Genomic DNA, 115,343 nt, shown 5'->3' on the forward strand with positions numbered 1-115,343 from the left:
CGGTCGCTCCCCGCTGGGGAGCGTGGATTGAAACCATAGTGTTTTTCGTCGCCTCGAACTGCTTGCGCGTCGCTCCCCGCTGGGGAGCGTGGATTGAAACGGGTGCGTGAGCAATCGCGTCAGGACGGTGTTGGGTCACTCCCCGCTGGGAGCATGAATTGAAACGCGATTCGCGCGTCTCTGCCATCTGCTCCGCCGTGTCCCTCCCCGGCATGGAGCGTAATTGGAAGCCTATTTCCGTAGCCTTTGGAAAGGCGAGGGAATCTTTCCCTATTGGGAGCTTGAAAAACTAGGCGAGCGCTTCTCCTCACGAGAGATCATAAAAAACAGCTGATAAAAGCACAAAACCAACCCCCTCTGCGCGAGGCGGTTGGTTTTGTGCTTTTTCACAGGCAGTATTCCCCCGCCTTCGCCCTGGGAGGCATTTCAAGCCTCTTTCCAGACTCGTTTCGCCTGACCCTTCCTGTTCTATTCTATAATTCCCCTCTCATACTCTATAACGATGAGATGGAAGTAGAAGAAGACTCCGTCTACGGCGGGAAAGGGGACATGTGGAGATGCGGCAGGAAAGAGAGCGGGCGCGCTGGACTTGGGACGAAGCTGTCCAAAGGACAGAGGGGACCGAGCCGGAATCGGACCCGGTGATTGCGGCGAGAGATCGGTCTTTGCCGGCCGGCGAAAGCAGGAGCGAGGAAGTCCGGCAGACGAGAGATTCGCCGCGAGAAGCAACGTTGGCTGAAGAAACGAAGCAACAACGAACGTTGCAGCGAGATGCGCAGCAAGACAGCACGTCGCAAGAGAACGCCATGCAAACAAACACATCGCATGAAAACACATCGCTACATCAATCGCCGCACCGGGACGAGCCGCCAGTGAAGAAGCTTCAAGAGAAAAGGTCTAATGAACGGACGGTTCAGCCAGAAGCTCCGCGGGAGGTGAAGCAGCAGCAACACGCGCCGCAAAGGCAAGCGATGCGACGAGAAGGCCCTTCTGCCGGAGCGCTGAAAGGAAGGGGCGGGAGCGGATACGGCGCAGAGGAAAGCCGGCGGGGAAGGGTGCCCGTCAAAGGCGCCGCCGATGCGGTTAACCGCCGAACGCCGCCGACGCCATCGCCATGGACGCTGGCGGCGCTCGGCGCGCTGACGGCGGCGGCGATCCTGCTGCCGGGCCTGATCGCGCACCGGCAGGCCGAGCCGGAGCGGGCGGCCGTGGACGGGCCCGGCGGCTATGGGGCATCGGCTGTCTTCACGGAGCGCCAGCCGACGTTCACGACTTCCGCGGGCAAAGTCGTGCCGCTGCTGGGCGGCGCCCCGGACGTCCCGGCCCCAGGCGACGGCGGGACGAGCTCCGCCGCAGGCGGACAAGCCGCCTCCGCCTCTGCCCCCGGGGCATCGGACGCGGACGGCTCCCCGCCGTCCGGGCGCGAACAAAAGCCGGCCGAAGCCGGCCATGTCGAGCCGGAAGCGGAGCCCTCCTCTCCTTCCTCCGCCTCGGCGAACGCAGCGCCCGCCGAGCTCCCGCCGCTCGGCGAGCTCGACCGGATGCTCGTACGGGTTTATTTGACGGAAGAAAAGCGGGTGGAGAAGGTGCCGATGGAGCTGTACGTCCGCGGCGTGCTCGCCGGGGAGATGCCGATCGGCTTCGAGCCGGAGGCGCTCAAGGCGCAGGCGATCGCCGCGCGCACCTACATCGTGAAGCGGCTTGCCGCGAAGGACCGCTCCGGCGTGCCGGGCGGAGCCGCCGACGTGACGGATACGACGGCGCATCAGGTGTACGTGCCGCTCGCCGAGCTGCAGAAGCGCTGGAGCGGCGAGGAGCGCGAGCGCAACCTCGCCAAGCTGAACGCGGCGGTGCAGCAGACGAGAGGGCAGATCGTGACTTATGAAGGCAAGCCGATCGAAGCGCTCTTTTTCAGCACGAGCAACGGCTACACGGAGAACTCGGAGGATTACTGGGACGCCAGCCTGCCTTATCTGCGGAGCGTGGCCAGCCCGTGGGACAAGACGATCAGCCCGGAATACAAGGAGACGACGACGATGAGCCTGGCGGCGTTCTGGCGCAAGCTCGGCGTCAGCTCGAAGGCAGGCGCCCGCAGCCTGCGCGTGCTCGATACGACCGACGGCCGCCGCATCCGGAAGCTGGCGGCAGGCGGGCAGGTGCTTACGGGACGGGAGGTCCGGGAAAAGCTCGGGCTGCCCTCCACCCAGTTCACCTGGAAAGTAGAGGGCGGCGACATCGAGATCACGACGTACGGCTACGGCCACGGCGTCGGCATGAGCCAGTGGGGCGCGGACGGCATGGCCAAGGCAGGCCGCTCGGCCTACCAGATCCTCTCTCATTATTACACCGGCACGGAGGTCGTGCGGACGGCTTCGCTGCCCCGCAATCCCGCCTGAGCCCCGGACGGCCCGAAAGGGGAGGCCCGGCGTCCCTCTCAGGCGCTCTTGCAAATTCTCTATCGCCTCACGTATAAAGCCATCCAATCCGGCAACAATGGCTAGTGAGGTGATGAAAGATGAATGAACAAGATCAGAAGAACGCCAAGCAAGACCCTCCTAAAAATCAACTGGGAGGAAGAAAGCCCGCTTCAACCTACAAGAAGACCCTGTCGCGCAAATGGATCTCTCCGGCCATCTTTGTCGCAGCGGCAGCCATCATCGTAACCGTCATGTGGCTCTATCAAGGAGACGAGCAGAAGACTTCGACTACCGAGACTCCCGAGAGCGTGCAGACGGAGCAAGGCGGACAGGAGCAGATCCAAGAGACGGTCAAGCCGGTTCCGGGCGAGACGGCGCTGTGGCCGGTCGCCAGCGTCGAGGACGTGCTGGTGAAGCGGGGCTACTTTGACCGCAATGCCAGCGCGGCCGAGCAGGAAGCCTCCCTCGTGGAGCAGGGCAATACGTATAAGGGCAATACGGGCATCGACCTGGCCCGGGCCGACGACCAGCCGTTCGACGTGCAGGCCGTCCTGAGCGGCAAGGTAACGCTCGTGCAAGACCAGCCGACCAACGGCACGGTCGTCGAGATCGCGCACGGCAACGGGCTCGTCTCCGTCTACCAGAGCCTGAGCGGCGTCACCGTCAAGCCGGGCGACGAGGTCAAGCAAGCGACCGTCATCGGCAAAGCGGGCCGCAACGATCTGCAGAAGGAGCTCGGCGTGCATCTGCACTTCGCGCTGCTGAAAAACGACGAGCATGTCGATCCGTCCTCGCTGCTGCCGGCCGCAGCGCCCCAGCTGCAGACGGCGGCAGCCCAGCCGGAGGCGGGCAGCTCCGCAGCACCGGACGCGGCCGAGCAGACGGACGCGGGAGCGGCGGACAGCGCCGGCGCCGCGGACGGCGCTCAGCCGGACGACGCCGAATAAGCTTTTCGCAGGCGGTCCCATACGCCGGCCTTCCCCTAGGGAGGGCCGGTTTTTTTTATGTCCGCGCAAGGTCCGATTTCGGTTCTAGAAGCATCGGGAGTCCTATTTTCAGCCAATTGGGACGGAATTCCGGCTTAGGACTTGGCCATAAAGAATATCTGCCCGACCCCCTCATATAATGTACCAAACTTACAAACAGTCAAGGAGGCGGGAACGTGCACGATTACATCAAAGAGCGGACCATCAAGATCGGCCGGTGCATCGTGGAGACCAAACATACGGTGCGTACGATCGCCAAAGAGTTCGGGGTGTCCAAGAGCACGGTGCACAAGGATCTGACCGAGCGGCTGCCGGAAATCAACCCGGACCTGGCCGATCAGGTGAAGCACATCCTCGAGTACCATAAGTCCATCCGCCACTTGCGGGGCGGGGAGGCCACCAAGATCAAGTATAAAAAAAGCACCAAGCGGCGCGAGGTGCTGGCGGCCGGGAAACGCTAATTTTTTTCAACAAAATCAGAGGAAAAACGAGGTTTTCAGCGAATAATGGGTAATGGGCTTCCACACTATTCGTTAGGGGACTTCGGACGTTATGCTGAGCAAGGATATCGGAATCGATCTGGGCACCGCCAACGTGTCCATTCATGTAAAAGGGAAGGGCGTCGTGCTTGACGAGCCCTCTGTCGTCGCCGTTGAGACCGACACCCGCCGGGTGCTGGCGGTCGGCGACGAAGCCTATCGGATGGTCGGACGGACGCCGGGCAACATCGTGGCGATCCGTCCGCTTCGCGACGGCGTCATCGCCGACTTCGAGATTACCGAAATGATGCTCAAGGCGTTCATCGACCGCATCGGCGGGCGGAGCTGGTACAGCCGCCCGCGTATTCTCATCTGCGCTCCGACCAATATCACTTCCGTCGAGCAAAAGGCGATCCGCGAGGCGGCCGAGCGCTGCGGCGCGCGCGAGGTGTATATGGAGGAGGAGCCGAAGGCGGCGGCGATCGGCGCGGGCATGGACATCTACCAGCCGAGCGGCAACATGGTCGTCGATATCGGAGGCGGCACGACGGACGTCGCGGTGCTGTCGATGGGCGACATCGTCACGTCGGCATCCATCAAGGTGGCAGGCGACACGTTCGATTCGGACATCAGCCGCTACATCAAGGCGAAGTACAAGCTTCTGATCGGAGAGCGGACAAGCGAGGAGATCAAGATTCGCATCGGCTCGGTGCATTCCGGCGCGCGCAACGACGCGATCGACATCCGGGGCCGCGACATGGTGACCGGATTGCCGCGCACGATCAGCATCCATTCCGAGGAAGTGCGCGAGGCGCTGTCGGACTCCGTGGCGGCTATCGTGGCCGCGGCCAAGACGGTGCTGGAGCAGACGCCGCCGGAGCTGTCGGCGGACATCATCGACCGCGGCGTCATCCTGACGGGCGGAGGCGCGCTGCTTGACGGACTCGACCTGCTCATGGCGGACGAGCTCAAGGTGCCGGTGCTGGTCGCCGAGGATCCGATGCACTGCGTCGTCAAAGGGACGGGCTACATGCTCGACCACCTGGACCGCATGTCGCGTAAGAAAGCGCGTATCTAGCCCGCTATCAACCCGCCTGATTTTGGCGGGTTGATAGTCGGGAGCCCGCCAACCCGCCTGATTTTGGCGGGTTGATAGTCGGGAGCCCGCTAGCCCCCCGCCGTGTCCTAGGCGGGGGCCGGCGCTCGCTTGGCCGCTGCCGGAAGCAGCGGCTTTTTTGGCGCGTCCGCATCGGGGCTGCCGAACTATTCCGCCAGCGCTTGCCGGGACTCATCGCAGGCGGAATGCCGGCAAGTGGGCATCCAGCCCTATTCACAAGTCCTGGCGGCATGCCGATATAGACGACAGCAGAACACCCTCAAGGAGGCTCCTCCATGATCAGAGGCTTATATACCGCCGCGGCGGGCATGATCGCCCAGCAGCGCGTCCATGACACGGCGACGACCAACATCGCGAACCTCAATACGACCGGCTACAAAGCCTCCCATGCGCTGAACCGCTCGTTTCCCGAAATGCTGCTGTCGATGAGCGGCAAGAACGACGAGCCGGTCCGCCGGATCGGACGGCTCAGCACCGGCGTGCTCGCCGAGGAAAGCATCGCGCTGCAGGTCCAGGGCGACCTCAACAAGACGGACAAGCCGTCCGACTTCGCGATCCTCTCGGAAATCCAGGTGCCGGGCGTCACGTTCGACGCTTCCGGCAAGTCCGTCGCCGAGGACGGCACGGTGACGTATCGGCCGCAGGCTTACTTCACGGTGCTGAATGAGCAGGAACAGACGCGCTACACGCGCGGCGGAGAGTTCCACCTGACCGGAGAAGGCGCGCTCGTGACCTCCGACGGCTCGCCGGTGCTGGGGGCCGGAGGGCAGCCGATCGCCTTCGAGCCCGGCACGAGCCTGGACTCGCTGAAGCTGGACGGCAGCTTCCGCTTCGTCGACGCGACGGGAGCGCCGACGGGCCAAGCGCTGCTTATCACGCAGGTCGATCGGGTCGCCGATCTTGTCCGCGAGGGCGACGGCAAGCTGCGGCTTGACGGCGAGGGCGGCGCCGCGCCGGCGCAGCCGGGAGCGGGCATCGAGGTGCGGCAGGGCTATGCGGAGCGCTCGAACGTCGAACCGACGCAGACGATGCTCGATCTGATGGGCGCGATGCGCGCCTACGAAGCCAACCAAAAGGTGATCCAATTCTACGACAAGAGCCTGGAAAAGGCCGCCAACGAGATCGGCCGAGTGTAAAGGAGGGATGACCGGTGAACAATTCCATCATCAATGCGACGGTGTCGATGAGCGCGCTGCAGCAGCGGCTTGACCTGCTCGCCGAAAATATGGCCAACGTCAATACGGCCGGCTACAAGCGCAAGGAAGCGACCTTTCAGGACCTGCTCACGAACGCGAAGCAGCAGCCGGAGGCATTCCGCCGCGAGGGCCGCGTCGGTCCGCTCGGCTACAATCAGGGCTGGGGCGCGCGCTTCATCCAGATGGGGCCGGACATGACCCAGGGCAGCCTCAAGGAGACGGGGACTTCGACCGATCTGGCCCTCGAAGGGAACGCGCTTTTTGTCGTCGCGTCCGATGATGCCGGCGGCCGCGGCTACACCCGCAGCGGGGCGTTTCAGTTGACGGTGACCGGCCAGGGTGATACGATACTCGCGACAGCGACCGGGTATCCGGTCCTGGGTCAGGTGCCCGTGCAGACGGCGAACGGCGTCGTATTGCGCGAGGGCCCGATTGTCGTGCCGGAGGGCGTATCGCTGCAGATCAGCCCGGAGGGCGTCGTCGACGGCGTTCGCGCCGACGGCAGCCGGACTCGCCTCGGACAGCTGTCGCTGGTGCAGCCGACGCGTCCCGAATCGCTCGTCGCCGCAGCCGACAACCTGTTCGCCGTCGCCGCAGGCACCGATGCCGCCGACGTGCTGACGCCCGTCCAGGCGGGAGAGGGCGGCGCCGTCGCCGTGCGCCAAGGCTTCATCGAGCAGTCCAACGTAGACCTCGTGGAGGAGATGACCGAGCTGCTGAGCGTGCAGCGGGCCTATCAGCTCAGCGCGCGTGCGCTGACCTCTGCCGACACGATGGCCGGACTGGCCAACAATATGCGCGCTTGAGCCTTTCCTCCTGCAGCATGACGGGCGGGAGAGGGGCTCTGCCGCGCCGTCAAGGATGATGATCATGACCAACGATACTCAGGCTTCGTCGATGGGCGGAGCGCCGTCCCCGCGGGAAGGCGAGAAGAGCTCGTCTGCATCCGCAGGCGGCGCGGCGCGCCCCAAGGAAAAGCAAGCCGCGGCGTCCTCGGGCAAGCCGCGCAAGAAAAGCCGTTTTACCGCCTGGTGGTTCGCGCGCAAGCTGATCGTGCTCGCGCTGTTCGCCGGCGCGCTCGTAGGCGGTCTTTACCTCGGCTTTGTCACCGTAGGCGGAGGCAGCATGTCGGATGCGTTCGACATCGCGACCTACAAGCATATTTACGACCTGATCTTCTCGGATTCCTAGCCGGACCGGTTCCTTCGCGGAGCCGGTTTTTTGCACATCCGTCGGGAACCGGGGAGCCGTGCGCGAGGGCGCTGGCGGCAGCAGCCGGGCATGAGAAAAGGGACGAAGCCGAGATCATCTCGGCTTCGTCCCTTTTTTAGTGAAGCGGCCCGAAGGGCGGATGGGATCGAAGCGGCAGTGCCGCCTCGGAGTCCGATTTATTTGACCGTAACGCGCGCGGTGACCGACTTGCCGTCGAAGACGGCTTTGATCGTCGCCGTGCCTTTGGCGACGGCGCTCACCGTGCCGCCCTGCGTGACCGCTGCGGAGCTTTCACGGCTCGAGGACCAGAGGGAGGCTGCAGTTACTTCCTCATACGTTCCGTTGTCATAAAAGGCTTTCAGCTTCAGCTGAGCCGAAGCTCCCGGAGCAAGCTTGAGGCTTTTTTCGGAGAGCACGAGGCTCTTGAGCTTCGGCTTGACGGACAGCGATACGGTGACGCTCTTGCCTTGGTACGTGCCCGTCAGCTTGGCGCTGCCGAGCTTGAGCGCCTTGATCGTGCCGCGCTGCACGCTCGCGACAGCCGAAGCGTCCGTGCTCCAGTCCATTTTGGCCGCCAGGGAGACGGTAGAGCCGCTCTTGTACGTGCCGGTCACCTTGACCGTCTTGCTGCGGTTCGGATTGAGCGTGAGCGAGGACGGATCGACCGTCAGCTTGACGATCTCCTCCTCGATCGTTACCGGGAACGAGACGGTCTTGCCGAGGTAGGAGGCGGTCAGCGTCGTCTTGGCGCTGGCGAGGCCGCGCATCGAGTCCTCCAGCACGAGCAGGCTGCTGCCGGAAGCTTTCCAGACGGCTTTGGCAGTGACATCCTCTTCCTCGCCCGTCGTGTAGGTGATGGTGAGCTTCGGCAGCCCGACCGTCTTGCCGATGACTAGCGACAGGTTCTTCGTCTCGGACAGCAGGGCGAGCGGCTTGGCATTCACCTCGAACGGCAGCTCGACCGACATGTCGCCGAGCTCGGCCTTGAGCACGGCGCTGCCGCTCTTGCGCGCGATCCACTTGCCGTCCTTGATCTCCACGATATCGGAATCGCTGGACGTCCATTTGACGAGCTTCGTGACGCTGAACTCCGCGTCGTCGAGGCCGGCGGCGGTGATGGACGGCAGCTCGCGCGTCTCCTCGACGATCGCGGACAGCTTCTCTTCTGCTGCCTTGATGCGGACGGCGGTCGGATAGACCGTCACCTTGAGCGAGCGGCTGACGCCCTTGTATTCGGCCTTGATCGTCGAGGATCCGGCCGCCTTCGGCGTGACGAGTCCGCCGTCCGCGGTCGCCGCGTACAGGTCGGAGGACGTCCATGCCGCGAGCGCCGTCACGTCCTCGGCGCTGCCGGACGCGCTCGGGATGGAGGCGGACAGCTGCACGGGCGAGTCGGAGAGCAGCAGGTGCAGCTCGGCGGACGGAGACAGCTTGAGCACTTCATACGGCTGGCGCACGACGGCCTGCACCGTCGCGGTTACGCCGTGCAAGGAGACGGAGATCGTCGCCGTGCCGGGACCGACCGGCGTCAGGACGCCGTCCTTCTCGGCCTTCACGACCGTCGGAGCGGAGCTGCTCCAGACGGCCTTGGACGTGACGTCGAGGCTGGCTCCGCCGTCCTTCGGCTGGGCGGTCGCGCTCAGCCGGGCCGGGCTGCCTCCCGTCTCGAGCTCGACGAGCGACGTTTCGGAGAGCTCGATCGCCTTGTAAGGCGATTCGGCCGTCAGCGTCAGCGAGGCGGATACGCCGCGGTAGGAGGCCTTGATCGTCGTCGTGCCCGCGGACAGGATCTCGATTTCGCCGTCCTTGACCGTGGCGACGGCGGCGCTGGAGCTCGTCCAGTCGGCGTCCTCGGTCAGCTCGGTCGTCAGGCCGTTCTTGACGCCGAGGACATCGAGCTGAAGCTTGTCGCCGACGGCCGCCTCGAGCTTGGACGGGGCATTCTCGCCGCCGCGCTGCAGCTGCAGCTTGCTGTACGGATATTCGACCGTGACGGCCACGCTGGCGGAGTAGCCGCCGAACTTGCCGGTAATCGTCGCCTTGCCGGAGGCGACCGGCGTCAGCACGCCTCCGCTCACTTTGACGACCGAGGAGAGCGAGGTCGTCCATACGGCCGAGGACGTGACGTCTTTTTTAGCGGAGGAGCCGGAGTAGGAAGCCCACAGCACGAGCGCGAACGGGTCCTCGCCGTAGGTCAGGGACAGGCTGGAGCCGGCGTCGAGCGAGACGGAGGTGACGGCATCCTCGGCATGGGCCGCAGGGGCCAGCAGGGAGAGGGCCAGGACGGCCGCCAGCAGCAGCGACAGCAGCGTGCGGCCGCGCGGTGTAGCGTGTCGGGTCAACGGTAGACACTCCTTTTGAGTCGGGATTTTCGTCGGAATATACTAGTTAACGGCATATCGATGCGGAAAATGTAGGCAAAGGCTGGAAAATAGGAAGGGCGGCGGTTTTTTTTTCATTCGCCGGGAGGTATAATAACGGGGGCATGGCTAGGTCCCGAGGGTGACCGAACAGCCTCCGGAATCGACAAAAAGGACAAGCCCTTCGCGGATGTTCGTCCGGCGCGGGCCTGCCCTTATCTCAACCCCTGCGACCTGCAGGCTCGCGGGGGACAGTTCTAGTCTGGCCCGAAGCGGAGCGTTCCATGCGGATGCGGCCGCCGGGCCGGCGATACTATTTCCTCCGGGAGGAGACCCACAACTTGCTGAATATCAACGAAATCATGGACATCATTCCGCATCGCCAGCCCTTCCTGCTGATCGACCGCATCCTGGAGGTAGAAGAGGGCAGACGCGCCGTCGGCCTCAAGAACGTGACGATGAACGAGCCGTTCTTCGCCGGACACTTCCCGGGCTTCCCCGTCATGCCGGGCGTGCTCATCGTCGAAGCGCTCGCCCAGGTGGGCGCGGTCGCGATCCTCAAGCTGGAGGCCAACCGCGGCAAGCTCGCGATGTTCGCGGGCATCGACGAATTCCGCTTCCGCGGGCAGGTGACGCCGGGCGACACGCTGCGGCTCGAGGTGGAGATCACGCGGCTCAAGGGCATCGTCGGCAAGGGCAAGGCGACCGCCAGCGTCGATGGCAAGGTCGTGGCCGAAGGCGGCATCATGTTCGCGCTGACGGACCCGAGCTGATCCCGGCGAGGACGGCAAAACCATTCGGATAGGAAAATCGTCTTAGCGGGTGGACACTCCGCCCGCGGACGCCATACATAGACAAGGGAGAGATCAACGGATGTCCGTAACCGCAATCGCGACCGAACGCTATCATGCCTGGCTGAGCGATCCGCTCATCGACGAGGCGACGAAGGAAGAGCTGCGCGGCATCGCCGGCGACGAGAAGGAGATCACCGACCGCTTCTACCGCGATCTCGAGTTCGGCACGGGCGGCCTGCGCGGCGTCATGGGCGCCGGCACGAACCGGCTGAACGCCTACACCGTCGGCAAGGCGACCCAGGGACTGGCCCAATGGCTGCTTGCCCAGACGGATTCTCCGTCGGTCGTCATCGCCCACGACTCGCGCAACAACTCGCCGGAGTTCACGCTGGACGCGGCGCTCGTGCTGGCCGGCAACGGCATCAAGACGTATCTGTTCCCCTCGCTGCGGCCGACGCCGCAGCTGAGCTTCGCGGTGCGGGATCTTGGCGCGAGCGGCGGCATCGTCATCACGGCCAGCCATAACCCGCCGGAGTACAACGGCTACAAGGCGTACGGTCCCGAGGGCTGCCAGCTCGTCCCGCATGAGGCCGAGCAGGCGATCGCGGCGATCGGCCGGGTCGGCAGCTTCGCCGAGATCAAGCGGATCGGCCGCGAGGAGGCCGAGGCCAAGGGCCTGCTCGTCTGGCTCGGCGCCGCCGACGACCGCCGCTTCATCGAGGCGGTGGCGGCGCAGAGCCTGAACCGCGATCTGCTGAAGCGCGGCGCTGGCTCCGATCTCAAGGTCGTCTTCACGCCGCTGCACGGCACGGGCAACCATCCGGTGCGGGAGGCGCTGGCCGAGATCGGCCTCTCGAACGTGTCCGTCGTCCAGGAGCAGGAGCAGCCGGACGGCTACTTCAGCACCGTCAAAAGCCCCAATCCGGAGGAGCGCGAGGCGTTCACGCTCGCGATCCGGCAGGCGCAGGAGCAGGATGCCGACCTGATCATCGGCACCGATCCGGACGCCGACCGCGTCGGCGCGGTCGTCAAGAACAATCGCGGCGAGTACGTCGTGCTCACCGGCAACCAGTCCGGCGCGCTGCTCGTGAACTACGTGCTCAGCCAGCTCAAGGAGCGGGGCCAGCTGCCGGCGAACGGCGTCGTCGTCAAGACGATCGTGACGAGCGAGATGGGCGCGGACATCGCCAAGGCGCATGGAGCGGACGTCATCGATACGCTGACCGGCTTCAAATACATCGGCGAAAAGATGACCGAGTTCGAACGGACCGGATCGCATGCATTCCTGTTCGGCTATGAGGAAAGCTACGGCTACCTGACCGGCATGTACGCCCGCGACAAGGACGCCGTCGTCGCCGCCATGCTGATCGCCGAGGCGGCCGCTTATTACAAGCATCAGGGCAAGACGCTGTATGATGTGCTGCTGGAGCTGTACGACGAGTACGGCACCTATCTGGAGGGGCTGGAGTCGCGTACGCTCAAGGGACTGGACGGCGTGCAGAAGATCGGCGCCATCATGGACAGCTTCCGTTCGGCGCCTCCGGCAGAAGCGGGCGGCGTCAAGATCGCCGAGGTGCTGGACTACAGCATCGGCCTGGACGGCCTGCCCAAGGAGAACGTGCTCAAGTACCTGCTCGAGGACGGCTCCTGGTTCACGCTCCGCCCTTCGGGCACCGAGCCGAAGATCAAGGTATACTTCGCGGTGCGCGGCGAGTCGCAGCAAGCGGCGGGCGAGGCGCTGGACGCGCTCCGCTCCTCCGTCATGGAGCGCGTCGACGCGATGGCTTGAGGCGGCTGGCTCGCGAGCCGGGCAGATGCAGCCGATATAGATCGAACAGCCGCAGGGCGGGAGCGAGAGACGCCCCGCCCTGCGCGCCATAGAGGAACATGCAGTCAAGGGAGCGAGTGGACAAGTGTTGAAATGGCAGCAATGGAATCGGGGAGCCCGCAAGGTGCTGTGGGTGCTGGCGCTGGCATGCGTCGCCCTGTCGATGCCGATCGGAGCGAGCCGATGGCAGATGGAGAAGACCGCCGATACGGTGGAGTACGTATTCGATTATTCCGATCTGGTGCTGGTGGCCTCCTATCAGGCCAAGCCGGAGGAATTCATGAGCGCCGAGCTGGAAAAGCTCAAGGCCGCGGGCGTCGGCACGATGTCCGTATTCGAAAGCCGGCTCGACGAGCTGGAGATGGCCGGACGGCTCGGCTTGTACAGCGAGGCCGAAGCGGCGCTGCTGCAGAACAAGCCGGTTCCGGCCGATCGGAACTTCACCTACCTGCTGTTCGAAGGCGAAACGGAGCAGGCGGCGCTCGAGCCGATCATCCGCGCCCGCTTCGAATCGTCCGGCATCCGCGTGGACTCCTGGTCGTTCGACGGCCTCGCGGGGCTCGTGCTGGAGACGCCTTTGTCCGACGCGGTGCTCAAGACGATGGAGCCCGATCCGCTGGCGCTGGATCGGCTCACCCAGGCCGGCTTCCATCTGCTGCCGCGCCTGTCCGACCGGATTCCGTACGACCAGCAGCAGGCCGACGGCATGCTTGCCCGGTTCAAGGAGCTCGGCGTCACGCGCATCCTGTTCGACGGCAACGCCGTCAAAGGCGCGGCGGAGCAGGCGAACCTGCGCAGCCTCGACGGCTTCGCCGAGCTGCTGAACAAGTACGGCATCGGCCTGTCCGCGATCGAAAATCTCAAAAAGCCCCAAGAAGGGCTGAATACGCTTGCGTATAAGACGCACTATAATGTAGCGCGGCTCTACTCGTTGTCCGACAAGGATGCGGCTGCGCTCAAGCCCGATGTCATCGTGGACCGCTTCCTGCTGGCGGCCAAGGACCGCAACATCCGGATGTTCTACCTGAACGCCGCGCCCTCGGCCAACCTGGACAAGGGCATGGTGACCAACCCGCTCGACAATCTGTATGCCTCGATCGGGGGCAAGGACGGAGCGGTGCAGACGCTGGACCGCTCCGGCTTCCCGTCCGGTCAGGCGACGGCGTTCGAGCGCGACCAGCCGTCCTGGCACAAGGCGCTCAAAGGGGCGTCGGCGCTTGGCGCCGTCAGCTTGATCGCGCTGCTTGCAGGCGCGTTCTTCGGCGGATTGACCATTCCGGTGTTCCTGCTCGGCCTTGTCGGAAGCGCCGGCCTGTACGTGCTCAACAGCTCGCTGATGGAACAGGGCCTGGCGCTCGGAGCGGCGATCGCCGCTCCGACGCTGGCGATGGTGTGGGTCATCAATCGCATTTACGCCCATACGGACGGTCCTCGTCGCCCGGTAGGCGGCGAATGGAGCTCATCCGGCTCGGAGGCGACCTTCCAAGTGTCGCCGTGGAGCGCGATGCTCGGCGGCCTCAGCCAGCCGGGCACCCGCTGGGTGTTCCACGGCCTTTCCGCCGGCAGGAGGCTGTCGATGGCGCTCGCCATGTTCGTCGTGGCGACGCTCATCTCGCTGCTTGCCGTGCCGATCGTCGTCGGCCTGCTCAACAACATTACGTACAGCCTTGTCCTTCAGCAGTTCCGGGGCGTCAACCTGCTGGCCCTGGCGCCGATGGCGCTGACGGCGGCGTACCTGTTCCTGTTCACCGGGGGCAGCTTCTGGACGAGCCTGCGCCGCCTGCTCAGCCTGCAGATCACCATTCTGTGGATCGCGGCGGCGGCTGTGCTCGGCATCGTCGGCCTGTACTACTTGTCCCGGACAGGCAACGGCGGCACGGCGCCGGGCTTCGAGCTCGTCTTCCGCAATCTGCTGGAATCGACGTTCGGCGTGCGTCCGCGGACCAAGGAATTCCTGCTCGCTCACCCGCTCATGCTCCTCGGCCTGTTCCTGGCGCTTCGCTATCGGGCGGCCTGGGTATTGCTTGTTGTAGGAGCGATGGGCCAGCTGTCGATGGTCGGCACGTTCACCCACATCCACACGCCGCTGCCGATGTCGCTCATCCGCGTGCTGCTCGGTCTCGGCCTCGGCGCGATCATCGGGCTGGCGCTGATCGCCGCCTGGCAGATCGGCGAAGCGCTGTACCGCAAGCTGCGCAGCCGCGGAAAGGAGGCCACCCTTCATGGCTGAGATCCGGCAGGCAGGCGGCTCGCCGACATTCCGTATTGCCATTTCGGGTTATTACGGATTCCGCAACAGCGGCGACGAAGCGGTGCTGAAGTCGATTCTGCTCGCGCTTGAAGCAGAAGGACGCGAGCAGGGCGTCCGCATCGAGCCGGTCGTCCTGTCGGGGGACCCGGCCGCGACCGAGTCGATGTACGGCGTGCAGGCCGTCGGCCGCATGAGCCCGACTGGGCTGCTGCGGACGATCGCCGGATGCGACGGGCTCATCAGCGGCGGGGGCAGCCTGCTGCAGGACGTAACGGGCAGCAAGACGATTCCTTATTATGCCGGCATCCTCAAGCTGGCGCAGCTGCTCGGCAAGCCGACGTTCATCTATGCCCAAGGCGTCGGCCCCGTGCTGAACCGCCGCATGGACGGCCTCATCCGCCATGTCATGACGCGCAGCGCCTATGTATCCGTGCGCGATGCCGAATCCGCCGAGCTGCTCGGCCGGATGGGCGTCCCGCGCGAGCGGATCGGCATCGTGCCGGATCCGGTCATGGGGCTGCCGCTGCCAGCCGGCGCGGCGGACGCGGCGAGCGGCGGGGCGGACGACCGCACGCCTGTGGTCGGCATCTCCCTGCGCCGCTGGCGCAAGGACGGCGCCGACCTCGCCCGCGCCGCAGAGGCGCTTGGCGAGCTGGCGCGCCGCCGCCCGGTTCGTCTGCGCTTCCTGCCCTTCCATGTGCCGGCGGATGCGGAGGCTTCGCTCGAGACGATCGAGCGGCTCGGCGAGCTCGGTCCGGGCAGCAGCGCCGAGCTTGCCGAGCCCGGCGACGATCCGCAGCGGATGCTGCTCGAGGTGAGCCGCTGCGACCTGCTGGTCGGCATGAGGCTGCATGCTCTCATCTACGCCGCCGGCCAGCGGGTGCCGATGCTCGGCATCAGCTACGATCCGAAGATCGACCAGTTTCTCGCCAGGCTCCAGGAGCGCCCGGCTGCGACGACCGAGGCGATGGACGCTTCTGCATTCGCGGATGCAGCCGAGCGGCTGCTGGACGGCTCTGACGCCTGGCGAGCCGACAAGGCTCCGCTGATCGACCGGCTGCAGCGCGAGGCGGCCTGGCCCGCGCAACATATCGTCCGCCATTTGCGTCAAAAAGCGAAGAGGTGAAGGTTCGACCCATGTCGACGAATATAGACTCGAACAACAAAATAACAGCGTCCCCGGCTGCCGGGGCCGAGGATGCCGATCCGCCGAGCGGCGCGGCGCTTCAATCCGACGCTCCGGAAGCGGTCCGGCTCGCGGAAGCGATGGAGGACGCTACGGATGCGACCGAGTGGCTGGAGAGCCGGCTCGTGCCGAAGGTGTCGATCTACGGCGTGCCTTTCTCCCGCATGGGGATGGACGAGACGGTCGAGTATCTGACCAACCGGATCGAGGCGGGGCGGCCTTCCCAGATCGTGACGGCCAATCCGATCATGGTGATGATGGGCTTGGAGGATCCGGCCTTTCACCGGATGCTCCGCGAGGCCGATCTCGTCGTGCCGGACGGCGCGGGCGTCGTCTGGGCGGCCGGCCATGTCGGCCAGCCCGTGCGGGAGCGGGTGCCGGGCTTCGATCTGATGCACCGTCTTTTCCTCGAGGGAGAAGAGCGGGGCTGGACGGCCTACCTGCTCGGCACGACGCAGGAGGTCATCGACGAGGCCGCGGCCAAGCTTGGGGAGAAGTACCCCGGCACCCGCATCGTCGGGACCCATCACGGCTTCTTCGGCGAAAAGGAAGACCCCGACGTCATCGCACGCATCCGGGCGGCCCGTCCGGACATGCTGTTCGTCGCCCGCTCGGCGACGACGCAGGAGCCGTGGATCGCGCGCTACAAGCAGGAGCTCGGCGTTCCGCTCGTCATGGGCGTTGGCGGCAGCTTCGACATCATCGCCGGGAGGCTCAAGCGGGCTCCCGTCTTCATGCAAAAGCTGCGCCTCGAATGGTTCTATCGTCTGCTGCAGCAGCCGACGCGGTTCCGGAGAATGCTCGTCTTGCCGCAATTCGCTTTAAAAGTGATCCGGGACAAGGAAAAGGTGACAAAACCCTACGAACTTCGATAATTCACCGATATTCGCTGTGAAATGACCGAATATTGGGGTTGGTGTTTCTTTTTCATGCGAGTTATAATTCATTCCGGTGAACTTAAGGGGAGTTGAATTCGAGTGAATGCCACAATGCTTTATATAACGGGATTTGCCGTCGCGCTCGTTCTGGCGCTAGGACTGACGCCGCTCGTCAAGCGCTTCGCCTTCAAGGTCGGCGCGATTGACAAGCCGAATGCGCGCAAGGTCCATACTCGCATCATGCCGCGTCTGGGCGGCCTCGCCATCTTCTTGGCGTTTATCGGCTCGTTCTTCATCGTGCTGCCGTTCATTCCGGACGGCTTGCTGAGCGCGTATGACCGCAACCTGATCCGAGCCATGCTGGCGGGCGGCACGATCATCGTGCTGACCGGCGCGCTCGACGACCGCTTCGAGCTGTCGGCCAAGGTGAAGCTGCTGCTGCAGCTTGTCGCCGCCAGCGTCGTCGTCTTCGGCTTCGGCGTCAAGATCGACTTGCTCAACATTCCGTTCGGCCAAAGCATGCAGGAGATCTCGGGCTGGATCAGCATCCCGCTGACGATCTTCTGGATCGTCGGCGTGACCAACGCGATCAACCTGATCGACGGCCTCGACGGCCTCGCCGCAGGCGTGTCCGGCATCGCCATTACGACGATCCTCGTCATGGCGTTCGTGCTCGGCTTCGAGCCGATCATCCTGATGAGCTGCCTGCTGCTCGGCGGCATCCTCGGCTTCCTGGTATTCAACTTCCATCCGGCCAAGATTTTCATGGGAGATTCCGGCTCGCTGTTCCTCGGCTTCATGCTGGCGACGCTGTCGATGATCGGCTTCAAGCAGGTCACCGTCGTCTCCCTGATCACGCCGCTGCTCATCATCGGCGTGCCGATCGCAGACACGTTCTTTGCCATCATCCGCCGCTGGGTCAACAAGCGGCCGATCTTCGCGCCCGACAAGGGCCATCTGCACCACTGTCTGCGCGAGCTCGGCTTCAGCCATCGCAAGACCGTCCTCATCATTTATGGGGTGGCCGCCTTCTTTGGCTTCGCGGCGATCGTGCAGTCCACTTTCGTCCAATCTCACGCAGCCAACTGGGTGACGTTCGTCGTCATCAGCCTGCTCGTGTTCTTCATGCAGATTGGCGCCGAGCTGATCGGCATCGTCGACAAGTCCAAGCGGCCGCTGCTGAGCTTGCTGGCCCGCATGAGGCTCAAGCCCGACCAGCAGCGCGGCAAATAGCCTTCATTAGAATCGAAGCCTGTCCTTCCACGCGGAGGGACAGGCTTTTTACTATCTTCATGATAATAGAAGTTATCGTAAATCCGGCGCGCTCCTAACAATTTTCCAGTCATGGTCCGATAAATAACGTACACAAATTCCTATGCAACAGTATGGAGGAGGCTTCCCGTGTTCAAACGATTCAGCGCCATGGTCCTCATGCTGGCCCTCGTGGTCCAGCTGCTGCCGGTACTGCCTGCCCGGACGGCTGATGCGGCCGCGACCGGCTATTTCACATTCCCGAAGGAGACGAGCAGTTCGCTCAATCCCCGGGTGACGACGAACGGCCGCGTCAATCTGGAAGGCTCGGTCAGCAACATCGATCCGACGAGCATCACGTACAGCGTCCTGCAAATTGTGAACAACAAGAATACAGAAGATCCCGCCGACGACCAGATCGGCTCCAAGACGGAGAACGTCAAGGGCGGCATCTACCTGACCGGCTATAATCTGACGGCGAACAACATTGAACTATACTCCGGCCTCAACCGGATTACGTTCAAGGGCCTGCAGGGCGGCGCTGAGGTGTCGACCTCCATCTACATCATGTACCATGACGGCCCGGTGTTCTACAACCTGGCCGCTCGCCTGGACGGCAGCACGTTCCCGATGAAAGAGAACGCGACGACGGTCGTCTCCTCCGGAGCTTCGCGCGGCCGGACTTCGGCCGACATCGCCATCACCGGCAACGCGCCCAATGCGCAAAAGGTGACGATCGAGGTGAACGGCTCGAGCCGCAGCTACAATGTCTCCGCGACAAACAACTACGAATTCACGCTCTCGCCTTTGACGGTCAAAAAAGGCAAGAACCTCGTCACGATCAAGGTGACGAACAACAACCAGACCGTGGAAACGACGCGCGAGATCGCGTTCTACAACGGCGAGGTGACGTTCTATGACCTGAACCTCAACGAGCTGAACGGCACGACGATTACGAACAGCGCGGCGCTGGAATACTCGCCTGATTTCGGGACGAGCAAAGCAAATTCGCCAGCCGACCTCAGCGTGACGGGTACGGTCATTGTGCCGAACAACAAAAAAGTCGTGAACGGCGTGACGGTGCCGAATCCGGACCCGACGCAGCCGATTCAAATTACGCCTCGTCTGGATGGGACGGCGGCCGCGCCGGTCAATGCGATTCCGACTGTCAGCGCGGGCGGCTTCAGTCCAGAGGATGCCTTCTTTATTTATAAGGTCGACATCAAGCTCAGCCAGCTTCTATCCAGCTTCAGCTATGACCGCGCCTACTACCTCTCGCTGGAAGCGCTGAATACGGTCGCAGGCGAGTCTCAGGGCGTGTACAACCTCAAGTTCACGCTGCGCGACTCCTTGGCTCCGTTCATCAGCGAGATCAACTACATTCCGAACTATAAAACGACACAGGACCGCAACAATGAGAGCAAGCCGCTCTCGGGCGTGAATATCTACGACACGCCGCTGGCGGTCGAGGTGCTGATCGGCAACACGTCAGACACGACGCTTCCATTGACGGTATCCAAGATCACAGATATCAACGGCAACACGACGGACTATGAGTTGACAGGCGCAGTTCAACCGATCGATACGACACAGACCTATTCGACGACGGTAACCAAGACCGTCAACGGCGTTAACAAAACGTTCGTACGCAAGATTCTTGTCTTTACGAAGCTTCCCTATGAAGGAACGCAGACGGTCACGTTCAAGCACGACGCCAGCGCAACCGGCTCGGTCACGTTCAACATGCTGTTCGGACCGTTCCTCAAGTACGACAGCATCTATGATACGATGAAGATCGACTACGATTCGACCAAATTAACACAGCTCGATACGATCGTTTCCACGACGCTCAAGAACTTTGCTGCCACGCTGACCAACCTGAACGATCTGACGGACATTCGCTATGCTCCGGCTGGCGGCAAGCCGCAGACGATGTTTTTCTATATCAACAATGCCCCGATCGAGATCCAGCAGAATGGGGCGGTCAACTCGTTCCAGGCGACAGCAAACGGGATCGCGGCGGCCAAGGAGATCATGAAGTCCGCCGGCGCCTTCAATCTGAAATTCGTCTACAAGGGAAGCAAGAACAATTATGAGAACTCGATTACTATTTTCCTGAACCAAGTCAACCTCCCGGTCATTCCGGTCGAGGCCGACAGCATCTATCCGTACAGCAGCGACCTGCCGGCTCCGCTGGCCAATGATCCGAACTTCCCGAAATCGGGCAGCGTGTTCACGACGAAGGAACCGTATATGAACCTTCACGGCACGTTTGATTTCATCGATCTTGGAACGAGTTTGTCCGATGCGACAAATGCGCTTAATGGAACAGGCAGCACGATCGATAAGAGCAAATTCATCTTGAAGATCGAAGGCAGCAACATGAGCAGCCCGATCGTCTGGACGCTGGCTAGGGAGCTTCGCGTCATTGATACAGGTCTGCCTAAGGATCAGCAGACGGTTGGAACGATCAACACCGGCAATACCATCCCGGAGATTCCGAAACAAGGCGAGCGCGTGCCGAAGCTCGTCGTCACGTACGACCTCAAGACGCAGACATTCTCTTGGGTGCTGTCCAACCAGTACCTGAGCAAGGACGGCACGTCCAGCGTCTACAACTTCTACGTCTACAACAACGGCGAAGCCGGCGCGCGCGCCAGCTACCGCCTCGAGGTCGATCCGACGGCGCTGCCGTATAAAATTCTGCGCCCTCTGAACAGCAAGCGCATCGTCAACCAGAACTTCGTCGAGGTCATCATCGACGCGCCTAGCGCCAAGACGGTCACGGTCAACAAGCTGAACGCGGAGAAGATCGCCTATGACGCGGACAACGACGGCACGATCGACTACACGACCGCTTACCGCGTCGTCATCAGCGGGCTTAAGTCGGGCAAAAACGACCTGAAGTTTACGATCGCCAACGAGAACGACTCGATCAACGGCACCGTTACCGTCACTTACGCGCCGACGAATATTCCTGGCGCTGGCTTCATGGAAGAAATGAAGAGCTCGCACAAAATGTTTGAAGGCGAGCTGCAGCTGACCTTCCCGAAATCGACGACGCTTATCCGCCGCGACTACAACGTGCCGGAGAAGCTCAAGAACCAGGTGTTCACCGGCCATCGCCTGCTGTTCGGCATCGCCAACCCGACCGACGGCGTCGTCGACCGGCATGAGTTCGAAGTGCCGCCGGCCAACTTCGACCTGATTCTCGAGAGCCTCGGCAATATGTTCGAGAATACGTTCTCCACCAACTTTAACAAGGCGGGCAAGGTATTCTGGATCGACGCCGGCATGGCGGATGACCCGCAGACGGACAGCGTCAACGACCCGCTCACCTACGGCATCGATCCGTACCAGTATCCGACGGCGGACTTGCCTTCGTATGTGGATCGTCCGATCAACCGCGAGCTGGTGACGTCCAAAGAAGGCAGCCTGACGTTGTCGTATGACGCCAATATCGTCGATGCCAACGGCACGTTCATCACCGTGTTCCACTTCGATCCGAAAAAGCCGGAATGGGTCAACCTGGGCGGCGTTGTCGACACGAAGAAAAACACCGTGACCGTACCGTTCAAGGAATTCGGCTATTACGTCGTCGGACAGCTGAAGTATTCCTACCTGGACATCACGTCGCATCCTTATGCGCGCAACTACCTGGAGGCAATGTATGCCAAAGGCTTCATGAATGCGGCGGGGCTCGATGAGTTCGGCGCCAGCCTGTATACGTCGCGCGGCGAATTCGCCACGATGATGGTCAAGGCGCTCGGCGTACAGCTCAATTACAATACCGATCCTTCCAAGCGGCTGTTCAACGACGTCGGCGTCGAGAGCACCGCGCTGTGGGATTACCGCTACATTGAGACGGCGTTCAACGAAGGCTATATCCGCGGCAAGGCGCCGAAGACGTTCGAGCCGACGAGCAACCTGACCCGCGAGGATGCGGCCGTCATCCTGGCCAGGGCCCTCAAGCTCAAGCTGGAGACCGATCCGGCCAAGATCGAGAAGGCATTGCAGAAAGCGTTCAAGGACTACAGCGGCATCGACTATTACGCCCGCGCCTCGGTCCTTGCGATCTACCAAAAGGGCTATATTCAAGGCTCTCCGGTAGACAGCACCAATCCGAAGAACGGGTATGTGTTCGAACCGAAATCGAACCTGCTTCGCTCCGACTCGGGCATCATTCTCGGAAAAGTGCTGGTCGGCCTGAAACGACTGCCGAAAATCAATTAGATTAAATACAAGCAAATGAGCGGAGAGTCGTAAATAAGACAAGCTCATTTGCTTTTTTTATACATCTTGTGAATGTGGCAATCTATTTGGTTCCTGAATCTGGAGATGGGAAGTCAAATAAAAATTATGATTTTGATTCTAAAATATTTCATCCCAATAATACTCTCATACAGGCAGACGATCATGGTGCAGGAAATGATTATGTTATGTATTTGAGCAATCTCGCACCAAGTGAAACTGTTTATTGGAGGGTAAGAGGGCATACAACAAATGGTTTCTCGAGTACTCAGAGTTACCTTAAATGGATTGGAATTACTAGATTGTGAATGAAATCAAGTTTTGTTCTAATGGCATACAAAAAGCAAGAGAAGCTGCGAGAATAGTAGTTTCTCTTGCTTTTTGTGTGCTTGGCAGCACAATAAACTAACGAGGCACACCGTAACGCTTTTAGCGAACACCTATCTTCACCCGCTGGACCATTCTCGGACATGAATCCGAACCGGGAAAACGAACGACGCCATCGGACAAGGTGATGACGAAATTCAAAGAACGGTTGAAAGCTCTCAGGTACGAGTTCAGCTCCTTGTTGGCATAGGTAAACCTTTGGGTTAATCGATAAACTATCTAGGTTTTTTGGATGGTCGAAAGTCATTGGATTGATAAGTTAAAATTTTGATGAATGCGAAAATGGTAACATCTCATATTTCTTCATGAAAATACAAAGTTCCCGCTGGTTCCTTTGCGATACTTGGGAATTCTGAATCATAACAGAGATCAAGAATGGTAAATGGGGCTTATTCACATATAAATATAAATAATGTAATTTTGTATAAACCATATCCTTTTGAATGGAAGAAGGATCGCATTATTCCATCCAAAGGATGGGGGCTAATATTAAATCAATTCAGGAGGTTATTGTGAAAAAACTAAAACTGCTAGCACTATCAGTTGGGTTGGCCACTTTATCTTTTGCTGGAAGTGCTTCTGCAACTCCAGGTTTCGCCGATGATGGTTACAGTGCTCATTTCCTTCCTCCTAATCAATTTTTCTCTGGGAAAATTACTAGTTATGGTGACGAGGACTGGTTTCAATGGTTTAACTATACCGGTAGCCCAGTTAATTTGACTGTCTTTCTAGCAAATGGAAACGGTGACGGTACCCCAAGTAAGAATTTTGATTTTGATTTTAGAATCTATAGTCCAAACAATACTCCAGTTTCTCCTCTAGATAATGGAGCTGGAAATATAGATACAATGAGTGTTACAGGACTGCCGCCGGGATACACTATTTATTGGAACGTTAAAGGCCATTCGCCTAATGATTATTCGAGTACGCAGGAATATCTGACATGGTTATCTATTAATTAGATGAAAAATCAATTTAGGCTCCTCTGGGTTAGCTTTAGCTAACCCAGAGGAGCCTAAATTGTGAATAGACGTAAAGTAACAGATCAGTTGGCGACTTTTTTAGAATGAGGCCACCTTCTCGCTTGGTATTGTGAGTTTTAGTTAATTCACTCTATCAAACCTTTTTTGATTCTCAAGATGAGATTTGGCTGCATTCAACCGACTCCTCAAATGGGTTTAGATTGACTTGAGGCATGTTGAGTAGTCGAGTTTAGAAATCTTTAATTCATGTAAGCGCTCAACGCACATGGCGTTATTTAAGAATCTAAATTTAAATGATTTCGTTACCGACAGATGTAAAAGGGGCTAATTCAAAGAAGTCAAAGGATATTTTCAGGCTAAACTAGATGGTAAGAAGTATGAGGCCAATCTTCGACAGATTCCGAGGGATGGAAAAAGTTTCGAGTCGACGGAGCCAGGTTAACCAAGTTATACTAGGAATGCAGCCAAGAAGTACGCATCAAGGCAATACATAGCAAAACAACAGGCAGGAAAAAGAAAAAAAGTTCCGACGGCTCGCAACTTTTCGAAACGCCCTGCGTTTAAGTACATGGAGTCGCACAGAACGGAATCCAAAGATGGCAGGGAAGCCGGTCCGGAACATCAATTCCTTTTGCTCCGGTAACTCCGATGGAAATGGAACATATTCTCATCTCCCTCTTTACTGCCTCTACTAGCCCATTGTATAATGGTTTAGTGGTTTGACAGGCTTCCATTATTTTCTACTTGATTTTACGAGTTTCTGCGACATGTTTTCACACGTGTCTACAGCATGAAGCAGACATTTTTCTATATTATACTGCTCCCACACTCTGGGAAGGGGGTGACACAACAGATGAGTACAAAGAGCACTCATAGTTCTACCAAACACTCTCACATACTTAAGCAAGTTAGAGGAGGAGACAAAAAGGTTATGAAGAAAAGTTTATCCCTGGTCGTTACTGGCGCACTCGTAACTTCCGTATTCGCAAGCTCCGCTTTCGCGGCTGAACTGTCCCCACAACAGAAATTCGACGCTCTGAAGCAAGCGGGCATCCTGACGGGCTATCCGGACGGAACGGCCGGCCTGACGAAGAACATCACGCGCGCTGAGTTCTCCAAAGTCCTCGTTCTGCTCAACGGCCTGACGGAAGACGCCGCTGCAGCCAACTACAAGGACGTAGCAGCAACTCACTGGGCGAAAGGCTTCATCGGCGCTGGCACGAAAGCTGGCTACCTGAACGGCCTTGGCAACAACCTGTTCGGACCTTCCCAGTCCCTGACGGTTGAGCAAGTAGCCAAAACGCTCGTTATCGCAGCAGGCCTGACGCCTAAAGCGGACGCAGCTGTTTCCGGCGCGGTAAGCGCTTGGGCAAAAGGCTACGTAGCAGCTGCTATCGAAGCCGGCCTGATCGATTCCGCCGCTTCTTACAAAGTAGCCGCTACTCGCGGTCAAGTCGTTGAAGCAATCTACGACCTTTCGGATGCAGCTGTATCCGTCAAGTCCGCTGTTGCTGTCGACGCTACGAACATCGAGGTTACTTTCTCCGACAACCAAGTCGTGAAGCAAACGCTGACGACTCCACTGGAAGTTGGCAAAGAAACGACGGTTTCCGTTTCCTACAACGGCAAATCCTACGATGTGAAAGTGACGCTTCAAGCAGTTAAAGCAACGGAAGCGGCTCAATCCGGCGCCAAAGCAATCACGGTTAAATTCAACCGCGTGCTGACGGCTACGGAAAAAACGTATCTGGATGGCGGCTACACGCTGAAATCCAACCTGTCCACGTTCCCTGTGACGGCTAAATACGCTGACGACAACAAATCCGTTGTTCTGTCCGCTGTATATCTGCCGGTAGGCGACTACACGCTGACGGTAAAAGGCACGGACGCTCCGTTCGCGGTTAAAGTTGCTGCAAGCGTAACTTCCTCGATCGAAGTAACGTCCCCTGCTCTTCAACTGGCTGACAATGTCGATCTCGGCGTTAAAGTCTACAACCAGTTCAAAGAGGATGTAACGGCTACGACTAGCACTTACATCACGGCTGTAAACACGACGAAGACGAATGCTGCTCTTACGGTTACAGGCGGCAAGGTCAACCTTAAGACGGCTGGAGCTGCTTCTGGCGATAAAGTCCTCGTGACGGCATTTGTCCCAGCTACGGGTCTTAGCACGAACAAAACCATTCCGGTCGTAACGGGCTCGACGGCCACTGTCCTGGAACTGGGCGAAGTTCAGCCGCTGGCTGGCAAAGCTCGTATCTCCGCTGGCGAAACGGGTCTTATCGTTCCGCTGACTCTGAAAGATGCAAGCGGTCAAGCGCTGACGCTCACGGCTGGCGATATCGACTTTAAAGCCGGCGTTGCAGCTGATACGTACACGAGCTGGAAAGAAAAAGACGGTCTGATCTTCTACAACAGCGACAACCGTGTTGTTGAGAAAATTACCGTGGACAGCAAAGGCGTTCTGAAATTCACAGCTAAAGCTGCCGGCTCCACGACGCTGACGGTTAGCAACCCGAGCGCCGGTCTTGCTAAGTCCATCGTTATCACCGTTGCAGGCAACTCGGTTGTGAAAGATATTCAACTGGGTGCACCAAGCTCGCTGGTCGTAGCCGGTGAAGAAGTGGTCTTCCCGTTCGTAGCTACCGATATCTTCGGTCAAGAAGTTAAAGGTACGGCTCTGAGCACGGACCAAATCGACATCTCCGGTGCAAACATTGCTGAAGGATACCCTAAGGTGAACGCTAAGGGCGAGCTCGTCCTGAAGTTCACGAAAGATGGCTACTCCTACCTGGTTGCTCGTGGCAAAGTCGCTACCTCCGTACCTTCTACGCTTGGCGTGACGGTTCAAAAAGCTTCTAATGTCGTAGGCGTAAACGGCATTAAAGATGTCGTAACGACGCTGGAAGACAATGCTACGGTTACGCTGAAAGGCGATAACATCGTACTGGTTGATAACTATGGACGTACGAAGACGGCAACAGCTGCAGAAGCAGCCTATGATGTTGTCCTCTCCGAACAATCCGAAGCGAACCTGCTGAGCTACAACAAAGCAACAGGCGAACTGAAAGCCGCTAACGGCAAATCCGGTTCGGCAAAAGTGACGATCTCTTCTGGATCCGCTGAAGTATACACCTTCACGGTAACGGTTGTTGATTCCGCTGACGTCAAATCCTTCTCGATCGATTCGATCGGTGCAGCATTTGCAGCTAAGACGGCTGGAGCTTACTCCAAGACGATCAAACTGTCGGGTAAAACGGCTTCCGGCGAAGCAGTCGCACTGGCTAAAGCTTCTGCTGACTTCGTAACCAGCTCCGAGCCTACTGTGCTGAAAGTTGAGTCTGACTTTGCACTTACAGGTCAAAAAGCGGGTAAATCGACGGTTACTGCATATGTGGGCAACACAGCTGTAGCAACGCAAGAAGTGACTGTTTCCGAAGATGCTCCAGTGGCTAAAGAAGTAACGCTGAAGCAAAACGGCAACAAAATCACGGCTACGGTTAAAGACCAATATGGCATCGCGATCAGCCCAATCGGATACTTCTCCTCCTCGACGCCTTCGCTGGTAACGGTTGATCAAGCTGGCAACCTGTCCCCAGTCGCTGGTAAAAAAGGAACGGCTGTTATCACGTACACGACGAGCAACAACGTGTCCGGTACGATCACGGTTGAAATCGGCTAATCTAAGGCCTCATCCCCAAAGAGCAAGCAGGATTCCCTGCTTGCTCTTTTTTTGTTGCACAAAAGTTGGAGCAAGCGGTAAATAACAGAAACAAAGGAGACTCTCTCTGCGTCTAAATGCTATATGGATTCAGGAGGGTATGACGACGTGAAGCATAACTGGATGAAAAGCGGATTGACCGCATTGACTGCAGCAGGCTTGCTGCTGGGCGGTACGATAGCGGAAAGCGGAATGCAAGTAGCCTATGCAGCGAAGAGCGTTACGCTGTCGGGACAAGCAGTTGGCTTGACGGGAGGCTCGCTGAGCATAAGGGACGCCCATTTCCTCATGCAGGACAAGGGTAAAGTGTTAGCCTATACGGTCGTGATCACGAATAAAAGCTCGAAATCTATGGATCTGCTGGATTACTGGATTCGTGTAAAATCCAAGTCAGGCAAGTCTTTCAAGGCTACGGTCGTTGAAGGAGACAAGGAGAAGACATCCGTTCCTGCCAACAGTACGCAATATATGACTTATTATGCGGTCGTCGATTCAGCGACCAAGCTTACGGATCTATCCTTTGACATCATCAAGTGGGATTTCTCTTCCTCCAACTATGAAAAAAGACTGGGCACGATTTCATATCCTTCCCAAGGCACCGACAGGATCGCAGCCTTTCAGCCAGGCGTCATGCTATACGGCAGCGGCAAGCTCAAAGGAGCGGTCAAGCAAGCCTACATATCCAAAGACAAGGACAATGGCTATGTCACCGTCAATTACTTGCTTGAGAATGTAGGACAACAAGTGATTGACTTATCCAAGCTGACGTTCAACATTCAGACGGAAAGCCTTTCGGTCTATAACGTTTCATCTCCCAGCCTGGAAACGATGACGATCCAGCCGAGAGAGAGGAAAATCATTACGCTTCGTTCGACGCTTCCTTTAGCTGTCGTCGCAAAGCCGCTGACTCTCGTTCCTTCCTTCAATGACGAGGCGACAAAGCTCAAGCTCCCGACAGGCGTCTTTCAATTGCCGGCGTTGAAAGTGCAGTCCGCTTCGACTGCGGGTCAGCCTCGGAGCATCTATTTAGAGGGACAGCCGGTCACGACGAAAGCCGGAAACGCCATCATCAGCCAAGATGCCGAGGGACAGTCCGTGTCGCTTGAGTTTTCGCTCACCAACACGGGATCGACTGCAGTCGCAGCGGGGGCCTTCGATTTCTATCTTGTGACTGGCAACGGCAAGAGCTATGCTTTGACTTATGCCAAAGAAGAAAACGCGAGCCTGCTGCCAGGGATCGGCAAGTCGTTGGCGCTGACGGGGACGCTGCCTGCGGAAGCAAGTCTGACTGGCGCCGAGCTGGTCATGAAATCGTTGGCGACGGATAAAGAAAAGTCGTATGTCATTGCCTCCTATGCCGTCGAAGCCGCCTCCTTGGAAGGCGGACTGGGAACTGCGTTCAGCTATAAGGATTACAGCATCCAATTGAAAACCGTGACTCGAACTTCCGGAGTCGAGCAGGACAAGCTGGTCGCTGGCATCGCCATTACGAACAACAGCAAGGTTGCGAAGCAGATTCCAGCCCTCGGAGGCTACTTTATGGTCAACGGCGTCAAGATCGGAACCGAGCAGAAAGCGATCGGTCTGGATTCTACGCTTGTACTCGCTCCCGGATCCAGCTACGAGGCTGTCGTGGCCGCAGATATTCCGTACAGTACGTCCATCAGTCAAATCGCCTTTGTCGCTACGGAATCAGCCGCGGACAAGCCAGGCAAGATGCTGTATCAATTTACGGGACAGCAACTGTCGGAGATCCCGGTTATCGGCAATCTCACGGACTACGTCATCTCTGGAAGCGGGCAAAAAGCGACGATCAAGCTTAAACGCAATGCCGTTTATAAAGGCGTAGGCACTCAAACCTTCTATGCGGAGTTCGAGGGAATCAATCAGGAACCGCGAGCAACCGCGATCGCCAAGCTGGGCGGGTACCTGGTCGATAAAAACGGCTTGATCGTACCGGTCCAGTACGCCGAAGTCAAAGAGCGGATTAGTTCGGGAGGCAAGGCACTCGTCTCCGCATGGTCTGCCCTTCCGCGCGCCTTTGACGCTAGCGATTACAAGCTTGTCATCGGACAGGCGATCGGTACGGAGCCCGCCGCTCCACCTGCAGGGGAGAATGGAGGTTCGGGAACGGGCACGAACGCAGGCTCGGTCACCTCTCCGCTTCTGGTCAAGCCGGTTTCGTTCCAGCTCGGACAGACGAACGAGAGTGTGGCGGATCAAGTAAAAGAACTGAAAGTTGGCGGCTTCGGATTGTCGCTGGCTAAGACGAGTGCTTTCTATGATGTCAAAGATATGTACAACGTCGCCGGACTTAAACTGGAGACCGTCTACTCGCTCGGACGAGATGCAACTTATGAGGCCATCGCCGGAACGCATAAAATCAAAGTCGAATTTGTCAATCAGGACACCAATCAGCTCACTTATTCCAAAACGTTTGACCTTGCTGCGGCTTTGGAAGGGTCCCAAGACGAAGTACTGAAAGAGGGTACGGACATTCCTCTCAAAATATTGTTCAATGATCCGGAGATTCAAAACAAAGTCCGCACCAATAGCAAATTCAAGCTTAATATTTATGATGTTTTCCAGGGATCGTCGATTCTGATTGCTTCCCAGGAAATGAACTGGTTCTTGATCAACAATTAATGATTTGAGCGAAGCCGAAAAAGCCGTGCCTGAGCGCGCGGCTTTTCTGCTTGATTCCATCGGGCTCATAGACAATTCGACAGCCTTTTAGTAGAGTCGGGATATTGGCGGAGTCTGGTTTAGGAGGAGATTACATTGAAAAGAAGAACACAGGCAACAGCAGCGCTCGCATTGGCCGCAGCGATTGGAGTCGGTACCCAGTGGCAAGCCATTCTCAAGACGTGGAACGGAGAGGCCTTTGCCGCCTCTTCGAGCACCTCCGCCTCGGTCGGCACTGTGCCGGGCACGGCGGACGATCCGGTCGTCACCAAGAGCTATGTCGATCAAAAGATCGCCGAAGCGCTTAAGGGAGGAGCGACAGCTCCGACCAGCACGCCGTCGCCGTCACCGTCGCAGGCGCCGTCCTCGGCTCCGACGGCGACGCCGGGCGCAGGCGGAGGAAGCTCCGACGAAGGCGGCGTCAAGGTCATCAACGTGCCGCTGGGCAAAACGCTGATCGCTGCCGACGGTACGGAGGTCGTCGTGCGGGGCGGCAAGGCGGTTGCCTATAGCCCGGACAGCAACGGCATCGCCGACGTCACGGCGGGCATCGACATCAAGTCCGGCTCGAGCGTGCCGCAAAACCATCTGATCCTGTTTCCTCGGGGCGGGAGGGGCGTAGGCTCGGCGGACGGCATGAAAGTCGGCCTGACCGTCATGGTGCGCGGGGCTTATGAGATCAAGACGATCGAGAAGTAAGCGGGGATATTTTTCCCGAAGTGGCAACAGGTTATACGCGTAGCGGACGCGGCGCGGCGGCAAGCTACTAGCACATCCTTATCTATCCCAATCCTTTGGAGGTGCTTGGTGCAATGGCAAAGACAAACCGCGTCGTCGTCCCTGCATGCAAGGAAATGCTCAATCAGATGAAATATGAAATCGCCGGCGAGCTGGGCTTGTACTCCGCACCGGCTCCTGGCTCTGCGGATACGGAATTTGCTGGCGAGCTCGGCGCATCCGGACCGGCATCCGCTCCTGGCTCGATCCACTGGTCGTCGCTGGCGACTCGCCAAGCCGGCTCGGTCGGCGGCGAAATTACGAAACGTCTGGTCGCCAAAGCCGAGCAGTCGATGCTTGGCCTGTAAGCGGGAATTTCGGTGAGAGGCAAGGCGAGTTCACGATCTGTTCACAGCTGAACCCGCCTTGCCGCACTTGCCGCTCGAGTCCTTAGAACCAGGATCCGGCAAGGGATTCCGTCCATTGACACGATCCGACAGTTGGGCTATCATAGTGTCCTAGAAGAGTTGTCTACCCGACCTTTTCCAATGGGAAAAGGTTGATTTTTTGTTAAGACATCATCCTTTTCTCATTCCATGGTTCTAGGAGGTCGATCAGCTTGTCCCTTAAAGGAAGACACCTGTTTACTTCGGAATCCGTAACGGAAGGCCATCCCGATAAAATATGCGACCAGATTTCTGACGCAGTTCTCGACGCTTTCCTTGAAGTGGATCCCCATGCCCGCGTAGCTTGCGAGGTATCCGTAGCGACCGGTCTCGTACTCGTCATCGGCGAGATCAGCAGCCGCGCGGACTATGTCGACATCTCCGCGATCGCGCGCCGCACGATCAAGGAAATCGGCTATACCCGCGCCAAGTACGGCTTCGACTCTACGACCTGCGCCGTGCTGACCTCGCTCAACGAGCAGTCGGCCGACATCGCTCAAGGCGTCAACGCCGCGATCGAGACGCGTGAGGGCAAAGACGTCCATCAGGAAAACGAAGACATCGGCGCCGGCGACCAAGGCCTCATGTTCGGCTTCGCGACGAACGAGACGCCGGAGCTGATGCCGCTGCCGATCGCGCTGTCGCACCGCATCGCCCGCCGTCTGGCGGAAGTGCGCAAGAACGGCACCCTCGACTACCTCCGTCCGGACGGCAAGACGCAAGTCACGATCGAATACGACGAGAACGGCAAGCCGGTCCGCGTCGATACGATCGTCGTCTCCACGCAGCATGACGAGAAGGCGACGTTGGAGCAGATTCAAAAGGATATCCGCGAGCATGTCATCGCTCCGGCCGTGCCGGCTGAATGGCTTGACGCAGAGACGAAATACTTCATCAATCCGACGGGCCGTTTCGTCATCGGCGGTCCTCAAGGCGATGCCGGCTTGACCGGCCGCAAAATCATCGTCGACACCTACGGCGGCTACGCTCGTCATGGCGGCGGCGCATTCTCCGGCAAGGATCCGACGAAGGTCGACCGTTCCGCCGCTTACGCAGCCCGCTATGTGGCCAAGAACATCGTTGCCGCTGGCCTGGCCGACAAGTGCGAGATCCAGCTGGCTTACGCGATCGGCGTAGCCAACCCGGTTTCGATCAACGTCGACACCTACGGTACGGGCAAAGTGGCCGAGGAGAAGCTCGTGGAGCTCATCCGCGCCAACTTCGACCTGCGCCCGGCCGGCATCATCAAGATGCTGGACCTGCGTCGTCCGATCTACGGCAAGACCGCTGCCTACGGCCACTTCGGCCGTACGGACATCGATCTTCCGTGGGAGCGCGTGGACAAGGCTTCCCTGCTCAAGCAGGAAGCGCTGGTCTAAGCAAGATTGCAAGCAGAGCCTCTGTCTCCATTTCATGGAGCAGGGGCTTTTTTGCGTTCAGATGCTATCGCTTTCTCCATTTTTCCTAAACATTCCCTGCGCAGCGACCGACAAAGTAACTACGAATGTTCAATCGGGGAGTGGAAAATGGTCGTGGGAAAACGATTGTGGTTGAAAGGAATCGTCGCTCTGCTTGTACTGGCGCACACGGCTTTGCCTGCAGCCGGATTGACGGCAGGCACCGCGTACGCGGCCCAAGGGGGGCCGGTCGCAGCAGGCAAATATCCGGCCGACGACGCTGCGGCGGCGCCGGCGAACGCCAGGCTTTCGCTCTATTTCGACGAGCCGGTCTTGAAAGGCAACGGGGCGGCCGTCATCTCGATCCGCAAGGTTGCGGACAACTCCGAATGGGGGCGCTACGCCGTCTCGGACAGCCGGGTGACGGTCGATCCGTCCAACTCGTCCCTCGTGACGATCCAGCCGGAGCGTCCGTTCGAGGCGAGGCAGTCCTATTATGTGCTGATCGACAGCGGCAGCTTCGTCAGCCAGTCCGGCAGCGGCGCTTTCGCCGGCATCTCGAGCGCGACGGAGTGGAATTTCACTGCAGCCGAGCCGGATACCTCCGCGCCTGTTGCGACGGACTATAGCCCGGGCTCCGGCCAAGGGGACGCGTCGGTCTTTTCGGCGCTGCGCATTACGTTCAACGAAGCGGTGTTCCCGGCTGCGGGCTTCCTGCAACTGACGAACGCCTCGACCGGAGACAGCGTGCCGATCGGCATCACCTCGACGCTGGTCAGCGGCGGGGGGACGAACGTTCTGTCGATCGCGCCGCCAAACGGCTTGCTGCCGAGCCAGTCATATACGGTGAGCGCTCCGGCTGGCCTGTTCCAGGACGGCTCGGGCAACCGCTCCGGATCGATCGGCTGGAGCTTCCGGACGGCGGCTTCGCCGATCGGGGTGACGGGGATGAATCCGACAAATGGCACCCAAGGCGTGGACGTCCGGACGGAGCTGAAGCTCGTCTTCGACAAGCCGGTCAGCCCGAACAGCAGCTCCGCCGCGCCTAAGCGCATCGAGCTCAAGAAGGTATCCGACAACAGCACGGTCCAAAGCTGGACGGCGGATCAGCTGAGATACGCCGATGACGGGAGGAGCGCGATCCTCCCGCATAACGGCCTCGCCGGCAGCACCGCTTATTATGTGCTGGTCGATGCCGCCGCATTCCGCAGCGGCGACCTGCTGTTCGCCGGCATCCGCGACGCGGCGGCGTGGACGTTCACGACCCGCGCGGTCAGCGACAGCAAGGGGCCGTCGCTGACCGGCCTGTCTCCCGGCAACGGCGAGACGATCGCCGCGGGGGACAGCAAGCTGGCGATGAGCTTCGACCGCGCGGTCTACCCGGGCACGGGCAGCTTCGTCCTCCGCAGCGCCCAGGACTCGGCGATCGTCGCGACGATCCCGGTCACGTCCGAGCAGGTCGCGGGCTTCGGCAGCAGCCGCATCGCGATCGATCCGCGCATCTCCTTCCAGGAAGGAGCGCGCTACTATGTCGAGATCGGCACGCAGGCGATCCGCGACGCGGCGGGCACGGCTTATGCCGGCCTGGCAGGGAGCTCGGCATGGAGCTTCACGGCGACCCGCGACTGGACGCCGCCGTCCGTCCTGACGCTGCGTCCGGCGAGCGGCAGCGACTCGGTCTCGACGATTGCCGCGTTCGAGGCGGTGTTCACGGAACCGGTGCGGTTGAGCGACGGCTACCAGATTCTGATCCATAAAGCCGGCTCGTCCGATACGTACACGGTCAAAGCTCAAGTGACGGCCGATCGGCCGGATACGGTCGTCATCCGTCCGGACGCGCCGCTGCCCGGCGGCGGGGAATACTACATGGAGATCGGCGTGAACAGCATCCGCGATGCAGCCGGCAACGGCTTCGGCGGCATCCTCAACGAGTACCAATGGCGATTCAAGACGCTGCGCGCCACGACAGCGGCGCCCGCGCTCAGCAAGGTCGAGATGCTAAGCCCGTCCAAGATTCGCCTTACCTACGACAATGAGCTCGATTCGTCAGCGGTGCCTTATCCCGCGAGCTTCTACGTGACGGTCAACGATGCTTCCGCGGCGCGTGAGATCAGCCAGGCGAGCGTTTCGGGCAATACGGTCGTGCTCGAGCTGCGCAGCGGCATTCTGAACGGGCAGAAGGTGACCGTCGCTTATACCGCTCCGACCGATCCTGGCAGCATGCGGGCAATCCGCGGCCTTGGCGGAGCTCGAGCGGCCGGATTCTCCGGCCGCCAGGCGACCTACGATGCTTCGGCGGCTCAGCCCAAGCTGACCGGAGGCAGCGTGGCGGGGAGCCAGCTGCGGCTGACGTTCAGCGACGCGCTCGGCGCCGCGAAGGCGGACTGGGCTTCGCAGTTCGCCCTTTATGTCAACGATCGCTACCATTCGCTCAGCGAGCCGGCCGTTAACGGCAACGTGCTGACGTTCAAGCTGGCCTCGGCGGCAGGCGGCGAGGGCGGCGCCTACATCAACTATGCGCCTGGCACGAATCCGGTCATGGACCAGTCGGGCAACCTGCTGGCGGCATTCAGCGGCGCCTATATCCAGAACCTGCTCGATACGAGCCGGCCGGTGCTCACCGGCGTGGCCGCAGCAGGCAGCAAGGTCACCTTGACGTACAACGAAGGACTGAACGGATCGCTGCTGCCGCTGCGCAGCCAGTTCGCCGTCCTGAGCGGCACGAGCTCGATGAGCATCAGCGGCGTCTCCGTGGAAGGCAACAAGCTTATCCTGACGCTGGCGAGCTCGCTGACGGCCGGCACGTCGGTCAAGGTGAGCTACGTCCAGGGCGTGCCTCCGCTCGCCGATCTGGCGGGCAATCCGGCCGAAAGCTTCAGCAACCGCGAGGCGGGCGTCAGCGGCACTTATCCGGTGTTCCTGTCGGGCAGCGCCTCCGGCGCGGCCGTGACGCTGCTGTACAGCATGCCGCTGGATCCGGCCGCCGTGCCGGGGCCGTCCCAGTTTTCGTTCCGCGCCGGCGGCACGCTCATCCCGGTGTCCAGCGTAAGCGTCTCCGGCTCCGTCGTCACGCTGCTGCTGGGCAGCTCGGTCGCGCCGGGACAGACGCTGACGCTGACGTACAGCCCGCCGACCTACAATCCGCTGCGCCTGGCGGGCGGCGATGCGGCGGCGGCGCTCTCCTCCGTCGCGATCGCCAACCTCGGCGCAAGCGACGGCTCCGGCAGCGGCGCCGGAGGCGGCACGGGCAGCAAGGCTCTGGGCCAGCTGACGGAGCTGGACGTTTCGACCAGCCCGGACGTCTCCCCGGCCGGCCGCGTCGCGACCCGCTATACGGTGCTCAACGAGCGGCTGGCGGCCGCTTACCAGGCCGCGCGCGCCGCCGGCCAGTCCAAGGTGAGCTTCCAGGTGCCGGATACGAACAAGGCAGGGCTGGTCGCTCTCCCGCTGGCCACTCTGCAGCAGATGATGAGCGCCAGCAACGCTTCCTTCGAGATCCAATTCGATACGCTGACCGTGGAGCTTCCTTTGCAGGCGATCGATTATGAAAAAACCGCCAAGCTGCTCAATGCGGGCGGCACGACCGGCTATCTGCTGCTCTCGCTCGATACGAGCGCAAGCTCGCTGGCCGGCACGCTGCAGTTCGCGATGAGCCGCGCCAGCGCCAGCCTGCTGGCCGGGCCGATCAGCATCGACCTGTCGCTCGTCAGCGGCAGCAGCACGACCAAGGTCGCCTACAGCGGCCTCAAGCGGATGATGACGACGACGCTCCGCTCCGCGTCCGTCATTCCGGCGGCGCAGGCCGCAGGCGTCTTCTACGATCCGGAGACGAGCCTGATGAGCTATGTCCCGACCAAGACGCAGAGCGCGGGCAGCGGCTCGGCTGTCGTGCTGAAGCACCGGGACGGCGGCGTCTTCGTAATCGCCAGGGGCAGCGCGGTGCTGAGCGACATTGCCGGCCACTGGGCCAACAACGACATCTCGACGCTGGCCGCCAAGGCGATCGTGCGTCCGCGCACGAACAGCTCGTTCGAGCCGAAAAAGACGATCACCCGCGCGGAGTTCGCCGAATTCGTCTCGCGCGCGCTCGGCCTGAAGGGCAATACGGCCGCCGCCTCCTCGGCCTCCCGCGATACGAGCGGGCTCGGCGCGGCTGCCGCCTATATCGGCGCCGCCTCCGCCGCCGGCATCGTCGAGGGCGCAAGCGGCCAGTTCCGGCCGAATGATCCGGTTTCCCGCCAGGAGATGGCCGCGATGATCATCCGCGCCGTCGAAGCGGCGGAGATGAAGATCATCCCGCCTCAGCAGGAGCAGAACTACCTCGAGAAGTTCAAGGATCGCGGCAAGATCGGCAGCTGGGCCAAGAGCTACGCGGCCAAGGCGGTCTACATCGGCGTGCTGAACGGCCAGACGGCGGATCAATTCGTTCCGGCCGGCAAGGCGACGAGAGCGGAGGCTGTCGTCATGATCAAGCGCATGCTGCAGTACCTGAACATGATCGACGTCTAGGCGATCTCTACTGTGACTTGTTTTTCCGCCGGCCTGGCAGCAGGCCGGCTTTTGCTATTTTCATAGAAAAAGACATTCAACCTCGCAAAGGTGAAAAGACTATTCTATCGCCTCGTAACTTTTCTCTATTCTGGAAGTCTATTCATTCGTGTGCTAGACCAATCGAATGAAGGCAAACAGATAGGAGAGCTGCATTTCATATGAAACAGGCAAGCCGCATCAACCGCCGCAACGACGTCCGAGCCGCCGCCCCGTCTCCGGAGCGGAAGTCGCCGCGAGGCGTCTTCGTCCGCCGCGTGCTCGTAAGCACGCTTGGAGCCGCGCTCGTCATCCAGCCTCTGGCCGCGCTCGCGCCGCAGCTGCCCGGAGCGATGAGCATCCTGTCTCCCGTCGGCCGGGCCGAAGCCGCCAGCTCCAAGCTGACGGTCGTCAGCCAGGAAATGATCACCTCCGGCGCCCAGCGCATCGACTACCTCTGGAAAGGAATGCGCAGCGGCGCATCCGTCCAGTCCAATATCCATGTCATCAAGATCGACCTGAACGATCCGCATGTGAGCCTGAACGCCATCAACGGAAAGCAGGGCGTCGTCACCGGCCGCAGCAGCGTGCTGAACATGGCCAAGAACGCCGGCGCGGTCGCCGGCATCAATGCCGACTATTTCCAGACGGCCTCCTCCGACGGAGCGCCGATGGGCGCGCAGATCAGCGGCGGATCGCTGCTCGTCAGTCCGATGCAGCTGACCGGCATGTACATGTTCGGCGTCACCAAGGACCGCAAGGCGGTCATCGACCGCTACGCCTTCCAAGGCAGCGTGACGGCCGGGGACGGCTCGACGTTCGCGCTCAGCGGCATGAACCAGTCCTCCTACACCACGGAGTTTCCGACCAAAGGCTACTCGCATGCGAACGCCCTCTATCTGTACACGAGCGCCTGGACAGAGGCGAGCCGTCCTGCGGGGGCGAGCTACGCCACCCCTACGGAGGTGCTCGTGCAAGGCGGCGTCGTGCAGCAGATCTCGGAGGGCTCCGCGCTCCAGACGACGCCTCCGGCGGACGGCTTCATCCTGCGCGCGCACGGTACGGCGGCCGCTTACGTGCGGGAGCATCTGCAGATCGGCCAGCCGGTCAGCGCCGACTATCGGCTGCAGTCGCTGACGACGCAGCAGACGGTCGATCCGGCCAGCTTCGAGACGATGGTCGGCGGCCATACGATTCTCGTCGAGAACGGCAAGGCGGCGGCGTTCTCCCGCAGCGTCTCCTCGATCAGCGGCTCATCCGCGCGCTCGCGTACGGCAGGCGGCTATTCGGCGGACGGACGCACCGTGTATCTCGTCACGGCCGAGGACAACGGCAGCAGCTCCGGACTGACGCTCGCGGAGCTGCAGTCGGTGCTCGTCGAGCTCGGCGTCAGCAAGGCGGTCAACTTCGACGGCGGCGGCTCGACGACGATGGTCGCTCGTCCGCTCGGCGAATTCGGCCTGCAGCTCGGCCATCCGACGGAATACGGGACGACGATGCGCCAGGTGTCCAACGGGCTCGGCGTGTTCACGTCCGCGCCGCAGGGCGCGATCAAGGGCATCAAGGCGAGCGGCTCGGGCGTGCTGTTCCTCGGGCAGTCGGCCGCGTACGAGCTCAAGGCGTACGATCAATACTACAATCCGCTCGATCCGGCAGGCCTCGGCGCGAGCTGGAGCGCCCAAGGCATCGCGGGCAGCTGGAGCGGCAATACGTTCACCGCGTCCAAGACGGGAACCGGCTCGATCACTGTCAAATCCGGCTCGGCGACGGACAAGCTGCCGGTCGTCGTCGTGGGCTCGGACGCGATCCAGTCGCTGAAGATCGGCACCGCCCAAGGCGCGCTCGAGGCGGGCACGCAGCTGGACGTGCCGGTGACGGCGACGCTCAAGGACGGCGGCACCTACACCTTGCCTTCCGAGGCGGTCAAGTGGGAGTTCCGCGGCTTCACGGCGGCCCGCAGCGGCGACAAGCTGACGGTGCAGAGCGTGTCTGAGGGCGCGCAGGTCGGATATGCCATCGCCCGCTATGACGGCTTCTCCGCGCTCCTGACGCTCGCCAAGGGAAGCGGCAGCCGGCAGCTGGCCGACTTCGACAAGCTCCAGCCGGCCTTCTCCTTCACCTCGACCGCCGGGGTGACAGGCTCCGCCCAGCTGACGAGCGGACTGGCCGCGGAAAACGGCACCGGCGCGCTGAGCCTCGGCTACGATTTCACGAGCGGCTCGACCGATACGCGCGCGGCTTATGCCTCGTTCGGAGCCGGCGTCCCGATCGACGGGCAGCCGACCTCGCTTTCCGTCGACGTGTTCGGCGACGCCAGCCTGAACTGGGCGCGCGCCGAGCTGACGGACGCCGCCGGCGCGAAGCATCTGCTCACGCTGTCCAAGGCGGTCGACTGGACCGGCTGGCGCACGATCAAGGTGCCGCTGTCGGAGTCGGGCACAGCGGTGAAATATCCGGTCAAGCTGACCCGCCTTTACGTCGCGAGCCTCAAGGACGGCGCGGACGAGCGCGCGGCGGCGGGCACGATCGCTTTCGACAACGTCTCCGTCGACGCTCCGGCGTCGGTGCCGGAGCCGGCCAAAGCGAAGATCGAGATGAGGGCCGGTAGCAAGACCGCGATGATCGACGGCAAGACGACCGCTCTCGACTCCGCTCCTTACATCCAGAACGGCGTGACGTACTTGCCGCTGCGCTTTGTCGCGAGCTCGCTCGGCAGCACGGTCGATTACGAGGCGGCGTCGAAGCGCGTCTCCGTGCTGAGAGGGGCCAAGCTGCTGGAGCTCGTCATCGGCAGCAAGGATTTGGTCGTAAACGGCGTCCGCGCGGCGGCTCCGGCCGCTCCGATCGAACGCGGAGGAAGGACTTTGGTCCCGATCCGCGTCGTCTCTGAGCAGATGGGACTATCCGTAAAATGGGACGGCGCGACTAAGCGGATTACCGTCGAATGATAGACTTCCTCGCGGGGAGCCTATGGTATGATAGAGAGTGACCTGTTGACGCGAGGCGCTGCCGTCCTAAGGGACAGCAGCGCCGTTTCGTCGCTTATGCAGGATTATCCAGCTACAGAAAGGCAGCTGTGATGCAGGTGGACAATCGCATTGTGGATATCGACCGGGTCATCAAAAACGCGATCCAGGTCATGGAGGACAGCAAATACCAGATCTATGAAATCTGCGAATCCGCGCGCAAGGAGATGCTTACGCTCGAGCAGGAGCTGAACCAGGTGCTCCAGGATACCGTCCAGACGATCGACAAGGTCGACAAGCTGGAGATGGAGTATCGGCTTGCCCGCATCCGGCTGACCGAGGTGAGCCGCGACTTCGTGCGCTATAAAGAGGAAGACATCAAGAACGCCTATGAAAGGGCGACCCAGCTGCAGCTCGACCTGATGGTGTACCGCGAGAAGGAGACCTATCTCAAGGCGCGCCGCGACGACCTGCAGAAGCGGGTGAAAAACGTCGAGAGCTCGGTCGAGCGGGCCGAGACGATCCACTCTCAGATCAACGTCGTGCTGGAGTATTTGGCCGGCGATCTGACGCAGGTGACCCGCATTTTGGAGTCCGCCAAAAACCGCCAGCTGATCGGCCTCAAGATCATTCTGGCGCAGGAGGAGGAGCGCAAGCGCATTGCCCGGGAGATTCACGACGGCCCGGCGCAGTCGCTGGCCAACCTCGTGCTGCGGACAGAAATTGCAGAAAGAATGCTGGTAAAGCAGGAATTTCAGATGGTGCAGCACGAATTAGTAGACTTAAAGGCGCAGGTCCGGTCAGGACTAGAAGAAATTCGCAAGATTATATTCAATTTGCGACCGATGGCGCTAGATGATTTAGGACTTGTTCCCACTTTGCGTAAGTATGTGCAGGATTTTGAGGAAAAAACACGAATTCATACGGTGTTCGAGACGATCGGGCGGGAAATCCGCCTCCCTTCGGCCATGGAGGCGGGCATCTACCGTCTGGTTCAAGAGGCGTTCACGAATGCGATGAAGCATGCCAGCGCCAGCTACGTTTCGTTGGAGCTGACCTACCAGTCGCAGATGGTGAAGATCGCCGTCCAGGATAACGGGATCGGCTTCGACGCCGAGCTCATCGAGTCGAGAGCCAAGATCAACTCTCATTTTGGCCTGATGGGGATGCGCGAGCGCGTCGAGCTGCTGGAAGGCCGGCTGGAGCTCGAATCGTCCAGCGGCCAGGGCACCAAGATCACGATCCATATCCCGACAGGCGTGGATCAGCGAAAGGAGTAGCAATGCATATGGACCTGAACGCAGCAGGAGGCAAGCGCAAGATCAAGCTGCTGATTGCCGACGATCATCAGCTTTTCCGGGAAGGCCTCAAGCGAATTCTCAACATGGAAGACGACCTGGAAGTGATCGGGGAATGCAGCGACGGAATTCAGGTTCTGGAGTTCTGCAATCAGCAACAGCCGGAAGTCGTGCTCATGGACATCAATATGCCGATCGAGAACGGCGTCGTCGCGACCGAGCGGCTGCGGGACCTGTTCCCGCACATCAAGGTCATCATCCTCTCGCTCCATGACGACGAGAGCTACGTCTTCGAGACGCTTCGCAAGGGAGCGACCGGCTATCTGCTCAAGGACATGGAGGCGGAGTCGCTCATCAACGCGATCCGCTCCGTCGTGCAGGGCCATGCCTATATCCATCCGAAGGTGACCGGCAAGCTGATCAACCAGCTGCGCCGAATGACCTACCTCGACGAGATGGGCGCCGGCACCGGGGCGGCGGCCGGACGCGAGACCGGCGTGAAGTTCGTCGCCGGCGAGAACAACCCGCTCACCCGCCGCGAGGCCGAGGTGCTTCGCCTGATGGCGGAGGGCAAGAGCAACAAGATGATCGGGGAGTTCCTGTTCATCAGCGAGAAGACCGTCAAGAACCACGTCTCCAGCATCCTGCAAAAGATGGAAGTCGACGACCGCACGCAAGCCGTCATCAACTCCATCAAGTACGGCTGGGTCACGCTCTAGCGCGAGACGAGCGAGAGGCGGCTCGTCCGAGGCGGGCGAGCGCAGGCCGGAGCCCGGCCCGGACGGATCCAAGCGGCTTCGGGCGCAAGCGCGAAAGCTACATAGCAAGGACGCTTCGGCGCGAAGCAGCTGAAGCGCAAGCGGTGAAAAAAGAAGAAGGGCTGCGGCCCTTCGCGTACGAGCCCCGGGAGCGATTCCGGAGGCTCGTTTTTTTTGGCATGCGCTCGGAACGAAAGGACGGAGCTGCGCTCATGACGCCATGAAGCCTCCTCGCCGTAACGCCTAGGCTGCCTTCGGCATACGGTACCGTATCAGGCTCCGGAGCGCCGGCGCGAAAGGGCGGATCGGCCCGGCGCTCTCGCTTCGGCTGGCAGAGGAGGAGACGGGATGTACGAAATCTTGATCGGCGTCATCGCCTGTTACGGAGCGGCCGTGGCAACGGTCCACCTTTTCTGGAGAAGAGCATCCAGGCGGCCGCAGTCGGAGAGCCATTTCATCTTGTTGACCCGGGACGACGAGACGGTCATCGAGCACTGCCTGCGCTCGCTGCAGTCGCATGCGCGGAAATCCGGCATTCCGGTGAAGATCACCGTCTGGGACCAGGGCTCCCAGGACGGAACGGCCGAGATCGTGCGCCGCTGGAACGGCTCGATCCAGTGGGTCGGGCCGGAGCGCGCGGCGGACGGCGAGAGCGCGGTCCGGGAAGCGGAAGCATGGCGGGCCGGCTCTCCGGATGCGGAGCGGCCGGGGGAAGCCGGGCTGTCCGCCGCGGAAAGCATGGACCCGCCGCCGGCAGGGCGAAAGGCCGATTCGGAGTCCCGCAAAGGCCGCGAGCAGATCCTTTGGTCGCTGCGCGCCTCGGGCATCGTCAGCGAACTTGATCAGCCGATTCTCATCGACATGAAAAGCGACGAGGACTGGAGCAAGCTTCCTTTTTGAAGTCGGCGGCAGCGGACCGTAGAGCGTCGGGTCTTGCGGGAGCGCGTTTCTCGGCGACAGGAGGGACGGCGGGAATTCGAGCGTGCAGACGCGACGGGAAGAAGGCGCAGATGCGGAGCGACGAAGCTTTGCTTGCAGCCGTGCGCCGAGACAGGTATACTGATGTCATATGAAAGGCGCGGGTGAAGCACACCCTCGGCGGGAAACCGTCTGAGGGTGTGCTTTTTTTTTCGTTGTCCGGCCGGGCTGCCCGCAGCGGCGGGCAGGAGGAGGCGTTAAGTGAAAGCGACGCTGTATCTATATTTGGATGCCGACAAAGGCTGGCTGGCTTCCGCGACGCTGGACGCGGAAGTCGACCGGCTGTGGCGGCTTGACGCCGAATGGGCGGCGGAGGCCGCGAAGGAAGCGGGAGCATCGCCTCCTCGGCCGGCGGAGGCGATGCTCGTATGCGGCGCGCCCTTGCCGCTGGGGGCGGCCTATGAGGCTGCGGCGAGCTGGAACCGGCATGGGCCGGTGCCGGCAGGAGCCGCTTGTCGCGAGCAGCTCCTGCGCGCGAGCCGGCCTGCCGCGCCGGGAGGCGCGGCGCCGCTGCGCCTGCCGGAGGCGGCGGAGGCGCTGCGCCGCCTGGCGCGCGCGGCGCTGGCCCCGGACGGGCCGGAACGGCCGTCCGGGGAACCGCCCGTGACGGCGGCGATGCCCCGTCACGGGAGCGGCGGCGCAGCCGCGGCGCTGGCGCGGGCGGCGTGCGCAGCCGCCCGCGCGCTGCGCGGCCGCGCCCTGCTGCGCGGCGAGGCGCAGGCGCGGCTGGCCGCCGCAGGCGCCGGCAGCGACGCCGCGCTGCAGCTGGCGGCGCTGCTCGGCCGGCTGCGCCTCGGCGGCGCCGTCGCCGCGGGCCGCTGCCAGCGCTGCGGCAGCGGCGAGGCGCAGCTGCTGCGCACGGCCTGCGGCGCGTGCGGGAGCAGCCGCTGCGCGAGCTGCCAGGCCTGCCTGGCGCTGGGCCGCAGCCGCGAATGCGGGCTGCTCGTGCTCGGCATGCCGGCACAGGCCGGGCGGGGCGGAGCAGGGCTTGCCCCGCCCGAGCAGCTGCCCCCCGCGGCAGAACGGCTGCGCCGCTGGGGGCTCAGCCCTGCGCAGAGCGCCGCGGCAGCCTCGGCGCTCGCCTTTCTCGAGCGGCCGCTGCAGCCGCCTCCCGCTCTCGGCCTGCGGCCGCGGCTGGCCGCGCTCATGCGCGCGGCTTTGCCGTCCGCCGGCTTGCTTCGCCTGCCGCCTCTTCATCGCGGCGCCGCAGCCGCTGCCGGCCGCTTATTCCGGCGGACGCGCCGTCACAAGCCGGCAGAGCCGCATCCGTCCTTCCTGCTCTGGGCGGTTACCGGCGCGGGCAAGACCGAGATGATCTTTCCGCTGCTCGAATCCGTGCTGAGCCGAGGCGGCCGAGCGCTCGTCGCGACGCCGCGCCGGGATGTCGTGCTCGAGCTCGAGCCGCGATTGCGCCGCGCCTTTCCCGACACGCCGCCCGTCACGCTGTACGGCGGCAGTCCGCAGCGCGAGGAGGACGGGCGGCTCACGCTTGCCACGACGCATCAGCTGCTGCGCTTTCGCGAGTCGTTCGACCTGATCGTGCTCGACGAGCTCGACGCGTTTCCGTTCGCGGGCGACGCGATGCTGCACGAGGCGGCAGCGCGCAGCGGCGCCGCAGGCTCGCGCACCGTGCTGCTGACGGCTACGCCGCCTCCGTCGCTGCAGCGGCTCGCGCGGCTCGGCCGGCTGCCGCATGCCAAGGTGCCGGTGCGCTACCACCGCCATCCGCTGCCCGTGCCGCGCCTGCTGCGGACGCCGTCCGCTCTCGGCATGGCGGCTGCCGGCCGCATGCCGTCCTCGCTGCGGCAGGCGATGGCCCGTTCTCTCGATCGCGGCGCGCAGCTGTTCGTCTTTGTCCCCGCCATCCGGTCGGCGGAGCCGGTCGCCCGGCTCATCCGCAAGCTCTTCTCCGATCGGGGCGAGGTGGCGGCGACGCATTCGCAGGACCCCGAGCGAGCGGACAAGGTCGTCCGCTTCCGGCAGAAGCAGCTTCGGGTGCTCGTCACCACGACAATCCTGGAGCGGGGAGTGACGATCCCGGTCAGCGACGTGTTCATTCTCGACGCCGACTCCCGCATCTTCGACGAAGCTTCGCTCGTCCAGTCGGCAGGCCGGGCGGGAAGATCCGCCGCCGATCCGCAGGGCTTCGTCTGGTTCGCGGCCGCCTCGCCCAGCGCCTCGCAAAAAAGGGCGATCCGCCAGATCCGGCTCATGAACCGGGCGGCGCGCAAAGCGGGCTATCTCCTGTCTGGATCGGCTTCATCCCGACGCTTCCATTCTACCTTTTAAGGAGTGATCCACATGACGATGCAACCTGCCGGCGGCGCGCTCCTTTCCGAGACGCGTCCTCCGAAGCGTTCCGGAGAGCCTGCTGCCGATGATCGATTCCTGCGGCTTTCCGAGCGGGAAGAAGGAGAGGGCCCGGCGCGGCTCTATCCGCTGGCAAGCCCCACATGGCCGTCAAAGGCGCTTCGCGGGCTGCTGGGGCTGCTGGCACCTGCCCGCTCCGCTTGCGGGCTTTGCGGGAGAGGCTTCGCTCCCAGCCGGACGTCTCTTGCCGGCCTGCCGGAGGAGCTGCCCCGCTCCTGGAGCGACAGCGTCTGCGGCTCCTGCCGCAGCTCGATTCCTTGGATCCTGCGCATCCAATGCCAGGTATGCGGCCGTCCGGATTCTTGCGGCGACTGCTGCCGCCGAACCTCGGCGGGCTTCATCCGCAGCCGTAGCGCCGTCCGGTATACGCTGGAGATGCGCCAGCTGCTCGCCCGCTACAAGTACCGGGGCGAGGAGGCGCTTCAGCCTTGGCTGGCCGACATGCTGCTCCCGGCCTATGCCGCGCTGGCCGCGGAGCTGCGGCTCGCGGACCGGCTGACCGGCAGGCTGTCGGACCGGCTGGACCCCGACGCGCGAAAAGGAAAGGAGCCGTTCGATCTCGTCACATCCGTGCCGGTCAGCCGGCAGCGGCTCGCCGAGCGGGGCTTCAACCAGGCGGAGCGTCTGGCCGCCTCGCTCGCCGTCCGCGCCGGGCTGACGGCGAGGCCGCTGCTCGAGCGCAAGGAGGAGCGCGGCAAGATGAGCGCCAAGACGAGGAGGGAGCGGCTGATCGCGGCCGAGGGGCTGTTCGAGGCGGCGCCGGAAGCGGCCGGGATCCTTCGGCTGCTCGCCGCGCGGGACCCGGAACGCCGGAGGCCGCTGCGGCTGCTGGTCGTGGACGACATCTATACGACGGGAGGCACAATGGACCATTGCGCGCTTGCGCTGCAGCGCTGTTCGCCCGTGCCGATCGATCTGTACGGCCTGACCTGGGCGCGCGCGTGAGCGGCGCCTTTTTTTTGTTTTCCCTTCTCTTCCCTGCGCTGGAAGAACATTCGCTCTCCTTTCATCTCCAAAACCGCCGCATCTCCGCCGATAATAGAAGGAGTAGAACGGGAAACGGAAAGGAACTGGTCCTATGAACCTGGACAATTGTCCGCGCTGCGGCAAGCTGTTCGCCAAAAACTTCCGCGAGGTATGTCCGGCATGCATTCGGGAGATCGACCGCGAATACGAGGCTTGCTGCGACTACCTGCGCAAAAATCGCGGCGCCGCGATTCATGAGCTGTCCGAGCAGACGGGCGTAGCGATCCGTCAGATTACGAAGTTCATCAAGGAAGGACGCATCTCCCTCATGGATGCGCCAAGCCTCAGCTATCCTTGCGAAGTGTGCGGCATCCTGATCCGGGAGGACCATATGTGCGACTCCTGCCGCCAGCGGCTGCGGGGCGAAGTGAAGCGGCTGAAGGATGCGGAGGAAGAAGAGGAGCGCCGTCAGGCAGTTCAAAAAGCCTATCGAATTAAAGATAAGACTTGAGTATGAGACAAAATTCTTGTTTAATCGATAAATATAGGACTTGACAAATAGTCCGACTGCTCTATAAACAAAGGTTTCCGAAGGGCCGATAATAGGGTCAGAGCAGTCCAGGCCGCAATCAGGCCAACCCAATTGAGGTGAACCGACTTGAAAATCAATGAGACCGGCAGGATTCAACCTGTCCACACATACCAGAAGCAGAGCGAAGCGCGGGTTTCGGAGGGCGCCCGTACCCGAAAAACCGACCAGGTGCAGATCTCCGAGGAGGCCAAAGCCATGTTAGCCAGCCGCCAGCCCGAAAGCGCCGAGCGCAAGCAACGCATTCAAGAGCTGAAGAACGAAGTGGCCGCGGGCACGTACCGCGTCGACGCCGGCAAGATCGCCGACAAGCTGTGGGACTACCTGAACTAATCTATTGAAGAACGGATGGGATGTATGACCGTACAGGATCTGATCGAGACGCTCGGGCAGCAGAGCGGCCTTTACCGCGAGCTGCTGGAGCTGGCCGCCGCCAAGACACCCGTGCTGGTGAAGGGGGACGTCGACGCCCTCAGCGCCATCCTGATGAAGGAACGCAAGCTGGCGAAGCGCGCCGAGGAGCTCGAAGTGCGCCGGCAGATGCTGGTCAACATCCATTTCTCCAAGCTCCAGCTGCGCCTTCGCAGCGGCAAGCTCAGCGACCTCATCCGCACGGTCAACCAGCCGGAGGAGAAGCAGCGGCTGTCCGAGCTTCAGGAGGAGCTGACTCAGCTTCTCGATGACGTCAGGCAGCGCAACGAGCACAACCTTGCCCTCACGAAGCAGTCGCTGGAGTTCATCGATTTCTCACTGGAGCTAACGGCGGATGCGCCCTATGACGATTACACCTATGTGCACCCGCAGCTGCATCCGGCCGGAGCCGTCAAGGCGGGCATGTTCGATAGAAAAGGCTAGAGGAGGACCGCCCCATGGCATCCACGTTCCACGGAATCGAAACCGCCAAGCGGAGTCTGTTTACCCAGCAGACGGCTTTGAACACCGTCGGCCACAATATTTCCAACGCCAATACCGCCGGCTACACCCGTCAGCGCGTCGGCATGAGCGCCGCGACGCCGATGGAGCCGTTCGGCTTTTCCCGCTCGACGGCAGCGGGCCAGCTCGGCTCCGGCGTGGAGGCGTCCTCCATCAACCGCATCCGCACCGCATTCCTCGACGATCAGTACCGAAGCGAGAGCAAGTACCAGGGCAGCTGGCAGATCCAGGCCGAGACGCTCGACAAGCTCGAGAAGGTCATCAACGAGCCTTCCGACACGGGCATCCGCACGCTGATGGAGAAGTTCTGGTCGTCCTGGTCCGATCTGAGCAAGGACCCGGAGAACATCACGAACCGCCAGATCGTCAAGCAGACGGCGGTCGCGCTGACCGATTCCTTCAACCAGCTGAGCCGCCAGCTGACCGATCTCGACGCCGACCTGACCGGCAGCGCCGATACCAAGGCGACTCAGGCCAGCTCGCTGCTCGGCTCGATCGCCGATCTCAACGGCCAGATCAAGCGTATGGAAGGACTCGGCGACAACGCCAACGACCTGCGCGACAAGCGCGACCTGCTCACGGATGAGCTGTCCAAGCTCGTCAACGTCACCGTGACGGACACGGACGACGGCTATGTCATCAACATGGGCAATGCCGGCCTCGTCAGCGGGACGGAGGCCGAGACGCTGACCGGAGCGTCGCTCGAAGCCGCCTATCAGGCCGGCGACCTCAGCGGCGGCGAGATTCACGGCACCTTCAAGGCGCGCGACACGAACGTGCGCGGCCTGCGCGACAAGCTCGACCAGCTGGCGCAGACATTGGCCAACGGCGAGTTTCAAGTGACCGTGCCGAAGGGCTCCGTGCTGCCGGGCACGACGGTGCCGCTGACCGAGGATACGGTCATGACCGTACAAGGCATCAACGGCCTCCACAAGCTCGGCTATACGCTTCAGGAGCCGGCCACGGCCGGTCTTGACTTCTTTACCTTTGACGCAGCAGGCGGCGCTTCGGGCATTACGGCCGGCAGCATCCGGCTCAACCCGGCGATCAACGCCGACTCCAACCTGATTGCCGGTTCCATGCGTACGACGACCGACGCCGCCGGCGTCACGACGGTCGTCAAGGGCAACAATACGCTGGCGCTGCTTCTCGGCGAGGCCAAGGACAAGGCGTTCACGATGGATCTGACCTCGACCGGCGGTGCCGTTTCATCGGCCACCATAGGCAGCTATTACAACGCGATGATCGGCCAGGTCGGCGTCCAGTCTCAGGAAGCGCGGCGCCAGTATGCCAACGCCTCCGCGATGGTGGACCAGGCGGACAGCAGCCGCCAGTCCGTCAGCGGCGTCTCCACCGACGAAGAGATGTCCGACATGATCAAGTTCCAGAACGCCTACAACGCCGCGGCCCGCTTCATGACGACGATGGACGAGCTGCTGGAGAAGCTGATTAACGGAACCGGCCAAGTCGGCCGCTAATCCGTTGCAAAGGAGATGAACGAGATGGCTCTTCGCGTCACCCAGGGCATGATGCATGCCCAGCTGATGAGCAACCTCAACACCAACATGAACCGGATGTCGGCCCAGCAGGACCAGATCGCCACCGGACGCAAGATCAACAAGGCGTCCGACGATCCGGTCGGCATCACCTACGGCCTCCGCTACCGGTCGGACTTGTCCGCCAATACGCAGTACCAGAGCAACGTCGCCTCGGCTCAGTCGTGGCTTGACTTCAATGACAGCCAACTGAATCAGGCGGGGGAGATTCTACAGCGGCTTACGACGCTAGCCACCCAAGGCTCGACGGGTACTAATACCCAGAGCTCCCTGGATGCCATCAACAAGGAGATCAGCGAGCTGAAAAACCAGATGCTCGACATCGCCAACAGCAGCTTCAACGGCAAGTACGTCTTTGCCGGGCAGATGTTCGATCGCAAGCCGTATGACACCGGAGCCGCCGGCTTCGACGCCAAGGCCGTCGCGGCCGATGCCGCCGACGTCACGTATGCCATCAGCGAATCGATCACGATGAACGTCAATCTGCATGCGTCCTCCATTTTCGGCGAAGCGGATGCCGCGGGGACGTCGGACAACGTCTTCTCCATCTTCGACCGTCTGGACGGGGCGCTCTCCTCCGCGAACTATTCGGCGGTGGGAGCGGAGCTGGAGACCATCAAGAGCCGGCTGAACAAGGTCATTTCCGCCCGCGCGGAAAATGGAGCGCGCACGAACCGCACCGAGCTGATGGGCAACCGTCTGACCGATCTGAACGTCAGCCTGACGGCGCTGCAGTCCAAGACTGAGGATGCCGACGTCGAGAAGCTTTTCCTGGACTCTGCCGTCAGCCAGAACGTCTATCAGGCCTCTCTATCGGTCGGCGCCAAGATCATCCAGCCTTCGCTCGTCAATTTCCTGAACTAGGATGAGGCTGCCGCAGCTCCAGATCGAGTCGCAGCCCGTTCGCCTTGACATCCAGTCCCGCAAAGCCCAGGTCGAGATCCGGCAGCCCCGCCCGGAGGTCAGCGTGCAGACGACGCGTCCATCGCTGGAGATCGAGTCTTTTCGTCCGGAGCTGCAGATCGATCAGACGGCTACCTGGAACGCCATCAACGGCGGCAAGCCGGAGGCATTCATCCAGCGGATTTATTCGGATACGCCGGCCGTCATGCAGCAGCATGCCGCCCGCACGATCCAAAAGTGGCGGCAGATCGCCGACCTGCAGGTGAAAGAGAATCCTCTTCCCGACGTCGCTGTATCGGAGGCTATTCGGGAGCAAGCGCCTCGGCAAGTGTTCGGACCGGCTTCGCTTTTCAACACCCGCATCAACTTCGAGGTGCGCAAGCCGGAGATCAGCCACACTCCGGGCGAGGTCGACATCCAGGTGCAGACGTATCGGCCGGAGGTCGATTATGCGCCGGGCTCGGTTCAGTACAGCGTCACGCAATACCCCAAGGTGATCGTCACGCCGCCTCCGCTGGTGGAGCTGCAAGCCTGACGCCATGCCCCATGAACGATTGGCGTTTCTATGAAAAGAGCGATAAAATCGGACTGACGATTTTGTTGCTCTTTCTTTTTTTATCCGGTTCTCAACGAATTTAATAGGAGTGTGAAATCCCATGATTATTGAAACGACCCGCTTCGGTCCTCTCGACGTTCGCGACAAAGAAATCTACACGTTCCCGTCGGGAATTCCCGGGTTCCCGGCGTACAAGCAATATGCGCTCATCCCGGTCGAGGAAAGCCCGCTGTTCCACCTCCAGTCGCTGGAGGAAGGAGGCCTCGCCTTTGTCGCGGCCGATCCGTTCGCTTTTTATCCGGACTACGAGTTCAAGCTGCCGGAGCAGGCGGAAAAGGAGCTGGACCTTCAGCAGATCGAGGACGTGCGGGTGCTCAACATCGTCAGCATCCAAGGGGATCTTGCAGGCGCGACGCTCAACCTGATCGCTCCGATCGTTTTCAACGTGCGCACAGGGGAAGCGGCTCAAGTCATTCTGGAAGGAACCTCTTATGCGACCCGCCATGGCTTGATGCAGCCTTCCCTTTCCGCCGGAAAGGAGGAATCCTGATGCTTGTGCTCGGACGTCGCAAGGGCGAATCGATCCTTATCGGGCCGGATATCGAGCTGACCGTGCTGGAGGTCGGCAGCGACGGCATCAAGCTCGGCATCTCCGCTCCTCGGGATGTCACCATTCTGCGCAAGGAGCTGTACCAGGAGATCGCCGATACGAACCGCGGCGCGGTCCAGCAGGCCGTCTCCATCGCTGACCTGAGAAATCAATTCCAATCGCTAAATTTACCGAAATCGCTATAAACAAAAGCCGAAATCCTCCCGATATATAGGTTAGATCAGCTAAGGGCGGCCGACCTGCAGCTGATTTACCACAAGGAAGTGGGCTAACACTCAAATTCAGGGAGGAACTCAATCATGATTATCAACCACAACATTTCCGCCGTAAATACGCACCGTAACATGGGCCTGAACCAAACGGCTTCCAGCAAGAACATGGAAAAGCTGTCCTCCGGCCTGCGCATCAACCGCGCTGCTGACGACGCTGCCGGCCTGTCCATCTCCGAGAACATGCGCGGCCAGATCCGCGGCCTGGAGCAAGCTCAGCGCAACACGCAAGATGGCATCTCCTTCGTCCAAACGGCTGAGGGCGCTCTGAACGAAGTTTCCGCCATGCTGACGCGCATGAAAGAGCTGAACATCCAGAAGTCCAACGGAACCTACCAGGACTCCGATAAGAGCAACATCGGCGAGGAACTGACGGCTCTCTCCTCCCAAATCAGCAACATCCTCACGAATACGACGTTCAACGGCAAGAGCATCACGACCGGCGCGGGCATCGTGACGGACGACAAAGGCACGCTGATTACGATCGGTTCTATTACGACGACTTCTTTCGGGGCTTTGACCTCGGCTGCTACGTTGACCAGCATCAACGACGCCATCTCGGCTGTTGCTACCGAGCGCGGCAAGCTGGGTGCAGTTCAAAACCGTCTGGAGTACACTTCCAACAACTTGGGCACGACCACGGAAAACCTTACGGCTTCCGAGTCGCGCATTCGTGACACCGACATGGCGAAGGAAATGGTTCAACTCACGAAGAACAATATCCTTCTGCAAGCTTCGCAATCGATGCTGGCGCAAGCGAACTCCGCTCCGCAAGGCGTTCTGTCCCTGCTTCGCTAAGAGTAGAAGCTCCGTCTGTAGAGACCTTAGACTCGCTCTAAGGTCTCTTTTCCTTACCATTAAGGGCATAGCCCAAGCAAAGAATAAACTGCGCATTCCTCTTCTGCTTGCCGCGTTGAATGAAACGCAATCATCGTGAAGTGCAAATCAATTCGGCAAGGAGCAAGAGGAATAGAAATAGCAAATAGCCCGACTGCTAGCCTCGACGAACATCCCTGAGGTCTCAAAAGCCGTCTCGCTTCATGCGCCGCAAGTCGTCGTTCATGAAACGCCATTCTAGGTCAGAGAACCTGTTTCTGTGGACAAAGATAATCGCTAGGTCCCATGAAATGCAATTCGAATAGTCCGATGATTTAATTGTATATGAAGTGCCTTTTGACAATGAAATACGGGGCTATAAAATGAGCGAGGCGTTGTTAATGCTAGCTTCAGCTATTATGTTGACGAAAAGAACAACCGATACATTCTTATACGAGTCCTTTAAAGGAGCAAAAGCCATGTCCATGAACGTATCCGCCTATCCGTCCATGAACAACAGCATGATGCAGTCATCCGTGACGACAGCTTCGGCGCCGTCCAGAGAAGGAATTGACAAGTCGATGGTCATCAATACGACTGATGCGCTTCGGCTTGCCGAACTGCGGGGAATCAAGCCTACCGTCTCGGACGAGCAGAAGATTAAAGCGGTTGATCGAGCCATCAAAGCCATGGAAGGCCCTCATACAAAAGTAGAGTTCTCTGTCCACAAAGAAACAAATGCTATTATGATTAAAGTCTTAAACAAGGATACAAACGAACTTATACGCGAGGTTCCCCCAGAAAAAACGCTGGATGTAGCGGCAAAATTAATGGAAATCGCGGGTCTGCTCGTCGATACCCGGATTTAGAAAGGGGCAGAATCATGGCAGGGGTACGCATTTCGGGCTTCAGCTCAGGTCTTGATATTGATGCCATCGTCAAGCAGCTGATGAAGGCGGAACGAACCAAGCTGGACAAGCTTAAGCAGAATCAGACCAGCCTGACCTGGCAGCAAGATCAGTTCAGGGAAATCAGCACATCGCTCGTTGATTTCCGTAACAACAAACTATCTCAATACAATACGCTGAATTCCATGAGCGCCAAAACTTCGCAGGTATCCGGAAATGCGGCAGCCGTATCCATTACTTCAACCAACAGCGGCGCATCCGGGTCCATAAGCGTGTCGGTCAACAACCTTGCGACATCGGCGACCTATCTAGGACAGACAGGGGCATCGGCTGTTACGCCGGCCACGACCATGGCTGACTTGCACAAGACGGGAGCGACACCCAAAAGCACCGCCGTTGAAATTGGCAATGGGGCAATCAACCGATCTTTTGCATTCTCCGAATCGGATCTGGTCAGCGACGTGCTGGCTAGAATTAACGCCGACAAAGAGTTGAACGTTACTGCCATGGTGGGGTCCAACGGACAGATATCCTTCCGCAGCAATTCAACCGGAGCGGGAGCCATCACGGTCAAAGCCGATTCCATCATCGTTGACGACGCGACTGTCAAGCCTGTTAAAGTTGCGGGCAAGGATGCTTCCTACACGGTCAATGGAATCGTACAAACATCTAAGACAAATACAATCAGCGTCAACGGCTACAATCTGCTTTTGAAAGCCGAATCAGGAATGAACGGAGAAAGCACCATCTCCTCGCGAGTCGACACGGATGCGATCGTCTCGACTCTTAAATCATTTATTGCCGACTACAACGCCATCCTTGATAAGGTAAACGGCAAGCTGAACGAGCAGCGATACCGCAACTTCTCTCCGCTTACCGAGGAACAAAAAGCGGACATGAAGGAAAGCGAGATTACGCTGTGGGAGACCAAGGCCAAAAGCGGCTTGCTTAAAGGTGATTCCGCCTTGAGCTCGCTCGTCTCGGGCATGAGGACTTCACTCAGCTCGACGGTCGATACGGGATCCGGCTCTCCAATCTTGACGGGGCAGTCCATCGGCATCGTGACTGGCCAATGGAGCGAACACGGCAAGCTCTATATCGAGGACGAGAACAAGCTGCGTTCCATGATCGAGAGCAACCCCGACGAAGTCATCGCTCTGTTCATGGCTAAGCCGAGTACGGCTCCATCTACGCCTGGTACTGGAATCGCCACCAATAAGGACTACGGCATATTTCAACGTCTGAGCACGACGCTGATGGATGCATTGACGGCATTATCGGACAAAGCAGGAACATCCGCCTACAGCTCCGATAAAAACTCGACCTTTAAAAGCAATTCCGTTCTAGGCGAGCAGCTTCGAGCTCTGGATACGAAAATTTCGGATATGAACAGTTATCTGGTCCGCAAGGAAAACCAGTATTATAAGCAGTTCACGGCCATGGAAACCGCGATGAACCGCTACAGTTCCCAGTCCTCGTCCTTCTCCAGCTTTGTATAAGGAGTGATTTGGCTTGCTTTATTCTCCCTACCAGACCTACCAGCAGCGATCCGCCGAGACAGCCACGCCGATCCAACTGGTACTCATGCTTTATGATGGCGCCATTCGCTTTACCAGACAAGGCATGGAAGCTACCGCCATCCACAATTACGAACAAGCGAATCTCGGCTACTGCAAGGCCGAGGCCATCGTCAACGAGCTGATGGCGTCGCTTAATTTTTCTTATCCGATTTCCAAAGACCTGGTTCGGATTTATGAATACGTGCTTCATCAGCTCATACAAGCCAACGTGTATAAAAAGACTGATCCTGCGGAAGAAGCACTCCATCACCTTATGGAGCTCAGGGATGCATGGAAGCAGATCGCTTCCCCCTCTTCCATTCAAAAGCAGGCATGAACGAATCAGTATCCTTGACGTTCGAGCTGAAGCGGCTCGCAACGGCGACGGATTCCCTTCTCTCACGAGCTTCAGTGGCGGATTATGAGGAATTTGTCAACTTAATCGATCTGCGCGAGGCGACGCTGCGACGCCTCCAAGAAGGGGGTGAAGCGAGCGATGAAGATTGTGCCCTCATACGAGGATTGCAAGCTCATGATCAGCTCCTGCTTCACCATATGAGCCGGCTCAAAACAGAAGCCGCAGAAACGCTGCTTCGCATACAGCAATCCAGACAAGGCCGGAATGCTTATGAAGGTTACGGGGCCCAGAGCTTCTTTATCGACAAGAAGAATTAGCTAGAACCAAAAAAACGAGACGGATCCGGGGACAGTTCGGATTCGTCTCGTTTTTTTGGTTCAGACGGGGTAGATTCTTTGCTCGGCTTAATTAAGCCAGAATTTTTTGGAACGGAGGCATTTTACGGGCTGCCGGCATTTGCCGAAGCAGCTTCTGCTGTATTTCGCGGTACTTTTCGTCCTTGGCGCTAGCTTGCAAATATTGGACGTACAGGTAGATGGAGTCGGGAGATTTTTCTATGGCAGCTTCCAGAAAAGCTAGACCCTCTGCAAGGAAGCCTTTCTGAAGATGGTAAAGCGCAAGATGCTCCAGGTTTTTGGCGGATAGAGCTGCGCCTTGATCCAGCATCAAGGAATAATAATCCAAGGCGATGCCGGTTTGATGTTGCGCAAACATGAAATCAGCAATCTCGCTTAAAACAAAATCATGCGCGTAACGCTGAATGAGAGCGTCGAAGCACTCATAGCGATGGTACTCGTAGCAAAGGCTCAGGACAGCCAAGGCTAGATGTCCATGTTCCGGAGCCAGTTCTTCGGGAGCGAGGCGGCCGTTCAGCATCGACTCGAGAAAGGAAAGCTTGTCCAGCGAATCTTCATCTGTGGCTTGATTCAGCTTCCAAGGAATTTCAAACTCCCAGCTAATGGATGCCAGTAAATGCAGCATGGCGGTCCGTTCATTCGGGAGCACTCCGTTCAAGCGGTCAATTACGTTTCGATAACCTTCCTCATCCTCAATTAGGAAGCAATAGTCGAGCTGATCCTCTGAGCTGAGCATGAGCGGATCGCTGAGATGCTCAAAAAAATAGCGGCATAGTTCGGTCTGCTTGTTCGAGAGAGAGGCTCGGAATAAAATATATTGATGCTTGGCATGGTTCGGATCATATAGCTTAGCCAAGAAAGCCGCAATTTGTACGGGTTTTTCCTCTCGTGCGAGGATAATGAGCAAGGAACGAAGCGCATTGTAATCGTGAATGTCCTGAACAAGCAGCTGCGTCAAGTAATAGATGGCATCAGGCCAGCTTTTTTTCCATTCATAGATGGAATATAGTTTGCGCATCGGAATGGTCGATGCGTATTCCGCGCTTTCAAGATAAAAGCGATGGGACTGTTCAGATTTTGCTGATGCTGTTGAAATCGCTTCTTTGTAGGAGTCGGCAGCATCTTCAATAAACCCTAAATGATGGAAGATGGCTGCTTTGAAAAACATATACTCCGGATATTCTTTCCAGAGGGAGAGACGCTCCTCAAGCAGCGCCCAAGCATCCGTAAGCCTTTCCATCTGCAAATAAGCATGGACGAGCGAGATGACGCAATGCGGATACCAGGATGAGTTCAAAGCGTTTTTTTGCTTTTTTAATGAGCGCTCGTAATAATAGATAGCTTTCACAAAATTCTTTGCGACAGCGGCTTCATTTCCGAGCGTGTAGTAGTCATACGCAGAAAATCCGGACTGCTGCTTCAGTTCCTTGAACAGTCCGGCGTTGCGTTGAAGCTTATCCTTTTCCTTTACCACTTCTTGCAAGTAACCGGTATGGAAGATGGATACGGGCGCCAAAGCGGAAAGCAGCTCGCCATGAGGGGAATACAGCTGCTCATGAATGGGCCGTTCATACTGAATGCCGAAGCCGTTCGGGAAAAGCCTCGGGATTTCACCGCTTGTCAAAACAGATTTCTCTTTGGATTTTCCGACAAAGTTGATGACGTTGATGGCATAAACAACAGTGGGAGAAGGCTCAGCTTGTTCCAGAAAGGATCGAAGCTTTGCCGCATCGCCTGGCGCAAAATATTCATCCGCATCCAGAAAAAGAATCCATCTTCCATTCGCCCGGCGAATAGCTTCGTTGCGGGCTCTAGAAAAATCATTGACCCAGACGAAGTCGTGCACATGATCTGTATAAGAAAGAGCCAACTGCTTGGTTCGGTCGATTGAACCTGTATCAATGACAATGATCTCATCGACAACCTCTTTCAAACTGTCGAGGCAACGCTCGATGACCAGCTCTTCATTTTTGACAATCATGCAAAGGGATATGAGCATATCAAGTCTCCTAAAGGCGTGTTGGTTTATTTATTTATCGGATATCAATTGCCTTTTCGATAGCTCGATAAAAATTGGAATTATCTTTTCACCAGATAATGCCGATATATACTTATCACAACAGCCTGTCTGGGGGACGGAATTCATGAGCTGCAAAACGAGCATAGTCATCCTTACATATAACCAGCTGGACTACACCAAGCTTTGTTTGGAGAGCATACGAGCCTATACGCCATCGGAGTCTTATGAACTCATTGTCGTTGATAATGCTTCGACGGACGGGACCCGGGAATGGCTCCAACAGCAGCAGGACCTCAAGCTGCTTCTGAATAATGACAATGTCGGGTTTCCAAAAGGATGCAATCAAGGCATAGAAATGTCGGAATCCGATACGGACATCCTTCTGTTGAATAATGATACCATCGTGACGGAAGGGTGGCTTGAGCGGCTGCAGAAGCAGCTCCATTCCATTCCAGAGATCGGAGCCGTAGGGCCGATTACAAACAATGCGGCCTATTATCAGACGGTTCCTGTTCCGTATCAAACGCTTGATGAGATGCAGGCCTTTTCTGGAGAGCTCGCACTGAAAAACGAGCGTGCAGAACGGCGGCTCAAGCTGATTGGCTTCTGTATGCTCATCAAGCGCAAGGCACTGCTCGAAACGGGACTGTTGGATGAGCAATTCAGTCCTGGCAATTATGAGGATGACGATTACTCGATGAGGCTGACGATGAGCGGGTATCAGCTTTGGCTATGCCGAAACACCTTTATCCACCACTTCGGAGGGACATCGTTCGGGCAGAAGCCGCAAGCCTATTACGATTTAATGAAAAGGAACGAAAAGATGTTTGAGGAAAAGTGGGGATTTAATCCGGCTTATTCCTGCTACATCCGTCACGAGATTATTTCGGCCATACAAGCTCATCCTGAGGCCCGAATTCGAGTGTTAGAGGTGGGTTGTGCTTGCGGAGGCACGCTGCTGAATATCAAGCATCTATACAAGAACGTCGAGCTTCATGGGATTGAGCTCAACGAGCATTCCGCAAAAATTGCCGCTACGTTCGCACAAGTCAGGGCAGATAATATCGAACAGCAGATGAGCTATGACGAAGGCTATTTCGATTACATCATCTTTGCTGATGTTCTGGAACACTTAATTAATCCGTGGCTGGTCGTACGCAATATGAAGAGGTATTTGAAGCCGAGAGGGCAGATGCTGGTCAGCTTGCCGAACGTCATGCACATTTCAATCCTGCAGGATTTGTTAAACGGCAAGTGGGAGTATGCAGATGCCGGCTTGCTGGACCGCACTCACATGAGGTTTTTCACCAAGCAGCAGCTGGTCGAGATGTTCAACGATGCTGGATTCAGCCAGGTTGACCTAGGCTCCTCCCGCATTCCTTTGAGCATAGAGCAGCAAGGCTTGCTGGATCGCTTGAGCACGCTGTCCCGTCTATCGGATTTCTCCGACCAAGCGTCCACTTATCAATACATTGCTCGACTGCGTCAGCAGGATCCCGTCCAAGAAGTGGACCTACTCACACAGCTGCTTGCGGTTCAAGGCAGTTCGGAAGCTACCGTACAGGAACTGGCTTTTCTCGTAAAAGACGATTCCGAGTTGTTTCAATATGCCATAGCCTCGCTGAGCAATTACGGCAAAGCTATAATTCCAATCTTGAATTCCCTTTGCGATACGTTCATAGAATGGAATGAGCTCGAGAAAGTGATTCCCTTGCTTCAACAAGCTCTTTTACTGGATCCGGAGCATCAATTAACTATATTTAATTTAGGCGCTTTTTTGTACCATCTCGGAGAGCATCGGTTGGCTTTGACCTATCTCAACCAGCTTAAGCATCGAGATGAGGCGATAGAGTCCCTTATTCAAGATGCGGAGCAACGTTTGATTGTTGGCTGAACTTATCCGAAACCATAAAATTCATATAGAAAGGGGCTTCGTCTTCAAGACGAAGCCCCTTATCATTTAGTTGGAGAGATATGCTTTCCAAGCGGAGAATTGTTCCGAAACCATAGCAAGGAAAAAAGCTTCATCGGTCTCCATATCAATGGCTACTGCCAGATCAAGCAGCGAATGGGTGAGGTCGTTTGCTCGATTTTTCAAGTCTAGATCGTGAAACAAGGAACGTGACATCGATAGATGCCGTTCCATTTCTCGCGCGGCATAGATAGCGTCGCTGAGAAGGGGCTGATAGTCACTAGATCGTTCGGAACAGAATGGAGCGGCAAAGAGAGCCTGCATGTGCTGTTCCAATTCATTCTGCAACAGGTTTAATGCATGAATATGAGGAGGGGCAGAGAAATTAGGATAAGCAAGGTGCTTCGTGTACGACCATACAAATCTCTCGTCTCCCAGCTGGAAGACTTCGCAGGTTCCATCGCGTTCTAATTCCTCTAAATCAATGGAACAGCGCCCCGAACCGAAGGCTGTCATCTGACCGCCTGGACGAAGCAGACGTTTGCAGGATGCAATCAGGTTGCCTTCGCCGCTGAGCTGCGATAATTCCATATCGATGAGAATAAACGAGAAAGTTTGTTCGGACAACAGGGCTAGATCATGCAATTCCTGTCCCCGGATGAAGGCACCAGCAGCTGTCGCCGATGCGGTAGAAGACGGCAGACAAAAAGTGACATAACGATGCTGAGCATCAAAGCTATGAAGGATGCTGGAGAAGAAGGACAGATTCGTTCCGGATTCTACATTTAGAACGGCGATCGGGTCTGGCGATGCAGACAGCTGTCGATACATGCAGCCTATCAAGAGTACCATTTGAGCCTGGAAAGCTTCCGGTACTTTCAGACCATAGATAGAGTTGATGATCGCTAGAAAGTTCTCTGCCTGTCGCTGAACGGTAATGGCGCACCAGTTGTGAAGAGGATCAAGGAAACGATGGATCAGCCGATTCTCAAACCACAGCTCGCAGTTCTTGAGTTCGAATGTCTCTCCATAAAAACGGAGTCTTTTAATCTCTTTGATGGTAAACGGCCCCTTTGGAGATCGTCAGCAGAAGGTTCATCTTACGAACGATTTTTTTATAATCAAAGTAGCGTTCCTGATAGCGCTGGATATCCGCGCAGCCTGCGGAAAGGCATTGCTCGTCCCGACAGACATCCAGCATCGCGAGGGCGAGTTCGGCAGCGTTTCCGATCTCGAAGCTTCTTCCGCAAGTTCCTTTATTCGTAGCCTCGTCGACAGCATCAATTTCGCTGCAGAGCACATAGCACCCGTTGCGGGCGGCCTCTGCCCACACATTCGGCGTACCGCCTTCCATCACGGAGGAGATGACGAACACTTTGGCTCGCGTGTATTCCGCCTCAAGAATGGTTTTATCTAGAATCTTTCCTGTAAAGACGACCCGCTCGCGGAGCTCGGGATGCAATTCAAAGTACCGCTCTCGATAAGGTTCGAAAGAAGCCTCCCAGCTTCCGACCAGCCGGAGATTCCAGTCGGGCAGCAGATGGGCGGTCTGAGCGAAGGCTTCCAACAGGAGAGGAGTCGCTTTCTGAGCGGTTCCTAGCCGCCCAACTGTCAGAATGACGTTCTCCTTGTCTTGAAAACGGATTTTCCGAGAAGAGGAAGAATCGGCTTTAAAAGAGCCGTTAGGAACATAGTCAATGATATAGGGCCATTTTTTTGACAAGTATCGTTTTAATTTCATGGATTCTACGGTGATCAAGTCACAACGGTTGAAAAATGCCTGATGATCCGGTTGGTGGAAAGGAATCTGGTCCATCCAAGTGGAATTGGCATCCAGTTTCAGAATAACTTTGCCGTCAGGACGAAGTTTCTTGTACTGTTCGATCATGCTGAAGTAAGAGGTATACGGGCCGAAGCAAAAAAAGAAGTCGATTTTATGGGCATGGGCCGAGATGTAGTTGATGCAAGCGGCAACCCACTCTTCCAGCTCGTATGAATTGTTGTAATCCCCTGATTGGCCAATAAAATCAATTTTCAGGCCAGGCAGCAGCTCATGGTAGATTAATTCTTCTCCAGGCGCAGTAACGATGACAGCTTCCCAGCCGAGCTCAGTGTGGAAAGTGTAGGGAATAAGACAACAGTCCTTCATGAGATGCTCGTTCGTATAGGAGACATGAGGGCAAAAATTATAGATGCCTAGAGTCACGGGGGCGTTTCCCTCCAATTCTAAAACCGGTATTGGTCAAGCCATTCCGATTGTAAAGGATCTTCAACTAGCTATCGACAAAACGCTGCTAATAATTAATGTTCTTCTATGGTTTGTTCAGCATGTCCCTAACAATCAAAACATGACAGGATTTTACTCAATGCGACATAAGAAACGATGATCAATCAGGAGGGGGATGAATCCGCTTCCATGTCATGTTGACAACTGTTTGATCCCGGTGCTATAGTCAAAATGTGGGCCATGCACCTGTCGGCGTCTCACAGCATTTGAAGATGAAGGGAATGTTCTGAATGCAAGGTAAAGTGAAATGGTTCAACGCAGAAAAAGGCTACGGCTTCATTGAGACGGAGCAAGGCGGCGACGTATTCGTACACTTCTCCGCTATTCAATCCGAGGGCTTCAAAACCCTGGAAGAAGGCCAATCCGTCGAGTTCGACATCGTAGAAGGCGCTCGCGGTCCACAAGCAGCCAACGTCGTCAAACTGTAATCATCCGGCCGCTCGGCCGCGCATAGATGATTCGACTGACCAAACCCTTACGGGGTCCTGCGAAGGACCTCTTTTTTTGCGTCTTCGCCTGCTCGCCGACAGACTGCTCCGAGCCGCCTCGAAGCGGCATGTCAGGCGACGAGGCGTGACGAAGCGCACATCCGGCGCCAAGGCGACAAGAAGAAGCCGCTTGCTGTCTCTATTAATCTGAAAATTCGAAATACACAAATTAGTCTTTTGATTCGAAAACGCTCTCCGTGGTATACTAAGACCATGTAAAGGAGGAGTGCTTCATGAAATACAACATTCGAGGTCAGAACATTCCTGTGACGGATGCCATGAGGGATTACGTCGAGAAGAAGTTGAACCGACTGGATAAGTATTTTGATGCCCCCCCTGCCGCTGATACCAGCGTGACGATGACCGTCCACAAAGGACGCCACGGCATCGAGGTGACGATCCCGCTCCCGGGCGTGCTCCTGAGAGCCGAGGAGAAGAGTCCCGACATGTACGCTTCGGTCGATGCCGTCGTCGACAAGCTGGAACGTCAGATCCGGAAGCATAAGACCAAAGTCAACCGGAAATTCCGCCAGGCCGAGAGCATCAAGACGCTGTTCCGCGAGGACGACACCGCCTCTGTCGCCGTGCAGGATCCCGAAGAGGACCTTGAAGTGGTACGGATGAAGCGCTTCAAGCTCAAGCCGATGGATGTGGAGGAAGCGATCCTCCAGATGGACATGGTCGGCCACAGCTTCTTTGTCTTCCATAATATCGAGACCAAGGAAGTCAACGTCGTCTACCGACGCGACGACGGCCGCTACGGCCTGATCGAGCAGGAGTAGCGGCCGTGCGCCGCACGCCCGACAGCTTGCGATCTGCAGCGCCCTCTCCCTTTCCGGGAGAGGGCTTTTTAATAGGTAAGGAAAGCCGCGGAAAGGCGCTGAGGCGGCGTCCGCCGCCGGCGCTGCTCGTCGGGACAACACTTTCCCGACGGACAACGTATATAATGCTGGAAAAGCCTCCGGTCTGATTGCGGCAGCATCGGACAACTGTTAAAATTAAGGCAAAGTGGTCTCACGAAAGGGGAAAACCATGCTCGGACTGGTGAAGAAGATATTCGGCGACGCGAATGAGCGGGAAGTCAAGCGGCTCATGCGCAACGTCGAAGTCATAAATGAAATGGAGCCGCAGTTCGTTGCTCTCACGGATGAGCAGCTGTCGGCCAAGACGCAGGAGTTCCGCGCCCGGCTCGAGAAGGGCGAGGAGCTGGACGACCTGCTGCCCGAGGCCTATGCGACGGTGCGCGAGGCGGGCAAGCGCGTGCTCGGCATGCGCCATTTCGACGTGCAGCTGATCGGGGGCATGGCGCTGCACGAGGGCAAGATCGCCGAGATGAAGACGGGCGAGGGCAAGACGCTCGTCGGCACGCTTCCGGTGTATCTGAACGCCCTGCTCGGCAAAGGCGTCCATGTCGTCACGGTCAACGATTATCTGGCCCAGCGCGACAGCAGCATCATGCGTCCTCTTTATGAATTCCTCGGCATGACCGTCGGCTGCAACCTGAACTCGCTCTCCCACGAGCAGAAGCAGGAAGCCTACGCATGCGATATTACGTACGGCACGAACAACGAGTTCGGCTTCGACTATCTGCGCGACAACATGGTCCTCTACAAAGAGCAGATGGTGCAGAAGCCGCTCCACTTCGCCATCATCGACGAAGTGGACTCCATCCTGATCGACGAGGCCCGCACGCCGCTCATCATCTCCGGCCAGGCCGCCAAATCGACCGAGCTGTACCATGCGGCGGACAAGTTCGTCTCCCGCCTCAAGATCGAGGAGGACTACACGGTCGACATCAAGCTGCGCAGCGTGATGATGACGGAGTCCGGCGTCGAGAAGGCGGAGCGGGCGTTCGGCATCGAGAACCTGTTCGACCATGCCAACGTCACGCTCAACCACCATATCCAGCAGGCGCTCAAAGCCCGCGCGATCATGAAGCGCGACGTCGACTATGTCGTCCAGGAGGACGAGGTGCTGATCGTCGACGAGTTCACCGGCCGCATCATGTCGGGACGCCGCTATAGCGACGGCCTGCACCAGGCCATCGAGGCAAAGGAAAACCTGAAGGTGCAGAACGAGAGCATGACGCTCGCGACGATCACCTTCCAGAACTACTTCCGCATGTACCGCAAGCTCGCCGGCATGACCGGTACGGCCAAGACGGAGGAAGAAGAGTTCAAGAAGATCTACGGCCTCGAGGTGCTGCAGGTGCCGACGAACCGGACGATGATCCGCCAGGATACGCAGGACGTCGTCTACAAGACCGAGAACGGCAAGTTCAAGGCCGTCGTCGAAGAGATCGTCGAGCGCCACAAGAAGAACCAGCCGGTGCTCGTCGGCACCGTGTCGATCGAGAACTCCGAAAAGCTCTCCGAGCTGCTCAAGAAGCGCGGCATCCAGCACAAGGTGCTGAACGCCAAGTACCATGCCGAGGAAGCCGAGATCATCTCGCGCGCCGGACAGGCCGGCTCTGTGACGATCGCCACCAACATGGCGGGCCGCGGCACCGACATCCTGCTCGGCGAAGGCGTGCATGATGTCGGCGGACTGCATATCATCGGCACCGAGCGCCACGAGAGCCGCCGCATCGACAACCAGCTGCGCGGCCGTGCCGGCCGTCAGGGCGACCCGGGCTCGTCCCAGTTCTACCTGTCGCTCGAGGACGAGCTGATGCGCCGCTTCGGCGCGGAGAACATCATGGGCATGATGGAGAAGCTCGGCTTCGAGGAAGACCAGCCGATCGAGAGCCGCCTCATCACCAAGGCGATCGAGTCCGCGCAGAAGCGCGTCGAGGGCAACAACTTCGACACGCGCAAAGTCGTCCTGCAATACGACGACGTCATGAACCAGCAGCGCGAAATCATCTACAAGCAGCGCCGCGAGGTGCTGTTCAGCGAGAACATCCGCTCTATCGTCATGGAGATGATCCAGCCGGTCATCCAGCGCATCGTCGACGCGCATTGCCCGAAGGAGCAGGTGCCGGAGGAGTGGGATCTGCAGGCGGTCGTCGACTACGTGCACGGCAACCTGCTGCCCGAGGGCTCCGTCTCCAAGGAAGACCTGTGGGGCAAGGAGCCGGAAGAGATGGCCGAGTTCCTGTTCGACAAAGTCACGGCTCTGTATGACGAGCGCGAGGCGGCGATGGGCGAGGAGACGATGCGCGAGTTCGAGAAGGTCGTCGTGCTGCGCGCCGTCGACAGCAAGTGGATGGACCACATCGACGCGATGGACCAGCTTCGCCAAGGCATCCACCTGCGCGCCTACGGCGGCACGGATCCGCTTCGCGAGTACCAGTTCGAGGGCTTCGAGATGTTCCGCGAGATGATCGAGACGATCCAGGAGGAAGTCTCGCGCTACATCATGAAGGCTCAGGTCGAGCAGAACCTCGAGCGGCAAGAGGTCGCCAAAGGCCAGGTCGAAGTCGGCGGCAGCAGCGAAGGGCGCGAGGCGCGTCCGGCCAAGCGCGAGGAGCGCGTCGGCCGCAACGATCCTTGCCCTTGCGGCAGCGGCAAGAAGTACAAGCTTTGCCACGGCAAATAAGCATTCCATAGCATGAAGGGCCGGGAGAGAGGCGCTCGCCTGCTTGACCGGCTCGCTTCATGAATTCATGAAAATTTGAGGTGAAGCATTGTCATGATCGACGTAACGGTAAAGCAAGACCTGCGCGAGGCGGCAAAGCGGCTCCAAGATCTCAGGGGGTCTCTTTGACTTAGATCTCAAGCAGGAGATCATAGCCAATTTCGAAGAGAAGATGACGGCGCCGGATTTCTGGGACGACAACGAGAAGGCCCAAAAGGTCATCGCGGAGCTGAATGTCGTGAAGTCCGTCGTCGAGCAGTATGAAAAGCTGAGCACGCAGCGCGAGGATCTCGACACCTTGCTGGAGCTCGCCGCCGAGGAGGACGACGGTTCCCTCGACAGCGAGCTGACGGAAGGGGTCGCCGACCTGATGGGCAAGATCGGCGATTTTGAGCTGACGCTGCTGCTCAACCAGCCCTACGACAAGCTGGACGCGATCCTGGAGCTGCATCCGGGCGCCGGCGGCACGGAGTCGCAGGACTGGGGCCAGATGCTGTACCGGATGTACACGCGCTGGGCGGAGAAGCACGGCTACAAGGTCGAGGTGCTCGACTATCTGCCGGGCGACGAGGCCGGCATCAAGAGCGTCACGATCAGCATCAAGGGACATAACGCCTACGGCTACCTCAAGGCGGAGAAAGGCGTGCATCGCCTCGTGCGGATCTCGCCGTTCGACGCTTCCGGCCGCCGGCACACGTCGTTCGTCTCCTGCGACATCATGCCGGAGATCGACGACGACATCGAGATCGAGATCCGTCCGGAGGACCTCAAGGTCGACACGTACCGCTCCAGCGGCGCGGGCGGCCAGCACGTCAACAAGACGGAGTCGGCGATCCGGATCACGCATATGCCGACCGGCATCGTCGTCGCTTGCCAGACGGAGCGCTCGCAGATCCAGAACCGCGACCGCGCGATGAAGATGCTCCGTTCCAAGCTGTACGAGCGCAAGATCGAGGAGCAGCAGAAGCATCTGGCCGAGATCCGCGGCGAGCAGTCCGACATCGCCTGGGGCAGCCAGATCCGCTCCTACGTGTTCCACCCGTACAGCATGGTCAAGGACCATCGCACGTCGGTGGAGACAGGCAACGTCGGCGCGGTCATGGACGGCGACCTGGACGCGTTCATCAACGGCTACCTGCGCCATCAGATCAAGCAAAAGCCCGAAGAGGCGTAAGCCTGGTTCGGCACGCTCGAATAAAAGAAGAAAAGAGTTCCGACACTTGATTCAAGTGGGGAACTCTTTTTCGCGCGGAAGGAAAAGGTGGTGCGCGGTACCGCGGCAGAGCGGCGGGCGCCTGGACCAAAGGAAGGGGAACATAGCAGTGGATGAGCAGAAACGCGGCGGAGAACCGGCCAGCGGCAGCAACAATCCGGACGATCAGCGTCCGGAGCATCAAGAGGGATCCGGGCCGCAGAGCCGTACGGGGGCGACGTCGGTCGTGGCGGAGCCGATAGAGGGCGAGCGGCGTCCGCCGTTCGGAGCGGAAGCGGAAGGGAGAACGGTCGCTAGCGGCGTGGCGGAAGGCGGAGCGAGAGCGGCTGCAAACGGCGTCGCGAAATACGGAGCGAGAGCGGCTGCAAACGGCGTCGCGAACCGCACCGGTCCGCAAGCCGCGGCCGTCCGTCCGCGGACGCGCAAGCCGCGCAAGGCGAAAAAGCCGCTGCTCGACCAGAGGGTATCGAACCTGCTGTCGCTGCTTGCGGGAGCGCTCGTCATCGCGGCGAGCTTCAACTGCTTCCTGCTGCCGAACGGCATCGCTTCGGGCGGCATCAGCGGCATATCGGTGCTGCTGCAGCATCTGTACGGCTTCACGCCGGCGTATGTCCAATGGGCGCTCAATATCCCGCTGTTCCTGGCCGGCATGGCGCTGCTCGGACGCCGGTTCGCGCTGCAGACGATCGTCGGCTCCGCAGTGCTGCCGCTGTTCGTCCTGCTGACCGCCCATTGGGGCGCGCCGACAGAAAATCCGCTGCTCGCTTCGATCTACGGCGGCATCGGCGTCGGCCTGGGCCTGGGCCTCGTCTTCCGCGGCCGCGGCTCGACGGGCGGCACCGACCTGGCGGCGCAGATCCTGCACCGCTACACGGGCTTGCCGCTCGGTCTGTCCGTCGCCTGCATGGACGGCCTCGTCATCGCGGCAGCCGGCGTCTTCCTTTCGCCGGAAAAGGCGCTCTACGCGCTCATCGGCCTGTTCGTGACGAGCAAGACGATCGACATCGTGCAGACGGGCCTCGCCCTGTCCAAGGTGGCATTCATCATCAGCGCGCGCTCGGAGGAGCTGGCGGATGCGGTGCTGCATGACCTGGACCGCGGCTTGACGCGCCTTGACGCCCATGGCGGCTTCACCGGCGACGCCCGCACCGTGCTGATGGTCGTCGTCAGCCAGAACGAGGTGCCGGAGCTCAAGCGGCTCGTGCAGCAGGTCGATCCGAACGCCTTCGTCATCATCAGCCATACGGCCGAGGTCATCGGCCAAGGCTTCAAGCTGGAGGGCTGACGCTTTCCAGGCCCAGCGCCGTCCGATCGTGGAAGGGCTCCTGCCGGAGCCCCTATCCGATCCGGACGGCTTTTTGCGTTCCGCCTTTTGTCCTCCGGGTTTTAAGAAAGACATAAGAACTTTCAACCCGATTCCTTAAGCAGCTCGAGCGACAATGAGGGAAAGCCGCAGCGCCGGAGCGCTGCGGAGAGCGGAAAGGAGCGCAAGGGCGAATGAAGAGGTCTTCAAGCGGAATTCAGGGGGAAGCAGGGACAAGGAAGGCGCTGCATGCGCTGCTGCTGGCGCTGGCGATCGGACTTGGCGCATGGCTGCGGGTGGACTTTCTCGTATCGGTCAGCCACCACGTCACGCATGATACGAAGAACTACGACATCATGGTCCGGCAGCTGCTGGAGCAGGGCGTCTACGGGTATAAAAGCATCGAGCCGAACGCGCAGGTGACGCCGGGCTACCCGCTGTTCATGGCGGCGATGTACGAGCTGGCCGGCTACGAGACGCGGGATCCGTATCCGCTCATCCGCTTCGTGCAGGCAGGCATCGCTACGGCGATGCTGGGGCTCGTCTATGCGCTTGGCCGGCTCGTCGCCGGACGCTGGACCGCGCTCGCGGCGGCGCTCATGGCGGCGGTTTATCCGCCGTTCGTCTGGGCGTCCGGAGGCGTGCTGACGGAAACGCTGGCCGCCTTTCTGCTGATGGCCTACGTCTGCCTGCAGCTGCTGGCGTTGCGCCGGGGCGGCCGCTGGCTGCATCTGCTGGCCGGAGCCGTGCTCGGCCTGACCGTGCTGACGCGGGCCGAGTTCCTGCCGCTGATCGCGCTCGCCTATGCGGCGCAGTGGCTATGGACGCGCGATTGGCGCGCGACGGCGCGGCAGCTTGCCCTCGGCGCCTGCGGCCTGGCGATCATGCTGTCGCCGTGGGTCGTCCGCAACGCGGTCACGCTCGGCGAGCTGATCGTGACGTCGACGCAGCAGAATCCTTTCGCCGCGGGAACGTATCCGGACAAGAACTATGCCGACGGCCTCGTGGACCGAGCCGGCAAGTCGCAGCTCGAGGTCGCGCGGGAACGGCTGCGCGTCGGCTTCACGGAGCATACGGGCGAGTTCGTCCGCTGGTACACGATCGGCAAGCTGGACTACACCTACAGCCGGATGTTCTACGGAGCCGGCCATGAGCCTCATTATCCGGTTCTGCCGGTGCCTTGGGAGCTGCGCAACGCCTATCACCGGCTAATCGTCGGAGCGGGCGTGGCCGCGCTTGTCGCCATGCTCCGCCGCTGGCGGCATCCGGCGCTGCTGCCGGCGGCGATCGTGCTCGCCATGTCGGCGCTGCGGCTGCTGTTCGTGCCGGAGTACCGCTACAATTTCACCGTCATGCCGCTGTTCATCGTGCTCGACGCGGCCGCGGCCGGACTTGCATGGAGCTGGTGGAAAGGACGGAGAGCGGCGCGCGAGCCGCGCCCGGACCGCTCCAAGCTGAAGGAGGTGCAGGAAGGATGAGCCTAGCCCAGCCATCGCACCGGCGGGACGTGCTGGCGATCGTGCCGGCCTACAACGAGGCGGCGTCGATCCGCAGCACGATCCGGAGCATCCGCGAGCATGCGCCGTTCGCCGACATCGTCGTCGTGAACGACGGCTCGACGGACCCTACCGCGCGCCTGGCACGCTCCTGCGGCGTGCCGGTGCTCGACTTGAGCTGCAATCTCGGCATCGGCGGCGCGGTGCAGGCGGGATACCGCTTCGCGGTCGAGCAAGGGTACGGCTGCGCGGTGCAGATCGATGCGGACGGCCAGCATGATCCGCGCGAGCTCGGCCGGATGCTGGAGGCGATGCAGCGGCATGAGGCGGACATGGTCGTCGGCTCGCGCTTTTTGAAAAAGCAGGGCTTCCAGTCGTCGTTCGCCCGCAAGCGGGGCATCAAGCTGCTGGCCGCGCTCGTCTCGGCGCTCACCGGCCGGCGCGTGACCGATCCGACATCGGGCTACCGGCTGTGCAGCCGCAAGGCCGCCGAGCTGTTCGCCGCCGACTATCCGACGGACTACCCCGAGGTGGAGGCGATCATCCAGCTCGACAACCACCGCGGCCGCTTCATCGAGCTGCCGGTCGTCATGCGCGAGCGGCAGGGCGGCGTATCGAGCATCTCGCCCGGCAAGGCCGGGTATTACATGGCCAAGGTCGTGCTGGCCGTGCTGATCGCCAAGACGAAAAAGAAGCGCAAGGAGTGGAGCTTCGGCTATGAAAGCTGAATTTTATGTCGTGAGCCTCGCGCTCAGCCTGGCGTTTTTCTTCTGGATCCTGCATCTGGTCCGCAGCCGGCGGCTGCGGGAGCAGTACGCGCTGCTCTGGCTGCTGCTCGCGGCCGGCATGACGGCGCTGTCGCTCGCGCCGGAGGTGCTGGACCGCCTCGCCCTGCTGCTCGGCGTCGCCTATGCGCCGTCGCTGCTCTCCTTCATCGGCCTGCTGAGCGTGCTGGCGCTGCTGCTGCGGCAGACGCTCGCCGTCTCGGAGCTGTCGCTCAAGCTCGTGCGGCTGACCCAGTCGGAGGCGCTGCAGCAGGAGCGGCTGAGGCGTCTGGAGCAGCGGGTGGAGGCGATGCCGCAGGAGGCGCGCTCCTGATGGCCTACGCGCTGCTGCTCGGCAACATCTTATGCCTCGTCGCCGGCCAGATGGCATGGAAGCTCGGCCTTGATCGCCTCGGAGGCCTCGGCTTCGGCAATTGGCTGCAGGCGATGCTCTCGCCGCTCATCCTGGCCGGAATCGGCCTTTACGGCATCGCCACGGTGCTTTGGCTGGCCGTGCTGTCGCGGCTGCCGCTGAGCGCCGCCTATCCGCTGCAAAGCCTGGCCTACGCGCTGGGCCTCGTGCTCGCGTGGCAGCTGTTCGGCGAGGCGATTCCCTTGAACCGCTGGATCGGCTGCGCGGTCATCGCGGCGGGCGCGCTCATCGTCAGCTGGAAGTGAACTGACGCAACGCAAGGACGAAGCGGAGCCCGGCGCTCGGGCTTCGTCTTTTTGCCGTTGTCCGCTTCGGCTCGATTCCTTTCTGCTGCCGCTCGGCATGGAAGGGAAATCCAGACGGGAGGGCGAATATCCCAACGGCAAGGCGGATTTTGACTGTTGTATTATTATTAATATAAACGTATAATGATACGGAAATCGAATCGGGCGGAAGCGATGGATGCCGCAGCGGGATGGGAGAGGTCAGCGATGGAGAACAAGACAAGAGCAGCGATCGTAGGATCGACGGGCTACGGCGGGGTCGAGCTGATCCGCCTGCTGCACGGCCATCCGCACGCGGAGGTGACGAGCGTCATCTCCTCGTCCAGCGCGGGCGAGCCGATCGCCGCGGGATACCCGCATCTGAGCGGGATCCGCACGGAGCTGCTGGACGATGTCGATCCGGCGGCGATCCGGGCCAAGGCGGACGTCGTCTTCCTGGCGACGCCGGCCGGCGTCGCCTCGAAGCTCGTGCCGCAGCTACTGGAGCAGGGGCTCAAGGTCATCGACCTGTCGGGCGACTTCCGGCTGCCGCAGCCGGATGTGTACGAGCAGTGGTACGGCAAGCCCGCCGCCGATCCGGCCTATCTGGAGCAAGCGGCGTTCGGCTTGTGCGAGATTTACGGCGACCGCGTCAAAGGAGCGCCGTTCATCTCCAATCCGGGCTGCTATCCGACGGCGACGCTGCTCGGCCTCGTGCCGGCGATCAAGGCCGGCTGGATCGATCCGGACTCGATCATCGTCGACGCCAAGAGCGGCGTCTCCGGAGCCGGCCGCGGCGCGAGCCTCGGCACGCATTATTCGGAGCTGAACGAGAACTTCAAGGCGTACAAGATCAACAAGCATCAGCATGTCCCGGAAATCGAGATGGTGCTGTCCGACGCGGCCGGCCGCGACGTCGTGACGACGTTCACGACGCATCTCGTGCCGATGACGCGCGGCATCATGGCGACGATGTACGCCAAGCTGACCGAGGAGCGCTCGGAGGCCGACTTCATCCAGCTGTACGAGGAGTTCTACGCGGGCCGTCCGTTCGTGCGCATCCGCCCGGCGGGCCAGTGGCCGGCGACCAAGGAGGTCAGCGGCTCCAACTATTGCGACATAGGCTTCGCCGTCGACCGCCGCACCGGACGGATCACGTTCGTGTCCGTCATCGACAATCTCGTCAAGGGCGCGGCCGGACAGGCGATCCAGAACTTGAACCTGATGATGGGCTGGGACGAGGACGCGGGCCTGCGGCTCGTGCCCATGTACCCTTAATAGACGACGCGTCAGCGCCAGAAGGAGACAAGCGCAGCGATGGCACACGAACATGCAGCAGCTCAAGCAACAGCGGCAACGGCCGCATTCACGGTCGTGGAGGACGGCTCCGTGACGACGCCGGCGGGCTTCCGCGCGGGAGGCCTGCATTGCGGCCTCAAAAAGACCGACCGCCACGATCTGGGCGCGATCCTCTGCGAGGTGCCCGCGGCGGCGGCGGCCGTCTATACGACGAATAAGGTGCAGGCCGCGCCGCTCAAGGCGACGCGCGAGAGCCTGGCGGCCGGCGGCCGCCTGCGGGCGATGCTCGTCAACAGCGGCAACGCCAACGCCTGCACCGGCAAGCAGGGCGAGGCCGACGCGTACGAGATGCGCGCCGCCTTCGCGGAAGCGGCGGGAGTGCCGCAGGAGCAGGTGGCCGTCGCCTCGACCGGCGTCATCGGCGAGCTGCTCAAGATGGACCGCGTCCGCTCCGGCATCGCGCAGCTGCCCGCCCGGCTGAAGGCCGGCGCGGAGGGCGCGGACGACTTTTGCCAGGCGATCCTGACGACCGATCTCGTGAAGAAGTCGGTCTGCGTCTCGCTGCAGGCCGGCGGACGGACCGTGCATGTGGCGGGAGCGGCCAAAGGCTCCGGCATGATCCACCCGAACATGGCGACGATGCTCGGCTTCGTCACGACCGACGCGCCCGTAGGCAGCGAGGCGCTGCAGGCGCTGCTGCGGCAGGCGACGGACCGCACGTTCAACATGATCACCGTCGACGGCGACACGAGCACGAACGACATGCTCGTCGCGATGGCGAGCGGCCTGGCGGGCGGCGACGAGCTGACGCCGGCGCATCCTGATTGGGAGGCGTTCGCCTCGGCGCTGACCTACGTCTGCGAGATTCTCGCCAAGGCGATCGCCCGCGACGGCGAAGGCGCGACGAAGCTGATCGAGGTGCGCGTCAGCGGCGCCGAGAGCGACGCTTCGGCGGCCGCGATCGCCAAGACGATCGTCGGCTCCTCGCTCGTCAAATCCGCCGTCTTCGGCACCGACGCCAACTGGGGCCGGATCATCGCGGCGGCCGGGCGCGCGGGCGAGCCGCTCGATCCGGATACGGTCGACATCGCGCTCGGCCCGATCCTGACGCTGCGGGACTCGCAGCCGGTCGCGTTCGACGAGGACGCGGCGCTGGCCTATCTCAAGGGCGACACGGTCGAGATCATCGTCGACCTCAAGCTCGGCGGCGGCCAGGCGACCGCCTGGGGCTGCGACCTGACGTACGACTATGTGCGCATCAACGCGGCGTACCGGACGTGACCCGGACCTACGGAAGGAGCGACAGCGGAGGCATGGAACAGCGGTTTGTGATGAAATGCGGAGGCAGCACGCTCGCGGCGCTGCCTGCCGCCTTTTTCGAGGACCTGCGGCGGCTGCAGGAGAGCGGCGTGAAGCCGGTCATCGTGCACGGCGGCGGGCCGGCCATCTCCGGCACGCTGGAGAAGCTCGGCATCGAGACGGAGTTCGTCGGCGGCCTGCGCCGCACGACGGAGGAGGTGCTCGACGTCGTCGAGATGGTGCTGTCGGGCACGATCAACAAGGAGATCGTGCGGCGCATCCAGGGAGCCGGAGCGCGGGCGCTCGGCCTCTCGGGCGTAGACGGCAAGCTCATCCAGGCGCGGCCGGTGGCGAACGCGGACGAGATCGGACATGTCGGCGAGGTGACGGAGGTGAACGCCTCCGTCATCGAGGGCGTCATGGCGATGGGCTACATTCCCGTCCTCGCCCCGGTCGGCATCGACGACGCCGGCCAGCGCTACAACATCAACGCCGATACGGCGGCCGGAGCGGTCGCCTCAAAGCTCGGCGTCGAGCGTATGATCGTCGTCACCGACGTGCCGGGCATCCTGCGCGCGGTAGACGGCGAGAAGCGCGTGCTGCCGCGCGTGACGGCGGCCGAGATCGACGAGATGATCGCGAGCGGCGAGATCTACGGCGGCATGATTCCCAAGGTCAAGGCGGCGCTCGCCTGCCTGCACGGCAACGTGCGCGAGGTGGCGATCGTCAGCGGCACGGAGCCGGATGTGCTGAGCCGCGCCGTGCTTGAAGGCGGCGTCGGCACGGTCATCGAGGCTTGACGCGGCCCGCGCGCGGCGCGGCGCTGCCTATGGCCTGCTCACGCAGGCCGATCATTTTCAATCGGAGAGGCAGGAGAAGGACATGAGCGGAGAAGCGTTATTCCCCACCTATGCGAGATACCCGCTGGCGCTCGTCAAGGGCGAGGGCAGCTGGCTGTGGGACGATCAAGGCAACAAGTACCTCGACTTCATGAGCGGTCTGGCGGTCACGAACCTCGGCCATGCGCCGCAGGCGATCAAGGAAGCGCTGATCCGGCAGCTGGACGAGGTGTGGCATGTGTCCAACCTGTTCCGCATCCCGGTCCAGGAGGAAGCGGCCGAGCTGCTCGTGCAGCATACCTGCGCGGACGCCGTCTTCTTCTGCAACTCCGGCGCGGAAGCCAACGAGGGCGCGATCAAGCTCGCCCGCCGCTACTTCCAGAAGGTCAAGGGCGAGCATCGCTACGAGGTCATCACGTTCACGCAGTCGTTCCACGGACGCACGCTGGCGACGCTGACGGCGACCGGGCAGGACAAGGTCAAGGAAGGCTTCCTGCCGCTGCCGGAAGGCTTCGTCACCGTGCCGATGCACGATCTGGACGCGGTCCAGGCGGCGATCAGTGACCGCACCGCGGCGGTCATGCTGGAGCTCGTGCAGGCCGAGGGCGGCGTGCTGCCGGTCAAGCCGGAGTTCGTGCACGATCTCGCCAAGCTATGCCGCGACGCCGGCATCCTGCTCATCCTCGACGAGGTGCAGACCGGCATGGGACGCACGGGCAAGCTGTTCGCGCATGAGCATTACGGCGTCCAGCCGGACATCTTCACGGCGGCCAAAGGACTCGGCAGCGGCTTCCCGGTCGGCGCCGTGCTCGCCAAGGAGTTCCTGCGCGAGGCGTTCTCGCCGGGCTCGCATGCGACGACGTTCGGCGGCACGCCGATCGCCTCGGCGGTCGTCAAGGCGACCGTGCAGGAGATCGCCGGCAACCGCGCGTTCGACCGCGCCGCCGGCGCGGCCAGCTACCTGACGGGCCAACTGCGCGAGAAGCTCGCCGGCAACCCGTGGGTCAAGCAGATCCGCGGCCTCGGCCTGCTGATCGGCATCGAATGCGCCGGACCGGTGGCGGACGTCATCGCCACGATGCGCGAGCGCGGCCTGCTCGTCGTGCCGGCGGGGCCGAATGTCGTGCGCCTGCTGCCGAATCTGCTCGTCAGCCATGCCGAGATCGACCAGGCGGTCGGCATCATCGCCGCCGTCCTCAAGGAAAAGACCGTAACGGCCCCGCAGTAGGGCCTGATATTCTCATAGAAAAGCAGGTGTGAACCCACGATGAGCGTACCGCAATCCTCCCTCCTGACGGGAACGGCCGCCGAGGAGCTGGCCTCCAGCCTCAAAGGGCGCGACTTCCTCGCGCTCGCCGACTACACGCCGCAGGAGCTCCGCTACCTGATCGACCTGGCGATCGAGCTCAAGCGCCGCCAGAAGAGCGGCGAGACGTTCCATCCGCTGAAGGGCAAGACGCTCGGCATGATTTTCGAGAAGGCGTCCACCCGCACGCGCGTCAGCTTCGAGGTCGGCATGTACCAGCTCGGCGGCCATGCGCTGTTCCTGAGCGGCAACGACCTGCAGATCGGGCGCGGCGAGCCGGTGTCCGATACGGCGCAGGTGCTGTCCCGCTACCTCGACGGCATCATGATCCGCACGTTCGCCCACCGCACCGTCATCGAGCTGGCGCGCAACTCCACGATCCCGGTCATCAACGGTCTGACCGACTCCGAGCATCCGTGCCAGGTGATGGCCGACTACCAGACGGCGCTGGAGCACAAGGGCCGGCTCGAGGGGCTCAAGGTCGCCTACATCGGCGACGGCAACAACATGGCGCACTCACTGCTCATGGGCGCGGCCAAGCTGGGCCTGCATATGAGCGTGGCGACGCCGGAGGGCTACGAGCCGGATGCGGACATCGTGGCGCAGACGCGCAAGGTCGCTGCCGACACAGGCTCGTTCATCCATGTCTGCCGCGATCCGCGCGAGGCGATCGAGCAGGCGGACATCGTCTATACCGACGTGTGGGCGAGCATGGGCTTCGAGGCCGAGCAGGCGGAGCGCGAAAAGGCGTTCGCGGCCTATCAGGTCAACGAGGAGCTGACGAAGTTCGCGAAGCCGGACTATCTGTTCATGCACTGCCTGCCGGCGCATCGCGGCGAGGAAGTGAGCGAGGGCGTCATCGACGGCAAGCACTCGATCGTGTTCGACGAGGCGGAGAACCGCCTGCACGCGCAGAAAGCGATTCTGGCCGCGCTAATGTAGTCCTATTTTTCAGATGAGGAAGGAAGAGAGCAGCGCTCATGTCCAAGCAAAAAATCGTGCTCGCCTACTCGGGCGGCCTGGATACATCCGTCATTCTCAAGTGGCTCAAGGAAACGTATGACGCCGAGATCATCGCCTTCACCGCCGACATCGGCCAGAAGGAGGAGCTCGACGGCCTCGAGGAGAAAGCGCTGGCGACCGGCGCCTCCAAGGTGTACATCGACGACCTCCGCGACGAGTTCGCCAAGGACTTCATCTACCCGATGTTCCAGTCGGGCGCCCTCTACGAGGGCCAGTACCTGCTCGGCACGTCGATCGCGCGTCCGCTTATCGCCAAGCGCATGGTCGACATCGCCCGCGCCGAGGGCGCGACCGCGATCGCGCACGGCGCGACCGGCAAAGGCAACGACCAGGTCCGCTTCGAGCTGACGGCCGCCGCGCTGGCGCCGGACATCCAGGTCATCGCGCCATGGCGCAGCGAGGAGTTCCGCGCCGAGTTCCCCGGCCGCGCCGAGATGATCGCCTACGCCGAGAAGCACGGCATCCCGGTGCAGGCGTCCGCGTCCAAGCCGTACTCGATGGACCGCAACCTGCTGCATATCAGCTTTGAGAGCGGCATGCTCGAGGATCCGTGGTTCGACCCGAGCTCCGAGGAGAACGAGGGCATGTACGTGCTCAGCGTCTCGCCGGAGCGCGCGCCGGATCGGGCCGAGTACGTCGAGCTGACGTTCGAGCAGGGCGACTGCGTCGCCGTCAACGGCGAGACGCTGAGCCCGCTTGCGGTGATGGAGAAGCTCAACGAGCTCGGCGGCAAGCACGGCATCGGCCGCGTCGACATGGTCGAGAACCGCTTCGTCGGCATGAAGAGCCGCGGCGTGTACGAGACGCCGGGCGGCACGATCCTGTTCACGGCTCATCGCAAGATGGAGTCGCTGACGATGGACCGCGACGTCATGCATCTGCGCGACTCGCTCATCGCCAAATACGCGACGCTCGTGTACAACGGCTTCTGGTTCGCGCCGGAGCGGCTCGCGCTGCAGGCGCTCGTGGCCGAGAGCCAGAAAAACGTCAGCGGCGTCGTGCGGCTCAAGCTGTACAAGGGCAACGTCATCGGCGCCGGCGTGAAAAGTCCGGTCAGCCTGTACAATCCCGACATCGCGACGATGGAGGCCGATCCTTCGCAGGCTTACGACCAGGGCGACGCGACCGGCTTCATCCGCCTGAACGCGCTGCGCCTGAAGGTATCCTCCGGCGTCGAGCAGAGCCGCAAAGGATAGGACGGCAGCCAAGGAAAACGAAGGCAGGTCAAACAAGATGGGCTTGCGGGACGCTGCGGCGTCCGCAGGCCCGTTGCCATGCAGAAGGGGAGGCGGGGAACGACCATGAGCAAGCTGTGGGGCGGAAGATTCACCAAGCAGACGGACAAGCTGGTCGAGGAATATACGGCGTCGATCACGTTCGACAAGGAGCTGGCGGAGGAGGACGTGCGCGGCAGCCTGGCGCATGTGGCGATGCTCGGCAAGCAGGGCATCCTGCCGGCGGAGGATGTCCAGGCGATCGAGGGCGGGCTGAAGCGCGTGCTCGACCGCATCCGCGCGGGCGAGCTGGACTACAGCGTGTCCGACGAGGACATCCACATGAACATAGAAAAGGCGCTGATCGAGGACATCGGCCCGGTCGGCGGCAAGCTCCATACGGGACGCAGCCGCAACGACCAGGTCGCGACCGACATGCATCTGTACCTGCGCACGCGCGTCGTCGAGTTCGTCGGCCTGCTGCGCGCCCTGCAGGAGGCGCTCGTCGGCCAGGCGCGGGAGAACCTCGACACGATCGTGCCGGGCTACACCCATCTGCAGCGCGCGCAGCCGATCCTGTTCGCCCATCATCTGATGGCGTACGTCAGCATGTTCGGCCGCGACATCGAGCGGCTGCAGGACAGCTACAAGCGCATCGACACGCTGCCGCTCGGGGCGGGCGCGCTCGCCGGCACGACGTTCCCGATCGACCGCCATTTCGTGGCGGAGCAGCTCGGCTTCGGCCGCGTGTACGAGAACAGCCTCGACGCGGTAAGCGACCGCGACTTCATTCTGGAGTTCCTGTCGCATGCCTCGATCATCATGATGCATCTGTCGCGCCTGTCCGAGGAGCTGATCCTCTGGTCGAGCACGGAGTTCCGCTTCGTGGAGCTGGACGACGCGTTCTGCACGGGCAGCAGCATCATGCCGCAGAAAAAGAATCCGGACGTGCCGGAGCTCGTGCGCGGCAAGACCGGCCGCGTGTACGGCAATCTGGTCGGCCTGCTGACCGTGCTCAAGTCGCTGCCGCTGGCGTACAACAAGGACATGCAGGAGGACAAGGAGGGCATGTTCGACACCGTGAAGACGCTGTCGGGCGCGCTGCGCCTGTTCGCGCCGATGATCGCCACGATGAAGGTGAACAAGGGCCAGATGCGCGAGGCGGTCAACAAGGACTTCTCGAACGCGACCGACATCGCCGACTTCCTCGTCGGCAAGGGTCTGCCGTTCCGCCAGGCGCATGAGGTGATCGGCAAGACGGTGCTGTACTGCATCGAGAACGGCAAGTTCCTGCTGGACCTGTCGATCGAGGAGTTCCGGCAGTTCTCGGAGCTGTTCGACGAGTCCATCTACGACGTGCTGCAGCCGGAGACGGTCGTCAACGCGCGCGACGTGTACGGCGGCACCGCCCGTCCGCAGGTGGAGGCCGCCATCGGCCGCGCCGAGGCGGCGCTGGCGGAGACGGCCGGCTGGGTGGAGCGCTTCGAGGCGCTGCAGGGGTAAGCCGGGAGCATCCCGGCACCGGATCGCCGGAGGTCAAGAGCGAGCGGATGCGGAGAGCGGCCGTTGCCTTGCAGTAGAATTCAAAAAGAGCAGACAAGACGAGGCCGACCCTGATTCGGCTTCGTCTTGTTTGCTTTTGAACGGGTGGGCGCAATCGCTCCTTCGAGCTAACGACGGCTGAAACGCTTAGGCGACGTTTTTGGACATGGCTAAAAATCTAACGACGGGTCAGATTCTTACAGCAGCAGAATGGCCTCTTTCCCGCCGCTTGCCCTCCTTTTCGCAGCCGTAAGCGTACCACGCATCGTTAGATTTTCTTGCCCCCCGTTTTCGGCCTTCTAACGCGCTGATCCGTCGATAGCTCCGGGCGGGGCGGTTGGAGCCAAGTTGAGGCGAGACGACTTGGAGCGAAACTGCGGGAGTGGATGGCCTCTCTCGTGGTCAAGCCTGCAGCTTGGTCGCACAGCACGATCAAAGGCAGGCGTGGACTCGCCTTCCTATTTTGTCGTAGACTAAGCGAAAAAGGAGGTGACGCCCATGCAGCTGCTGGCTATCGTGACGATGCTGATCGACCATGTCGGGCTGATCTTCTTCCCGGACTCGCCGGGCTGGCGGATCGTCGGGCGGATCGCTTTCCCGATCTACGCCTATTTCATTACGGTCGGATACCGGATGACGTCGTCGCGGCCGAAGTACCTGCTGCGCCTGGCGATGCTTGCGGTGATCGCCCAGGTGCCGTACATGCTCGCGTTCGATACGACGCATTACAACGTCATCTTCACGCTGCTCGCCTCGGCGCTCGTGCTGCTGGCGATCGACGGGCTGCTCGCCTCCGGCCTGCCGCGGGCCGTCCGCTGGCTGGCCATCGTGCCGCTGACGCTCGCCGCCGCGCTGTTCATGACGGAGCTGCCGTTCGACTACAACGCCTACGGCCTGCTGCTCATCCTGATCTACCGCTACTCGGACAAAGGGCGCACGGTGCTGCTGCATCTGCTGCTCAACGCCCTCTACTATGTGCTGAGCGGCCCGGATTGGGGCATCCAGATGTTCAGCCTCGTGCCGACGCTGCTGCTCGTCTACGGCGCGGAGCTGCGCGCCGAGCTGAACCGGGTCCGCGTCCCGCGCTGGCTGTGGCGGGCGTTCTACCCGGCCCATCTGGCCGCGCTCGCGGCGGCGGAGTTTTTCCTGCGCTCGCGCTGAGCGGTGGCCGCGCGGCCAGCGCGGCTCGACGAGACGCAAAAAAGAAGCTTCCCAAAGCCGATGGCGACGGGGAAGCTTCTTTATTTGCAAGGAAATGCTGCGGCAATGCTTGTCCCTGTCCTTCAGGCGATCTGCTCGCCGAGCAGCTCCGAGATGCGGGCGGGAGGAACGGGCTTGCTGAAGTAATAGCCCTGGGCCTCGTGGCAATGGCGCAGCAGCAGGTATTGCAGCTGCTCGCCGGTCTCGACGCCCTCGGCGATGACCTTGAGGCCAAGGTTGTGCGCCATGTTGATGATCGTATGCACGAGCGCCTCGTCCTTGCTGTCCTGCATCAGGTTGCGCGTGAAGCTCTGGTCGATCTTGAGGCTGTCGATCGGGAACAGCTTCAGGTAGCTGAGCGAGGAGTAGCCGGTGCCGAAATCGTCGATCGACAGGAAGATGCCCATCTCCTTGAGCTTGTGCATGATGGAGATGGCATGCGCGGAGTTCTGCACGATGCTCTCGGTCAGCTCCAGCTCCAGGTACTTCGGCTCGAGCCCGGTTTCCTTGAGCGCGCGGCTGACGACCTCGGCGAAGCCGCTCTGCTGGAACTGGCGCGAGGAGATGTTGACCGCGATGCGCAGCGGCGGCAGTCCTTCGTCCTGCCACTCTTTGTTCTGGCGGCACGCCTCGCGCAGCACCCATTCGCCGATCGGGATGATGAGGCCGGTCTCCTCCGCCAGCGGAATGAACTCCGCGGGGGAGATGAGGCCAAGCTTCGGATGCTGCCAGCGGATGAGCGCCTCGACGCCGACGACGGCGCCGGCCTTGATGTCCACCTGCGGCTGGTAGTGCACGGTGAACTCGTTTTTCTGGATCCCTTTGCGCAGGCCGATCTCCAGGTTCATGCGGCGGCTGACGACCTCGTTCATCTCCGGCGTGTAGAACTGGAAGTTGTTCTTGCCCTGCTCCTTGACGCGGTACATGGCGGTGTCGGCGTTCTTGATGAGCGTGTCGCGGTTGTTGCCGTCCGCCGGGTAGAGGCTGAGGCCGATCGACGGCGTCACGTACATCTCCTGGTTGCCGACGAGGATCGCCTGGCTGAACGTCATCAGAATCCGCTGCGCCTTGCGCGTCATGTCCTCGTACGAGGTGCCCGGCAGCAGGACGATGAACTCGTCGCCGCCTTGGCGGGAGACGGTATCCTGCCGATCCACGCATTCGCGCAGCCGGATCGACACCTCCACGAGCAGCAGGTCGCCCATCGTGTGGCCGAGCGTATCGTTGATGTACTTGAAGCGGTCGAGATCGAGGAACATGATGCCGATCATCAGGCCGGACTCGTCCGCCTGATCGAGCGCCTCCTTGAGGCGGTCGTTGAGCAGATGGCGGTTGGGCAGCCCGGTCAGCGGATCGAGGTAGACCATCTGGTTGATCTTGTGCTCGGCTTTTTTGCGCTCGGTGATGTCGCGGATGATGCTGCTGAGAAAAGGCTGCCCTTCCTCCTCCCAGACGGCGAGCGACAGCTCGATCGGGAACTCGGTGCCGTCCTTGCGCAGACCGTACAGCTCCAGCGTGCGTCCAGCGCCGGGGACATCGTCCGGCTGCAGCGCCAGATAAGGGCGCAGCCCGTCGGCATGAGCCTGCTTGAAGCGGTCCGGGATCGTCATTTCGAGCGGGCGCCCGATCGCTTCCTTCTCGGTGTAGCCGAACATGAGCTGCGCGCCGCGGTTCCAGGACTGGATGATCGTGCGGCTGTCGGCCAGGATGATGGCGTCGCTCGCCGATTCGATGACGGAACGGAACTTGCGCTCGGACTCCAGCGACTGCGACTCGAAGCGGCGGTTCACGTACGTGCTCGTGAACACCATGGCGAGAATGATGAGCATGCCGATGCCGATCGCGTAGGCCAGCAGGCTGTTGTTCAGCGAGGACATGTCCGAGGAGACCGGGTTGCCGCCGTGGTCGTGGAACGACGCGGCCGCCATCCCGGTGTAGTGCATCGACGCGACGGCGACCCCCATGACGACCGCGGCGAGCGTCTTGCGGCGCCAGAGGTTTGGCTGATCGGCTTGCTTTTTGACGGAGTACATCAGATAGAGGGCCGTCAGCGAGGCGATGAAGGCGATCGCGGCCGACAAGCCCCACAGCAGCGGATCGTAGCGGACGGTGGCGCTCATCTGCATCGCCTCCATGCCGACGTAGTGCATTGAGACGATGCCGGCCGCCATGAACAGCGCGCTCAGCAGCGCGCGGGACAGGCGCATCGTGGGCTGGCTGATCAGGCGCAGCGCGAGGAAGCTGGCCAGCAGCGCCGGGACGATCGAGACGAGCACGATCATCGGATTGTACGTGACCGGAGTGGACAGATGCAGCGCGAGCATGGCGATGAAATGCATCGACCAGATGCCCATGCCCATCGAGATCGCGCCGCAAGCGGTCCAGACGTTGCGGGCTCTGCCTCTCGACTTGTTGATATGGATGCCGAGATCGAGCGTCGCGTAGGACGCCAGAATCGGGATCGCGACGGAAAGGATGACCAGAATGATATTGTAAGAGCTGTCGAGCGAATGGTGATGATTCATGGGATTATTCTCCTTCAGTTGCTTCTCTTTATCTATAACGGCAAAAGAACTAGGTCTTTTTACCTTAAAGAGACTCTTTCCATGTTTCGGCGGGCATGGACGGGCCGCTCCCCTTGGAATCCGGCATGGGACCAAGACGCGGGCTTGAAGCGGCGAGGGCAGGCGGGGGGCTGCTCGACGGACGGGCGGAGGGCAGCGGCGCATGGCCGGCGAGCCGGACGGGGGAGGGAGAGGCGAGGGAGATGGGGTGGACCGCAGGGACGGCGGGGGGAACCGGGAGCAGATGCAGGGCATGACCGGCTACATGGGGGAAAACTGGGCTCCGTTCAGCAGGAACATGTTTATCGGCATGTAATCCAGGCGATGGCTGAGGTTCGGTCACGCCGGTCCTCAAGCAGCGGGCTTCGCTCCCGAACGGGGCTCGAACGCGAGTCGTTCGGGAGGCCGCTAGCCGACGAGCTTCTCCGTCAGCCCGGGCAAAAGGACCTCGGGCTGCAGCACGCGCAGGCCATCCTCGAGCAAATCGCTTGGGCTGCCCTCCATGCCGCCCTCCGGGGCGGCCAGCGCGCCGCGGTCTCCCGCCGGAGCCGGAGTCGGCGCCGCGCTTCCGCCGGGCGTCGGCGCGCCGCCGGCCGGACCGGCTTCGCGGGCGCCTTCCGGTCCGGCCTCGGGGCCGGGCGCAGGGGCCGGGGCCGCGGCAGGTCCTTCGAGGATGACGGACGGCTGCGGCTTGTACGTGTCGCGGGACAGGCGGACGCGCGACACTTCCTTGCCGTCTACATATTTGATCCGGTACGTCTCGACGATGTAGCCGGTCCGGCCTTTTTTCTGCACGATCTGCTGTCCCGGCGCCAGCCCTCCGCTGCGGCGCAGCTGCACGGGGGCGGGCAGCGTGCGCACCGTCTTGGACGCGACGGAGTAGCGCACCTCGCGCGGCATCGTGCCGAACAGCTTGATCGTCAGCTGCCCGCCGCCGGAGGTGGCGCGGATGACGAGATGCTTGCCGGTCGTATTGCGGAAGCGGAAGTTGATGACGCCTTCGGCGAACGTCGCGTCCTGGCCCTTGGGCAGGTAGGAGACGGGCACGGAGTGGTTGCGCCGCTCGACGATCTCCAGGCCGGCGCGCAGCGCGGCGTTGTACAGCGTGCTCGACACCTGGCAGATGCCGCCGCCGATGCCGCGCGTGAACTGTCCGTTGAGGATGACGGGGGCCTCGCGGTAGCCGGTCTCGCGCTCCGTGATGCGGATGATCTCGCCGTAGTCGAACACCTCTCCCGGCTTCATCTCCCAGCCGTCGAGCGTGCGCGCCGTCTCCGAGACGTTGAACGCCCGCCCCTGCGAGCTGGTCCGATAATCGGTCGAAAACGAAGCGATCCGCCGCTCGACGCCCTCCGCCTTCAGCGACTCGACCGTCTTGGCCGGCGCGACCGAGCGGAGCAGCAGCGGCGTCTCGCGGGAGGCTTCGCGGCCGAGCTCCCGCAGCAGCGCCGGCCCGTCCAGGCCGCGCAGCCGCGCGCCGGAGCGGGCCGGGGCGGGCTCGGCGGAGGCCCAGCGCAGCAGCTCCGCATGCTGGCGGTCCAGATCGAGATGCATGACGCTGCGCCCGGGCGTATAGACGACCTGGTCGTAGGAGGTGATCGTCCGCACGGCGTCCACCGGCTTGCGCTCGTCATAAAAGCCCCATTCCGAGCGGATCGCCGCGTCGAACGCCTGCCGATCGTCCAGCAGCCGCACGGGCAGCTGCCGCTTCCAGCGCCAGCGGTACTTGGCCCGCTCCCAGGCCGAGCCGGTGCCGAGCCGTTTCAGCGCGGCCTCCGCGCCGCTCGCATCGAGCCGCAAGCCGAGCTCGGCGAGCGTCCAGCCGCGGCTGCGCTCGGCGCCGCTCTCGCCCGGCGGAGCGCCGTCTGCGGCCTGCGCCGGAGCGCCCCCGTCGCCGGAGCTTGCCGTCCCTGGCGACGGTGCTCGGCTGCTCGCTCCGTCCGCTGCGCCGCCGCTGCCGGCCGCGTCCGCGGCGGCAGGCTTGTCCGCGCCGAAAGAGGCGGACGGGGTTCCGTCCGCCAGCGTCACGACGCGGCTGTCGAGCGCCTGCCGGTACGTCTGCAGCAGCTGCAGCGCTTCGGCGCGGTGCAAGCCTCCAAGCGGCAGGCCGGCGGCTTCCGTGCCGGCGGGCACCTTGTCCTTGGAGCCGTAGATCCAGAGCATCCCCCAGATGGCGGTGGCCGCCAGCGTCAAGGCGAGCACGACGATGAGCAGCAGATGAAGCCTTTTCACAGGACCATCCTCCCTCCGACAAGCTGTCTCCTAGATCTATGCCGGGAGGCGGACGATTATATCCGGCAGATGGGCATTCATGGTAAACTATCCGCTGAAAGGGGCGGAACGAACGTGACCATCAAGGTGCTCATCGCCGACGACAATTCATTCATCCGGGAAGGCATGCGGATCATCCTCTCCTCGTTCGGAGACTTCGAGGTCGTGGCCGCCGTCGAGGACGGCCTGCAGGCGGTCGATTACTGCAAGGAGCATCCGGTGGACGTGGCGCTGCTCGACATCCGCATGCCCGGCATGAGCGGCACCGAGGCGGCCCGGCTGCTCACGGAGGGCACCTCGGTCAAGCCGCTCATGCTCACGACGTTCGACGACGACGCGTCGGTCGTGGAGGCGGTGCGCTGCGGGGCCAAGGGCTATCTGCTCAAAAACAACGATCCCGAGCAGATCGCCGCCGCGATCCGCAGCGTGCACGGCGGCCATAGCGTGCTGCAGGAAGCGGTGCTCGACAAGCTGCGCTCCTTCGCTGCCGGCCTCGGAGCGCCGGCTGACGGCCGATCCGCGCTGCCTGCAGAGGGGGAAAAGCCCGCCCCTGGCGGGCGAAGCAAGAGCGCGGAAGGGGCCGGCCCCGCGGCCGCGCCGTCCGCTTCGCCGCCGGCGCGCGCTCGGGGCGTGGCGCCGTCCGATGCGGCCCCGCCCGGTGCATCGCCCGCTGCGGAGGCGGCTCCGCCGATCGACCGCAGCCGCTTCACCGAGCGCGAGCTCGAGGTGATGGCGGGCATTGCCCGCGGCCTTTCCAACAAGGAGATCTCGCGCGAGCTGTTCCTGTCCGAGGGGACGACCGCGAACTACATCACCTCCATCCTGAACAAGACCGCTCTGGAGCATCGCACGCAGATCGCGATCTATTATCTGACCGGGAAGCTGCGCTGACATGAGCCGCCTCTGGACGATCGGCAACAAGCTGCTGCTGCTGCTCTACCTGGTCTACACGCTGTACTTCGGGCAGCAGGAGGAGCCGTCGGGCTTGCTGCTGCTGTCCTTCCTGCTGTACGCGGCGCTGAACCTATGCGTGCATCTGCTGCGGCAGCCGCGCCTGCAGCAGGCCGCCATCGCGGCGGTCATCCTCTTCCTGCTGGCCGTCTCCTGGCTGGAGGCGCCGCCGTTTCTGCTGCTGCTGCCGCTGAGCGCGTACGAGCTCGCCTCGTTCCGCGCCAGGCGGACGGCGCCGCTGCTGGCCGCCTCGCTGCTGCCGCTGGCGGCGCTCGGCGGCGGACTGGGCGCCGCCTATGCGCTCGTCTGGAGCCTGTCCTGGTTCAACTATGCGACGCTCAGCCGGCTCCATCGACGGTCGCTCCGTCAGGAGGACGAGCTCGATCGGCTGCGCGGCGAGCTGCGCCGCTTGTCCGCCCGCATCGGCGAAGGGCAGGAGCTGCAGCGGATCGCGGAATACGCGGGCCAGCTTGAGGAGCGGAGCCGGATCGCCCAGGAGATCCACGACGGCGTCGGCCACGCGATGACCGGGGCGCTCATCCAGATGGAGGCGGCGAAGCGGCTGCTGGGGGAAGACCCGCAGCGGGCGGGCGGCCTGCTGCAGAACGCGATCGGCATCTCCAAGGGAGCGATCGAGGACATCCGGCGGACGCTCCACCGGATGAAGCCGCCGCCCGAGCAGCTCGGCATGAGCCGGCTGCGCGAAGCGGTCGATGCGTTCCGCGCCTCGAGCGGCATGCAGGCGAGCGTGACGCATGCGGGCGATCTGGAGCGGATCGGGGCGCTGCATTGGCGGATCGTCCAGGGCAACGTGACCGAGGCGCTCACCAATGCCGCCCGCTACAGCGGCGCGTCGGCCGTCCATGTCGAGGTGCGCGTGCTCGGGCGCTACGTCCAGGCGGTCGTGTCCGACAACGGCCGCGGCCAGGCGCGCATCGTCAAGGGGCTCGGCATCGCCGGCATGGAGGAGCGCGCCGCGAGCGCCGGCGGCACCGTCGTCGCCGACGGCAGCGACGGCTTCCGCGTGACGACGCTGCTGCCTTGCCCGGAAGCGCAGCGCTGAGCGGGAGCGCCCGCGCGGAACCGCCGCATGGAGCGGCAAGCGGCGCTTGCGCCGTCTGCGAAGGTCCCGCGCACGCCGGCCGGCCGGGCTTTCCGCGCAACTCCGCCGCTAGAGCGCCTATTCTCGAGCCGAGTTGCTCGGTTTTTCCGCGCAACTCCGCCGCCAGAGCGCCTGTTCGAGCCGAGTTACGCGGTTTTTCCGAGCAACTCCGCCGCTAGAGCGCCTATTCGAGCCGAGTTACGCGGTTTTTCCGCGCAACTCCGCCGCCAGAGCGCCTATTCGAGCCGAGCTGCTCGGTTTTTCCGCGCAACTCCCCCGCCAGAGCGCCTGTTCGAGCCGAGCTGCTCGGTTTTTCCGCGCAACTCCGCGGCGCGCGGCGGCGGTGAAGCGCCTCTTTTATGTCTGACCTTCAAACGCTCTAGAAGGGTTAGAAGTCGCACAATGCCGACGCCCTGCGCCAGCTTCCTCCGCTCATGAACTTTCTCATACGCAAAGGGTGAACTTATGCACTGACATGAGGTCGCCCTTTTTCGTTAGGATAGGATCAACAAGAACGCGCAAGACGAAAGGAATGGGGAGCATGAACGTACTGGAGCTGCGCCAGCTGACCAAAAAATTCGGAGACTTCATCGCCGTGGACGGCATGACGCTGGACGTGAAGGAGGGCGAGATCTTCGGCTTCCTCGGCTCGAACGGAGCGGGCAAGAGCACGACGATCAACATGGTCGCCTCGCTGCTCGTGCCGACGAGCGGCGAGATCCGCATCCTCGGCCAGAATGTCCGCAAGCAGACCCGCCAGGCGAAGCTGAACCTCGGCATCGTGCCGCAGGACCTCGCCATCTACGGCGAGCTGAGCGCCTTCGAGAACGTCGCCTTTTTCGCCGGCCTGTACGGCCTGCGGGGCGCCGAGCTGAAGGCCCGCGCCGAGGAGGCGCTCGAATTCGTCGGGCTCTCGGACCGTGCCGGAGCCAAGCCGGACGGCTTCTCCGGGGGCATGAAGCGCCGCCTCAACATCGCCTGCGCGATCGCGCACAAGCCGCGCCTCATCATCATGGATGAGCCGACCGTCGGCATCGATCCGCAGTCGCGCAACTACATCCTCGGATCGGTGCGGCAGCTCAACGAGTCCGGCTGCACCGTCATCTACACGAGCCACTACATGGAGGAGGTCGAGGAGATCTGCAGCCGCGTGGCGATCGTCGACCACGGCAAGATCATCGCCGACGGTACGAAGGAGCAGCTCAAGGCGATCATCACCGACATCAAGGAGCTGTCGATCGAGCTGAAGCCCGGCTCGCCGTACCGGCTGCAGGAGCTGCAGCAGGTGCCGGGCGTGCGCGCGGTGACGGAAAAGGAAGGCGCGCTGCGCGTGCAGAGCGATGCCTCGGTCGACAATTTGAACCGCATCCTCAAGGCGCTGATGGAAGGCGGAGCGGAAATCCGCTCGCTTCAGGAGCTCGAGCCGAATCTCGAGACGGTATTCCTGACGCTGACCGGCCGCAGCCTGCGGGATCGCTGAGGAGGCTGGACCGATGACCCCTATGCTGCGCATCGCGCTCAAAGAAATCCGGACCGACTTCCGCGATCGGAAGACGTTTTTCCTGCTGCTCGGCTTCCCGCTGCTGCTCATCCTCATTCTCGGCACGGCGCTGTCCGGCTCCTTCGACTCGGAAAGCGGCGCCGTCCTCAAGCCGCAGGTGCTCGTCCAGGACGCCAGCGGCGGCGACAAGCCGCTTGCCGAGGCGTTCGCCGCGTTCCGCCGCCAGGCCGAGACGAATGGCGTCGTCTTCACCGACGCCTCGGGCACAGCCGACGGCACCGCCGAAGTCGAAGCGGGCCGCTACGACAGCTTCGTGCGGCTGACTCCCTCCGGCATGGAGGTGCACGGCAGCACCCGCCATCCGATCGAGAGCAACATCGCGCAAGGCATGCTGCAGGCGTTCGCCGACCGCTACAACGCGTCGGCGGCGATCGGCGCGCAGCGGCCCCAGGCGCTGCAGAGCGCTTTCTCCGCCTCCGAATCGGCCGGCGGTTATGTGCAGGAGCGCTCGATCGACGAGAACCGCAAGCCCGGCTCGATGGACTACTACGCGCTGGCCATGACCGTGGCGGTCGCGCTGTGGGGAGCCCTGTCCTCCGTGCGCCTCGTCGCCGGCGAGAGAGCGCAGGGCACCGCGGCCAGGCTGATGGCGGCTCCGGTGCGCAAGAGCGACATCTTCGCCGGCAAGGTGCTGGGCAACGTCGTCGTGAACAGCGTCTGCATCCTGGCGGTCGTGCTCCTCAGCAAGTGGGCGTTCGGCGCCTACTGGGGCGACAACCTGCCGCTGGCGCTGGCGCTGCTGCTGACCGTCGTGCTGCTGGCGACGAGCCTCGGGCTGTTCTTCAGCTATTTGCTGCAAGGCAAATCGGCAGGCGGAGTCGTCATGCTGCTCGTGCAGCTGGCCGCCTTTTTCGGAGGCGCGTACTTCCCGGTCTCAACGAAGGCCGCGGACGCCAGCCTTCTCAACCTATGGTCGCCGGTCTACTGGGCCAACTCCTCGCTGTCGCGGCTCGTCTATGAGGGTCAGATCGCGCCCGCTCTGCAGACGATGGCGCTCAACCTGGGGCTGGCGCTGCTGCTGCTCGCCGCATCGGCCTGGCATATGAACAAAAAGGAGGAATTGTAGCATGATCAAGGACTTGGCTTGGCTGTTCGGCTTCATGCTGCGCGGCACGTTCCGCAAGCGGAGCAGCTGGATGCTCTATCTGGGCCTCCCGGTCGTCGGCGTGCTGACCTCCGTGCTGCTCTACTCCGGCACGCAGTCGCCGCCGCTGCGGGTCGCGATCGTGAACGAGGACGGAGCGGCGCGCATCGCCGCCGATACGGCCGCCTATGTCGGCGGCCTGCGCGAGGTGCAGGTCCAGGAGCTCGGCCGCGAGGAAGCGAAAAAAGAAATCGCCTCCGGCAGCCTGGACGTGGCGCTCCTGCTGGAGCCTGGCTTTTCGGCCGCCGCCGCCGCGGGCCATCCGCAGGGAATCGCCCTGGAATCGGTCAAGGGAGCGTCGGTGACGGCTTACGTCAAAAGCATGCTGGACGCCTACCTGTCGAATGTCGCGGCGATCAGCCGGGCGGCGGACGGAGACGGCGCGGCGTTCGAGGCGATGTACGCCGCTTATCGCGACGGCGCGTTCAAGCTGACGGCGGAGTCCGCCCGCGATACGTCGGTCGCCCGGTCGATGAGCGCGCAGGCGATCGGCTTCCTCATCCTGTTCATGCTCATGTCGGCCGTGAATCTGTCCGAGATGCTGCTCAAGAGCCGCGAAAACCGCACCTACCTGCGCATCCTGTCCTCGCCGGTGCCGGCCGGCACGTACGTGCTCGCCAATACGCTCGTCAATCTGTCGGTGATGGCCGTGCAGATCGCGCTGGCGCTCGGCGTGATGCGCTTCGGCTTCGGCATCGACGCCGGCATGCCGCTCGCCGAGCTCGGAGCCCTGCTGCTGCTGTTCGGCCTCGTCTCGGTCAGCCTGTCGCTCGCGATCGTCGCCTTCTCCCGCAGCTCGGCGATGGCGAGCGCGCTCTCGAACTTCATCATCACCCCGAGCTGCCTGCTGGCGGGCTGCTTCTTCCCGGCGAGCATCATGCCGGAGACGATCCGCCGCATCGGCGACTTCATGCCGCAGCGCTGGGTGCTGACGTCGATCGACGCCCTGCAGAGCGGCCAATACGCCGACATTCCGCTCCACATCGCGGTGCTGCTCGCCTTCGCGCTGGTGTTTTTCCTGGCGGCGGCGTTCAAGCTCGGGAGGAGCGACGATACGCGCAGCTTCGTGTAACAGACCCGCATCGAACCCAAGCCCTCTTTCCGAGGCGCTTGGGTTTTGTTCTTTTCAGCGAAAAAAAGAGCTCCTGGCATTGACGCGACACCATAAGGTGTCGTATTCTAAATGGGCCACCAAATGGTGTCGTATCGACCGGCATGGCGGACGGGGCAGGAAACCGAACCGATGAGGAGGAAATAAAGATGAGCATGCAGACCGGCACGGCAGCGAGCTTGAACGCAAGTCCGCGATCCCGAGGGAAAGCGGCCGCTTATTGGACCGTCACGCTGTTTTTCGCGGCGGCGATGCTGCTGAGCGGACTTGGCCAGCTGATGCGGCTGGAAGGGAACATCGAGCTGGTGCGGAATCTGGGATACCCGCTTTACCTCATGACCATCCTAGGAATCTGGAAGGCGCTAGGGGTCGTCGCGATCGTCGTTCCCGGCTTTCCCCGGCTGAAGGAATGGGCCTACGCCGGCTTCTTCTTCCTCATGACGGGAGCGGCATGGTCCCATGCGCTCGACCACGAGTACGGGTTTCCGGTTTTCCTTCCGCTGGCTTACGCCGCTCTCGCCGCCGCTTCCTGGGCGCTGCGTCCGCATAGCCGCAAGCTTTGAGCTTCAGGAGCGCCGCGGGCGCTCGCCCGCCGGGCTCGTGAGCAGGTCTGAGCCGGTCCATGCACAACAGGTAAGGGAGAGGACGTCATGAGCGAGAACGGCCCGCAGCGGGATGTGTTCGAAGCCATTGCAGATCCGACCCGGCGCCGGCTGATCCAGATGCTGGCCGCAAAAGAGGAGATTCCGCTTCATGAACTGACGGCGCCGTTCGCCATGGGGCGGACGGCCGTATCCAAGCATCTGGCCATCCTCAAGGAGGCCGGGCTGGTGGCGGATCGCAAGGTCGGCCGGGAGACGCGATTCAGGCTGAACGCCGCTCCGCTCCGGGAGATTCAAGACTGGGTGGCTTTCTATAGCAAGTTTTGGAGCGCCAATATGGCGCGTTTGAATCAGCTTTTACTCGAGGAGGAAGAACAACGATGAGCCAGACGTTAACGATGGATTTTCCGTTTTCGACGACGGTCGAGCAGCTGTGGTCCGCTTTGACCGACTCCAAGAAGCTCGCCAAGTGGGTCGCCAACATCCATACCGGGGAGCCGATGGACAATGATTTCGAGCCGGTCGTCGGCCGCCGCTTCCAGTTCCGCACGACGCCGAACCAGTGGTGGGACGGAGTCATCTCCGGCGAGGTGCTGGTCGTGGAGGAGCCGACGAAGCTGTCCTATACCTGGACCAGCGCCATGGAGGAGCATACGATCGTATGGACGCTGCAGGAGCTCGGTGGCGGCAAGGTCAACCTCCATCTGGAGCAGACCGGCATCTCGACGTCCCAAGCCGTCGAAGGCGCCCGCTTCGGCTGGGGCAAATGGCTGGCCGAGCTGGAGAAGCTTGTCGCCTAGCTGCGGAAAGGCCGGCTCGCGGGGCCGGCCGGAAACGGAATCGAAGAGAGGGGGTTCGGCATGACAGCGAATGCGACGAACGCGCGAGTCGATGTCTTTATCAAAAAAGCGCAGAAGTGGAAGGAGGAGTACGAGCTGCTGAGGCAGATCGTGCTCGACTGCGGGCTGTCCGAGGACTATAAGTGGATGCATCCCTGCTACACGCTGGGAGAGGCGAATATCGCGCTCATTCACGGCTTCAAGGACTACTGCGCGCTGCTCTTCCCTCAAGGGGCGCTGCTGAAGGACCCGCAAGGCATCCTCGTCCAGCAGACCGAGAACGTGCAGGCGGCTCGCCAGCTCCGCTTCACGAGCGCGCAGCAGATCGAGGAGATGAAAGAGGTCGTGACGGCGTATGTGCTCGAAGCCGTCCAAAACGAGAAGGCCGGGCTGAAGGTGAAGCTGAAGGAGACGGAGGCGTTCCCCATGCCGGTGGAGCTGGAAGCGCGGTTCGCCGAGATGCCGAATCTCAAGACGGCCTTCGACGCGCTGACGCCGGGCCGGAGGAGAGCTTATCTGCTTCATTTCTCGCAGCCCAAGCAAGCGAAGACCCGCGTGTCCCGGATCGAGAAGTGGACGCAGCCGATCCTGGAGGGAAAGGGCTTGAACGACTAGCCGGTTTCGGCTTGGACGGAGATGGGCATACAGAGGAGAGGAAATCCAATTCAGGAGGCATCTCATGGACCCCTCATCCTCGCCATCTGGCAAGCCTTCCCGCTTGCCTCAGCTCCCGGAGTCGCTCTGGCGGGCGACGACGGAGCTGCCCTCGTTCCCGTCGCTCCGGGGCACCGTCCGGGCGGACGTCGCCATCGTCGGCGGCGGCATCGCCGGCATTACAAGCGCCTACCTGCTGACCAAGCAAGGCTTCAAGGTCGTCCTGCTGGAAGCCGGACCGCTGCTCGACGGCACGACGGGCCATACGACGGCCAAGATCACCGCCCAGCACGGGGCGATCTACGACAAGCTGCTCAAGCATCTGGACCGGGAGCAGGCCAAGCAGTATTTCGACGCCAACGACGAAGCGCTCAAGTGGATCGTCCGGACCGTCGCCGAGCTCGGCATCGAGTGCGGGCTGAAGACCGAGGACGCCTACCTGTACGCGGACAACGAGGCAGATCTCGAGACGCTGCGCCAGGAGTGGAAGGCATACGGGCAGATTGGCCTGCCCGGCGAGTGGGTCGACAAGCTGCCGCTCGAAGGGCTTGCGGAGCTCGGCGCGATCAAGCTGCCGGGCCAGGCCCGCTTCCATCCGCTGCAGTATTTGCAGGCGCTGCTGCAGGAAGCGCTGAAGCAGGGCCTCGTCGTCCATGAATACACGACCGTGACGGACAAGGTCGAGGAGGGCAAGCAGGACGGCCGGCTCAAGCTGCGCACGGCCGCCGGCGGCACCGTCGACTGCAGCTGGGCGCTGTCCGCCTCGCATTTCCCGTTCACGGACGGCGGCGGACTGTACTTCTCGCGGCTGCATGCGCAGCGTTCGTACGTGCTGGCGGTCGAGGCGGAAAAGCCTTTTCCCGGCGGCATGTACTTGTCCGTCGGTCAGACGGTGCGCTCGCTGCGCGCGGCCGAGCTGGACGGCCGTCCGGTCGTGCTCGTCGGCGGCGAGAACCACAAGACCGGCCAGGGGCCGCCGATGATCGAGCACTACGAGGCGCTGGAGCGATACGCCGACTCCCTGCTCGGCGTCCGCAGCATCGCGTACCGCTGGTCGGCGCAGGATCTGACGACGCTCGACGAGATGCCTTACATCGGCCCGATCCGGGACAAGCATCCGAACCTGCTGATCGCCACCGGCTTCAACAAATGGGGCATGACGACCGGCACGCTGGCGGCGCTCACGTTCGAGGAGATGGTCCGCACCGGGCAGAGCCTGCATCTGGAGCTGTTCAAGCCGTCGCGCTTCCATGCCGACCCGTCGATCAAGACGTTCGTCCGCGAGAACCTGAACGTCGCCGGACAGCTGCTCGCCGGCAAGCTGGACTCGCCGATGGAATCGCCGGAGGCGCTCGCGGCCGGCCAGGGCGGCGTCGTCAAGGTCGCCGGCAAGCGCGCCGGCGGCTATCGCGAGCCGGGCGGCGCGCTGCATCTGGTCGACACGACCTGCACGCATATGGGCTGCGAGTGCAAGTGGAACGCGGGCGACCTCAGCTGGGACTGCCCTTGCCACGGCTCGCGGTTCGGCTATGACGGCACGGTGCTGGAGGGCCCGGCCATCGAGCCGCTCAAGCGGCTGGAGCTTCCGCGGGCGGAGGGCTGACGCTTCGTCGCGGACCGGGAGGTGGGGGAATTCCCGGCAAGGAGAGGATAGGCCGCTGCTAGAGAGAACTCCGTAGCCGCGAGCTATAGTGAATAACGTCGAATCCTGGTATAATCAGGAAGCAGAAAGGGAACGGGCTTTATGGGCGGTCTAGGTTGAGCCTCTCGGAAGGGAGGTCATGCCATGACGGTTAAGGATGCGTTGGATCTTATGATCGGCTTCGGCGGGCTGCTGCTCGCCTTGTTATCGCTGGTCGTTTCGATCGTCGCCCTTAACAAAAAGAAATAGGCCGCCCGCCCTGGAAGGTAGCGACCTATTCCTATGAGTTGATATCCTGCCAGCCTAACCGCTCTTAAAGCGGCCGATCTGCCAAGCCGTGGACGTTACAGCGTCTGCGGCTTGTTTATGTTATGCATTCTACTCCCATATTATCACAAGTCCGCCGTAATTGAAACCGCCAGCAGCCTTGGACGGCCCGTGCCGATCAAGGTTTTTCAACGTTTTCAAGAAAACCAAAACCGAACCCTCGCTCTCCCCGTCTAATAGCGAAGGTGAACGAGAAAGGACGGCGAGGGAATGTCGGAGCGCATGGAACAACGGGGCCAAGAAGCGGCAGAGCTCGTCCGCCGGGCGCAGAAGGGCGAGGATGAGGCGTTCCTCGAGCTGATGGCCGGGGCCAAGGAGCAGCTGCTGCGCATTGCGCTCGCCTATCTCCGGGACGAGGAGGCGGCGCTCGAATGCCTGCAGGAGACGACCTGCCGCGCTTACGCGGCGCTTGGGAGGCTGCGCCAGCCGGAGCATGTCCGCACCTGGCTCGTCCGCATCCTGCTGAGCGCCTGCGCCGATGAGCGCAGGCGGCGCAAGCGGCAGCAGCCGGTGCCGGTCGTGCCGGAGAGCGCGGCGGGCGGCGAGCATCCGGGCGCGCGGCTGGAGCTGGAGGAGGCGGTGGCCGGCCTCGAGCCCAAGCTGCGCCAGCTCGTGCTGCTGAAGTATGCGGAGGACATGACGGTGGCGGACATCGCGCGGACGCTGGAAAAGCCGGAGGGCACGATCAAGACATGGCTGAACCGGGCGCTGCGGCAGCTGCGCCGGGAGCGCGGCGCGAAGGAGGGGATGGAGCATGGATGATCGGCATGGAGAACGGTTGGATCCGAAGCTCGATCGGCATGGAGAAAGGCTGGAGCAGGGGCTTGCCGAGCTGGGCGGACGCCCGCCGTCGCCGGAGCTGCTGCTGCGCGCGGATGCCGCTATTGCCGCGGGCATGGCGCAAGGCCGGCTTCGCCGCCGCAGCCGTCGCCGCTGGCAGCGCCTCGGCTCTGCGGCGCTGACGCTTGCGCTCGTGCTGGCGGTCGGACTCGCGTCGATCCGCATCTCGCCGGCTTTCGCTTCGGCAGTGAGGCAGCTGCCCGGCATGGCGGCGATCGTGGACGCGATCCGCGAGGAGTACAGCCTGAACCGGACGGTGCAGGACGCGCTCGACGAAGGCTACCTGCAGCCGCTGCATTTGACCCAGGATCACGAGGGCGTAAAGGTGACGCTGGAGGGGCTGGTCGCCGACGACTATCGGATGATGTTCGTGTATACGGTGGCGGGACTCGGCGAGAACGAGCATGCGGATGTAGGAAAGGTGAGGGCGCTTGACCGGAACGGACAGAGCGTCATCCAGGGAGCGGGCTTCTCGTTCGACGGGAGGGAGGAGGCGGTCAAGCGCCAGACGATGGAGCTGATGCTGCAGCCAGGCAGTCCGCTCCCCGATTGGCTCGACCTGCAAGTCGAGGTGGCCGGAGCTCCGTACCGCTTCCAGTTTCCCGTCGACCGCGAGCTGTTCGCCGACAAGTCGCGCACGCTGCCTTTGGAGGAGACGATCTCGATTGAAAATCAGCAGCTGCGCTTCACGAGCATGCGCATCTCGCCGCTGAGCGTCGCCATCGAGGCGGAGTACGACCCGGCCAACACGATGAAGCTGTACGGCCCCGTCGACATGAAGCTGACGGACGATTCCGGCACGGAGTGGGGAGGAGTCGGCTATTCGGCGGGCAGCTTGGAGGAGCACAAGGTGCGCTTCGAGTTCCAGAGTCCTTATTTCCGCCAGCCCAAGTCGCTCTACTTGAGCGGCAAGACGTTCCGCGCCTTGCCGAAGGACAAAGGCCTCATCGTCCTCGACGCGGAGAAAGGCGAGCTGCTGGCAGCGCCGGACGACCGCCTGAAGCTGATCTCCAGCAGCGTGGATGCGAAAGGAATGAAGCTCGGCTTCGAGCTGCGCGTCGACGGGCCGGACTCTCCATCGCGCTCCTACTCGGTGCTCGGCAGCGATTTTACCGATGCGGACGGCAGAAGCTTCGGGCTGCATCTGCAAGGGGGCACGGAGACGAGCGACCCGGACGGAAGGCAAAAGCTCAGCTACACGTACGGCCCCGGCGACTACAAGCAGCCGCTGACATTCGAGATCTCCAATTATCCGAATTATATCGAAGGCGAGTACCGGATCCGGCTGCCTCTGGAAGAGCTCCCGCCGGAACAATAGATCATCTCCTCCGAAGCCGCTCTGCGAAAGCAGGCCGGCTTCTTTTTTTCGACATTTATCTACAAAGCGAGAGCCGCTAGCCGATGTAAATAAGGAGGCTTGAAACGCTCCGGTCCGGAGCATTCGACAGTCTTGCCGCCTGCGGCGATGTCGAAAGCCCGCGCCTCAGCGCGGCGAACGATGAGAATTGTGAAAATGAAGGAGAAAACGGCTTTCTGGAAAGGAAATCCGGTTTTTCTGTCGAACAGTCATAAGCGGAAAAAAGACAGGATGTGAGCGATACCCGTGATTGAAATGATGGACATCTGGAAGACCTACCCGAACGGCGCTCATGCGCTCAAGGGCATATCCGTGGTCATCGACCGCAATGAATTCGTGTACATCGTCGGGCCTTCCGGCGCCGGCAAGTCCACGTTCATGAAGCTGATCTATCGCGAGGAGTTCCCGACCAAAGGGCAGCTGTTCGTGAACGGCTTCAATATAGGCAAGCTCAAGCCGCGCAAGATCCCGTACGTGCGGCGCAATATCGGCGTCATCTTCCAGGATTACCGGCTGCTGCCCAAGCTGACCGCCTACGAGAACGTCGCGTTCGCGATGGAGGTCATCGAGGCGCCGCGCAAGCTGATGAAAAAGCGCACGATGGAGGTGCTCGAGCTCGTCGGGCTCGGCGGCAAGCATGCGCATCTGCCCGCCCAGCTGTCCGGCGGCGAGCAGCAGCGCGTCGCGATCGCGCGCGCGATCGTCAACAATCCGAGCGTCATCGTCGCCGACGAGCCGACCGGCAACCTCGATCCCGAGACGAGCTGGGGCATCATGAACCTGCTCGAGGAGATCAATTTCCGCGGCACGACTATCGTCATGGCCACCCATAACCGCGAGATCGTCAACACGCTGCGCAAGCGCGTCATCGCCATCGAGAACGGACTGATCGCGCGCGACCAGGCGAGAGGGGAATACGGCTATGAAGCTTAGGACGCTGGCGAGGCATCTGCGCGAGGGCGTCCGCGGCATCTTCCGCAACGGCTGGATGAGCTTCGCGTCGATCAGCAGCATCTTCATCTCCCTGTTCATCCTCGGCGTATTCGTGCTGCTGGCGCTCAACGTCAGCAAGCTCGCCGACCAGCTCGAGAGCCAGGTCGAGATTCGGGCGTTCCTGCAGCTGGACGCTACGGCGGAGAGCGCCGCCGCGCTGGAGACCAAGCTGCGCGCCATCCCGGAGGTCAAGAGCGTGGAGTACCGCACGCCGGAGCAGAACCTGCAGGAGATGAGCGAGATGCTCGGCGCCGACGGCAAGCAGCTGCTGGAGGACTACCAGGGCGAGGACAACCCGCTGCCGGCGAGCTTCACGATCGAGGTGTACGACCCGCAGACGATCGCGGCCGCCGCGTCGCAGGTGCAGGCGGTCAGCGCCGCGCAGGACCCGCCGGCGTTCCAGCAGATCAAGTACGGCCAAGGCACGGTCGAAACCTTGTTCAAGATCACGGGCGCCGTACGCAACATCGGCCTCATCATCGTCGCCGGACTGGCCGTGACGGCGATGTTCCTGATCGCCACGACGATCAAGACGACGATCATCGCCCGTCAGCGCGAGATCGGCATCATGAAGCTGGTCGGAGCGACCAACGCGTTCATCCGCTGGCCGTTTTTCGTCGAGGGGGCGCTGATCGGCTTCCTTTCCTCGGCGCTGACCGCCGCCGTCGTCGTGCTCGGCTACGGCGAGCTCATCCGCCAGTCCGAGTTCGACCTCGGCCTGATGAGCATCCGGCTCGTCTCGATGGAGGAGGCGGCCGGCATCATCGTTCCGGTAACGATCGGCATCGGCACGCTGCTCGGCGTGTGGGGAAGCGTGTTGTCCGTCCGCAGATACTTGAAAGTGTAGGAGGAAAGCAGCTTGAACAGAACGATCCGCAAGCTGGCCGGCTCCGTGCTCGCCGGCGCGCTTATCCTGACCGCCATGCCGCAAGCGGCCGGCGCGCTGTCGCAGTCCGAGAAGATCAACCGCGAGCTCAAGCAGGTCCGAGAGCAGATGCAGGCGGCCGCGCAAGGGCGCAAGCAGGCCGATGCGCAGTCCAAGACCGTGCTGACGCAAAAATTCTACACCGCCGAATCGCTCAAGGCGGTCATGACCGAGATCGACACCGTCGGCTCGCGCATGAGCGCCGTCCAGTCGCAGGTATCCAGCACGACGCAGGCGCTGGAGCAGACAGCCCGCGAGCTGGACGAGGCGGAGCAGCGGATCGCCCGGCAGGACGAGCGGCTGCAGTCGCGCATGCGCGTCACCTACATGAACGGCCGCGTCAGCTACCTCGACGTGCTGCTGAACGCGACGAGCTTTTCCGACTTCCTGGGCCGTCTCGACTCGCTGCACACGATCATGGTGCAGGACAAGGAGACGCTGTTGGACCGCAAGCAGGACAAGCAGCTCGTCGTCGCCAAAAAAGCCGAGGTCGAGCAGAAGCTGGCCGAGGTGAAGAGTCTGTACGCCAAGGTGGCCGAGTACCAGCAGGTGCTGGCCAGCAAGGAAGCGCAGAAGACGCAGCTGATCTCCTCCTACAACACCAAGCTCGACGAGCTCGGCGACATCAGCGAGGAGCAGGAGAAGCTGCTGCTGGAGCTGGCCGCCAAGGAATCCGCGCTCATCAAGAAGAAGAACTCGCTGAAGACGACCTACAGCGGGGGCCAGCTCGGCGCGCCGGTGAAGGCCTCGTACCGGCTCAGCTCGCCGTTCGGCTATCGCATCCACCCGATCAGCGGCACTCGCAAGCTCCATGCCGGCGTCGACATGGCCGCTCCGGCGGGCACGAACATCTACGCCGCGGAAGGCGGCATCGTGCTCGTCGCCCAGTGGTGGAGCGGCTACGGCAACTGCATCGTCATCGACCATGGCGGCGGGTTGTGGACGATCTACGGCCATATCCGCGACGGCGGCATCCTGGTGGAAAAGGGCCAGACCGTCAAGCGCGGCGAGCATATCGGCGAGGTCGGCTCGACCGGCAACTCGACCGGCAACCACCTGCACTTCGAGGTGCGCAAAAATGGCGAGCCGGTCAATCCGCTTCCTTACTTGAAAGGCAAAGCGAACTGAGGAATGCGGCGAAACGCGGGCATGGCGCCCGCGGCTCAAGCAACAGGAAGGAACCGTCCGGGCGATTCGCTTGGACGGTTTTTTGCTATACTGGATTTAGGAAGATGTGGGAAACGAATTCAGAAGGACGGTGATCGCATGGATGCGCGCCTGGACCTGGATATCGCGGTGGACGAGATTGAAAAGGCCGTCTCGCCGGATCTCCTCCTGCTCTTCGGCTCGGCCGCGGCCGGTCGGATGCGGGCGGACAGCGATATCGATCTCGCCTATTACGGCGGCAAGCCGCTCTCTGCTTACGAAAGGTTCCTGCTGGCGCAGAAGCTGGCCGGCCGGCTGGGCAGGGAGGTCGACCTGGTCGATCTGAAGGAAGCTTCGACGGTCATGCAGATGCAGATTTTAAGCGAAGGCCATACGCTCCGCTGCAAGGACGAAGACCTGGATCTCCGGCTCCGGACTCAGGTCTATAAAATGTATGCCAAGCTCAACGAGGAGCGTTCGCCCGTGCTGCGGTCGATCCGGGAAAGGGGGAGCATCTATGAAGCATGACGTCATCCTCAATAAAGCGGCAAACATCGAACGCTGTTTGAGACGGATCGGAGAAGTGTATCAAGGGAGACCCGAACACCTGAACGACTTTACGAAGCAGGACTCGATCGTGCTCAATCTTCAGCGCGCCTGCGAAGCGAGCATCGACTTGGCGATGGCGGTCGTGGCATCAGGCAAGCTCGGCGTGCCGCAGACGAGCCGGGACGCCTTTGAGCTGCTGGAGCAGAGCGGACGGCTTGACTCCGAATTGGCGGACAAGATGAAGGCAATGGTCGGCTTCCGGAATATCGCCGTACATGATTATCAGAAGCTTAACCCGGATATCCTCCGCTCCATCCTGGATCTGCATCTAGGGGACTTCACAGACTTCGCCCGCGCGATGCTCGCTTCGGACGGCTAGCCGGCAAGCCGCCTCGCGGCTCCTGCCATCGTTGCCAAATAATCCGCTCCTCTCTGTCGCATACTAAGCGGCGGAAGATCCGGCTCCCGTGCAGGAGCGCCGGACGAAGAGAGGAGAGGGAGCATGAACCGAAACGAAAACGCAGCGGCCGGGCCGCGCCGGCTGAAGGCGGTGCTGTCGGCGTCGCTGGCCGCGGCGCTGCTGCTGGGAGGAGCATGGCCGGCGGGAGAGGCGGGCGCGAAGCCGGCATCAGCGGAAGCGGCGCGCCCGGCGCAAGCCGGAGAGCGTCAGGACGCCTCCGCCGGCTTGACCAAGGAGGAGGCGCAGCGGCTGAGCGCCGTGATGGAGCTGATCCAGCGCCAATATTACGAGCCGGTCGACCGCGACAAGCTCATCAGCGGCGCGCTCAGCGGCATGGTGCAGGCGCTGGGCGACCCTTATTCGACCTACATGGACGCCGGGGCGGCGAAGCAGTTCTCCGAGACGGTCGAAGGCGCGTTCGGCGGCGTCGGCGCGGAGGTGACGTCCGAGAGCGGCAAGGTCGTCATCGTCTCGCCGATCAAGGGCTCCCCGGCCGAGAAGGCCGGCCTGCAGGCGAAGGACGTCATCCTGTCCGTGAACGGCGTCGGCCTGTCCGGACTGCCGATCTCCGAGGCGGTCGCCAAGCTGCGCGGGCCGAAGGGCAGCGCGGCCGAGCTGGTCATCCTGCGGGCGGGAAGGGCCAATCCGTTCGCGGTGAAGCTGATGCGCGCCGAGATCGACATCGAGACGGTCGAAGGCAAGCGGCTGGCGGACGGCATCGGCCTGATCGAGATCCGCCAGTTTTCGCTGAATACGGCCGACCGGTTCGCGGCTGAGCTGGCCAAGCTGGAGAAGCGCGAGCTCAAAGGGCTCGTCATCGACGTGCGCAACAATCCCGGCGGCATCCTGCCGGTCGTGGAGCGGATCGCGCAGCCGTTCGTGCCGAAGGGGAAGCCCATCCTGCAGATCGCGCAGCGCGGGGCGAAGCCGGAGCAGGTGCTGTCGGAGGGCGGCGGTAAGCCGTATCCGGTCGCGGTGCTGATGAACAAAGGCAGCGCCAGCGCCTCGGAAATCCTCGCCGGAGCGCTGCAGGAATCGGCGGGCGCGGTGCTCGTCGGCGAGACGTCTTTCGGCAAGGGGACCGTGCAGGTCAGCTACGACCGCCAGCTCGAGGGCGGGCTCGTCAAGATGACGATCGCCAAGTGGCTGACCCCGAGCGGCGGCTGGATCCACAAGCGCGGCATCAAGCCGGATGTGGCGGTCCGTCCGCCCGCGCTGTACGCCGCGACGCGGCTGTCCAAGACGGCCACGATCCCCGCCGATGCGATCAGCGACGACGCGAAAAGCCTGCAGGTCATGCTGAAAGGGCTCGGCTACGACCCCGGACGCTTGGACGGCTATTACAGCAGCGGCACCGCCGAGGCAGTGCGCGGCTTCCAGCGGGCCAGCGGCCTGCGGGCGAGCGGCCAGGCCGATCCGGCGACCCAGCGCAAGCTGGAGGAGGCGGTGCAGGCTTGGGTCAGCGGAGACGAGCATGACACGCAGCTCGAGGCGGCCGTGCAGGCGCTTCGCGAGGGCAAGGGGGCGCCGCGGCATTGAGCAGGGGCGCCTTCGACCAGAGGCCGGATTCTTCCTTCAGGGGAGGAATCCGGCCTCTGCGCGTCGAAACCATACGGTCTAGCCAGCCTGAAGGAAAATGAGGTGCTTGCTTGGAACTGACATTGGAGCTGCTGCGGCAGTACGGCTCGGCGGCGCTTGGGCTGCTGGCGCAGCCTTATTATTATTTGGCCTTGATCGTTATGGGATTCCTCTATCGACGGCTCGCCGTCACGGAGCGTTCGCACTTCCACGTGCGGCTGCATGCCTGGCCGCTGCTGCTGCTCCGGGCCGCTGGATGGGGCTTGCTGGCGGGCGCCGGCGTCAGCATCGCCGCCGCCTTCATCGGCGCGGCGCTGACGCCGGATGCCGTGCTTTGGCTCTGGGGCACGGCCGCTGCGCTCGCCCTGCTGCGCGTACGCTTCCTATGCTTCGCCTACAGCGCAGGCGTGCTGGGCGTGCTGCAGGCAGCCAGCGGCTTGCTGTCGCTGGAAGAAAGCGGCGGGACGGCCGGACGGCTCGGGACGTCGCTGGCGGCGCTCGACATGCCGGGCCTGCTGCTGCTCGTCGCTCTGCTGCATGTCGCGGAGGCGCTGCTCGTAAAGAGGGATGGGCAGCGACTCGCCTCGCCGCTTTATTTGGAGGGCAAGCGGGGCAAGCTGATCGGCGGCTACTCGCTGCAAGGCCTGTGGCCCGTGCCGCTGCTGCTGCTCGTGCCGGCCTCCGGCGGAGCGGAAGGTGCCGCTGCCGCGCTGCCCTGGACGCCGCTGCTCGGCGGAGAGGGCTGGAGCGCCGGCTGGACGGTGCTGGCGCTGCCGGCCGTCATCGGCTTCACGGACCTGGCGCTGTCCGAGCTGCCCAAGCAGGCGGCCCGCCTCGCCTCGCGCCGGCTGCTGATCTACAGCCTGATCCTCGGCGCGCTTGCGCTGGCGGCGTCGTACGCGCGGCCGCTCGTCCTGGTCGCTTCGCTGGCGGCGCTCGGCCTGCATGAAGCGCTGACGCGGCTGGCGGAGCGCCGGGAGCGGCAGCGGCCGCCGCGGTTCGTCCATGACGAGCGCGGCCTCTGCATCCTCGGCGTGCTGCCCGGCACGCCGGCGCAGGAGATGGGGCTCGAGGCCGGCGAGGTGCTGCGCAAGGTGAACGGACGAGGCGTGCGCACCAAAGAGGAGCTGCATGCCGCCCTGCACGAGAACTCCGCCTTCTGCCGGCTCGAGGTGCTCAACCTGGACGGACAGGTCAAGTTCGTGCAGCGGGCCCGCTTCGCCGGCGAGCATCATCAGCTGGGCGTGCTGCTCGCGCCGGACGAGGATGCGGCCTACAGCGCCGTCCCGGGCCGCGGCTCCGTGCTGGCGCTGCTGCTGCGGCGCGGACACAAGGCGCGGCGCAGAGCGTCCGGCGAGCCGCCGTCCATGGAGGCTTAGGCGCGGACAAGGTCGGAGACGCGGACATGAACGCAGCTGCAGGCGCAGGGACCGGTCAGCCACGGACGCGGCCGGATGCGCAGCCGAAGTCGCGCGGTTAGGCGATGGCAGGCGCAGGTGAAGGTGAGGGTGCAGGTGAAGGTGCAGGCGCAGGTGCAGGTGCCGGCATAGGTGCAGGTGCATGTGAAGGTGCAGGCGCAAGTGCAGGCGTAGGTGCAGGCGCCGGCGTAGGTGAAGGTGCAAGTGCAGGCGCCGGCGCCGGCATAGGTGCAGGTGCAGGCGCCTGCGCAGGCGGATCGGCCCGGAACGGGCCTTTTTGCCTTGGCCAACACGATCAGGAAAGAAGGAAAAGGCATGAGAGAAGCCACAGGCCTGAAAAAGCGGCTGGCGGAAGCGGGCAAGGGCGCGGGCGGCATGGCGGCCTTCCTGCTCAAGTGGCTGGCGCTCGGCTCGCTCGTCGGGGCATTGGCGGGCACGGCGTCGGCGTTGTTCCTGTGGAGCCTGGAGCTGGCGACGGAGACGCGGCTGGAGCATTCCTGGCTGCTGTTCCTGCTGCCGGCGGCGGGCTTTTTCGTCAGCTGGATCTATCGGCAGTACGGAGGAACGGCGATCCGAGGCAGCAATCTGATTTTGGAAAGCATCCACGAGGGCCGCGAGCGCATCCCGCTGCGCATGGCCCCGCTCGTGCTGGGCGGCACCGTGCTGACCCATCTGACGGGCGGCTCGGCAGGCCGGGAAGGGACGGCCGTGCAGATGGGCGGCTCGCTCGCCTGGCTCGCCGGCACGCTCGTCCGGTCCGGCGCCGCCGACCGGCGCATCCTGCTGCTCTGCGGCATGGCCGGCGGCTTCGGCTCCGTGTTCGGCACGCCGCTGGCGGGCGCGGTGTTCGGCGTCGAAGTGCTGGCGATCGGCATGCTGCGGCACGGGGCGCTTTACCCTTGCCTCGTGGCCGCGCTCGTCGGCGATGCCGTGACGCGCGCCTGGGGCATCGGCCATGCCGCCTATCGGATTGGCGAAGTGCCGGCCGAAAGCTTCGGCACGCTGGCGGCCGTCGCCATCGCGGCCGTCGCGTTCGGCCTGGCGGCGAGGCTGTTCATCGCCGCCGTGCACGGCGTGCGGCGCTTGGCGACGCGGCTGGTCGCGCCGGCGCCGGGGCGCGCCGCAGCTTGCGGCGCCGTCATCGTGCTGCTGGCGCTGCTGGTCGGCGGAGGGGATTACCTTGGCCTGAGCCTGCCGCTGCTGCAGGACTCGTTCGCTCCTGCGGGGACGGTCGAGCCGTTCGCCTGGTTATGGAAGCTCGTCTTTACGGCGCTCACGCTCGGCGCGGGCTTCCAGGGCGGCGAAGTGACGCCGTTGTTCGTCATCGGCTCGACGCTCGGCCATGCGCTCGCTCCGCTGCTGCAGCTGCCGGCTCCGCTGCTCGCGGGGCTCGGCCTGGTCGGCGTGTTCAGCGCGGCGGCGAACACGCCGCTCGCGTGCTTCGTGCTCGGCCTGGAGCTGTTCGGCGCCGACGCGGCGGCCTATCTGCTCGTCGCCAGCGTCATCGCCTATCTCTGCTCGGGCTCCGCGAGCATCTACTCTTCCCAGCGGCGGACGATCCGCAAGGACGGCCGCGAGCCGGTCGGCTGAGCGAAGCCGCCTTCTGCCCGGCGGCTGTTGCAGGCTCTGCCCGGCGGTGTAAGTCGATGTCCGCCGGTGTCCGCCGAAAGGACTCTGCCGATCTCGGACTCCTCAACCCGGCGGCTCCGTTGGTCTCCAGCATGCGCCCCGACACCGGAGCTACGCGGAAAAACCGAGCAACTCGGTTCGACCGGATGCCTCGTCGGCGGAGATACGCGGAAAAACCGAGCAACTCGGTTCGACCGGATGCTCCGACGGCGGAGATGCGCGGAAAAACCGAGCAACTCGGCTCGAACGGATGCTCCGACGGCGGAGATGCGCGGAAAAACCGAGCAACTCGGCTCGAATGGATGCTCCGACGGCGGAGATGCGCGGAAAAACCGAGTAACTCGGCTTTAGTTGTTGCATTGGGGAGCGTGGATCAAGACTGCGACCCGAAAAAGTCGGGTTGCATAGTCCCGGCAGCACGCTCGGCAAGCTGCAACCCGAAAAAGTCGGGTTGCAGAGGACCGCGAGCGTGCCCGGCAAGCTGCAACCCGAATAAGTCGGGTTGCAGAAGCCCGACAGCCCGCCCGGCAAGCTGCAACCCGAAAAAGTCGGGTTGCAGAAGCTCGGCAGCGCGCTCGGCAAGCTGCAACCCGAAAAAGTCGGGTTGCAGAAGCCCAGCAGCGCGCTCGGCAAGCTGCAACCCGAAAAAGTCCGGTTGCAGAGTCCCGACAGCCCGCTCGGCAAGCTGCAACCCGAAAAAATCGGGTTGCAGAAGCCCGACTGCCGCTCGACCCGAGCGAAGCACAAAAAAAGCTCTTGCCCTCCGGTCCTTCGGACCGGGGCAAGAGCTTTTCACTTTACTTCGAGTTGCTTGCGGCATTCTCCGCCGGAGCATTCTCCGCCGGAGCGTTTTCGCTCGATCCGTTCTTCTCCGCGCTGCCGTTCGTGTTCTGCGAAGGGTCGAGCGTGTTCGTGATCGTCGCCTTGGCGCGCAGATCGGTGATGAGCGTCTGGGACAGCGTGCTCAGCTGCTGGTTCTCCAGTGTCTTCCGGATCTCTTCTTTTTTGTCCTCGAGCGTCGGGGTCGTCGCTTCCTTGCGGTCCACCAGCTTGATGATGTGGTAGCCGTAATCGGACTTGATCGGAGCGCTGATCTCGCCGATCTTCATGCCGAAGGCCGCTTCCTCGAACTCCGGCACCATCGAGCCCTTGCCGAAGAAGCCGAGGTCGCCGCCGTTGGCCGCGCTGCCCGTATCGGTGGACTTCTCCTTGGCGATCGCCGCGAAGTCGCCGCCGTTCTTAAGCTGCTTCTCGATCGCATCCGCTTCTTCCTTGGTCGCGACGAGGATGTGGGACGCCTGCACCTGCTCCGGCGTAGCGAAGCTTTCCTTGTTCTCTTCATAGTTCTTCTTGATATCCTCGTCCGACACCTTCACCTGGTCGGCGAGCAGCTTGCGCATCTGCACCTGCATGAGCATCTGCTTCTTCAGGTCGTCCAGCGACATGCCGGACTGCGCCAGCGCGTTCTCGAATTCCGCCTCGGAGGTGAAGTTCTTCTTGATGTCCTCCAGCTCGGCGTTTTCTTCTTCTTCGGTAACCGCGACGCTTTTATTGTCGGCTTCCTGGTCGACGAGCTTCATCGTGACGAGCTGGTCGAGCGCGGACTTGCCGTAGGTCGGAGCGAGCATGTCGTACAGCTCGTCCTTCGTGATCTTCTCGCCGTTGACCGTCGCGACGGCCTCGCCGCCTCTATTCGAAAAGAGGCTGACAAGCGCGATGATCAGGCCGACCGCCAGCACGAGGGAAGCGATCATCCATCCGGTCGCCGCGCCAGAGCGCTTCGGGCCGCCGCCGTCTCCGTCGCCTTGGACGCCGTCGTTGTCGAGCGGCAGATCGGCTGCTCCCGCGACCGGCGTCACCGGCACCGAGCCGAACGCGCGCTCCGGATCGGCGGTGTGCACCTCCGCATCGTACTCGGCCTCGCGGAGGGCGTCCTCGGAGCGGCGCTCCGAGACTTCCTCTTCGGCTTGAATCGTCTCTTCGGCGCGCTCGCTGCCGGAATCGCCGGCGAAGTCCGCGCCTTCGCGCGTCGCCGTATCTTCCGGCGTCAGATGGTCGTTGCCGTTCGCGTCAAGCGGATCTTTCTTATGGTCTGCCATTCGAAAATTGACTCCCTTCTGTGTGTGGACGGGACTTGTCCCGGTTGTTCGCTCCTCGCATCATATCAAATCCGGGGAGCGCTTACCTTAACGGAACATGAAAAGCAGCTGCGCTTCTTACATCTTCTCCCGGAGAAAGCCGACCGTGGCTTCCAGCGCCGCATCGAGCTCCGGCGTCGCGCCGGCGAACGGATGCGACGCCCCGAACGTATGGCTCGCGCCTTCGAGCAGCAGCGAAGGCTGCTGCGGCGCGGCTTCCTTCAGCCGGCCGAACCCCTCGATCAGCCGCGAGCTGTCCGCGTCGCCCTGGATGAGGAGGACGGGGGCGCGCAGCGAGGCGAGGCGGGCGGGGATGTCGAAGCGATCCGCGTTCCGGTCGAGATCCTCGAAAAACCCCTTGCCGATCGGCATCTGCTGGCCGGTGCGGGCGTTCGGCACGAACGCCTGGCCGTCCCTGCGCGCCGCCGCCTCGAACTCCGCGTCGAACAGGTTCGCCCGGGCGATGCCGTTCCAGGTAACGGCCGCGCGCACGATCGGATGCTCGGAAGCGAAGATGATCGCGTTGCCGCCGCCGCGGCTGTGGCCGCAGATGCCGATCCGCTTGGCGTCGGCCTGCTCCGGATGCGGCAGCTCCCGACCGACGAGCGCGGCGACGATCCGCTCCAGATCGCTCTGCTCGCGGCTGTACGTATTGAGGGCGAATTTGTTCAGCTCGTCGAATTCCTCGCCGCCGCTTACGCCGTTGCGGGAGAAGTTGAAGGTGACGGCATAAAAGCCGGCCTCCGCGATCCGCTCGGCGGCATAGGGCAGGAAGCCCCAGTCCTTGAAGCCCTTGAAGCCGTGGGCGATCAGCACGACGGGCTTGCGCCCGCCGCTCGGAACGAAGCGGACTTCGCCGCGGATTGTGCCGCCGTCGCTCAGCCTGAGCTCGAAAGGGGCTTGGCGAGGCGCTTTGGTTTCCATGCGGGTCATGCTCCTTTCACTTCATAGCTTTTCCAAATCTAAGCATAAACTTCCGTGCCCGTCAGTTCAATCTCAAGTTGCCAAGTTCAGGGCGGTTGAAACCATTCTTCGCGTTTCGCCGTCTGTGTGGTATAACGGAAGCTGAACTTATCCGCTTGCAGCATATAGAAAAGGACGCCGAGCGTCCCTTCAAGGAGATGGAACCATCATGAACAGCAAACGCAATCGAATGCCTGCCGCGTCCGCCCTGCTGCTGGCGGCGGCGTTGACCTTGTCTGCCTGCTCCGGCGCCGCCGCGCCGGAACCCGATGCTTCGCCGGGCGCTTCGGCGACCGCGTCGCCGCCGGCGTCCGCGGGAGGAGGCGGGAGCTCCGCTTCCCCATCGCCGAGCTTGACGCCTTCGCCGTCGTCCTCGCCGACTGCAAAGCCATCGTCCTCGCCGTCCGCCAAGCCGAGCTCGAAGCCGTCCGCCAGTCCGGCGGGGGCGAAGGGCGGCTCCACGGGAGGCTTCTACGAAGCCATCGAGGTGACGGCAAACGCCTCTGCCGCCGCGGCGCTCGTCAACAAGCAGTTCCGGCTGCCGGAAGGGTACGCGCCGAAGGAGCTCGTCTATCCCGACATCCCGTTCACGTTCTCGGAGAAGATCGACAAGCGCAAGCTCCGCAAGGAAGCGGCGGAGGCGCTCGAGCAGCTCGTCGCCGGCGCGGCGAAGGACGGCATCAAGCTCGCCGGCGTGTCGGGCTACCGCTCCGAATCCCGGCAAAAAACGCTGTACGAGGGCTATGTGAAAAAGGACGGCGTCGCGGCGGCCGACAAGTACAGCGCGCGTCCGGGACATAGCGAGCATCAGACGGGACTGGCGATCGACATGTCCGGCATCGACGGAAAATGCGCGGCCGAAAGCTGCTTTGCCGGCACGCCGGAGGCCGAGTGGCTGGCCGAGCACGCGACCGACTACGGCTTCATCATTCGTTATCCGGAAGGCAAGGAAGACATTACGGGCTACAAGTACGAGCCTTGGCATATCCGCTACGTCGGCGTCGAGCTCGCCGCGAAGCTCGCCGAGAGCGGCGACACGCTGGAGGAGCATTACGGCGGAGCGGTTCCGGTCTCGGGCGGCAACTGACCGCAAATGAACATGGAGCCGCCCCCGGTCGATCCCATCGACCGGGGGCGGCTTTTTGGGATGCGGCCGACGCGTCCTGCGTGCCAAGGCGCGCCCGACTACGGGACGTTCGGCAGGGCTCCGCTTCTACACCTGTCCCGGCCCACATACGATACGAAAGGAGAGCAAGCGGGGGAGGTGGAGCGGATGGTCATCGATTGCGCCATCATCGGCGGCGGACCGGCGGGCTTGGCGGCGGCGCTCGTGCTGGGCAGGGCCCGCCGCTCGGCGCTCGTCGTCGATGACGCCCGTCCGCGCAATGCGGTCACGGCAGCGGGGCACGGCTATCCGACGAGGGACGGCGTTCCGCCCGGAGAGCTGCGGCGGCTGGCCCGGGAGGAGCTGGCGGCCTATCCGGGCATCCGGCTGCGCTCCGGCAAGGTCGCGGCGATCGAGAGCCGGGCGGGCAGGTTCCGGGTGCATCTGGAAGGGGGCGGCGGCTTCGAGGCGCGGACCGTGCTGCTGGCGGCCGGGCTCAAGGAGCAGCTGCCCGACATTCCGGGCCTGCGCGAGCTTTACGGGACATCGCTGTTCAACTGCCCGTACTGCGACGGATGGGAGCTGCGGGATGCGTCGCTGGTGGCGATTTCGACGGGCGGGAATCTTTTTCAACAGGCGAAGCAATTGCTCGTCTGGTCGCGCGATCTGCTCGTCTGCACGCACGGCCGCGGACAGCTCAGTCCGCAGCAGCAGCAGGCGCTGGAGGCGCGCGGGGCTCGCGTCGCCCGCGCGCCGATCGCCGCTCTCGAAGGGAGCGGCGGCAAGCTGCATGCCGTGCGCTTCGCGGACGGCAGCCGGATCGCGCGCAGCGGCGGCTTCGTCACGCCGGACGCGATGCTCGGCACGCCGCTCGGCGCGATGCTCGGCTGCGCGCATGACGCGCATGGCGTGCTGCTCGTCGACGGCTTCGGCCGCACGAGCGTGCCGGGCGTCTACGCCGCGGGCGATACCGCCGGCATGTCGCCGTCGCAGGTCGTCGGCGCCGCCGCGAGCGGCAACCGCGCGGCTTTCTCCATCGGCGGCGACTTGGCCGAAGCGGACTTCGGCCCGGCGTGACGGGCGCCGCTCGTCGCGCGGGTAGGAAGCGCCGCAGCAGCGGATGGCCCTCCATAGTGGCAAATTTGGCACTGGGAAACGCCGCAGCCGCGTGGCGGTTCTCCGTCGTGCCGATCTTGGCACTAGGAAGCGCCGCCGCCCGGCACTGGGGCCGCTCAATAAAAAAGGCTGTCTCGCCGAGAACGCTCGGGAGACAGCCTCTTTTCCTTTTTCTACCCGTTCAGCACCTGTCCGCCGTTGATGTGGATCATCTGGCCCGACACGTACGACGAGTCGCTGCTGGCCAGGTACACATAGGCCGGGGCGAGCTCATGCGGTTGGCCGGCGCGCTTCATCGGCGTGTCGCCGCCGAACTCGGACACATGCTGCTCGTCGAACGTCGACGGGATGAGCGGCGTCCAGATCGGTCCCGGCGCGACGCCGTTGACCCGGATGCCGCGCTCCACGAGATGGTTGGACAGCGCGCGCGTGAAGCTGACGATCGCGCCCTTGGTGGACGAGTAGTCGATCAGCTGCGGGTTGCCCTCGTAGGCGGTGACGGAGGCGGTGTTGACGATGGAGCTGCCCGGCTTCAGATGGGGGAGCGCCGCCTTGGTCAGATGGAACATCGAGAAGATGTTCGTGCGGAACGTCTTTTCCAGCTGCTCGGCCGTAATGTCCTCGAACTTCGGCTGCGGATGCTGCTCCGCCGCGTTGTTCACGAGCACGTCCAGGCCGCCGAGCGCCTCGACGGTCCTGCTCACCGCTTCCTTGGCGAACGCCTCGTCGCCGATATCGCCCGCCAGCAGCAGGCAGGAGCGGCCGGCCGCCTCGATTTCCTTTTTCGTCTGCTCCGCGTCCGCATCCTCGCTCAGGTAGACGATCGCGACGTCGGCGCCTTCCTTGGCGAAGGCGATCGCCGCCGCGCGCCCGATGCCGCTGTCGCCGCCGGTGATGAGCGCCTTTTTGCCTTCGAGCTTGCCGGACCCGCGATAATCGGGCGCCGCGTAGACGGGGAGCGGATTCATCTCCGACTCGATGCCGGGCTGCTTGTCCTGATGCTGCGGGGGGAACGTCTTCACGGTTTCGGTTGGGCTGGACATGGGATACCTCCTTGGGGGTATAGTGGGATAGGATAAATGTACCCCGATGCCGCCCGGATCAACCGAAAGATCGAGCTCCGGGCCGGCGGAAAGGCAAGGAGGAAACCGCATGAATACGCAAGCGATCGAAATGATCGAGCCGGAGGCGGCAGCAGGCTTCGCGGCCGAGATCGTGACGCCGGACACGGCCGCCGAGGCGTCGGAGCTGCTCGTCGGCATCGCGCGCTGGCTGCGCGGCAACGGATCCAGGCAATGGTCCGGACTGCTGGATGGAGAGGACAGCCACGGCCTGGACGAGGCCGTCCGCCGCGGAGAAGCCATCCTTTTCCGCGACGGGATGGACGGTCCCGGAAGGGAGAAGGGCCGGCCCGCCGGCCTCGTGCTGCTGCTGCGGCAGCCGGGCGCTTGGGACCGCGAGCTGTGGGGCGAGCAGGGGCATGAGCCTTATGTCTACCTGCACCGGCTGGCGGTCGCGAGAGCTTATGCCGGCAGCGGGCTTGGACGGGCGATCCTGCGCTGGGCGCGGGAACAGGCGGTCCATCCCGGCAAAAAGGCGATCCGCCTCGACTGCATCGCCGGCAATCCGAAGCTGGAGGCGCTGTACGCGTCCGCCGGCTACTCGCGGCTCGGGACGAGCCCGAACGGCTTCTGCCTGTTCGAGCAGGCGCTGCCCGAGGCGCAGGAGCGGCGGCCGAGCCGGTAATCCGCTCCGCTTGAAGGCCATCGCAGCGTCAAGGAGCAGCATGATGAAAAGCGCAGCCGCTGTCGGCCGGCTCGAAAAAGCAGAAAAGCCTCCTTTTCCCCCTGATCAAGAGGAAAAAGAAGGCCGGGCGCGTCGTCAGCCCTGCCCCGGAGCATGCGAAGCGCGCAGCGTCAGCACCGCCTCGATCTCGCCGCCGGGAGGCACCTGCACGAGCTCCTCGCGGCGATCGAGCTCGCCGGACAGCGCCATCCACGGCTCGACGCAGACGAACGGCTTGCCCGGCACGCTCCACAACACGACGTACTTGAACGCCTCGCTGTAGGCGAGCGTCACGGTGATGCCGCTGTCGAGCGGGAAGGAGATCTCCGGCCGCCTAGCGTCGAGCAGCGCGGCCGATTCCTGCATCAGACCGAGGTCGAGGCGGCCTTCGTACGGCTTGACCTGGCCGTCGTTGTAGTCGAGGTAGCGGGTCGCGTCGGTCGCGAACGGGATGTCCTTGGCCGAGGTGGCGAAGTACGGGTGGAAGCCCGGATACATCGGCATGGCGCGGTCCGAAAGGTTCCGGTACTGCTGGCGGATCGTCAGCTCGCCGTCCTTGAGCGCATAGGCGAACCGCAGCTCGAAGTCGAACGGGAACGCCGCGCGCGTCCGCTCGCTGCTGCGCAGCACCAGCGTCGCGGAGGCGGCGCCGTCCTCGGACGTCTCCGCGACCTGCCACGCCTCGGTCCGCGCGACGCCATGCTGCTTCATCGCATAGGGCTTCCCTTCCCACTCGTATTCGCCGCCGGCGACCGGGCCGCTGATCGGGAACAGCACCGGGTTGCCTCCCCGGATGTTGGCGGACGGATCGAGGAAGGTGGCTTCGTCCAAATAGAACAGCTCGTAGCCGTTCAGCCGGCATTCCAGGGCAATGCCCCCGCGCTCGGGACAGAGCAGCACCCGCGAGCGGGTGGAAGCCTCCGACAGCTCGACCATTTCATAGGCTTCTTTATACATTCTCGCTTGATGACGGGATGACACTCGAGTTCAGCTCCTTGTTTCGATGACTTGAAAAGTTTCCAGATTGCGGTATGCTAGCGGTAATGGCGGTTTTGCCTAAAACCTAACGGATCGCTACTCCAATCAGCCCGAAAGGGCTCGCGAGGTGAACCCCGACGTATGCGCCGTCCTGCCGTCCGGATGATGTCGGTCGCCCTCGTTTCCTTCCTGCTGCCTCTCGGGATGTTCCTTGCCCTTCGGGAGAGCGGAGGATTCGACCCGCGCCTGCATGCTCCCATTATTCATTTCTATATTGTCAGCGGCGTCTCCTTCTTG

Annotated in this window: 95 protein-coding genes (1 of these 95 cut by a window edge); 84 read left to right on the top strand and 11 right to left on the bottom strand. The window is 62.1% G+C overall.

Going from position 1 to position 115,343, the window contains the following annotated elements:
* Nucleotides 1-1,055: 1,055 nt before the first annotated feature.
* The 7 genes from spoIID to H582_RS27625 all read left to right on the top strand — a co-directional run bounded on the left by spoIID (nt 1,056) and on the right by H582_RS27625 (nt 7,386).
* Nucleotides 1,056-2,396, top strand: a complete 1,341-nt coding sequence (spoIID, locus tag H582_RS32900) for a stage II sporulation protein D (RefSeq protein ID WP_052333248.1) — start codon at nt 1,056-1,058, stop codon at nt 2,394-2,396.
* 119 nt (nt 2,397-2,515) lie between these two features.
* The gene (locus tag H582_RS27620; RefSeq protein ID WP_084137277.1) at nt 2,516-3,364 is read left to right on the top strand and encodes a M23 family metallopeptidase; all 849 of its coding nucleotides are present in this window, start codon (nt 2,516-2,518) and stop codon (nt 3,362-3,364) included.
* 215 nt (nt 3,365-3,579) lie between these two features.
* Nucleotides 3,580-3,864: a sporulation transcriptional regulator SpoIIID gene (gene spoIIID, locus H582_RS0113800; protein ID WP_021880270.1), complete on the top strand. Its 285-nt coding sequence runs from the start codon at nt 3,580-3,582 to the stop codon at nt 3,862-3,864.
* Nucleotides 3,865-3,955: 91 nt separating this feature from the next.
* Nucleotides 3,956-4,960 carry a rod shape-determining protein MreB gene (mreB, locus tag H582_RS0113805; protein ID WP_028598981.1) on the top strand — a complete coding sequence of 335 codons (1,005 nt, stop codon included), beginning with the start codon at nt 3,956-3,958 and terminating at the stop codon, nt 4,958-4,960.
* Nucleotides 4,961-5,274: 314 nt separating this feature from the next.
* Complete coding sequence (locus H582_RS0113810; protein WP_028598982.1) at nt 5,275-6,135, top strand: flagellar hook-basal body protein; 861 nt, start codon at nt 5,275-5,277, stop codon at nt 6,133-6,135.
* A 14-nt stretch (nt 6,136-6,149) separates the two neighbouring features.
* Nucleotides 6,150-7,001 (top strand): flagellar hook-basal body protein, encoded by an 852-nt coding sequence (locus tag H582_RS0113815; protein WP_028598983.1) that lies wholly within the window; start codon nt 6,150-6,152, stop codon nt 6,999-7,001.
* A 64-nt stretch (nt 7,002-7,065) separates the two neighbouring features.
* On the top strand, nt 7,066-7,386 hold the full coding sequence (locus H582_RS27625) for a DNA-directed RNA polymerase subunit beta (protein WP_164820128.1): 321 nt from the start codon (nt 7,066-7,068) through the stop codon (nt 7,384-7,386).
* 197 nt (nt 7,387-7,583) lie between these two features.
* Here H582_RS27625 and H582_RS27630 read toward each other — a convergent pair whose 3' ends face one another.
* On the bottom strand, nt 7,584-9,749 hold the full coding sequence (locus H582_RS27630; RefSeq protein WP_043111317.1) for an Ig-like domain-containing protein: 2,166 nt from the start codon (nt 9,747-9,749) through the stop codon (nt 7,584-7,586).
* A 359-nt stretch (nt 9,750-10,108) separates the two neighbouring features.
* Between H582_RS27630 and fabZ the strand changes: the two genes are divergently transcribed.
* The 33 genes from fabZ to fliT all read left to right on the top strand — a co-directional run bounded on the left by fabZ (nt 10,109) and on the right by fliT (nt 55,779).
* Entirely contained in the window at nt 10,109-10,540 is a 432-nt protein-coding gene (gene fabZ, locus H582_RS0113830; protein WP_028598984.1) for a 3-hydroxyacyl-ACP dehydratase FabZ, read from the top strand.
* A 100-nt stretch (nt 10,541-10,640) separates the two neighbouring features.
* Nucleotides 10,641-12,350, top strand: a complete 1,710-nt coding sequence (locus H582_RS0113835; protein WP_028598985.1) for a phospho-sugar mutase — start codon at nt 10,641-10,643, stop codon at nt 12,348-12,350.
* 124 nt (nt 12,351-12,474) lie between these two features.
* Nucleotides 12,475-14,619 carry a DUF5693 family protein gene (locus tag H582_RS0113840; RefSeq protein WP_028598986.1) on the top strand — a complete coding sequence of 715 codons (2,145 nt, stop codon included), beginning with the start codon at nt 12,475-12,477 and terminating at the stop codon, nt 14,617-14,619.
* Nucleotides 14,612-15,766 carry a polysaccharide pyruvyl transferase CsaB gene (gene csaB, locus H582_RS0113845; protein ID WP_043111318.1) on the top strand — a complete coding sequence of 385 codons (1,155 nt, stop codon included), beginning with the start codon at nt 14,612-14,614 and terminating at the stop codon, nt 15,764-15,766. Before H582_RS0113840 ends, csaB begins: the two co-directional genes overlap by 8 nt.
* 140 nt (nt 15,767-15,906) lie before the next feature.
* Nucleotides 15,907-16,701, top strand: a complete 795-nt coding sequence (locus H582_RS0113850; RefSeq protein WP_052333272.1) for a WecB/TagA/CpsF family glycosyltransferase — start codon at nt 15,907-15,909, stop codon at nt 16,699-16,701.
* A gap of 114 nt (nt 16,702-16,815) precedes the next feature.
* A complete protein-coding gene (locus H582_RS0113855) occupies nt 16,816-17,937 on the top strand; it encodes a glycosyltransferase family 4 protein (protein ID WP_043111319.1) in 1,122 nt (373 codons plus the stop codon).
* Between the two features lie 168 nt (nt 17,938-18,105).
* Entirely contained in the window at nt 18,106-22,188 is a 4,083-nt protein-coding gene (locus H582_RS0113860; RefSeq protein WP_127464415.1) for an S-layer homology domain-containing protein, read from the top strand.
* Nucleotides 22,189-23,105: 917 nt separating this feature from the next.
* On the top strand, nt 23,106-23,555 hold the full coding sequence (locus H582_RS31960; protein ID WP_127464414.1) for a hypothetical protein: 450 nt from the start codon (nt 23,106-23,108) through the stop codon (nt 23,553-23,555).
* Between the two features lie 952 nt (nt 23,556-24,507).
* The gene (locus tag H582_RS0113865; protein WP_028598991.1) at nt 24,508-27,258 is read left to right on the top strand and encodes an S-layer homology domain-containing protein; all 2,751 of its coding nucleotides are present in this window, start codon (nt 24,508-24,510) and stop codon (nt 27,256-27,258) included.
* 147 nt (nt 27,259-27,405) lie between these two features.
* Entirely contained in the window at nt 27,406-29,943 is a 2,538-nt protein-coding gene (locus H582_RS0113870; protein WP_127464413.1) for a hypothetical protein, read from the top strand.
* A 135-nt stretch (nt 29,944-30,078) separates the two neighbouring features.
* On the top strand, nt 30,079-30,681 hold the full coding sequence (locus H582_RS0113875; protein WP_127464412.1) for a hypothetical protein: 603 nt from the start codon (nt 30,079-30,081) through the stop codon (nt 30,679-30,681).
* A 113-nt stretch (nt 30,682-30,794) separates the two neighbouring features.
* On the top strand, nt 30,795-31,067 hold the full coding sequence (locus H582_RS0113880; RefSeq protein ID WP_028598994.1) for an alpha/beta-type small acid-soluble spore protein: 273 nt from the start codon (nt 30,795-30,797) through the stop codon (nt 31,065-31,067).
* 251 nt (nt 31,068-31,318) lie between these two features.
* The gene (gene metK / locus H582_RS0113885; RefSeq protein ID WP_028598995.1) at nt 31,319-32,524 is read left to right on the top strand and encodes a methionine adenosyltransferase; all 1,206 of its coding nucleotides are present in this window, start codon (nt 31,319-31,321) and stop codon (nt 32,522-32,524) included.
* Between the two features lie 153 nt (nt 32,525-32,677).
* Entirely contained in the window at nt 32,678-37,051 is a 4,374-nt protein-coding gene (locus H582_RS0113890; RefSeq protein ID WP_164820127.1) for an Ig-like domain-containing protein, read from the top strand.
* A 200-nt stretch (nt 37,052-37,251) separates the two neighbouring features.
* Nucleotides 37,252-40,017: a stalk domain-containing protein gene (locus tag H582_RS0113895; protein WP_084137285.1), complete on the top strand. Its 2,766-nt coding sequence runs from the start codon at nt 37,252-37,254 to the stop codon at nt 40,015-40,017.
* A 131-nt stretch (nt 40,018-40,148) separates the two neighbouring features.
* On the top strand, nt 40,149-41,315 hold the full coding sequence (locus H582_RS0113900) for a sensor histidine kinase (protein WP_101807633.1): 1,167 nt from the start codon (nt 40,149-40,151) through the stop codon (nt 41,313-41,315).
* Between the two features lie 8 nt (nt 41,316-41,323).
* Nucleotides 41,324-42,052 (top strand): response regulator, encoded by a 729-nt coding sequence (locus tag H582_RS0113905; RefSeq protein ID WP_028598999.1) that lies wholly within the window; start codon nt 41,324-41,326, stop codon nt 42,050-42,052.
* A 387-nt stretch (nt 42,053-42,439) separates the two neighbouring features.
* Nucleotides 42,440-42,991 carry a glycosyltransferase family protein gene (locus H582_RS0113910; RefSeq protein ID WP_028599000.1) on the top strand — a complete coding sequence of 184 codons (552 nt, stop codon included), beginning with the start codon at nt 42,440-42,442 and terminating at the stop codon, nt 42,989-42,991.
* A gap of 279 nt (nt 42,992-43,270) precedes the next feature.
* Nucleotides 43,271-45,358 carry a helicase-related protein gene (locus H582_RS27635; RefSeq protein ID WP_052333251.1) on the top strand — a complete coding sequence of 696 codons (2,088 nt, stop codon included), beginning with the start codon at nt 43,271-43,273 and terminating at the stop codon, nt 45,356-45,358.
* Nucleotides 45,359-45,370: 12 nt separating this feature from the next.
* Nucleotides 45,371-46,384, top strand: a complete 1,014-nt coding sequence (locus H582_RS27640; protein ID WP_052333252.1) for a ComF family protein — start codon at nt 45,371-45,373, stop codon at nt 46,382-46,384.
* 133 nt (nt 46,385-46,517) lie between these two features.
* A complete protein-coding gene (locus tag H582_RS0113925) occupies nt 46,518-46,916 on the top strand; it encodes a flagellar protein (RefSeq protein WP_028599001.1) in 399 nt (132 codons plus the stop codon).
* A 147-nt stretch (nt 46,917-47,063) separates the two neighbouring features.
* Nucleotides 47,064-47,327, top strand: a complete 264-nt coding sequence (gene flgM / locus H582_RS0113930) for a flagellar biosynthesis anti-sigma factor FlgM (RefSeq protein WP_028599002.1) — start codon at nt 47,064-47,066, stop codon at nt 47,325-47,327.
* A 24-nt stretch (nt 47,328-47,351) separates the two neighbouring features.
* A complete protein-coding gene (locus tag H582_RS0113935; protein WP_028599003.1) occupies nt 47,352-47,849 on the top strand; it encodes a flagellar protein FlgN in 498 nt (165 codons plus the stop codon).
* A gap of 14 nt (nt 47,850-47,863) precedes the next feature.
* Nucleotides 47,864-49,405, top strand: coding sequence for a flagellar hook-associated protein FlgK (gene flgK, locus H582_RS0113940; protein ID WP_028599004.1), 1,542 nt, complete (start codon nt 47,864-47,866; stop codon nt 49,403-49,405).
* Between the two features lie 24 nt (nt 49,406-49,429).
* Nucleotides 49,430-50,347: a flagellar hook-associated protein FlgL gene (gene flgL / locus H582_RS0113945; RefSeq protein WP_028599005.1), complete on the top strand. Its 918-nt coding sequence runs from the start codon at nt 49,430-49,432 to the stop codon at nt 50,345-50,347.
* Between the two features lies 1 nt (nt 50,348).
* Entirely contained in the window at nt 50,349-50,921 is a 573-nt protein-coding gene (locus H582_RS0113950) for a DUF6470 family protein (protein WP_028599006.1), read from the top strand.
* A gap of 121 nt (nt 50,922-51,042) precedes the next feature.
* Nucleotides 51,043-51,492: a flagellar assembly protein FliW gene (gene fliW, locus H582_RS0113955; protein ID WP_028599007.1), complete on the top strand. Its 450-nt coding sequence runs from the start codon at nt 51,043-51,045 to the stop codon at nt 51,490-51,492.
* On the top strand, nt 51,492-51,737 hold the full coding sequence (gene csrA / locus H582_RS0113960; protein WP_028599008.1) for a carbon storage regulator CsrA: 246 nt from the start codon (nt 51,492-51,494) through the stop codon (nt 51,735-51,737). Before fliW ends, csrA begins: the two co-directional genes overlap by 1 nt.
* A 114-nt stretch (nt 51,738-51,851) precedes the next feature.
* Complete coding sequence (locus H582_RS0113965) at nt 51,852-52,619, top strand: flagellin N-terminal helical domain-containing protein (RefSeq protein ID WP_028599009.1); 768 nt, start codon at nt 51,852-51,854, stop codon at nt 52,617-52,619.
* Nucleotides 52,620-53,116: 497 nt separating this feature from the next.
* Nucleotides 53,117-53,506 carry a flagellar protein FlaG gene (locus H582_RS0113970; protein WP_028599010.1) on the top strand — a complete coding sequence of 130 codons (390 nt, stop codon included), beginning with the start codon at nt 53,117-53,119 and terminating at the stop codon, nt 53,504-53,506.
* A gap of 14 nt (nt 53,507-53,520) precedes the next feature.
* On the top strand, nt 53,521-55,044 hold the full coding sequence (gene fliD / locus H582_RS0113975) for a flagellar filament capping protein FliD (protein ID WP_043111320.1): 1,524 nt from the start codon (nt 53,521-53,523) through the stop codon (nt 55,042-55,044).
* A 13-nt stretch (nt 55,045-55,057) separates the two neighbouring features.
* Nucleotides 55,058-55,441: a flagellar export chaperone FliS gene (gene fliS / locus H582_RS0113980; RefSeq protein WP_028599012.1), complete on the top strand. Its 384-nt coding sequence runs from the start codon at nt 55,058-55,060 to the stop codon at nt 55,439-55,441.
* Nucleotides 55,396-55,779, top strand: a complete 384-nt coding sequence (fliT, locus tag H582_RS31965) for a flagellar protein FliT (protein ID WP_127464451.1) — start codon at nt 55,396-55,398, stop codon at nt 55,777-55,779. Before fliS ends, fliT begins: the two co-directional genes overlap by 46 nt.
* A gap of 91 nt (nt 55,780-55,870) precedes the next feature.
* On the opposite strand, the gene H582_RS0113990 is transcribed toward fliT, so the two are convergent.
* Nucleotides 55,871-57,817, bottom strand: coding sequence for a tetratricopeptide repeat-containing glycosyltransferase family 2 protein (locus H582_RS0113990; RefSeq protein WP_028599013.1), 1,947 nt, complete (start codon nt 57,815-57,817; stop codon nt 55,871-55,873).
* 145 nt (nt 57,818-57,962) lie between these two features.
* On the opposite strand from H582_RS0113990, the gene H582_RS27645 reads away from it, so the two are divergent.
* Nucleotides 57,963-59,732, top strand: coding sequence for a methyltransferase domain-containing protein (locus tag H582_RS27645; RefSeq protein ID WP_084137316.1), 1,770 nt, complete (start codon nt 57,963-57,965; stop codon nt 59,730-59,732).
* 66 nt (nt 59,733-59,798) lie between these two features.
* On the opposite strand, the gene H582_RS31970 is transcribed toward H582_RS27645, so the two are convergent.
* Nucleotides 59,799-60,581, bottom strand: coding sequence for a hypothetical protein (locus H582_RS31970; protein ID WP_127464452.1), 783 nt, complete (start codon nt 60,579-60,581; stop codon nt 59,799-59,801).
* Nucleotides 60,582-60,795: 214 nt separating this feature from the next.
* The gene (locus tag H582_RS30165; protein WP_127464453.1) at nt 60,796-61,956 is read right to left on the bottom strand and encodes a glycosyltransferase family 4 protein; all 1,161 of its coding nucleotides are present in this window, start codon (nt 61,954-61,956) and stop codon (nt 60,796-60,798) included.
* 311 nt (nt 61,957-62,267) lie between these two features.
* On the opposite strand from H582_RS30165, the gene H582_RS0114015 reads away from it, so the two are divergent.
* The 17 genes from H582_RS0114015 (at nt 62,268) to H582_RS0114095 (ending at nt 81,259) form a co-directional block, all read left to right on the top strand.
* Entirely contained in the window at nt 62,268-62,465 is a 198-nt protein-coding gene (locus H582_RS0114015) for a cold-shock protein (protein WP_028599014.1), read from the top strand.
* Between the two features lie 293 nt (nt 62,466-62,758).
* Nucleotides 62,759-63,307 (top strand): ribosome hibernation-promoting factor, HPF/YfiA family, encoded by a 549-nt coding sequence (hpf, locus tag H582_RS0114020; RefSeq protein ID WP_028599015.1) that lies wholly within the window; start codon nt 62,759-62,761, stop codon nt 63,305-63,307.
* A 250-nt stretch (nt 63,308-63,557) separates the two neighbouring features.
* On the top strand, nt 63,558-66,065 hold the full coding sequence (gene secA, locus H582_RS0114025; RefSeq protein WP_028599016.1) for a preprotein translocase subunit SecA: 2,508 nt from the start codon (nt 63,558-63,560) through the stop codon (nt 66,063-66,065).
* A gap of 93 nt (nt 66,066-66,158) precedes the next feature.
* Nucleotides 66,159-67,278 (top strand): peptide chain release factor 2 gene (gene prfB / locus H582_RS0114030; protein ID WP_127464454.1). Its coding sequence is split into 2 segments (ribosomal slippage): nt 66,159-66,230 and nt 66,232-67,278, totalling 1,119 coding nucleotides; the frame shifts between segments, so codons are not numbered across the junction.
* A 487-nt stretch (nt 67,279-67,765) separates the two neighbouring features.
* Complete coding sequence (locus tag H582_RS27655; protein ID WP_052333274.1) at nt 67,766-68,602, top strand: YitT family protein; 837 nt, start codon at nt 67,766-67,768, stop codon at nt 68,600-68,602.
* A 212-nt stretch (nt 68,603-68,814) separates the two neighbouring features.
* Complete coding sequence (locus H582_RS27660) at nt 68,815-70,098, top strand: ArnT family glycosyltransferase (RefSeq protein WP_084137291.1); 1,284 nt, start codon at nt 68,815-68,817, stop codon at nt 70,096-70,098.
* Nucleotides 70,095-70,844 (top strand): glycosyltransferase family 2 protein, encoded by a 750-nt coding sequence (locus tag H582_RS0114045; protein ID WP_028599018.1) that lies wholly within the window; start codon nt 70,095-70,097, stop codon nt 70,842-70,844. Before H582_RS27660 ends, H582_RS0114045 begins: the two co-directional genes overlap by 4 nt.
* On the top strand, nt 70,834-71,214 hold the full coding sequence (locus tag H582_RS0114050; RefSeq protein ID WP_028599019.1) for a DUF2304 domain-containing protein: 381 nt from the start codon (nt 70,834-70,836) through the stop codon (nt 71,212-71,214). The genes H582_RS0114045 and H582_RS0114050 overlap by 11 nt, the downstream gene beginning before the upstream one ends.
* Complete coding sequence (locus H582_RS0114055; protein ID WP_028599020.1) at nt 71,214-71,558, top strand: EamA family transporter; 345 nt, start codon at nt 71,214-71,216, stop codon at nt 71,556-71,558. Before H582_RS0114050 ends, H582_RS0114055 begins: the two co-directional genes overlap by 1 nt.
* Nucleotides 71,559-71,804: 246 nt before the next feature.
* Nucleotides 71,805-72,854, top strand: a complete 1,050-nt coding sequence (argC, locus tag H582_RS0114060) for an N-acetyl-gamma-glutamyl-phosphate reductase (protein WP_028599021.1) — start codon at nt 71,805-71,807, stop codon at nt 72,852-72,854.
* A 39-nt stretch (nt 72,855-72,893) separates the two neighbouring features.
* Nucleotides 72,894-74,156, top strand: coding sequence for a bifunctional ornithine acetyltransferase/N-acetylglutamate synthase (argJ, locus tag H582_RS0114065; RefSeq protein ID WP_084137292.1), 1,263 nt, complete (start codon nt 72,894-72,896; stop codon nt 74,154-74,156).
* A gap of 32 nt (nt 74,157-74,188) precedes the next feature.
* Nucleotides 74,189-74,974: an acetylglutamate kinase gene (gene argB, locus H582_RS0114070; protein ID WP_028599023.1), complete on the top strand. Its 786-nt coding sequence runs from the start codon at nt 74,189-74,191 to the stop codon at nt 74,972-74,974.
* Between the two features lie 82 nt (nt 74,975-75,056).
* Nucleotides 75,057-76,241 (top strand): acetylornithine transaminase, encoded by a 1,185-nt coding sequence (locus H582_RS0114075; protein WP_028599024.1) that lies wholly within the window; start codon nt 75,057-75,059, stop codon nt 76,239-76,241.
* Nucleotides 76,242-76,280: 39 nt separating this feature from the next.
* Complete coding sequence (argF, locus tag H582_RS0114080; RefSeq protein WP_052333254.1) at nt 76,281-77,261, top strand: ornithine carbamoyltransferase; 981 nt, start codon at nt 76,281-76,283, stop codon at nt 77,259-77,261.
* Nucleotides 77,262-77,299: 38 nt separating this feature from the next.
* Complete coding sequence (locus H582_RS0114085; RefSeq protein ID WP_028599026.1) at nt 77,300-78,538, top strand: argininosuccinate synthase; 1,239 nt, start codon at nt 77,300-77,302, stop codon at nt 78,536-78,538.
* A gap of 105 nt (nt 78,539-78,643) precedes the next feature.
* Nucleotides 78,644-80,059 carry an argininosuccinate lyase gene (argH, locus tag H582_RS0114090; protein WP_028599027.1) on the top strand — a complete coding sequence of 472 codons (1,416 nt, stop codon included), beginning with the start codon at nt 78,644-78,646 and terminating at the stop codon, nt 80,057-80,059.
* A 537-nt stretch (nt 80,060-80,596) separates the two neighbouring features.
* Nucleotides 80,597-81,259, top strand: a complete 663-nt coding sequence (locus H582_RS0114095) for a TraX family protein (RefSeq protein ID WP_028599028.1) — start codon at nt 80,597-80,599, stop codon at nt 81,257-81,259.
* A 122-nt stretch (nt 81,260-81,381) separates the two neighbouring features.
* On the opposite strand, the gene H582_RS0114100 is transcribed toward H582_RS0114095, so the two are convergent.
* Nucleotides 81,382-83,823 (bottom strand): EAL domain-containing protein, encoded by a 2,442-nt coding sequence (locus H582_RS0114100; protein WP_028599029.1) that lies wholly within the window; start codon nt 83,821-83,823, stop codon nt 81,382-81,384.
* A 202-nt stretch (nt 83,824-84,025) separates the two neighbouring features.
* Between H582_RS0114100 and H582_RS31975 the strand changes: the two genes are divergently transcribed.
* Nucleotides 84,026-84,178, top strand: a complete 153-nt coding sequence (locus H582_RS31975; protein ID WP_153784414.1) for a hypothetical protein — start codon at nt 84,026-84,028, stop codon at nt 84,176-84,178.
* 92 nt (nt 84,179-84,270) lie between these two features.
* Here H582_RS31975 and H582_RS27665 read toward each other — a convergent pair whose 3' ends face one another.
* Nucleotides 84,271-86,094, bottom strand: coding sequence for a VanW family protein (locus tag H582_RS27665; protein WP_052333255.1), 1,824 nt, complete (start codon nt 86,092-86,094; stop codon nt 84,271-84,273).
* 114 nt (nt 86,095-86,208) lie between these two features.
* Between H582_RS27665 and H582_RS0114115 the strand changes: the two genes are divergently transcribed.
* The 21 genes from H582_RS0114115 (at nt 86,209) to H582_RS27670 (ending at nt 106,922) form a co-directional block, all read left to right on the top strand.
* Nucleotides 86,209-87,024 carry a response regulator transcription factor gene (locus H582_RS0114115; protein ID WP_028599030.1) on the top strand — a complete coding sequence of 272 codons (816 nt, stop codon included), beginning with the start codon at nt 86,209-86,211 and terminating at the stop codon, nt 87,022-87,024.
* 1 nt (nt 87,025) lies between these two features.
* On the top strand, nt 87,026-88,147 hold the full coding sequence (locus tag H582_RS0114120) for a sensor histidine kinase (protein WP_028599031.1): 1,122 nt from the start codon (nt 87,026-87,028) through the stop codon (nt 88,145-88,147).
* A gap of 580 nt (nt 88,148-88,727) precedes the next feature.
* Nucleotides 88,728-89,666: an ABC transporter ATP-binding protein gene (locus H582_RS0114125; protein ID WP_028599032.1), complete on the top strand. Its 939-nt coding sequence runs from the start codon at nt 88,728-88,730 to the stop codon at nt 89,664-89,666.
* A gap of 13 nt (nt 89,667-89,679) precedes the next feature.
* On the top strand, nt 89,680-90,813 hold the full coding sequence (locus H582_RS0114130) for an ABC transporter permease (RefSeq protein WP_084137294.1): 1,134 nt from the start codon (nt 89,680-89,682) through the stop codon (nt 90,811-90,813).
* 1 nt (nt 90,814) lies between these two features.
* Nucleotides 90,815-91,963, top strand: coding sequence for an ABC transporter permease (locus H582_RS0114135; RefSeq protein WP_052333256.1), 1,149 nt, complete (start codon nt 90,815-90,817; stop codon nt 91,961-91,963).
* A 188-nt stretch (nt 91,964-92,151) separates the two neighbouring features.
* Complete coding sequence (locus tag H582_RS0114140) at nt 92,152-92,565, top strand: DoxX family protein (RefSeq protein ID WP_028599035.1); 414 nt, start codon at nt 92,152-92,154, stop codon at nt 92,563-92,565.
* 87 nt (nt 92,566-92,652) lie between these two features.
* On the top strand, nt 92,653-92,988 hold the full coding sequence (locus tag H582_RS0114145) for an ArsR/SmtB family transcription factor (protein ID WP_028599036.1): 336 nt from the start codon (nt 92,653-92,655) through the stop codon (nt 92,986-92,988).
* Nucleotides 92,985-93,404: an SRPBCC family protein gene (locus tag H582_RS0114150; protein WP_028599037.1), complete on the top strand. Its 420-nt coding sequence runs from the start codon at nt 92,985-92,987 to the stop codon at nt 93,402-93,404. Before H582_RS0114145 ends, H582_RS0114150 begins: the two co-directional genes overlap by 4 nt.
* 60 nt (nt 93,405-93,464) lie before the next feature.
* Nucleotides 93,465-94,058 (top strand): YdeI/OmpD-associated family protein, encoded by a 594-nt coding sequence (locus H582_RS0114155; RefSeq protein ID WP_028599038.1) that lies wholly within the window; start codon nt 93,465-93,467, stop codon nt 94,056-94,058.
* 64 nt (nt 94,059-94,122) lie between these two features.
* Nucleotides 94,123-95,700: an FAD-dependent oxidoreductase gene (locus H582_RS0114160; protein ID WP_028599039.1), complete on the top strand. Its 1,578-nt coding sequence runs from the start codon at nt 94,123-94,125 to the stop codon at nt 95,698-95,700.
* Nucleotides 95,701-95,883: 183 nt separating this feature from the next.
* The gene (locus H582_RS0114165; RefSeq protein ID WP_028599040.1) at nt 95,884-95,988 is read left to right on the top strand and encodes a putative holin-like toxin; all 105 of its coding nucleotides are present in this window, start codon (nt 95,884-95,886) and stop codon (nt 95,986-95,988) included.
* A 288-nt stretch (nt 95,989-96,276) separates the two neighbouring features.
* Complete coding sequence (locus H582_RS0114170; RefSeq protein WP_228551720.1) at nt 96,277-96,828, top strand: sigma-70 family RNA polymerase sigma factor; 552 nt, start codon at nt 96,277-96,279, stop codon at nt 96,826-96,828.
* Nucleotides 96,821-98,224, top strand: a complete 1,404-nt coding sequence (locus H582_RS0114175; protein ID WP_084137295.1) for a DUF4179 domain-containing protein — start codon at nt 96,821-96,823, stop codon at nt 98,222-98,224. The genes H582_RS0114170 and H582_RS0114175 overlap by 8 nt, the downstream gene beginning before the upstream one ends.
* Nucleotides 98,225-98,509: 285 nt before the next feature.
* Complete coding sequence (gene ftsE / locus H582_RS0114180) at nt 98,510-99,196, top strand: cell division ATP-binding protein FtsE (protein WP_028599043.1); 687 nt, start codon at nt 98,510-98,512, stop codon at nt 99,194-99,196.
* Nucleotides 99,186-100,103 carry a permease-like cell division protein FtsX gene (ftsX, locus tag H582_RS0114185; RefSeq protein ID WP_028599044.1) on the top strand — a complete coding sequence of 306 codons (918 nt, stop codon included), beginning with the start codon at nt 99,186-99,188 and terminating at the stop codon, nt 100,101-100,103. The genes ftsE and ftsX overlap by 11 nt, the downstream gene beginning before the upstream one ends.
* Before the next feature lie 12 nt (nt 100,104-100,115).
* Nucleotides 100,116-101,309 (top strand): murein hydrolase activator EnvC family protein, encoded by a 1,194-nt coding sequence (locus H582_RS0114190; protein ID WP_052333257.1) that lies wholly within the window; start codon nt 100,116-100,118, stop codon nt 101,307-101,309.
* A 138-nt stretch (nt 101,310-101,447) separates the two neighbouring features.
* Complete coding sequence (gene mntA, locus H582_RS0114195) at nt 101,448-101,855, top strand: type VII toxin-antitoxin system MntA family adenylyltransferase antitoxin (protein ID WP_028599046.1); 408 nt, start codon at nt 101,448-101,450, stop codon at nt 101,853-101,855.
* Nucleotides 101,845-102,255 (top strand): type VII toxin-antitoxin system HepT family RNase toxin, encoded by a 411-nt coding sequence (gene hepT, locus H582_RS0114200; protein WP_028599047.1) that lies wholly within the window; start codon nt 101,845-101,847, stop codon nt 102,253-102,255. The genes mntA and hepT overlap by 11 nt, the downstream gene beginning before the upstream one ends.
* A gap of 123 nt (nt 102,256-102,378) precedes the next feature.
* Nucleotides 102,379-103,875 (top strand): S41 family peptidase, encoded by a 1,497-nt coding sequence (locus H582_RS0114205; RefSeq protein ID WP_052333258.1) that lies wholly within the window; start codon nt 102,379-102,381, stop codon nt 103,873-103,875.
* A 110-nt stretch (nt 103,876-103,985) separates the two neighbouring features.
* A complete protein-coding gene (locus H582_RS0114210) occupies nt 103,986-105,293 on the top strand; it encodes a PDZ domain-containing protein (RefSeq protein ID WP_028599049.1) in 1,308 nt (435 codons plus the stop codon).
* A 354-nt stretch (nt 105,294-105,647) separates the two neighbouring features.
* Nucleotides 105,648-106,922 (top strand): chloride channel protein, encoded by a 1,275-nt coding sequence (locus tag H582_RS27670; protein ID WP_127464455.1) that lies wholly within the window; start codon nt 105,648-105,650, stop codon nt 106,920-106,922.
* A gap of 412 nt (nt 106,923-107,334) precedes the next feature.
* Here H582_RS27670 and H582_RS0114220 read toward each other — a convergent pair whose 3' ends face one another.
* From H582_RS0114220 to H582_RS0114230, 3 genes are all read right to left on the bottom strand, one after another.
* On the bottom strand, nt 107,335-107,706 hold the full coding sequence (locus H582_RS0114220) for a hypothetical protein (protein ID WP_028599050.1): 372 nt from the start codon (nt 107,704-107,706) through the stop codon (nt 107,335-107,337).
* Nucleotides 107,707-107,758: 52 nt separating this feature from the next.
* The gene (locus H582_RS27675) at nt 107,759-109,060 is read right to left on the bottom strand and encodes a foldase protein PrsA (protein WP_084137301.1); all 1,302 of its coding nucleotides are present in this window, start codon (nt 109,058-109,060) and stop codon (nt 107,759-107,761) included.
* 117 nt (nt 109,061-109,177) lie between these two features.
* Complete coding sequence (locus H582_RS0114230; protein ID WP_028599051.1) at nt 109,178-110,023, bottom strand: alpha/beta hydrolase family protein; 846 nt, start codon at nt 110,021-110,023, stop codon at nt 109,178-109,180.
* 208 nt (nt 110,024-110,231) lie between these two features.
* Here H582_RS0114230 and H582_RS0114235 point away from each other — a divergent pair, with 208 nt between their 5' ends.
* Together H582_RS0114235 and H582_RS0114240 are read left to right on the top strand one after the other, a co-directional pair.
* The gene (locus H582_RS0114235; protein WP_028599052.1) at nt 110,232-111,149 is read left to right on the top strand and encodes a M15 family metallopeptidase; all 918 of its coding nucleotides are present in this window, start codon (nt 110,232-110,234) and stop codon (nt 111,147-111,149) included.
* A gap of 186 nt (nt 111,150-111,335) precedes the next feature.
* Nucleotides 111,336-112,244 carry an NAD(P)/FAD-dependent oxidoreductase gene (locus H582_RS0114240; RefSeq protein WP_028599053.1) on the top strand — a complete coding sequence of 303 codons (909 nt, stop codon included), beginning with the start codon at nt 111,336-111,338 and terminating at the stop codon, nt 112,242-112,244.
* A 212-nt stretch (nt 112,245-112,456) separates the two neighbouring features.
* On the opposite strand, the gene H582_RS0114245 is transcribed toward H582_RS0114240, so the two are convergent.
* Nucleotides 112,457-113,326 (bottom strand): SDR family oxidoreductase, encoded by an 870-nt coding sequence (locus H582_RS0114245; RefSeq protein ID WP_028599054.1) that lies wholly within the window; start codon nt 113,324-113,326, stop codon nt 112,457-112,459.
* 109 nt (nt 113,327-113,435) lie between these two features.
* Between H582_RS0114245 and H582_RS0114250 the strand changes: the two genes are divergently transcribed.
* Nucleotides 113,436-114,029 carry a GNAT family N-acetyltransferase gene (locus H582_RS0114250; RefSeq protein ID WP_028599055.1) on the top strand — a complete coding sequence of 198 codons (594 nt, stop codon included), beginning with the start codon at nt 113,436-113,438 and terminating at the stop codon, nt 114,027-114,029.
* Nucleotides 114,030-114,164: 135 nt separating this feature from the next.
* Here the strand turns inward: H582_RS0114250 and H582_RS0114255 are convergent, their stop codons facing one another.
* Nucleotides 114,165-115,049, bottom strand: a complete 885-nt coding sequence (locus H582_RS0114255) for an aldose epimerase family protein (RefSeq protein WP_028599056.1) — start codon at nt 115,047-115,049, stop codon at nt 114,165-114,167.
* Between the two features lie 138 nt (nt 115,050-115,187).
* Between H582_RS0114255 and H582_RS27680 the strand changes: the two genes are divergently transcribed.
* A protein-coding gene (locus H582_RS27680; RefSeq protein WP_052333259.1) for an HD-GYP domain-containing protein crosses the window boundary here: on the top strand, nt 115,188-115,343 show its beginning. 1,323 nt of this gene lie beyond the right edge of the window; 156 of the gene's 1,479 nt are visible here — the first part of the coding sequence; its start codon is at nt 115,188-115,190; its stop codon lies off the right edge, out of view.

It is taken from the genome of Paenibacillus pasadenensis DSM 19293 (assembly GCF_000422485.1).
Classification (GTDB): Bacteria; Bacillota; Bacilli; order Paenibacillales; family Paenibacillaceae; genus Paenibacillus_O; species Paenibacillus_O pasadenensis.

What these genes read in the sequence shown, in the direction of transcription:
- H582_RS27620 (WP_084137277.1), top strand. Translation starts at nt 2,516, where the DNA reads ATGAATGAACAAGATCAGAAGAACGCCAAGCAAGACCCTCCTAAAAAT.
- mreB (WP_028598981.1), top strand. Translation starts at nt 3,956, where the DNA reads ATGCTGAGCAAGGATATCGGAATCGATCTGGGCACCGCCAACGTGTCC.
- H582_RS0113810 (WP_028598982.1), top strand. Translation starts at nt 5,275, where the DNA reads ATGATCAGAGGCTTATATACCGCCGCGGCGGGCATGATCGCCCAGCAG.
- H582_RS27625 (WP_164820128.1), top strand. Translation starts at nt 7,066, where the DNA reads ATGACCAACGATACTCAGGCTTCGTCGATGGGCGGAGCGCCGTCCCCG.
- H582_RS0113835 (WP_028598985.1), top strand. Translation starts at nt 10,641, where the DNA reads ATGTCCGTAACCGCAATCGCGACCGAACGCTATCATGCCTGGCTGAGC.
- csaB (WP_043111318.1), top strand. Translation starts at nt 14,612, where the DNA reads ATGGCTGAGATCCGGCAGGCAGGCGGCTCGCCGACATTCCGTATTGCC.
- H582_RS0113850 (WP_052333272.1), top strand. Translation starts at nt 15,907, where the DNA reads ATGGAGGACGCTACGGATGCGACCGAGTGGCTGGAGAGCCGGCTCGTG.
- H582_RS0113855 (WP_043111319.1), top strand. Translation starts at nt 16,816, where the DNA reads ATGCTTTATATAACGGGATTTGCCGTCGCGCTCGTTCTGGCGCTAGGA.
- H582_RS0113865 (WP_028598991.1), top strand. Translation starts at nt 24,508, where the DNA reads ATGAAGAAAAGTTTATCCCTGGTCGTTACTGGCGCACTCGTAACTTCC.
- H582_RS0113880 (WP_028598994.1), top strand. Translation starts at nt 30,795, where the DNA reads ATGGCAAAGACAAACCGCGTCGTCGTCCCTGCATGCAAGGAAATGCTC.
- H582_RS0113895 (WP_084137285.1), top strand. Translation starts at nt 37,252, where the DNA reads ATGAAACAGGCAAGCCGCATCAACCGCCGCAACGACGTCCGAGCCGCC.
- H582_RS0113900 (WP_101807633.1), top strand. Translation starts at nt 40,149, where the DNA reads ATGCAGGTGGACAATCGCATTGTGGATATCGACCGGGTCATCAAAAAC.
- H582_RS0113905 (WP_028598999.1), top strand. Translation starts at nt 41,324, where the DNA reads ATGGACCTGAACGCAGCAGGAGGCAAGCGCAAGATCAAGCTGCTGATT.
- H582_RS0113910 (WP_028599000.1), top strand. Translation starts at nt 42,440, where the DNA reads ATGTACGAAATCTTGATCGGCGTCATCGCCTGTTACGGAGCGGCCGTG.
- H582_RS27640 (WP_052333252.1), top strand. Translation starts at nt 45,371, where the DNA reads ATGACGATGCAACCTGCCGGCGGCGCGCTCCTTTCCGAGACGCGTCCT.
- H582_RS0113925 (WP_028599001.1), top strand. Translation starts at nt 46,518, where the DNA reads ATGAACCTGGACAATTGTCCGCGCTGCGGCAAGCTGTTCGCCAAAAAC.
- H582_RS0113935 (WP_028599003.1), top strand. Translation starts at nt 47,352, where the DNA reads ATGACCGTACAGGATCTGATCGAGACGCTCGGGCAGCAGAGCGGCCTT.
- flgK (WP_028599004.1), top strand. Translation starts at nt 47,864, where the DNA reads ATGGCATCCACGTTCCACGGAATCGAAACCGCCAAGCGGAGTCTGTTT.
- flgL (WP_028599005.1), top strand. Translation starts at nt 49,430, where the DNA reads ATGGCTCTTCGCGTCACCCAGGGCATGATGCATGCCCAGCTGATGAGC.
- H582_RS0113950 (WP_028599006.1), top strand. Translation starts at nt 50,349, where the DNA reads ATGAGGCTGCCGCAGCTCCAGATCGAGTCGCAGCCCGTTCGCCTTGAC.
- fliW (WP_028599007.1), top strand. Translation starts at nt 51,043, where the DNA reads ATGATTATTGAAACGACCCGCTTCGGTCCTCTCGACGTTCGCGACAAA.
- csrA (WP_028599008.1), top strand. Translation starts at nt 51,492, where the DNA reads ATGCTTGTGCTCGGACGTCGCAAGGGCGAATCGATCCTTATCGGGCCG.
- H582_RS0113965 (WP_028599009.1), top strand. Translation starts at nt 51,852, where the DNA reads ATGATTATCAACCACAACATTTCCGCCGTAAATACGCACCGTAACATG.
- H582_RS0113970 (WP_028599010.1), top strand. Translation starts at nt 53,117, where the DNA reads ATGTCCATGAACGTATCCGCCTATCCGTCCATGAACAACAGCATGATG.
- fliD (WP_043111320.1), top strand. Translation starts at nt 53,521, where the DNA reads ATGGCAGGGGTACGCATTTCGGGCTTCAGCTCAGGTCTTGATATTGAT.
- fliT (WP_127464451.1), top strand. Translation starts at nt 55,396, where the DNA reads ATGGAAGCAGATCGCTTCCCCCTCTTCCATTCAAAAGCAGGCATGAAC.
- H582_RS0113990 (WP_028599013.1), bottom strand. Translation starts at nt 57,817, where the DNA reads ATGCTCATATCCCTTTGCATGATTGTCAAAAATGAAGAGCTGGTCATC.
- H582_RS27645 (WP_084137316.1), top strand. Translation starts at nt 57,963, where the DNA reads ATGAGCTGCAAAACGAGCATAGTCATCCTTACATATAACCAGCTGGAC.
- H582_RS31970 (WP_127464452.1), bottom strand. Translation starts at nt 60,581, where the DNA reads ATGTATCGACAGCTGTCTGCATCGCCAGACCCGATCGCCGTTCTAAAT.
- H582_RS0114015 (WP_028599014.1), top strand. Translation starts at nt 62,268, where the DNA reads ATGCAAGGTAAAGTGAAATGGTTCAACGCAGAAAAAGGCTACGGCTTC.
- hpf (WP_028599015.1), top strand. Translation starts at nt 62,759, where the DNA reads ATGAAATACAACATTCGAGGTCAGAACATTCCTGTGACGGATGCCATG.
- secA (WP_028599016.1), top strand. Translation starts at nt 63,558, where the DNA reads ATGCTCGGACTGGTGAAGAAGATATTCGGCGACGCGAATGAGCGGGAA.
- H582_RS27660 (WP_084137291.1), top strand. Translation starts at nt 68,815, where the DNA reads ATGAAGAGGTCTTCAAGCGGAATTCAGGGGGAAGCAGGGACAAGGAAG.
- H582_RS0114045 (WP_028599018.1), top strand. Translation starts at nt 70,095, where the DNA reads ATGAGCCTAGCCCAGCCATCGCACCGGCGGGACGTGCTGGCGATCGTG.
- H582_RS0114050 (WP_028599019.1), top strand. Translation starts at nt 70,834, where the DNA reads ATGAAAGCTGAATTTTATGTCGTGAGCCTCGCGCTCAGCCTGGCGTTT.
- H582_RS0114055 (WP_028599020.1), top strand. Translation starts at nt 71,214, where the DNA reads ATGGCCTACGCGCTGCTGCTCGGCAACATCTTATGCCTCGTCGCCGGC.
- argC (WP_028599021.1), top strand. Translation starts at nt 71,805, where the DNA reads ATGGAGAACAAGACAAGAGCAGCGATCGTAGGATCGACGGGCTACGGC.
- argJ (WP_084137292.1), top strand. Translation starts at nt 72,894, where the DNA reads ATGGCACACGAACATGCAGCAGCTCAAGCAACAGCGGCAACGGCCGCA.
- argB (WP_028599023.1), top strand. Translation starts at nt 74,189, where the DNA reads ATGGAACAGCGGTTTGTGATGAAATGCGGAGGCAGCACGCTCGCGGCG.
- H582_RS0114075 (WP_028599024.1), top strand. Translation starts at nt 75,057, where the DNA reads ATGAGCGGAGAAGCGTTATTCCCCACCTATGCGAGATACCCGCTGGCG.
- argF (WP_052333254.1), top strand. Translation starts at nt 76,281, where the DNA reads ATGAGCGTACCGCAATCCTCCCTCCTGACGGGAACGGCCGCCGAGGAG.
- H582_RS0114085 (WP_028599026.1), top strand. Translation starts at nt 77,300, where the DNA reads ATGTCCAAGCAAAAAATCGTGCTCGCCTACTCGGGCGGCCTGGATACA.
- argH (WP_028599027.1), top strand. Translation starts at nt 78,644, where the DNA reads ATGAGCAAGCTGTGGGGCGGAAGATTCACCAAGCAGACGGACAAGCTG.
- H582_RS0114095 (WP_028599028.1), top strand. Translation starts at nt 80,597, where the DNA reads ATGCAGCTGCTGGCTATCGTGACGATGCTGATCGACCATGTCGGGCTG.
- H582_RS0114100 (WP_028599029.1), bottom strand. Translation starts at nt 83,823, where the DNA reads ATGAATCATCACCATTCGCTCGACAGCTCTTACAATATCATTCTGGTC.
- H582_RS31975 (WP_153784414.1), top strand. Translation starts at nt 84,026, where the DNA reads ATGGCCGGCGAGCCGGACGGGGGAGGGAGAGGCGAGGGAGATGGGGTG.
- H582_RS0114120 (WP_028599031.1), top strand. Translation starts at nt 87,026, where the DNA reads ATGAGCCGCCTCTGGACGATCGGCAACAAGCTGCTGCTGCTGCTCTAC.
- H582_RS0114125 (WP_028599032.1), top strand. Translation starts at nt 88,728, where the DNA reads ATGAACGTACTGGAGCTGCGCCAGCTGACCAAAAAATTCGGAGACTTC.
- H582_RS0114130 (WP_084137294.1), top strand. Translation starts at nt 89,680, where the DNA reads ATGACCCCTATGCTGCGCATCGCGCTCAAAGAAATCCGGACCGACTTC.
- H582_RS0114135 (WP_052333256.1), top strand. Translation starts at nt 90,815, where the DNA reads ATGATCAAGGACTTGGCTTGGCTGTTCGGCTTCATGCTGCGCGGCACG.
- H582_RS0114140 (WP_028599035.1), top strand. Translation starts at nt 92,152, where the DNA reads ATGAGCATGCAGACCGGCACGGCAGCGAGCTTGAACGCAAGTCCGCGA.
- H582_RS0114145 (WP_028599036.1), top strand. Translation starts at nt 92,653, where the DNA reads ATGAGCGAGAACGGCCCGCAGCGGGATGTGTTCGAAGCCATTGCAGAT.
- H582_RS0114150 (WP_028599037.1), top strand. Translation starts at nt 92,985, where the DNA reads ATGAGCCAGACGTTAACGATGGATTTTCCGTTTTCGACGACGGTCGAG.
- H582_RS0114155 (WP_028599038.1), top strand. Translation starts at nt 93,465, where the DNA reads ATGACAGCGAATGCGACGAACGCGCGAGTCGATGTCTTTATCAAAAAA.
- H582_RS0114160 (WP_028599039.1), top strand. Translation starts at nt 94,123, where the DNA reads ATGGACCCCTCATCCTCGCCATCTGGCAAGCCTTCCCGCTTGCCTCAG.
- H582_RS0114165 (WP_028599040.1), top strand. Translation starts at nt 95,884, where the DNA reads ATGACGGTTAAGGATGCGTTGGATCTTATGATCGGCTTCGGCGGGCTG.
- H582_RS0114170 (WP_228551720.1), top strand. Translation starts at nt 96,277, where the DNA reads ATGTCGGAGCGCATGGAACAACGGGGCCAAGAAGCGGCAGAGCTCGTC.
- H582_RS0114175 (WP_084137295.1), top strand. Translation starts at nt 96,821, where the DNA reads ATGGATGATCGGCATGGAGAACGGTTGGATCCGAAGCTCGATCGGCAT.
- ftsX (WP_028599044.1), top strand. Translation starts at nt 99,186, where the DNA reads ATGAAGCTTAGGACGCTGGCGAGGCATCTGCGCGAGGGCGTCCGCGGC.
- mntA (WP_028599046.1), top strand. Translation starts at nt 101,448, where the DNA reads ATGGATGCGCGCCTGGACCTGGATATCGCGGTGGACGAGATTGAAAAG.
- hepT (WP_028599047.1), top strand. Translation starts at nt 101,845, where the DNA reads ATGAAGCATGACGTCATCCTCAATAAAGCGGCAAACATCGAACGCTGT.
- H582_RS0114205 (WP_052333258.1), top strand. Translation starts at nt 102,379, where the DNA reads ATGAACCGAAACGAAAACGCAGCGGCCGGGCCGCGCCGGCTGAAGGCG.
- H582_RS27670 (WP_127464455.1), top strand. Translation starts at nt 105,648, where the DNA reads ATGAGAGAAGCCACAGGCCTGAAAAAGCGGCTGGCGGAAGCGGGCAAG.
- H582_RS27675 (WP_084137301.1), bottom strand. Translation starts at nt 109,060, where the DNA reads ATGGCAGACCATAAGAAAGATCCGCTTGACGCGAACGGCAACGACCAT.
- H582_RS0114230 (WP_028599051.1), bottom strand. Translation starts at nt 110,023, where the DNA reads ATGGAAACCAAAGCGCCTCGCCAAGCCCCTTTCGAGCTCAGGCTGAGC.
- H582_RS0114235 (WP_028599052.1), top strand. Translation starts at nt 110,232, where the DNA reads ATGAACAGCAAACGCAATCGAATGCCTGCCGCGTCCGCCCTGCTGCTG.
- H582_RS0114240 (WP_028599053.1), top strand. Translation starts at nt 111,336, where the DNA reads ATGGTCATCGATTGCGCCATCATCGGCGGCGGACCGGCGGGCTTGGCG.
- H582_RS0114245 (WP_028599054.1), bottom strand. Translation starts at nt 113,326, where the DNA reads ATGTCCAGCCCAACCGAAACCGTGAAGACGTTCCCCCCGCAGCATCAG.
- H582_RS0114250 (WP_028599055.1), top strand. Translation starts at nt 113,436, where the DNA reads ATGAATACGCAAGCGATCGAAATGATCGAGCCGGAGGCGGCAGCAGGC.